The following is a 115,343-nucleotide window of genomic DNA, read 5'->3' on the forward strand; positions in this document are numbered from 1 at the left end:
TGCGATAATCGCCTGTGCCGCCTCGGTGTAGATATTGGCAAAGCCCTCAAGGTAGCCTTCAGGATGGCCCGCAGGTACGCGGGTCAGGCGCGCTGCTTCCGGTGATGCGCCTGCGCCGCCGCGGGTCAGCAATTGTTTCGGTTTGCCGAAAGGCGTGTACCAGAGATAGTTGGGGTCGGCCTGCGTCCATTCCAGCCCGCCCTTGGTGCCATAGATGCGCAGCTTCAGGCCGTTCTCATTGCCCGGGGCCACCTGGCTTGCCCAGATCATGCCCTTGGCGCCGCCTTCAAAACGCAGAAGGATCTGCACATCATCATCGAGCACTCTTCCCTCTCCAAAACTGGTGAGTTCAGCGCAGAGTTGCTTGAGCTTGAGGCCTGAAACGAAGCAGGCAAGATTATAGGCGTGCGTGCCGATATCGCCGATGGCGCCGCCTGCGCCCGAGCGCTTCGGGTCGATGCGCCATTCAGCCTGCTTGTTACCTGTGGCTTCGGTCTTCTCGGTCATCCAGTCCTGCGGGTATTCCGCCTGCACGACGCGGATATCGCCGAGCAATCCCCTTGCCACCATGGCGCGTGCCTGCCGCATCATGGGATAACCGGTGTAATTATGGGTGACGACGAAGAGCTTGCCTGTCTTGTTGACCAGAGACACCAGTTCCTTGGCCTCCTTGACGGTAGTGGTCAGCGGCTTGTCGCAGATGACGTGAATGCCAGCTTTCAGGAATGCCTTTGCTGCCGGAGCATGCATATGGTTGGGCGTCACGATGGAAACCGCTTCGATACCATCCGGGCGTTTTGCCTCGGCCTTGGCCATCTCTTCGAACGAGGTATAGGCGCGATCATCGGCAATGCCGATTTCCTTGGCTGAGGCCTTGGCGCGCGCCGGATCGGAAGAAAGCGCGCCGGCAACGAACTCGTATTGATCGTCCACACGAAGGGCGATGCGGTGGACCGCGCCGATGAACGCGCCCTGCCCGCCACCAACCATGCCTATACGGATGCGGCGGCTTGCAGGTTTCTCTTTGGATGCTCCAATAGCCATTGTTCGATCCTCTTACTTCAGGCCAAGAATACGGCGATTGGCCGCGTCATCGGTGCCGGAGCCGGCAAAGTCGTCAAAAGCCCGCTCGGTGACACGGATCATGTGGGCGTCAATGAACTGGGCACCTTCGCGCGCGCCGTCTTCCGGATGTTTCAAAGCGCACTCCCATTCAAGCACTGCCCAGCCATCGAAATCATAGGCGGTCAATTTGGAGAACACCGCACCGAAATCCACCTGTCCGTCGCCGAGCGAGCGGAAACGGCCAGCGCGATTGACCCAGGACTGGAATCCGCCGTAAACGCCCTGCCGTCCAGTCGGGTTGAACTCCGCATCCTTGACGTGGAAGGCTTTGATCCGCCCGTGGTAGATGTCGATGTAATCGAGATAGTCGAGCTGCTGCAGTACGAAGTGAGAGGGGTCATAGAGAAGATTGGCACGGGGGTGGTTCTTCACACGCTCCAGGAACATCTCGTAGGTAATGCCGTCATGCAGGTCTTCGCCCGGATGAATTTCATAGGCGGCATCGACGCCCTGCTCATCGAAATAGTTCAGGATTGGCGTCCAGCGTTTTGCGAGCTCATCGAAAGCCGCTTCGACCAGACCTGCCGGACGCTGCGGGAAAGGATAAAGGAACGGCCAGGCAAGCGCCCCGGAGAATGTCGGTATGGCTTTCAGGCCGAGGTGTTTTGAAGCGCGCGCGGCACGCTTGAGCTGATCCACTGCCCACTCTTGCCGGGCTTTCGGATTGCCATGCACTTCCGGCACGGCGAACCCGTCCATCAACTCGTCATAGACCGGATGAACCGCAACGAGCTGTCCCTGAAGGTGGGTTGCGAGTTCTGTGATGGTCAAGCCATGCGATGCGGCGACACCGGCGATCTCATCGCAGTAATCCTTCGAATCGGAAGCCTTCTTCAGATCAATGAGGCGTCCATCCCAAGCTGGAATCTGGATGCCCTTATAGCCAAGCCCTGCCGCCCATCCGCACATTGCGTCGAGCGAGTTGAATGGCGCTGTATCGCCCGCAAACTGCGCGAGAAAAATGGCCGGACCCTTGATCGTTTTCATGTCTAACCTCCAATTCCATGTGCTGTCTCGTCAGGGCATGTTGTCCCTAAGGAAGATATCGATGCGGATATGCTCCTGCCCGGGAACGATCGGACGTCCCTCGCGCAAGGCAGTCAGGATGCGCGCCGTGCTGCGCGCCATGTGACCGGCATCCTGGTTGATGAGGGCGTCGACGGTGCCGCGCACCAGATGACGCCGGGTCGACGGCGTCAGTTCATGCGCGACGAAAATCACGTCGGACACGCGGTTCGTGGCTTCGAGCGCGGCGATCACACCGGCCTGCCCGCCGCCGGCATTGTAGATGGCGACGAGGTCCGGGTGATCCCGCAGGAGGGAGCGGCTGACCGCCTCAACCCGTGCATTCTCGTCGCGTGCTTCGCGCACAGGCAGGACTTCAAGGTTGGGATATTCGCGCGAAATGATCTGCTCGAAGCCGAACTGGCGCTCGATGTGGTCACGCAATGCGAGCGAGCCGGCGATCATGCCGACCTTGCCCTTGCGCGGACCAACGAAGCGGCCAATCAGCGAGGCTGCGGTACGCCCGGCGGCGAAATTGTCGATGCCGACATAATGCGCACGGCGCGAATTCGGGACGTCCGATACGAGAGTGAGCACGACCACGCCTGCATCGGCGAGCGCGTTGATCGCTTCGGTGACAGCCGGATGATCGAGCGCAACCACAGCGACGCCATCGATGCCGGACGGGAGCCTTTCCAGGGCCGCCGCCAGTGCTTCGCCGTCAAAGGTATCGACATGCTGGATCGACAGGCGCACGCGCTCTTGCAATTGCCGCTCGCGCGTGGCGCGGAATTCGGCGGCAAGACTCTGCATGAACTCATTTTCGCCGGTCGGCAGGATGATGCGGAAATCATAGTCGCGTCCGCGGGCGAGACGGGATGCATGCGGATCTGGCAGGAAGCCAAGCTGTTTGATGGCGGCGTTGACGCGTTCGATGGTGCGCGCATGCACACCAATCCTCCCGTTCACGACACGATCAACCGTTGCGAGACTGACGCCGGCTTCTCGGGCGACGTCTTCGAGCGTCATCTTCCCCACGAGAATTCTCCTCCGCCTAAAGTCTTAGATCAGCCAAATGAGGTGTGCAACTCTTTTTGAGTGGTTCTGATGGGAAATTTTGAATTACGTCTCACGTGCGGGCGGGCGAAGCGACTAGTGATGCTGCTGGCGGGGCGAACGTTGCGTTTGTGGCAGAACGAAGCCAGGAAATGAAACACGAGCATTCAAATAACTGCATCCGCGATTACCGGCTTTTCAGTTTTGAAAAATTGAGATTATCTATCCACTGTATCCAGGGGTGCAGATATGATTACAGCAACGGAATTGCGTTCAACCGACAATCGTTCGCGATCGCGCTTTTGGAATCCGGGATAGTGCCCTCGTCGCCTGCCTTCACGGTGTTGCTGGTCGAAGACGATGTTCTGATCCGTATGAACACCGCCGAGTTGTTGAAAGAACTCGGCTACGATGTCCTTGAAGCATCAAATGCCGCGGAAGCGCTGAAGGCGTTAAAAGATCAGACGATCGACGTTCTGTTCACCGACCTCACCTTGCCGGGCATGTCCGGTGCTGATCTGGCAATCGAGGCGCATCATATGCAGCCTTCCCTGGATATTATTTTTGCGACGGGCAACGACACTGCGCCGGAGATGCCCGAGGGCATCAATCCGATCCTGTTGCGAAAACCCTACGGCACCGGCGCGATCATCACGGCACTAAGCGCTGCCCGGGATGTGAGCTAATCAACCACTAGAAGCCAAGAAACGCAGCTGTATCGCTATCAATCGGTATGCCGTCACGCAGACGCTGTTGCTCCACTGTCCATTCGCGATCGCCCGGTGCCATGACGTGGCCACCCTCCACGGCGGGAACAGCCCGTAGCGAATCGAGATAGGCGCGCATGCCCGCGGCGAAAATATTTACCCCGGCAAAGCGGGCAGGATCGATAGCCAGAAAGAAATGGCCCATATTGCGCGGCGTTGATATGTCGTCGCTGTGGACCATCGGGATAAAATCAGGGTCGAGCGTCGTGCCCGTCAATATGGCAGACAGCAGTGTGGCCACCCCGGCCAGTGCAGCGCCCTTGAAACCATAACCCTCTCCACCAAGTGGCAGGAGCATCTGTGCGATATTCGCGTCGCGGGTAGGTGCACCTGCCAAGTCCGCCGCAACGCCTTCAGGCAGTTCCTTGCCGAGCGAACGGTAGAGCAGAACGCGGTTGAGCGGGATAGACGATGTTGCCATATCCAATAGCCACGGTTTTCCTCCAGCGACGGGTGCAGCGAAGGCCAGCGGGTTGGTTCCGTGAAAAGGTTTGGCGCCGTCAAAAAGCGTCACGACTGAATCGGTATTGGTGGTAGCGAAGCCAATCATGCCAGCTTCGGCAATAGCGAGAGCATAGGCTCCTGCAGCGCCAAAATGCGAAGAACGAATGGCGCCAACGGCACCAGTGCCGCTTTCTCGCGCGATCTCGATGGCGACGGCTGCGGCGCGATATGAGGTCAAATGGCCAAGGCCATTATCGCCGTCGACCATGGCGGTTCCGGGTCCGGTACGGTGGCAGGAGACGGCAGCATGCGGATTTACGCGTCCGCCGCGAAGCACCCGGCAATAATGCGTTATCAACCGCGCACCGTGGCTGTCGATGCCGAGGCGGGATGCATGCATCAGCGCGTTTGTCGTCGCTACAGCTCCCTCTTCTTCGACACCTTCCGCGGCAAGCGCGGCCCGAATACGGTCCGCAAGCTCATCCGCCTTAGCCAGAATTTCCGCCATCTGCTTGACCATCCCCATAAATATCTAGGTGTTTGGAACGCCAATATATGATATCTCAGATATAAGTTCGACTGGAGGTGTTTTGTGACGCTGACGCTTGCGAGAGGTCCTTCACTGACGGAACAGGCGGCCGCGCATATTCGCAGTCGCATTGTACACGGAACCTTTCAATGTGGAGAACCCTTGTCGGAACTGGCACTGGCTCAGGAACTTGGCGTCAGCAAGACGCCAGTGCGTGAGGCACTTCTCGAATTGAAGCGCCAGGGGCTTGTCGAGATCCACCCCCAGCGCGGTACCTTCGTCTTTGAGATGAGTTCCGGCCAGGTGGTTCAACTCGCCGAGACGCGTTCCATACTCGAGCTCGCTGCCCTGCGTCTGGCCATAGATCGCAATCGGGATGCCCTGCGTCGCCGTTGGGCGGAACTTGTCGCGGACATGGACGTGGCGATGGCAAATGGAAATACCGAGGATTATCGCGTTCTCGACGGGGTGTTTCATCAGACAATATTCGACCTCGCCGAAAATCAGTTCCTGTCCGAGACCTTCGCCGTTATCGCGTTTCGCATCCAGGCCTTGCGCAACCGGCTTTCACTCAATCCTGCGCTTAATGAAAAGTCGCTTGGAGAGCACAAGCGCCTTCTTGAGCTGGTTACGAAGGGCGACACCGAGAAGGTGGAGGAATTGTTAGCCTGGCATATTGAATGGACACGCTCTTGTTATATTGAATTACTCGAGATGCCTGCAGCAGATAACAGAGCAACCCGCAATAACGAGCGGCGACTGAAGGCCGGGAAACGATAGCCGCCGCTTACGGGCGGCATGAAAAGAATGACAGATCGGCGCGGGAGGGCCAAATCATGGGAGCGGGACTGGACTTTCTTTCGTCTGATGATGAACGGTTCGCTTCGTTTTTTCAGGCTGGTGCCAGGCTGGAACGGATCGCGACCGGCTTTGTCTGGGCCGAGGGACCGGTCTGGATCAACGAAACGCACGAACTGCGCTTTTCTGACATTCCCAACAACCGGATGATGTCATGGTCACAGGATAAAGGCTTGCGGGTGTTCAGGCAGCCATCGCAACGCACCAATGGCAATACGCTTGACCGGACCGGCGCGATGATATCCTGCGAACATGGCGGGCGCTGTATCAGCCGCACAGGCAAGGATGGCAGCTATGAGGTCCTCGCGACGCACTGGAATGGCAAGCGCCTGAATTCTCCCAATGATGTGGTGGTCAAATCCGATGGCTCCATCTGGTTCACAGATCCGCCTTACGGCATCATTTCCGATCATGAAGGCATTCGCGCGCCAAGTGAGATCGGCATCAATCAAGTCTACCGGATCGATCCGGAGACGCATCATGTGGAGGTGGTGGCCGATGATTTCGACCGGCCAAACGGTCTCGCCTTCTCCCCTGACGAAACAGTGCTCTATATCGCGGATTCCGGCCGCGCTCGCGGCCATGGCTTCGGCTTTGACGATACACGTCCGCATAATGTGCGCGCTCTCGACGTGGTCGACGGGCGCAAACTGGGAAAAAGCCGAGTGGTTGCGGATATAGACATGGTGCCGGACGGCTTGCGTGTCGACATCGAGGGTCTGTTGTGGATATCCGCTGAGGACGGTGTCCACTGCTATACGCCTGAAGGAACCAGGCTTGGCCGGATTCTCGTGCCCGAGGTTGTCGCCAATCTCACTTTTGGGGGGCCAGAGAAATCGCGGATCTTCATCGCCGCCACAAGCTCGATTTATGCGCTGGAGACAACGCGACGAGGTGTGCAGACTCCGTAAAGCTGTAAGAAGACAACAATATTTAACAAGGAGGAGGAACCGAAATGAAAATGACATTCAAATATCTGCTGGCTGCTACAGCCGCCAGTCTGGCGATGACAATATCCGCCTATGCGGCAGGGCCTGAAATCGTCAAAGGCCCGAGCAAGGACGCGGAATGCTTCAAGCCGCTGACCGCAGAAACGAAGTTTTTCCAGTGGCCCAAAAAGGAAGGCCCTTACCGGATCGCGCTTGCCAATGGCTTCATCGGCAATACCTGGCGCATCCAGATGATCCAGACAGCCAAGGCCTATGCTGCTTTGCCTGAAGTGAAGGCGAAGCTCAAGGAATTCAAGGTGGTCTCGACTGGCGATGACGTCGCTGCACAGATCGCTGCGGTCGATAACTTCATCAACTCCGGCTACGATGCCATCGTCGTCAATGCGCAGAACCCGACGGCATTCAAGCCGGTCATCAAGCGTGCCAATGCCGCAGGCGTCATCCTGGTGGCCTTCGACAACACATTGGACACCGATGAGGCAATCAATGTGAATGTCGACCAAAAAGGGCTTGGCGAATTGTGGGGCAACTGGCTGGTCAAGAATGTGCCTGGCAATAAAGGCAAGCTGCTCGAAGTGCGCGGTGTTACCGGAACCTCGGTCGATCGCGATCGTCATGAAGGCATTCAGGAAGTCCTGAAAAAGTCCGGCGGCAAGTGGGAATCCGTGGAAGTCGTTGGCCGCTGGGACGACGGCACCGCGCAGAAGGTTGTGGCTGACGCCATCGCCGTGCACAAGCACTTCGATGGGGTCTCCGTTCAGGGTGGCTCGACCGGAACTGTGCGTGCCATGATCGACGCGAAACACCCCTTCGTTCCGGTGGGCGGTGAAACAGAGAATGGTTTCCGCAAGCTCTGCGCGGAATATTCCAAGGATGGACTGAAATGCACCTCTGCCGGTACTGGCCCTGCGCAGGTCGCCGTTGCCATCAAGACGGCGATTGCCGCACTTGAAGGAGAGGTCGTCCCGCAATCGATCTCGCTGCCCCTGTCCATCGTCGAAGATCCGAATTTCAAGGACGGCGACAGTTTCTACTCCAAAGAAACCGACAACTTCTTCGTTGGCAATTCCTTCCCGACCTGCGGCATCAACTTCAGTGCACAGGAAATCATGGGCCAGACCAAAGCTGATCAGTAAATCTGCAATGCCGGGGCGCAAATGTGCGCCCCGGTTCTCTTTGGGAGGGGTTTCGTGTCGGACGCTGCACCAATTCTGGAAATGAAACATGTCTCGAAACGCTATGGCGGTATCGCTGCGCTGAACGAGGTGGATTTCGTCGCCTACCCAGGCGAGATTCATGCGATTCTTGGCGAGAACGGTGCCGGCAAATCAACGCTTATCAAGATTGCGGCTGGTGTGACCGATCCGAGCGATGGCGAGGTCTTCGTCGAAGGCCAACGCGTGAATTTTCGCAATCCGACAGAAGCGATGGCGGCAGGGGTCGTCTGTGTGTTTCAGGAATTGTCGCTCCTGCCCGATATGACCGTTGCGGATAATCTTTCCATTGTCTCGCCGCCTCTTCGCGCCGGGTTGATCGATGGCCGAGCACAGCGGGAGCGGGCACGTGAACTTCTGGCGTCGATCGGCTGTGAGGATGTGCATCCGCTCGAACTCGTGCGTGACCTGCCGCTCTCGCGACGTCAAATGGTGGAGATCGCCAAGGCTCTGGCAAAAAAGCCGAAGCTGCTCATTCTGGACGAGGCGACCTCGGCACTTACTGCCGCCGATGTCGAACGTGTCTACGCGATCATCCGCAAACTGCGCTCCGAAGGCATCGGTATTCTCTACGTTTCGCACCGGATGCATGAAATCGAGGCTCTCGCCGATTGCGCCACCGTCTTTCGCAATGGAAGGCGGATCGAGACCTTCCAAAAGGGGGAACGTTCAGTAAGCGCCATCGTCCAGATGATGATCGGCCGCGAACTGACCCATCACTATCCCGACAAGCCAGCACCGAAGCCCGCGGAACCGGTGGCACTTTCTGCCAAGAACCTTTCCTGGGGCCAGCAATTGCGCGACATCTCACTTGATATTCGCAAAGGCGAAATCGTCGGACTGGGAGGATTGGACGGTCAGGGACAGCGTTCCCTGCTGCTGGCGCTTTTCGGTGTGCTGAAAGGTGTTTCCGGCACGGTCGAAGTAATGGGCAAACCGCACCGTCTTTCGGGACCCCGTTCAGCGATGCGGGCTTCGCTACCAATGGCGCTCATTCCCGAAGATCGAAAGACCGAAGGCCTGATGCTGCCGATGAATATTCGCGACAACATCAGTCTGGCTTCGTTGTCGCGGTTCCAGAAGGGACTGCGGTTCGATGGAAGCAAAGAACACACCGCTGTCGAAAGGATAATCGACAGCCTGAAGATCAAGATTTCCGATCTTGCCGCCGCAGTCTCCACCCTGTCGGGCGGCAACCAGCAGAAGGTCGTGCTGGCTAAATGGTTGATGACTGATCCCGGCATCATCCTTCTCAATGACCCCACACGCGGTATCGATGTAGGCACCAAACAGGAGGTGTATCAGCTGCTTCGGGACCTTGCGGATAAAGGAGTGGCGGTACTTTTCTATTCCACAGACTATGCAGAACTGATCGGCTGCTGTGACCGCGTTCTCGTCATGTATAACGGCAGCATCGCACGGGAACTGAAGGGTCAGCACCTCAACGAGCGCACCATCATCGAGACGGCACTGAATGTCGACGACAAGGAACAGGCGGCATGAACGATCTTCGCCATCGTATCCATCACAATGGCGGGCTGCTCGCCGCTATCGGTCTCTTCATCGTGATGTTCATCATTTATATCAGCAATCATCCCGTCGGCCTGACTGCGGCAGTGGCAACAACAGCGTCCAACAAGGCGGTTCTGCTTGCGCTGGTCGCTATGGCGCAGACCTTGCCGGTGCTGACGCGCGGTCTCGATCTTTCGGTGGGAATGGTCTTTATCCTCGCCAATTGTCTGGCGTCGGTCCTCGTGGTCGGCACGATCGGCGAAGGTTTCCTCGGCATCGCCATTGTGCTGGGTGCGGGCGCGCTCGCAGGGTTCATCAACGGGGCAATTATCGTCTGGGGCCGGCTTCAGCCAATCATCACGACGCTGGCGACTGGCGCTGTATATTACGGTATCGCGCTCTACGTCCGTCCCGGTCCCGGCGGCGACGTACAATCTGATATTGCCGACTTTGCCACGGGTCAGCTGTTCGGTGTCGTACCCACGGCTTTGGTCGTTCTCCTTATGATCGTCCTCATCGTCTGGCTGCCCTATCGCAATTCGGTGCTTGGCCGTGCGGCCTATGCCGTGGGGTCGAACGAACAGGCCGCCTATATGTCCGGCGTTCCCGTGCAGCGGGCGAAGCTCTTGGCCTATACGCTTGCAGGGTTCCTCGCTGCCATTGGCGGGCTGATGCTGACCTTCAACACCTATTCCGGCGAGGCTTCGGCTCCGATCGCCGGAACCTATACGCTCAACTCCATCGCGGCAGTGGTGATCGGCGGAACGTCGCTGTTTGGCGGCTGGGGCTCGGCTATTGGATCGATCTTCGGCGCGTTCGTGCTTCGCACCATCGAGGATCTGCTGTTCGTCTTCGATCTCGACCCGCTGTGGCAGCCGCTGTTCCAGGGGGTCGTTCTGCTTGCGGCCGTCAGCCTCGGCGCCCTGCGTGTCCTGCGAATCCGCAACCGTCTGGAGCTTTTCGCATGAGCGAGTCGAAACTCCCGGTCGGCGCCATACCCACCCTTCGGTTTTCACTTGACCGTTCGCTGATCATCGCATTCTCCTGCATCATTCTCATGCTGCTTGGCGGGGCGCTCTATTCCCGCGAATTCCTCTCACCTGAATATCTGCTGCAACAACTGCAGATCAGTGCCTTCCTCGGCATTATCGCCTCGGGCGCAATGATGGTCATCCTGATCGGCCATATCGACCTGTCGATCCCCTGGACGGTGACACTCGGCGCGATGATGGCGACGGCCGTTGCCGGCTGGTATGGCGAGGCCGGCAATCTTTTCGCCATCCCGATCGGGGTACTTTGCGGCGCGATGGTCGGGTTGCTGAATGGGCTCGGGGTGGCCTATTTGCGGTTGCCCTCGATGATTTTTACGCTTGGCATGAACGCCGTGGTGCAAGGGCTGATGGTGTTGCACACGGGTGGCTTTGCGCCGCAGGACCATGCTACCGATGCGATGCATTTCCTGGCTGTTGGCCGGCCGATTTTCGGTATCCCGAATGCACTGCTCATATGGGTTGTCGTTGGCGCGTTCACGATCTTTCTTTTGACCCGTACGGCATTCGGACGCCGCGTCTATGCGGTGGGCAACCGCGAGGCTGCAGCCTATCTCTCCGGCGTGAACACCAATGCGGTCATTATATGGTGCTTTGTCTTGTCGGGTGCCGCCGCCGCCTTTGCCGGAGTGCTACTTGCGGGCTATTCAACCAAGGCCTATCAGGCGATGGGCGATCCCTATTTGCTCCCGGCCATCGCTGCCGTTGTCCTCGGTGGTACCAATATTCTCGGCGGGCGCGGCAATTACCTCGGCACGATCGCCGGCGTCGTCCTCATCACCCTGCTGCAATCGATCCTCGCCGTGATGCAGATGCCGGAAGCCGGCCGGCAGATCATTTACGGCGTGGTTATCCTCGGGATGCTGCTCGCGTACGGACGCGGGGAGATTGATCGAAAATAGCTGCAGGCGCTGGACAAGCTTTCCCCAAGGGTCAATGCTAAGGGGGAATCGGGAAGGCCATGCGCAAAGCGGACATTTCAACGGCGCCTGTCGTAATCTACCGGGACTACACGTTGGCTGAGTTGCGGGCCGACGGCGCTGTTCATGTCATTGGTGTTATTCTGGCGATGGGAGGATCAGTCGCGCTCCTGTCCTTCATGTTCGATCGGACGGCCGCGGGTCCCTATGTGGCAACCACGGTCTATCTTGCTACGCTCGTTCTCTCCATCTCACTGTCGGCTTTGTACAATATCTGGCCGATCTCACCGATAAAACGGTTTCTGCGGCGCTTCGATCATTCGGCGATCTATCTCCTGATAGCCGGAACCTATACGCCGTTCATGGCAAAGAGCGGAACGTGGTGGCTGCTGGCAGGTGTGTGGGCAATTGCCATAGTCGGCGTACTCCTGAAGCTCCTGAAGCCGGACCGCTTCGACAGGCTGTCGATCGGGCTCTATCTTGGGCTCGGCTGGAGCGGGGCCGCAGCCCATCATGAATTTTCCGGCGCGCTCTCCGCCACGATCCTTTGGCTCATTCTCGCCGGTGGCGTGGTCTATTCGTTGGGTGTTGTTTTCCACGTCTTCGAGAGACTGCCATTTCACAATGCGATATGGCACGCCTTCGTGCTGGTCGCTGCGAGTATCCACTTTGCGGCGGTGTGTTCTACAGTCGTTTGATTACTCCGCTGGAACGGCCGGAGCATGGGTACCGCGTAGACGGCGGCCAATCTTGCTCAAGGTGCGAGACAGATCCTCCATGTAGAGGAAAATGACCGGCGTTATGAACAGCGTGAGGATCTGGGAAACCACCAAACCGCCGACCACTGCCACACCAAGTGGCTGGCGAAGCTCGGAGCTTGCTCCTGCGCCGATGGCGATGGGGATTGTACCCATGAGGGCAGCGAGGGTCGTCATCATGATAGGCCGGAAACGCACGAGACAGGCTTCGCGAATGGCATCGAACGAGGTTTCACCGGCTCTTTGGCGAACAAGCGCGAAGTCAACCATCATGATAGCATTCTTTTTGACGATGCCGATCAGCATCAGGATGCCGATAATCGCGATGACGCTAAGATCGTAGCCGAACAGATCAAGCGTGGCGAGCGCGCCTGCCGCCGCCGCCGGCAGGCCGGTCAGGATGGTAAGCGGATGGACAAAACTCTCGTAAAGGATGCCGAGTACAATATAGATAGTAAGGATCGCCGCGCCAACAAGCAGCCCCTGATTGGCAAGCGACTGCTGGAACACCTGGGCAGTACCGGTAAAGCTTGATGTGATGGTGGTGGGAACACCAAGTTGCGTCTTCAGTGCATCGAGTTCCTGTACCGCCTGACCGAGGGAGACGCCCTGCGGCAGATTGAAGGATATCGTGACGGCGGGCAGCTGCCCCAATTGGCTGACGGCCAGCAGCCCCGTCTTGCGCTCGACGTGGGCGAAGGCTGAAAGCGGTATCAGCTTGCCGGTCGTTGGCGAGCGGATCTGCATCTGATCAAGCTTGTCGGTCGTCCAGGGAATATCCGGGTCCAACTCGAGAATGACCTGATAGCTATCGGCCGTCGAGAATATCGTCGACGCCTGATTGGTACCGAAAGCGTAGTAGAACGTGTTGCGAAGCTGATCGGAATTGATACCGAGCATTTGCGCCTTGTCCTGATCGATCACCAAGTTTGCCTGAAGCGCGTTGTTCTGCAAATTACTCGATACGTCGACAAAGGTCTGGCGTTCCTGCTGCATCGCCAGCAGGATTTTCTGCGACCACGGATAAAGGTCGGTCGAGGTGATACTTTGAAGGTTGTATTGATACTGTGCATTGGAGGAGACGCCGCCGATACGCAGGTTCTGCACAGCAACCGGATAGCTGGTGATACCCGGAATCTTTGCAAGGGTTTGGCGAAGATCGCGCAGGAGAGGTTCAAGCGCCAGTCGCTCGGCTTTTGGTTTCAATTCGACGAACATTCGCCCCTGATTGAGACTTGCCGAGTTGAAGCCACCGCCAACGGTCGAGACAACATGCGTAACATACGGCTTGCTGGAGATAGCATCGGCCACCTTCTTCTGAAGCACCACCATAGCATCGAACGAAATATCCTGACGTGCTTCGGTCGATATCTGCAATTGCCCGATATCTTCAGTCGGTAGGAAGCCCTTGTTGATCGTTGAAAAGAGATAGCCGGTCGCAACAACCGTCAGCAGGAACACGCCAAGAACGACAGGGCGTGCACGCAGGCAGAGGTCAAGAATCCGGCCGTAGCCGGATTGCACCGCATCGAAAATACGTTCGGTGAGCGGTCGTTTCTTCTCGCCATCACTATGCTTTTCGGCGGGCAAATGACTGCAGAGCATTGGCGTTAGAGTCAGTGATATCAGTGCTGAGGCAACGATGGCGACTGTCACGACGACAGCGAATTCGTTGAAGATGCGCCCGACAACACCGCCCATCAGCAGGATCGGGATAAACACCGCGACCAGCGAAGTGGTGATCGATATGATGGTGAAGCCAATTTCTTCACTCCCCTTTAGCGCCGCTTCGCGCGGAGCCATACCGTCTTCGATATGGCGCGCTATGTTTTCAAGCATGACGATCGCATCGTCGACGACAAGCCCCACGGATAATGTCAAACCGAGCAGAGAGATATTGTCGATTGAAAAACCGAGCACATACATCGAGCCCAATGTGGCGATCAAGGAAAGCGGTACAGCGACGATAGGGATCATTGTCGCGCTCACACGGCGCAGGAATATGAAGATGACCAAGATTACCAGGCCGATAGTCAGAAGAAGCGTGAACTGAACGTCGGACACCGCTTGCCGGATGGAGGCGGAGCGGTCGTTTAGAAGATGGATGCTTGCTGAGGGTCCAAGATCCTGCTCGAATTGCGGAAGAATCGCCTTGACGCGGTCCACCACATCAACGGTGTTGGCGCCGGGCTGGCGAAAAACGCCCAAAACCAGCGACGGTTTGCCGTCATATCGACTTTCGGTCTGCGTGGTGGCGACGGAATCGATGACACGCGCCACATCACCCAGACGAACCAGCTTGCCATTTGCAGATTTGACGATGATCTGGCGAAACGTATCGGCGTTCTGCGCCTGCGTATCCGCTTCGATCGCCATCTGTTGCGTCGGGCTTGAGATTGTCCCAACCGGCGCGATCGAGTTCTTGCTGGCGACAGCAGATGTCAATTCGTCTATGCCGATCCCGCGGGCGGTCACGCCGTCGGGATCTACCTCGACACGCACCGCATATTGCTTGGTACCAAAGACCTGGACTTCACCGACACCATTGATGGTCGAAAAAGCCGGTGACATCACGTTCTCGGCGTAGTCGTCGAGCTTCGACAGTTGCATTGTATCGCTTTGCAAAGCCACGAGGACGACGGGCGCATCGGCAGGATTGCTCTTTCGATAGCTCGGCGGATTTGTCATGTTGGCCGGTAGTTGGCGCAACGTGCTCGCGATAGCCGCCTGAACGTCAGCCGCGGCCTGATCGATATTGCGGTCAAGATCGAATTCGAGCGTGATATGCGTTGCGCCCTCCGTACTCGTCGAACTGATCGTCGAGATGGCCTGGATCGTTGAGAACTGCTTGATCAGCGGTGTCGCAACGGCGCTCGCCATCGTGTCCGGGGCTGCGCCGGGGAGCTGGGCGGAAACCGTTATGATCGGGAAGTCGACTTGCGGCAACGCGGCGACGGGGATGAATTTATAGGCGAAGAGGCCTGAGGCCGCGAGAGCGACGGAAAGTAGAATGGTTGCAATTGGTCGGCGGATGAAGACCGATGAAATATTCATTTAGCAGCCTCTAGGGCTCCGGAAGCCGGGCTGTCGATTGAGGATGCAACGTCCGCCGCCTGTGTACTCGTTTGGACGGGTGAGCCGTCCTGCAAATGAAGCTGGCCATCGACTACCACCTGATCGCCAGGCGCCACGCCGGAAGCAATGACCGCCGTGTCACCTACCGTGTCCGTGAGTGTAATGTTCTGCTTTGCAACTGTTTTGTTGGAATGGACGAGGAAGACGAACGAGCCCTCATTCCCCTGCTGGATGGCAACAAGAGGTACAGTGGTAGCATTCTTATGAACAGTGAGTTCCACCACAGCTGTGACGTACTGGCCGGGCCAAAGCGCACCGTCTGTATTGGCAATATCTGCCTTCAGAACGACCGTACCGGAAGAGGTGTCGACGCTCGAATCGATGAAGTTCAAAGTACCTGTCGCGACCGTATCGCTATTGCCTGGAAGTTTGATCTGGACGGGCGTTGGATGATCCGCTACAGCCGCTCGCAGGGCCGGCAAATCACGTTCGGCGATGGTGAAGGCCACGCGCAGCGGCGCCATCTTGGTTATAGTGAGAAGGCTGCTCGTATCCACGGTGCGGACAAGGTTACCGACCGATGTATTGACGACACCCACGCGCCCGTCCATTGGCGCCGTGATCGTCATATAGGACAGTTGAACCTGGTCAGCCGCAATCTGCGCCTTGTCCATATCGATCGTTGCTTCCAGCACCTTCACAGCGGCTTCGAACTGGTAGACCTGCTGGTTGGTGTCTACGTTGCGTTTTGTGAGGTCCCTGGCACTGATCAGATCGAGATTTGCGGCAACCAGGCTAGCCTGGTCCTTGGCAAGCAGCGCTTGGTCTTTGTCGATCATGGCGCGGATAGCCCGGTCATCGAGCTGGAAGAGCACGTCTCCGGTCTTGACCATTTGACCATCGGTGACTTTGGTTTCGACGACGACGCCATCGATCTGCGGCTTGACGACAACCGTGTCGATGGGCTCCATCGTACCAACAACCGTCTTTGTGACGGGCACGTCTTGCGATTTGGCCGATGCAACCACTACAGAGGCGGGGCCGCCGCCTTTACGGGCCTTGCTGCCTGCAGGCGACGTATCGGCCGATGTGGCGCCTGAAACGGGTGAAGATGCGCGTGGGTACAGCTCGGGATAGACGGCAAAATAGCCAATACCGATAATAAGTGCCGCCGCGATCAGAAGGCCGATACGCTTCATGACAAATATCTCCTTCTTAGGGATATGCCCGTGGGAGGCGGCCCCGTTCCCTAATGCGCAAGCACTAACGACTCCAGAGGCCATTTCAAATTATACTTTCGTAATGATTTGAGGCCTTATCGGAGCGTCGCGGCGCCAATCACAGGCGCTATCTGGGTTTTTTGTAAGGCGTATCTTCGGGATCAACCGCTCGTCACACAAATGTTACGGAAACGCCCCATAGGCGGTGTCAAATTTCCGAAAGAATTGTAAAAGCGGCGCATGACCGAAATCCGTATCCAGAACCTCACAAAACGCTTCGGCGACGTCACCGCGCTTAATGATATCTCGATCGATTTCCCATCCGGGTCGTTCACTTCACTGCTCGGTGCCTCCGGTTGCGGCAAGACCACTTTGCTACGGCTGATCGCCGGTTTCGAAGTACCGGATGGCGGGCAGTTGTCGTTTGGTGACGAGTTTATCGCCGATGCTAAGAGCCAGAAGAAGCCGGAGGAACGCGGCGTCGGTGTTGTCTTCCAGTCCTATGCACTCTGGCCGCACATGGATGTGGCTGCGAATGTGGCGTATCCTTTGAAGACGCGAAAAGTCGGCAAGGACGAGATTACAAGCCGCGTCGCTGCCGTCCTCGACAGTGTGGGCCTTGATGGTTACGCCAAGCGGGGGATCGAGGAACTCTCCGGCGGCCAGCGTCAGCGGGTTGCCCTCGCCCGCTGCCTCGTCGCGGATGCGAAGATTATTCTCTTCGATGAGCCGCTCGCCAATCTCGACATGCACTTGCGCGCTTCGATGGTCGAGGCATTTCGCGATATTCACAGCCGTACGCGCGCGACGATTGTCTATGTGACGCATGATCAATCGGAAGCACTCGCGCTATCCGACCGTATCGCGGTCATGAGTTCGGGAAACATTCTGCAGATCGCCTCCCCTTTGGAAGTCTATCATTCGCCATCGGACCGGAAGGTGGCAGGGTTTATCGGGCGCGGGACGGTTGTCTCCGGAGCAGTGGTGCGGAGAAACGGTTCATCAATGGTCGTTGATATCGGTGGCACTCAAGTCACTGCACGTGGACACGTCGTCGGCACGGATAGTGTGCACGTCTTGCTGCGCCCTGAAGCTATCGCGCTTGCCGATCAAGGTCTCGATGCTGTCGTCCGGGAAAGCACCTATCGCGGACCGGTGCACGAAACGTGGCTCGAACTTGCCAATGGCGAGCGCCTGACGATCGATAGCCCGCACCTCCTCCCCCTTGGAAGCAAGGTACATGTCGCCGTCAGCGACGCCTGGATCATTCCTTAGTCAACGCCAAGGCAAGACGCCGGCTGGCAGCCTCCTGCCGAGCCGGTCCAGGACAAGGAGCAATGCCACGACGATGACAATGGTCGTGACTGCGATTGCCGCTGCTTGGGTGCCGAGCCCCGCTTCTTCCAGACTGAAGAGAACGACACCCAAGGTTTCGTTACCGCTCGACCACAATAATGCAGACACAGTCAGCTCGTTAAACGCACTCATGAAAACCAGGAGCGCGCCCGCGACGGCGGCTGGTGCGGCCAGTGGCGCTGTGATCGTCATCATCCGGCGTAGGGCGTAAGCACCGGACACCGCCGCGGCCTCATCGAGGTCGCGCGAGATTTGGCCAATAGCAGCAGTGACCGGCTTCATGGCGAGTGCGAAGAAACGCATGAGATAAGCGATTATGATGATCCACGGCGTGGCATAGAGGCTCCCGAAGAGTGGCAGCGGCCGCAGGAACAGAAGAATGCAGGCAATAGCGAGGACGATGCCCGGCAGCGCATAGGGCAGTTCTATCACGCCATGCAGGATACGTTGCGACAGGCGCGAAAAGCGTTCGAGGCCGATCGCCAGGGGAATGGCGCCAAAGGCGAGGATCAATGCTGTGCTACCGGCCAGCATGGCGGAATTGCGGAAGGCGCGGGTAGTCGAAGCCTGGCGGAACAACACTTCCTCGAAGTTGGAAAAGGTCAAGGTTGTCCAATTGAGCGGGACACCGAATGACGGAATAAGCGCCGTCGTCACCAAGGCAAGGACAGGGAGAATGAGCATGAACAGGGTGGCGATCCAGCCCAACAGCGCAAGCGGCAACCGCCAACTTCCCAGAGCGAAACGTGCTGGTGTTCCTGCCGTGAAGCGATGGCCGGCGCGGCGCAGAGCCAGCGCCTGCAAGGTGACGCCGAGGAGCGCCATGGTTGCGATCAGTACGGAAAGCGCCGCGACTTGCGGCAATACACTCGGACCAAAGCTGGAAATTCGCTGATAGATCAGCGTCGTCAGCGTCAGATAATTGACCGGCATGCCGAGCAGCGCGGGAATGCCGAAATTGCCGACACCCGAGACGAAGGAGAGCGCCGTTGCGGCGACGATATAGGGCCGGACCATGGGCAGGATAATGGTGAGAAGGACCCCGAGCGGCGAAGAGCCCGATGAGCGCGCCGCTTCCACAAGATCCCGCGGGACGCGCGTGAGCCCTGCCCGCAATGTAATGAAGACGATCGGCGCGTGTTGAATGGCATAAAGTAGGATAATGCCGTTGCGACCGAGCATAGGATTGGCGGTTCCCGGGAGTGGCGAGAGATTGAAGGCGCCGAGCAATGTGCTGGATGGCCCGAACAGATGCAGCCAGGACAGCGCCATTACCTGTGGCGCGATCATCAACGGCAGCAGCAGTAGAAAGCCCAGTGTCCTGCGCCATGGCAAATCGGTTATGGAAATGGCGACTGCGAACGGCGCACCTATCACAAGCGCCAGCAGTGCGCCGAAGAATGATGTGTCAAGCGTATTGAACGTTGCGCGGATGACCACGGGACTGGAGAGGCGATTTAAAAATGCGGCCAGATCAATTTCGCCGCCGGGTACAATAGCCGTCAACAGAAGGCGCAGGACGGGTAACAGGCTGAGCAGGAAGATGATGCTGAGAACGGCCAGACTCGAAAGCCGTGTGTTTTGGCGGAGCTTCCGCCACAGTATTGAGAGAAGGCCCGCATCGCGGGATGCGGGCCTTGCGCTCTGGCGAAGAGATTGGGTAACAGCCAAAGGGGTTTTACTGCCCCATAACTTCGCTGAATTTTTCCTTGTTCGCAGCATCGTTCGCCAAGGCGCCGGCTGCGTCAAATTTCAGGACCTTGATGGCAGAACGATTCGGATAGCCTGCCGGAAGGCCGGCATCGGGACGCGCAGGGATATAGCCCATGCTGACCGCCAGCTTCTGACCTTCTTCCGACAGGAGGAAATTAACGAAAGCTTTTGCCGCCTCGGGGTTCTTTGCGGTGGAGAGAATGGCGACCGGTTCGGTTACGGCTGAGACGCCTTCCTTGGGGAATACGAATTCAACCGGCGCACCCTTGGCCTTTTCGCGGATAGGCATGTAATCGACGATCATGCCGAAAAGCTTGTCGCCACCGCTGACAGCCTTCAGCACGTCGCCATTGCCGCCGGCAGCCTGCGCACCATTCTTGGCGAGCTCGGTATAGAAGTCCCAGCCCTGCGGCAGATTTTCGGTCAGCGTCACCGTGTGGATCATCGCGGCACCCGATGTCAGCGGGCTTGGCATGCTGACCAGGTTCTTGGCTTCCGGCTTGGTAAGATCGCTCCAACCGGACGGAACGAATGGCGCCTTGGTGTTATAGACGATGCCCGTGGTGATGAGTTTGGTGGAGAAATAGGTTCCGTCCTTATCTATCAGCGCGGGGTCGATGCCCTTCGTATCGGCATCCTTGAACGCGAGCAGGCGGCCCTCCTTCTTCAGCCCTTCCATTGTAACAACATCGGAAAGCAACAGGACATCGGGCTGAGGATTGCCCGCTTCGATCTCGGCGCGCAGCTTTGCCATGATCTTCGGCGTCCCATCACGAACCCACTCGACCTTGATGCCAGGGTTCTTTGCCATGAAAGCATCGGTCGTTTGCTGGGCGTCGGTGTTGGGCTGACTTGTATAGAGAACGAGTTTACCATCAGCGGCAAAGGCTGGATGAAGTCCGGTGGCCAGTAGAATTGCAGCGGCGAGAAGTTGACGCATGATGATCCCTTTTTATCAAATGAGACGAACCCGCTTCTCTCTGTGCGGGCTCACTATGATTGGCCACCTCTATACAAGCCGGATAACGGTTCTATGACACCTGTACGAAAGTCTCAATTGCCCGGGCAAGCACCGTTGACTATGTCAAATCATACAATCCACGGGTTCAATATTTTTCGCTTGTCACGCGGCTGTTATAAACAGACAGTACAAGGAAAAAAATTGCACAGCTGCGCAATGGGGTGGAAATAGATTATGCGGCCTTTTCTCAAGGTCGAGAAGATGAGCGTTGGCTACGGCACAACGACCGTTCTCGACAAGCTCGACCTCGATATTGAAAAGGGCGAATTCGTTGCTCTGCTCGGCTCGTCGGGCTGCGGCAAGACAACGCTGTTGCGTACGATCGCTGGATTTGCCAAGCCTTTTTCCGGATCGATCCGGGTGGCCGATCGCGATGTCACGCAAATGCCGCCGGACAAACGCGGTATGGCGCTTGTCTTCCAATCCTACGCGCTGTGGCCGCATATGACTGTCGCCCAGAACATCGGGTATGGGTTGAAATTGCAGAGACAGTCGCGACACAATATCGACGCGCGAGTCAAAGAGATGCAGAACCTGCTCGGCCTTGCAGGTCTTGGCAATCGTAAGCCGGGACAGCTCTCCGGCGGACAGCGGCAGCGCGTTGCGCTTGGTCGAGCCCTGGCGGTCGATCCGGAAATCCTCCTCCTTGATGAGCCGCTTTCCAATCTCGATGCGCGTATTCGCCTGACGGTGCGCCACGAAATTCGTTCCCTGCAGAAGCGTCTCGGTATCACGGCGATCCACGTCACCCACGACCGCGAGGAAGCGATGGTGATGGCCGATCGCATCGTCATCATGAATGCGGGCCGGATCGAGCAGGAGGGCTCGCCCGAGGACGTCTATAACAAGCCCGCCTCGCCTTTCGTGGCAGCCTTCATGGGAGCTGAAAATCTGCTGTCGATGCATGCGCGCGTTCATGGCGAGCAGGTTGAACTTATGGAGAGCGCGTTCAACCTATCGATCGTCACTGCGCGTGCCGGGCGGACATTGACAACCGGCCCGATTGAACTGCGTTTCCGCGCCGAGGCGGCCCGTCTTGCGAGTTCTGCAGATAAGTCGGCGCTGGAACCGGGGGCGCTGGAGTTACGCGGTCAGGTTGCAAGCGTCAGCTATCCGGGCGGCCATTGGCGTCACGCGGTTAGTCTGGGTGGAAACGAAATCCTCGTCGATGCCGATACGCCCTTTAACCAGGGTGAAACGGTGAAAGTACGCATTCCAGCCGAATCGCTCTTTATCTTCAACGCTGCTGAAGGCGTGACTGAAACACGCGCGCATTAAGAAATTGGCTGCCGGCAAACTGGCTGCCAACCCAACACTGCCACTTATCCAAATCTGCTCAAGGGAGATAAAATGAAAACGCTTCTACAGGCCTCTCTCATCCTCGGACTGGCGGTACCTCCGGCCGCCGCGGCCGATCTTACGGTTTTGACAGCCGGTGATCAGAACATGGTCGATTACATCAACGACTATCTCGGCCCTCTCTTCGAGAAGGAAAATCCGGGGACGACGGTTCGCGTCGTCGGCACAGGACCGGGTGATGCCGGATCGCAGAAGATCGTCGAGCGTTTCGACGCGCAGGCGAAAGCCAATGTCGACAAATGGGACGCGGACGTCGCTGTCGTGCATGAAAAATTCGCCGGGCCGTTGGTCAAGGATGGTTATCTCGAGTCCTATCGCTCGAAAATTCCTTCAGGCAATATGGTCACCAGCGAAAAGGCCAAAATGGCGCTCGGCTCCAATGTCGAAGGTTATGTCATGCCGATGTTCTCCAGCCAGACAGCGATCGCTTACAATCCGGCCCTGATCCCCAATCCACCCAAAAGCTATGAAGAGCTCGTCGCCTGGGCGAAGGATAATCCCAAGCAGTTCGGCTATAACGGCATCAAAGGCGGTGCTTCGGGTGTAAGCTTTGTCATGGGCTGGATTTATGCCTTCGGCGACGGCGATGCGAACAAACTGATGAATGGTCCGTTCGAAGAAGCCGAAACCAAGAAGTGGGACAAAGCTTTCGCAAGCCTGAAAGACTTCACGACGAATGCCACGTTGACCCCGGGCAATGCCGGTACGCTGGATATGCTCAGCCGCGGCGAGATTTCCATGGGGCCGGTCTGGGTCGACATGTTCTACTCGTGGCAGGCCGATGGCAAATTGCCGCCGGAAATGAAGCTGTTCCTGCCTGCGCCGGGCATGCCAGGGCAACCTATGCATTATGTCATTCCGACCAAGAGCCCGAACACGGAACTGGCAGAGAAGTTCGTCGCGCTTGCGACCAGCCCCAAAGTGCAGGCTGACGGCATCGTCAAGCGCTTCAACTGGTATCCGGGTATCGACGCAACGTTCGTGCAGCCGGAACTGGACAAGGCTAGCTGGGACAAGCTCTTCGTCGATATTTCTCCTGAGGATCTCGCTACCAAAGCTAAGCCCTTTCCCATCGCCCCTTACAATTCGGCTATCCTTGAGGCTTACGAAAAGAACGTAGCCAACTAACCTTATGCTGTCCTTGGGGCCATTGACACCTGTTGGTGGCCCCTCCCCTCCCCCGGAATATCCTGATGCAGACGCGCCTTCTCGCAATTCTCCTTGTTCTGCCGGCACTGATCATGATCGTGCTGTTCTTCATTGTGCCGCTGTTTGCTTCGATCCTTGGTGCATTCGAGGTCGGCGATACTTTTGGCTTTGGAAATTTCAGCAAATCGTTCGATCTCTATTCCAAGGATATGATCTTCACTGTCGTCATCGTCGCTGTTTCAACGGCGCTTATCGGACTTTTGTCCGTGGCGATTGGTGGATATCTAACCCTTGGCGAAAACCCGCGCGCTGTCGCGGTCCTGCGGTGGCTTTATCGTTGGCCCATGTTCATTCCCTTTATCGTTGTCGGCCAGGTCTTGCGCACCTTTCTTGCCAAGAATGGCCTGATGAACAACATTCTTGTCAGCCTCGGCATATTGACGCCGCTGCAGACGACCGGGTTTCTCGACTGGCGCGGCATCGTCATCGCTTTCGTATGGAAGCAGACGCCGTTCGTGACTCTTCTCGTGGCCGGCGCCATGGCATCGCTCGATCGCAGCACGATAGAAGCCGCGCGCAATCTTGGCGCCTCGCGCTTGCGCATCCTGATGGAGATTATCTTGCCGCAGATCACTGGCACGCTGCTGGTCGGTCTGATCCTTTCTATCGTCACCATGATGTCCGTGCTGTCCGTCCCATTGATGATCAATGCTCAGTCACCAACGATGCTGACCGCCGATATCGCGTTCCGTATCAACGCCCATGGTGACTACGGCGTTGCCAATGCGCTCGGCATGATCTCCTTGCTGTTGACGGCTGGTGTGGCACTGATATATCTGCGCCAGACAATGAAGGACCGCGCATGATGGCTCGTGTCGATCTCTGGTGGCTACCCCGTGCGCTTGTTCTCGGGCTCCTCGCCTTCATCATTTTCGGGCCATTGACCAATCTGCTTTTGTGGACGGTGGCAGAGAAATGGTACTTCCCTCACATGTTGCCGTTGGAATACGGGTTCACTTTCTGGGAGCGGGTGTTTTCACCGCGCGGTAACGCGATGACCTCGTTGATGACCAGCATCATCGTCGCGGTGCTCACCGTCATCGCGTCGCTGATCTTGGCCATTCCCGCAGGCTATGCTTTGTCGCGGCTGAAACTGCCGTTTCGCGGTTTGATCCTTCTGGCATTCCTGATCCCGCAAGCATTTCCGAACCTTCCGGTCTACGTAAATATCGCCCGTTTTTTCTACGAGATCGGCCTTAACGGGACCATTGCCGGCGTTGTCATGGTGCACGTTACCCACGGTCTGGTCTACGCGGTGTGGATTGCGACGGCAGCATTTTCGGCGGTGGAAATCGATCTTGAAGAGGCGGCGCGTTCGATTGGTGCCGGGCCGCTTCGCGCGTTCCGCGATGTAACGCTCCCCCTTGCCGCTCCTGGTCTCATGGCCAGCGCTATCTTCGTTTTCCTCGAATCTCTCGACGAATTTACCGGCAGCTATTTCGTCGGTGCGCCCGTCGTGAACACGCTGCCGCTATTGCTGTATACCGCGGGTTCGGGTGGAAATTATCAGATTGCGTCAATCACCGCTCTGCTGTTACTCGTACCGTCGATAGGCTTCATGCTGGTTGTGGAGCGATTCTTGCGGGCAGATGTGCTTTCCAAGGTCGGACATTGAAGACATGAAATCTAAAAACAAACACGCGCACAAAGGCGATAAGCAGTATGTCAGTGCGTTGCAGGTGGCAAAGCACGCCGGCGTATCTCGCTCGGCAGTGTCGCGGGCGTTTACACCGGGGGCAAGTGTCTCGGCCAAGAAGCGCGAGAAGATCATGGAGGCCGCGGAAGCCCTCGGCTATCAGGTCAACGATCTTGCGCGCGGTCTTCTGGCGCGAAAGAGCCGGCTCGTGGGGCTAGTCGTTACAAATCCCGAACTCGGCTATCGCTCACATCTGGTTGCGGCGCTGACCAAGGCGCTCATACATCGCGGCAGCGTTCCTATTGTTATCAATACCGGCCGCACCGAAGAGGAGCTGGTTGCGGCACAGAAGACGCTTTTCGGGTATCGTGCGGAAGCGACGATTATCCTCTCGGGTTCGCCGCCCTCCTCCTTCGTCGATCTTGCTCGCCGCAATGGCCAGCCATTGATCGTTCTTGGACGTTCGGAAACAGGGGCAGATGACGTCAATATCGACAACGAAGGTGCCGGTCGTGAGGCTGCGCGGTTCTTTCTCGCCGATGGTGTAAAGAAGCTGGGCTTCGCTGGCGCACTGTCGGGCACACCAACAACAGTCGAACGCGAATACGGGTTCCGGCAGGAAGCCGAACTGCATGATGCAACTGTAGTGACTGGGAACGGCCGCAATTCGGATTATGCAGGCGGGCAGGAGGCTGCAGAACACCTTTTCGCCGTTGGGAGCGACCGCCCGGACGCTGTGTTCTGTGTCAATGACCTGGTCGCATTCGGCCTGATTGACTATGTGCGCAAACACACGCAACTTTCGATTCCGGGGGATCTTTCCGTTGTAGGATTCGATGATATTCCGGAAGCGTCATGGGACGCCTACAATCTTACGACCTTTCGGCAGGATGCGGGTACGATGGCTGCCCATGCGGTGGCACTCCTCGATCGCCGCGAGGCTGAACCTGACCGCCCACCCGCTCATGAACGCTTGAATACACGTCTTATCTTACGCGGCAGCGCGCGTATTCCTGCAGCGTATAGATCCTAGAAAACTCCTGGAACTTCTTCCATGAAAATCATCCAAGTGACTGATCTGCATCTGGTGGCGCCGGGTGAAGCCCTGTGTGATCTTGATCCCTTGGCGCGTCTGCAGGCGTGCATCACCGACATCAACCAGAATCATGGTGATGCCGAGCTGGTGATATTCACCGGCGATCTGAGCGATACGGGCGACGAGGTTACGTACCGGGCTCTGGCGGGCGAACTGACCAAACTGCTCCCGCCCTTCCGTCTGATGCTCGGCAACCATGACGACCGCAATGCTTTTCTGAACGTCTTTGACACTGTCCAGGTTGAGGATGGCTTTGTCCAGAGTGTCGAAGACACTCGTGAAGGCAGGTTGATCATGCTTGATACATTGGTTCCTGGCCGGCCCGAGGGTCGTTTAGATGAGGTGCGTTTGCGCTGGCTGCAGCAACGTCTCGTGGAGGTTGGGGACCGTCCAGTATTTCTGTTCTCCCATCACCCGCCCTTTCCTATTTACATGCCTCTTTTGGACCGGATGGGCATCATCGAAGCGGATGCGCTCTACGCACTGCTGAAGGAACACGGCAATGTTAGGCATATTTTTGCCGGCCATGCACACCGGCCAATCGCCGGCAGTTGGCGCGGAATCCCGATCAGCGTTTTGCGCGGTACCAATCACCAGTCCGCGCTGGATTTTGATCCAGATAGAATTGCGGTTACGCACGAGCCGCCGGCCTATGCCGTCATTTTTATCGGCAAGGACAGCGTGATAGCGCACTTCCACGACTTTCTGGATCGAACGGCTGCGTACCGCTAATGTGTTAGGCCTGAGTGCTCAAGAGCGCTGGTTCGCCTTGTCGCTTTGATAGGCGCGGATCTGTTCAGACGGAACAGCCGAATAGGCTTTGCGGTAAAGCTTGGAGAACCGGCCCGGATTGGAGAAGTGAAGCTTGGCCGCCAGCTCCCTCACGGATGTCGCTTGTCCGCTGAGAATGATTTCATGCGCTGCAGCAATGCGGCCATTCAGCAAGACCTGGATTGGCGTGACACCGCGGCATTTGCGAAACAGCCGTTGCAAGGCACGAATATTGATGCCAACGGCATTGGCGATGTCTGTAATGCTGACAGGATTGCAAATGTTGTTGCGGACGAATTCTTCAGCGAGAGCCAACTGCTGTCGGGAGTCCCGTGAGAAGCTTGGCGTATCCGTGAACGCGCGTTGCGCAGGGATAGTGTTCTCGTCCGCACTCGGAGCGTCGGTGCGGGGATCTTTATGCCTGAAACTATAAGCCGTATCATCTGCCATTGTGGAATGCCTGATCGAGCGTGAAGGAAATCCGAACCCGTTTGGGAATACAATCTGGCGTGGAATAATTGTAGTCCTAAAACGCAGGATTGCATAACTAAATACTTCAGAGCGAGGGATTTGAAAATTAAACCTTAGTGCTACGTCCCGAAGCACCGTTGGTTGACAGCTGTCAACCACTACGAAACAGGAAAGAAGTAAGGCGCCGCGGAACACTCAGTTGACAGCTGTCAACGTCATATTGGCGATGGTAAAAATGCTCTTTTTCCGATTCATCGTTTGTAAACCACATTTCCATACAGTTTGAACGATTGCCAATATTTGTAAGCGAGTGCCAAATTGTCTCAGCGTAAACAGGCAGCCACGGCCGAACAGCGAATCCCCACGTTTTCCCGCCGCCACCTTCTGGCGGGTGCAGGTTCTATGGCTGTGCTCGGAATAACCGGCTGCACCCAAACGACCCTCGAACTGCCGGCTATGGATATAGACGCGATGCCGACTAGCGGCATACGGCCACAAATCAGCATTGATAAATCCGTGACAGTTCCGGAGGTCATGTACGCTGCAGTACAGGAGGGTCCTTACTCACTCCCTGCGGTTCCATATCAAAAGGTTCCAGTCCAGTTCCGGCGTCAGATTGTCGTCGATCCCACCGGCGAGCAACCGGGTACGATCGTGGTCCGCTTGCAGGAGCGCTTTCTTTATCTCGTCCAGCCGGGCGGTGATGCCATTCGCTATGGCGTCGGTATCGGCAAGGACGGCTTCCTTTGGAGCGGTCGCGCCAATATCCAATACAAAAAGGAATGGCCACGCTGGACGCCGCCACGTGAAATGATCCAGCGTAAGCCGGAATTGGCCAAATACCAGAATGGCATGGACCCCGGACCGCAAAACCCTCTGGGAGCCAGAGCCCTATATATTTTCAAGGATGGCGTCGATACCGGCTACCGGATTCACGGATCGCCAGAATGGTGGTCCATCGGCCAGTCGATGTCGTCCGGCTGCGTGCGTCTGATCAATCAGGATATCATCGATCTTTACAGTCGTGTCTCTGGAAAAGCGACTGTCGTGGTTGGCTAGACGCTCCAAACACGCTAATAATACAAACCATACTCCCAAGTGATTCATTTCCGATCTACACGCCGCGGTTGGCTACCCGCCCAGCAGAAGCCAAATTCGATATAGCTTCCGTTTAATCAATCGTTTACTATAATTTCAATGGTTTATGATTCTAGCGAGTTATCCCTCAAATATCTGCTTCAACCGGTCATTGCGGCCGAAGACGCGTTGGCGCGGCTTGACGACAGGGTCGGTCGCAAGAATGATCTCGGCCAAACGAATGGACACCGGTCGCGCGATGGACTTTTGCGCGAAAATGAGGGCTGGATCGAACGCTCGCATTTCATGGAGGCGTGCAATGCTCTCTGGCTGGCGGGGGAGCTTGTTCATGTCGAAGATCTGGTTCTTCATGATGCACGCATGGACATCCGCACCCCGACGCATGAGCTGACAAGGGCTCACGCCATTCTGCGTACGCGACGCCAGATTGCTGCAAGCCCGGCCGCCTGGGCATTCAGTTCCAGAGGACTTGCTAGTCTGCGCGGGCGGGCAACCAGCGAGTTTGCGGTGCTATCTGCCGCAAGCGTCCCAGCAATTGAACCGATTGCCGACGATGAGATCGAACTCAAATCCGACGCGGAAAACGCATTTGAAGACGAATTGGCGAAGTTAGACGCGTTGCTGGACCGTTCGTCGCGGCTGCTTGCGCAACCAGCAGAGGTTGGTGGGGGGAGGGGAGGGAGCAAACCTTCTCCGGCCGAGGTCACACCGGATGGTGACCCGTTGGTATACGACCCGGATTGGGATGAGGATGCGCGGATCGAGCGGTGGCTGGCGGTTCATGACCGGACCCGTGATTTGCCACCACTACTTGCGGCTGCAGTTGTCTGGGACGCATGGGAGGACATCGAACCGCTGCAACACCAGCACTGGCTGGGTCCAATGCTCGTGTCCGCCATGCTGAGAGAACGGGGCAAGACGAGATCGCATCTCGCAGCCTTCAACGCGGGATTGCGCTCCATTCCGCGCGACCGCCGCCGTGCGCGCGATCATACGACACGCCTCATTGCGTTTCTGGAAGCGGTTCAGGTATCGAGCATGACAAATCTGAAGGAAGTCGAGCGGCTGAGCCTTGCGCGGATGCAAATGGAACGAAAATTGAAGGATCGACGCTCCACATCAAGCCTTCCCGGCATGATCGATCTCATTCTATCGCGGCCCATGGTATCAACAGCTCTGATTGCCAAGGAATTGAAGGTTTCCCAGCGCGGGGCGCTCAATCTCGTCGGCGAACTTGGCGTGCGTGAAATGACGGGCAGGGGACGTTACCGCGCTTGGGGAATCGTCTGAAAACACACGGATAGATTGAAATTCCCATCCCTTTTTTGGTGTTTCTTGTGCAGGAACCGCAGATTGTCGTCCGGAAATCGTGGAGAGTTGTTCAACTTTTTCTTCCCGCTTTCTCGTCATCGAAACCATCCCCTTATCCGTTTCAAAAAATAGTTGATTATTTTAGTCATAAATACTAAGCCGCTACCAACCGAAGATGGCGCCGCTTGATGCAAGCCCAGTTGATCGACAAGTCGGGCCGTTGCGGCGAACGTAGTGAAGGATTGCGGAGCGATGCGACCAACCCCCAAAAAGCATTCAACAGCCGGCAATCTTGCGGCGGTACTGAGAATCGGGGCTTTGGGATGCGCGCTGATCATCTTCGACCCGACTGCGCCAATAGCCTATGCTCAAGACAATATGGCTCCAGCACCTCAGGCCGAGGTTGCACCACAGCCCCAACAGCAACCGGATCAAATACAGTCACCAGCCATGCAACCAACCCCACCAACGGAGGGCAGCCAACCCGGTCAGACGAGCGGAACGCTGCCACATAATCTCTCGCCATGGGGCATGTTCGTGGCGGCGGATTGGGTCGTCAAGGGCGTGATGATCGGCTTGGCTTTCGCATCACTGGTTACCTGGACAGTTTGGTTGGCAAAATCGCTTGAGCTTGCCGGAGCGAGAGTGCGCGCCTACCGCGCGCTCAACGCCATCGGCAATGCGCGCACGCTACTCGATGCCGAACGGTCGCTCGAAGGCCGTGGCGGCCCGGGGGCATCGCTTGTCAACGCGGCACGCGAGGAAGTGCGTCTTTCCCGTGAGGTTCAAGGTCATGCCAGTGCGGACGGTTTGAAGGAGCGCGTTGCCTCGCGCCTGTCGCGCATCGAGGCACAGGCAGGACGCCGCATGAGTCGCGGCACAGGAGTACTTGCAACCATCGGTTCAACTGCGCCCTTTGTCGGGCTATTCGGGACCGTGTGGGGCATCATGAATTCTTTCATCGGCATTTCGGAATCCCAAACGACCAATTTGGCGATCGTGGCGCCGGGCATTGCAGAAGCCCTTCTGGCGACGGCGATTGGCCTCGTCGCCGCTATTCCAGCCGTTGTGATCTACAATGTATTCGCGCGGTCGATCACCGGTTATCGGCAACTCCTCGCCGACGCGTCAGCGGGTGTCGAGCGGCTTGTCAGCCGCGATGTAGATTTTGCACTGGTGCCTTCCGTTCATCAGTCACGTGCGGCAGCAGAATAAGGGGCGATCATGGCTGGTGGCATCAGGCACAATGCGTCGGACGACGACCTCCAAGAAAATCACGAAATCAACGTGACACCGTTCATCGATGTCATGCTGGTCTTGCTCATTATTTTCATGGTGGCAGCGCCGCTGGCCACGGTCGACATCAATGTGGACCTGCCAGCTTCGACAGCAACCCCCGCGACCCGTCCCGACCAGCCGCTCTACCTGACGCTCAAGGAAGACAAGTCTATCGCAGTCGGTAACGAAACGATTTTGCGTGAGAAACTTGGCAGCTTTCTTGATCAGCGCACGCAGAGCGACAAGGAAACCCGGGTCTTTCTTCGTGCGGACCGGGCAGTCGACTACGGAGCCCTGATGGATTTGATGAATGGCCTGCGTGACAATGGGTATCTGAAGATCGCGCTGGTGGGCCTTGAAAGCGCTCCGTTACCACCAGAACCGGTCGACAAGGACATTCAGTAGTGCACCAACAGACAACCGCAAGCAGGAGAGGCTTGTTACGCCCAGATTGGCGCGAGGTTGGCCTTTGGTCTGTTGCGGGGTTTGTCGTCATCGGTATCCATGCGGGCGCCGCTTGGTACGTCCAAAACTATCAACCAGACGCACCCGCCAGCGATATTGCCGCGGCGGTAATGATCGATATGGAGCCGCTACCCGCGCCAGTGGTGTCCGAGCCCGTACAGGAAGAGCCGCCAGTCGAAGCTGAGCCAATAAAGCCCGACACGGTCGAGCAGGAATCGGCGGCGCCAGAGCCTGTACCGGAAGCTCGACCGGAACCGGAACAGACTGCTGAGCCGGTCAAGGAACTGACTCCGGAGCAGCCTGAACCCGAGATTGCGGAAGAGGTTCCGCCAGAGCCGGAAGTGACCGAGCCGCTCGACGAACAGATCGAAGAGGTTGTGGCACTGCCAAAGGTGGAGGTGCCCCTCCCGGTGGCTCGTCCAACACCGAAAAAGCCCGATGTTCCGAAGAAGCAGGTCGCCGAAAAAGTCGTACGCAAGCCAGCAAAGAAGGTCAGCACCGCGACGGTCGAAGACGAGATGCTTCGCGAAGCGAAGCAGCAACCAAGCGTATCGAGAGCCGCATCAGCTAGGCAATCGGAGACATGGCGCTCCAGGGTGCAGGCTTATTTGGCGCGTCGGGCAAGTCGTGCCCGTGCGGAAGGGCAGGGGACAGTCAGGATTCGTTTTGTGGTCACAAACGGGGGGGACATTGTTGCCTCGAGCGTCGTTAGCAGTTCGGGCATACCTCAGTTGGATCAGAGCGTCCTTGAAACAATTCGTCGGGCGTCGCCCGTTCCGTCAGCCCCGGCTGGCGTCGACGTATCGCGGCAAAGCTTCACTGTGCCTTTTCAGATAAGGTAACAGTTAATTTCCTAAGATCATCTCTGCGGCTTTTTCGGCGATCATGATCGTTGGTGAGTTTGTGTTTCCCGAGGTAATCGACGGCATGATCGAGGCATCGGCCACGCGCAGACCTTGAATACCGCGCACGCGCAATTGCGGATCGACGACCGAGTCCGGATCCGCACCCATGCGGCAGGTCCCAACGGGGTGGAAAATGGTCGTGCCAACGGCACCTGCGGCCTCGACCAGTTCCGCCTCGCTCTGGTATTGCGGGCCCGGCTTGAATTCCTCCGGTTTGAAGCGCTGCAACGGTTTTTGCGCCACAATGTTGCGCGTGATACGGATCGAATCCGCCGCGACACGACGATCACTTTCGGTGGTCAGATAGTTTGGTTGGATGGCAGGCTGAGAGCGATGATCCGGCGATTTGACATGCACCGAGCCACGGCTCTCCGGCCGCAGATTGCAGACACTCGCTGTGAATGCCGGGAAGGGGTGAACGTTTTCGCCAAACTTTTCCAGTGACAGAGGTTGCACATGGTATTGCAGGTTAGCTGTATCATATGAAGGATCAGACCGCGTAAAAACGCCAAGCTGGCTCGGCGCCATGGACATGGGTCCGGAGCGGCTGATGAGATATTCGAGTGCGATCGCAGCCTTGCCGAGAAGGCGGTTGGCCTTCTCATTGAGTGTCGGAATCCCGGTAACTTTGTAGGCGCAACGCAATTGCAGATGGTCCTGCAGGTTCTGCCCAACGTTGCGTCGTTCCAGAGCCACCTCAATGCCAGCTGCTCGCAGAACATCGCCGCGTCCGATCCCCGACAGTTCCAGGATGTGTGGCGAGCCTATGGAGCCCGCAGCCAGGATAACCTCGCGCCGGCATTGAATCGAACGGATGACGTCACTCTGTTCGAACTCAACGCCTTTGACAGCCAGCTCCTTCAAGAGCAGCTTGCGTACCTGCGCTCCAGTTTCGACTGTGAGGTTCGCTCGCCTGAGGGCAGGGCGCAAGAAGGCTTTGGCCGTGTTCCAGCGGATGCCGCGCCTCTGATTGACCTTGAAATAGGATGAACCTTCATTGTCGCCGCGATTGAAATCATCGGTGCGGGGGATGCCGGCAGCTTCAGCCGCATCCCGGAATGCGTCGAGGATATCCCAATGAAGTCGAGCTTCTTCCACACGCCATTCGCCACCCGAACCATGGAAATCGTCGGCGCCCAGGTAGTAGTCTTCCGATTTCTTGAAGTAAGGCAGGACATCATCCCAGCCCCAGCCGGTGCAACCGTCTTGTCGCCACAGGTCATAATCGCGCGCTTGGCCGCGCATATAAATCATGCCGTTGATCGAAGAGCAGCCGCCCAAAACCTTGCCACGCGGGTAGCTGAGCGAGCGGCCGTTTAGCCCGGCTTCTGCCTCGGTGGAGAAACACCAGTCCGTACGCGGATTGGAAATACAATAGAGGTAACCAACGGGAATATGAATCCAGTGATAATTGTCTTTGCCGCCAGCCTCGAGCAACAAAACAGAGACGTCCTTGTTTTCAGAGAGGCGATTGGCAAGTGTGCAGCCGGCGGTGCCTGCCCCGATAACGATATAGTCATAGGATGACATTTCAGTTGTCCGGCTTGCTCTCGAGTTTCTTGCCAAAGCGTGAGGCATAAAGTTCACCGATGATGCCGCGGCGAAATACGAGTACACAAACCATGAAGATGATGCCGGTGATCACCGTGACCGGAAACTCCGAGGTTGCGAGATAATTCTCGAGTGCCGCAACAAGCGCTGCACCAAAGATCGGTCCGACCAGCGTACCAATACCACCGAGCAGCGTCATCAACACGACTTCACCAGACATTTGCCAACTGACATCGGTGAGTGTGGCAAACTGGAAAACGATCGCCTTCAAGCCGCCCGCAAGCCCGGTTAACGCCGCTGACATGACGAAAGCCGCGAGCTTGTAACGTGCAACCGAATAGCCGAGAGAAATCGCGCGAGGTTCGTTTTCGCGTACGGATTTGAGGATCATGCCAAATGGCGAGTTGATGATGCGCCAGACAATGAACATGCCGATGAGGAATACGGCAAGCACGAAGAAGTACATGTTCAGCGGCTGATTGAGATCGATGAACCCAAGCAGATGCCCGCGCGGAACCCCCTGAATGCCGTCCTCTCCGTGGGTGAACGAAGCCTGTAGACAGAAAAATGCAAACATTTGTGCCAGGGCCAGCGTGATCATCGTTGAATATATGCCCTGACGCCGTATGGCAAAGAATCCAATGATCAATCCAAGGATCGCTGCGCCGGCCACACCGGCAAGAATGCCGAGTTCAGTCGGGAATCCCCATTCCTTGACCGCATGCGCTGTGAAGTAGGCAGCCCCGCCGAAGAAAGCGGCATGGCCGAAGGAAAGGATGCCCGTGTAGCCCAGCAGGAGATTGAAGGCGCAGGCAAAGAGCGCAAAGCACAGGACCTTCATCAGGAAGACCGGGTAAAAGTAGAAAGGCGCGAGGATCAAGCCCGCGATGCCGACGAGGATCAGCGTCGTTTCGGGAGTTAAAAAGCGTTGCTTTGGTGCGGATGTAACTGTGGCTTGGGTCATATCAGACATCCTTTCCGAACAGGCCCGCGGGCCGGACGAGCAGGACAATCGCCATGATGACGAAGATGACGATGCTCGACGCTTCCGGATAGAACACTTTGGTTAGTCCTTCGAAAATGCCGAGCATATAACCGGTGATGATGGCGCCAAGAATTGATCCCATGCCGCCAACCACGACCACGGCAAAGACCACGATGATCATGTTCGATCCCATAAGCGGACTAACCTGATAGATCGGCGCCGCCATGATGCCCGCGAGACCGGCGAGACCGGCGCCCAGTCCGTAGGTAAACGTTAGTAGCAGAGGCACGTTGATGCCGAATGCGCGTACCAGCGTTGGGTTCTCGGTCGCGGCGCGCAAATAGGAACCAAGCCGGGTCTTTTCGATCAACAGCCATGTGCCAAGGCATACGGCAAGCGAAGCGATGACGACCCAGGCGCGGTATTTCGGGAGGAACATGAAGCCAAGATTATAGCCGCCTGCCAGGGCGGGTGGCACGGCATAGGGTTGACCCGCCGCGCCATAATAATAACGGAATGTGCCCTCGAGGACGAGCGCGAGACCGAAGGTAAAAAGGAGGCCGTAGAGATGATCCAGGTTGTAAAGGCGCGAGAGAGCAACCCGCTCTATGAGAGCGCCGGCAAGACCTACGATCAATGGCGCCAGAACGAGCGCTGGCCAGTAACCGATACCGAGTTCAGCCAGCAGTAGATAGCCGACGAATGCGCCAATCATATATTGCGCGCCATGGGCGAAATTGATGACGCGCAAGAGCCCAAAAATGATGGCAAGGCCGAGGCTAAGCATGGCATAGAACGAGCCATTGATCAGGCCGATGAGAAGTTGTCCGAGGAAAGCTTGAACCGGAACGCCGAAAATCATAATCATGATCAGACTCCCAGCACTTCGTTCAGCATGTTCATGCGATCGGGCAGCTCCTTGACGTGGAAATTGTCGATGATCCTGCCATGGTCTACCACGTAGAAGCGGTCGGCAACCTTGCTGGCAAAACGGAAATTCTGTTCGACGAGAAGGATGGTCATGCCCCGTTGCTTCAGCGTCACCAGTACTTCGCCAATGCGCTGGACAATCACCGGAGCGAGGCCTTCGGTAGGCTCATCAAGAAGCAGGAGCTTGACGCCCGTGCGCAGGATGCGGGCAATTGCCAGCATCTGCTGCTCGCCGCCGGAAAGCTTGGTGCCGGGGCTATTGCGCCGCTCCTTGAGGTTCGGAAACAGCTCGTAAATCTCGACAATCGACATGCCGCCGTTGGCGACGATCGGCGGAAGATTGAGATTTTCGTCAACCGAGAGCGTGGCGAAAATGCCGCGTTCTTCCGGCACAAAACCGATGCCGGTATGGGCGGTGCGATGCAGCGGCACGCGCATCATATCCTTGCCGTTAAAGGTAATGGTGCCGGTGCGCTTGCGGATGATGCCCATGATGGAGCGCAATGTCGTGGTCTTGCCGACACCATTGCGGCCGAGCAAGGTGACAGTCTCGCCTTGATGGATGTCGAGGTTGACGCCATGCAACGCGTGACCTTCGCCATACCAGGCATGAAGGTCGCGGACAGACAGAAGCGGTTTTGCGTCACTCATGGTCGGTCCCCATATACGCGACGCGCACCCGTTCGTCCTGACTGACCGTGCGGTAGTCGCCGGAGGTGAGGATTTCGCCGCGCTGAAGCACGGTCACCTGGTCGCAGAGATCGGCGACCACTTTCAGATTGTGCTCGACCATCAGGATGGCGCGGTCCTTTGCCACCTCGCGAATGATATCGGAAACGATGTGCACATCTTCATGGCCCATGCCCGCCATCGGTTCATCGAGCAGCAGCACCTTTGGATCGAGCGCAAGCGTGGTAACGATCTCCAGTACGCGTTTGCGGCCATAGGAAAGATCAGCGGCGAGATTGTTGCGCGCGTCTTGCAGCCCGACAGCCTGGATCAGCTCCATCGCCCGTTCGTTCAGCCGGTTCAGTGCCCGTATAGGTAGCCAGAATTGAGTGGAGAGACCGCCGGGGCGCTGCAGGGCAACGCGGACATTGTCGAGAACGGTCAGATGCGGAAATACCGCAGAAATCTGGAAAGAACGGACCAGACCCATGCGGGCCACCCTGGCCGGGTCGGTCCTGGTGATATCATGATCAAGCAGCGTGATTGTTCCGCTCGATGGCTGCAGAAATTTGGTGAGGAGATTGAAGACCGTGGTCTTGCCGGCACCATTCGGCCCGATCAGTGCATGCACCTTGGCATGATGCACGTCGAGATCGACATTGTTGACGGCGACGAAGCCACCAAAATCACGGCGCAGGCCGCGGGCCGACAGGACGACCCGCGATCCTTGCCCTTCGGCAGCGCCGGGAGAGGATTGTCCTCCCCCGAACGCCATATTGGTCAATGAAGCGGTCATGCGTTACTGAACCAGCGGGCAGCCGCTTTCGGCTGGCTTGATATAGGCTTCATCTCCCGGAACAGTGGCCAGGACCTTATAGTAGTCCCAGGGCTGCTTGCTCTCATCCGGCTTCTTGACTTCCATAAGGTAGACGTCGCTGATCAGGCGGCCATTGGGGCCGACCTTGGCGCCGCGCCCGAAGACGTCGTCGACCGGCATTTCATGCATTGCAGCCGCGACCTTTTCGGTGTCGTCGGTGCCGACTTTCTGGATGGCCTTCAGATATTGCGTCACGCCTGAGTAAGTCGCGGCCTGGATCATGTTTGGCATGCGGCCGGTGCGCTTGAAGTATTTCTGGCCGAACTCACGCGATTGATCGTCGCGATCCCAGTAGAAGCTTTCGGTAAGGGTCAGCCCCTGCGCCGCCTCAAGGCCGAGGCCATTCACTTCGGCCAGAGTGAAGAGAAGCGCAGCAAGGCGCTGGCCGCCGGAGACGATGCCGAATTCCGCGGCCTGCTTGATAGCATTGGCGGTATCGAGGCCGGCATTGGCGAGGCCGATGACCTTGGCGCCGGAAGACTGCGCCTGCAACAGGAACGACGAATAGTCGGTCGTTGCCAAGGGATGGCGGACAGAGCCGACGACCTTGCCGCCCTTGGAGGTGACGAATTTAGAGGTCTGTTCCTCCAGTGAATAGCCGAAGGCATAATCGGCGGTCAGAAAGAACCAGGTGTTACCACCTTGGGCAACCAATGCACCACCGGTACCGACTGCAAGCGCGTGGGTATCATAGGCCCAATGGAAACCGTAGGGCGAGCACTGCTTTCCGGTCAGTTCCGTCGTGGCGGCTCCGGTGACAAGGTCAATCTTCTTCTTTTCCTTGGAAATGCCCTGCACAGCGAGCGCCACAGAGGAAGTGGTCAGTTCCATGATGGAGTCGACCTGTTCCGTGTCATACCACTGACGCGCAATATTGGAGGCGATATCGGGCTTGTTCTGATGGTCGGCTGTGATGATCTCGATTGGCGCATCAAGCACCTTGCCGCCGAAATCCTCGGCAGCCATCTTCGCCGCTTCATAGGACCATTTGCCGCCGAAATCCGCATAGACGCCGGACTGGTCGTTCAAGATGCCGATCTTGACCTTGCCGTCGGAAATCTCGGCACTTGCCGCGGGAATGACCGTGGCTGCCATCAAGGCCGCCGTTGCAATTGCGAGTAACTTCATTCGTATCTCCTCCCAAAGATTGACCGCTCACAGGATCATCACATGATGGCTGTCGCGGACGGAACGGTTCAATTGAAAACGTCGATAAGATGCCGCGGATCCCGCCCGCATCTCGCCGATTACTCATCCTCCTCAATCCGGCTATGAACTTCCAAGCCGGACAAATCTCAGCCCCATGATTGCCCTGTTTCTTCCGACCGGCAACCATGATGTCGAAAAAACTGTAACATTGACAAATAGGTACACAAACATCTATTTTTGCACATAATAGGTACAAAAATGTACAGGCGCGAAAAAGAGGGCGATGCGGCAGTTTACCTGGGACGATCTGCAATATTTTCTTGCGGTTGCACGGACTGGACAATTAACCACGGCAGCCCGCAGATTGCGCACCAATCACGTCACGGTTTCAAGGCGAATCGACAGGCTGGAAGAAGCCTTATCGGCGCGTCTGTTCGAGCGGAACCCGCGGGGTTATATCCTGACGGCGCTCGGCGAGAAGCTTATCGAGTCCGCCGAAATTGTGGAGCGCGAGGCTGATCGCTTCCAGAACGAGGCCTCGGGCGGAACGATTTCACTCAGCGGCGTAGTCCGCCTCAGCATATTGGAAGGTTTTGCCAATTTCTTCCTGGCTGACCGGCTGCCGCTGATGGCGCAGTCTTATCCAAGCCTCTCCATTGAAATGGTGACAATCCAGCAGATCGTGTCCTTGTCGCGACGTGAAGCGGATTTGTCGATCACGCTGCATGCGACGCGTACCGGCTCGTATCATCAGGAAAAGCTGATGCCCTACCGCCTGTTCATCTACGGGTCGCAGGATTATCTCTCCCGTCATCCGGCGATCAAACAGCAGGCCGACCTCTCCAACCATCGGTTTATCGGCTATATCGAAGACATGATCTTCACGCCAGGATTGGATTATATGCGCGAAATTTTGCCGGGACTGCGCGCGTCATACCAGAGCTCCAGCATTTTTGCCCAGCTCAGCGCGACACGATCAGGCTTCGGGCTGTGCATCCTGCCCTACTACATCGCCTGCAACTATCCAGAACTAATGCCGGTCATGCCGAAGCAGTTGCATCTCAATAGAGACTACTGGCTGATCTGCCATGAGGATATCGTCAACACGCCGCGGATACGGGTCCTCAGCAACTTCATCAAATCGGAACTGGAAAACCAGACCGTGACCTTTGCGGGTCAGCCACTTCTGGACTGATCAGGCGAAGCGACTGGGAGACAATTTCGAAAGGAGAGGCTCGATGCCGGTTTCCGGATCTCGTCCACGAATGAGCGCCGCCGCAAGCGTCGAGAGAGCAGGGGAGGTCTGGATACCGTAGCCGCCTTGTCCGGCCAGCCAGAAGAAACCATCGGCCTTGCTATCGAAACCCGCAACCGGTGTGCGATCTGGCGCGAATGTCCGCAGACCAGCCCAACTGCTCTCGACGCGCGTAACTGGGAACGTTACCGCCTGCTCAAACCGATAGAGCCCCTCGGCAAGAATCATGTCGTCAACGAAGGCGTCATGCGGTTCGACCGGCGTCTCATCGCAGGGGGAAACGAACAACCTGCCGCCATCCGGCTTCAAATACCACGTCTCATTCACATCATCGACTAGCGGCCAGTTCCGGGTATCGCACCCATGCGGTGCCGGAAGAACGGCGATCGAGCGACGCATGGGCGTCAGGCCGAGTGGATTGGCGCCGAACAGTCCGGCCGTCACGTCGGCCCAGGCACCAGACGCGTTGACAACGAAATTAGCAATGAACGTTCGATCCACTGTTTCAACGTGCCACGCCTCTGCTACACGTTTGGCGCTGAGCACTTCTGCATTGGTGAAGAGTTTGACCCCAAGCGCCGATGCCTTGCGCAGCCATCCTTGATGCAAGGCATTGACATCAATGTCTTGCGCGTCATGCTGGTATGCCGCCGCCTTCACGTAATCGCGGTTCAGGATCGGAACCATCGAAAGAGCGCGATCGACGTTAACTGCCTCCACGCCAGTGCCATCGCGCACGAATTCTTCGCAAGCCTCGACGCCGCTTTCATCCGCAACCGTCAGGCAGCCGCGTGGGGTGAGGAGGGGGCCGGGAAAGAGACTGACATCGCGGTGTTCGAACATCGGGGCGCTGGCATGGTTAAGCCTGCGAATAACGTCATTGCCGTAGTTGGGAAGGAAGATGGCAGCGGAGCGGCCGGTGGAATGATAGCCGGGCTGACTTTCACGCTCAAGAATCACGACCCTATGTGTGTCGGCCAATGCGGTTGCAACACCAACACCGGCGATACCAGCCCCAATAACGAGAACATCCGTTTCAACTGTTTCGCTCATGCTGGATTCAAATCTTTCAGATAGGGATTGTCGCCGATTGACGCAGCGAAGGTGGCAAGATCGATATCCGCAAACATCAAATGTTCCGCCGTATCCTCGCAGGCTACAATCAGACTGCCATCGGGCGCGGCAATGCGCGATTTGCCGGCAAATGTAAAGCGGTCGTCCGCCCCGGCATGATTTATGTAGGCGATGAAAATCTGGTTTTCGAAAGCGCGAACCTGAATCATGTGATTTGCGATGAAGGTTCCGGAAGGGCCGGCGGGGAGGGCCGTCGGTACGAGAACCGCGTTGACGCCACCTAGCGCAAGGCGGCGAACATTTTCCGGAAACTCCACATCATAGCAAATGAGCATGCCGAGCTTCAGCCCGCCCAATTCAACAATGCAATTGACGGGCTTGGCAGGTTTGAACAGGGACCGTTCATAGTCGCCGTAGAGATGCGACTTGCGGTAGATCGACGGTTTGTTCTCGCTGTTTATAAATGCGGCGCTGTTGTAGACATCTGCCCCGTCCCGCTCGGCAAAACCGGCAATGATCGCGATACCGTTTGTTCGCGAGATACTTTGTAGCGCCCTTATCTGATTGCCGTTCGCGGGCTCCGCCAATGTCGTGATTGCATCACCGGCGCCGTAGCCGGTGATGCAAAGTTCAGGTGTGATCAGAAGTTCAGCACCGGACTTGGCGGCCTCGATAGCAGCGTGTTCGATCCGTGCGAGGTTCGCTTGCACATTGCCTGGGACCGATTGCATTTGTAGCGCTGCAAATTTCATGAATCATCCGAAGCCATGGCACCGAGCAATTTAGGCAGATCGCCGAACTTCGCAACCAGCGAGAAGATCGTAGCGGCGGTGGCGACGAAGAGGATCGTGACGGAAGCCATCGTTGGTGTATAGCCGTAGCGCAGTGCGTTGAAAATCTTGATCGGCAGCGTCTCTAGGGTGAAGCCCACTGTCATATAGGCGACGATATACTCATTGAGCGACAGCACGAAGGCGAAGGCATAGCCGGAAACCAGATAAGGCAGGATCAGCGGCAGAATGACGGTGCGAAAGATAGTGCGGTCATTGGCGCCCATCGTTGCTGCCGCCTCGACGAAGGAACGGTCGATGGCCGAGAATCCGAGCGACAGCGTGACCAGCGGCAAGGTGACAAAGAAGATCGCGTGGCTGATGACCGCTGTCCACGGTTGGCCGTAGAACCCGGTCGTCGCCCAAAAGGTGAGAAGCCCAAGCGCGGTGATAACTGGCGGCAGGGTGAACGGTGCAATGCCGAGCACCTGGAAGATGTTCGCCCAGGGGGCAATGCGCCGCCAGAGGAACCATGAGAGCGGCAACGCAATCAGTACCGCCAATGCTGCGGATGTCGTGGCCAGAACCACAGAGGCGACAAGCGCCGCGCGCCATTCGGGATTGGCAAATATCTCGCCGTACCAGCTGAGCGAAAAACCCTGCGGCGGAAATGCCAGCGTCTGTTTGGCATTGACTGAAACACCGGCCACCACGATCAGGGGAAGGGCTAGAAAAAGACCGATTACCAGGAAGTAAAAGCGCTTGAGCCAGTGGATCATGCCTTTTCTCCCTTGCGACCGATGAGCAATGTCAGCCCCACTAGCCCGAGGGTGACGAGCACTAGAAACACAGCCATCGCTGCCGCAAACGGCATGTTCGATTGATAGATCGCCTGATCGGTAATGAGCACCGACAACGTCCAATGCTGCGGACGGCCCAGAATTTGCGGCAGTAGGTAGGAACCGAGTGCGAAGATGAACACCATGATCAGTGTCGCCATGATGGTGTTGCGCAACGCAGGCACCAATACATTGAAAAAGGCGCGAATTGGTGAAGAACCCAGCGTTCGCGCCGCTTCCATCAAGGTTGGATCAAGCCGGATGATGGCGGGATAGAGAACGAGGATGGTATATGGCAGGGCCTGATAGACCATGCCGGTGAGTACAGCGCCGAAACTCGGAAACAGCGCTACAGGCTGTGCCAACACACCGATCTTCACCAGCAGATTACTGAGGCCTGCGGTGCGCGACAGCAATGTAGACCAGGCAAAACCGATGATGACTTCCGAGAGCGAAAGCACGGAGAGCAACGCCACAAGCCAGAACACCTGCAGGCGGCGCGAGAGCTTGGTCAGGAGATAGGTGAAGGGCAGAGCCAGCACGACGCAGCAGATGGCGACCGTTATAGCCAGCATCAGCGAGAAGCCGAGCACCCCGCCGAAGAAGGCACTGAGAAAGCGCTCATAATTGGATAAGACGAACGCTGGCGTATAGAAGCCGCCCTCCTGACGCTGAAAGAAGCTAACGGCGATCATCGTGCCGAAGGGCACGACGAAGAAGAGCAGCAACATTCCTGCCGGAAAGAATAGCGGACCGTAATCGGCGATCGATTGAGGGGGCTCGCGCTTCATTGCTTCAGCACCACGCAAACATCAGGTGAGAGCACGATACCGACTGCTTGTCCGGCAACGACTTCGGGTCGCTCGCGCGGTGTTGACACGGCGATAATCTGCTTGCCGCCCGCTTCAACAAAAGTCTCGATCGTGCCGCCGAGATCGCGGACGAACGTTACTGTCCCATCAATTGCGCCGTTGCCGGGCGCGGTCAGGTGAACGTCTTCAGGACGTACAGAAATAGTAGCTTTTTGTGTGCCGGCTGGCAGGGTAAGGCCCTGGACCCGGTGACCGAATATAGTCGCTGCACCGGAACTGTCGGCTTGAGTTTCGATCAGGTTTGTGGAGCCGATAAAATCGGCAACGAAAGTATCAGCCGGCTTGCGGTAGATTTCGATCGGCGAGGCAGCCTGCCTGATGTGCCCGCCGTTCATGACAACGACCGTATCGGCCATGGTCATTGCCTCGCGCTGATCGTGGGTGACGACGATAGTAGTAATGCCGAGCTTTTGCTGGAGCTGGCGCAACTCCACTTGCATGGCCTCACGCAGTTTTGCATCGAGTGCGGAAAGTGGTTCATCGAGCAGGAAGAGTTTCGGTGAGAGAGCGAGAGCTCGGGCGATGGCCACACGCTGACGCTGTCCGCCGGACAATTTGGACACAGGCCTATCGCCAAATCCCGAAAGATGTATCAGCGTGAGAAGCTCGTCGACACGCTTCTGCTGGTCTTCCCGGGGGGCGCCGCGAATGCGCAGCGGATAAGCGATATTCTCGCCAACACTCAAATGCGGAAACAACGCGAGCGACTGGAACACCATGCCGAGATTGCGCTTGTGCGTCGGGACCCTGGTAATGTCTGCGCTATCGAGCAGGATGGCACCATTTGTCGGATCTTCAAGCCCGGCGATCATGCGCAACAGCGTGGTCTTGCCACAGCCCGATGGTCCAAGCATGCAAACGAAAGTGCCATGCGGCACCGAAAGCTGAACGTTCTCGACCGCCGTAAAGGCGCCGAATTGCTTGGTGACGTTATTCAAAACCAGCCCGGACATCGATCCTCACACTGTTCAACTGCAAAAGGAATGCCACCCGTTGCGTCCAAGCAACGGGTGGTGAGCGTCGAAAATTAGCCGACGATCAACTCAGTCCATTTCTGGTTCAGCCAGTCGGACTTGGTTGTATACAGGTCATAACGCGGAATGATTGGCTCGATAGCCGAAGACACCGAGGCGAATTCTTTGTCGGTGAGATCAAGCAACTCACGCTTGACTGTCGGCGCAGTACCAACCTTGCGCGACAGTGTCGCCTGAATGGCGGGCTGGCTCATATAGTCGATGAAGATATGGGCTTCCTCAACCTTCTTCGATGCGCGCGACAGTGCCCAGCAACCGGAGTCCTGAACGCCGCCTTCCTTCGGGAATGTAGAGCGAACCGGATGACCTTCAGATGCGGCAAGGCCGGTGACGTCATGGTAGTACTGACCCATCGGAATTTCCCCAGACTTCAGCGATTGTTCGAACTGTGCTTCGTCGCGGTACCACAGGCGGACATTCGGCTTGACCTCAGCCAGCTTGTCGAACGCCTTCAACAGGCCTTCTTCCGTGTCGAGAGCGTTTGTGCCACCGAAGAACGTCTTTGCGGTGATTTCCAGTAGGAAGGAGTTGGAAACCAAGGCGAGCAGGCCAAGTTTGTCGGCGTTCGCCTTGTCCCAGAAGACAGCCCAGGAGTCCGGTGCTTCCTTGTAGACATCGGTGTTGGTGACGAGCGTGATGTACCACGCAACAGCGCCAACGCCTGCCACGCCCCCATCGGGGTATTTATTGATGAAGTGGTCGATCAGGTTCTTCGCGTTCGGGATTTTTGCCATGTCGAGCGGCGTCCACAGCTTGGTCGTCTGTCCCTTCAGCATGGCGACTTGCGACATCATCGAAATATCCGCTGGTGCCGCACCGGCTTTCGCGGCTTGCTCAAGTTGCACCAGCCAGGCTTCACCCGTCGGCTCGGCTACCGATTCAATAGCGATGCCGGTTGCCTTGGTAAAATCAGGGAAGATATTCTTGTCGAAGGAATCCTTGAAGTAACCGCCATAGACGCCGACCTTCAGCGACTTGTCCTGGGCTCGCAAGATGTTCGGCATGGCAAGGATGGCGGCGCCCATCACGCCAGCACCAAGCACCGTCCGGCGGCTGACGTTCTTTTTCAGTATATTGTCCATAGTCATATCTCCTTTTCTGACAGCCAGTTTTCTGGCCAATTCCCACTTTTGTTTTGTTCGGCTGCTCGCCAATCAATGCTGGTTTGCGGCTCGAAGCTCCAATATCTTTGTATAGCGCGTCAGCGGATAGCACAGAACAAAATAGATCAATGCTACCAGCCCATAGACGGTAAAAGGTTCAAAAGTAGCGTTGTTGATCGCATTCGAGGTTCTGACCAGTTCTTCAAAACCAATGATCGATGTCAGCGCAGTGCTCTTGATCAACTGTACCAGAAAGCCCACCGTGGGCGCGCGGGTGATTGCGAATGCCTGCGGCAGGATGATGAGCCGTAGCTGCGCCACATAATGCAAACCGAGGCTGCTTCCCGCATCCCATTGGCCGCTCGGCAATGACTGTACCCCGCCGCGCCATATCTCGGCGAGGAAGGCGCTGGCGCACAAGGTCAGACCGAGCACCGCAGCAGTCCATGCTTCGATGCGGAAGCCCAAAAGCGGCAGTCCGAAGAACAGGAGAAACAGCTGCATCAGAAGCGGCGTTCCCTGGAAGAGGCCGATGTAATATTCGGCGGCGCGCCGCAGCCAGCGGCGCTTCGATATGCGCAGCAACAAGATCGCCATCCCAGCAATCGCACCGCCGGCGAAGGCAACGATTGAGAGCAGTATCGTCCAGCGGGCTGCCAGCAGGAGGTTGCGCACTATATCCCAGAAGGTGAACTCGATCATGCCATGCCTCCGGCAATCGCGCGCCGTCCCGCTGCGAACAGCAGACGGCGCAGGCCGATGCTCATCCCGAGATAGACCAAAGTCACAACGAAGTAAGTCTCGAAGGCGCGGAACGTCCGTGCCTGCAGCATGTCCGCCTCATAGGTGAGTTCACGCACGGCGATCTGCGAAACGACAGCGGACTCCAGCATCATGATGACGATCTGACTGGTGAGGGCTGGGAAGATAACCTTCAGCGCCTGCGGCAGGATGATCTTGACGAATACCAGCCACGGCCGCAAACCCAGCGCTGCGGCGGCCTCCTTTTGGCCCTTGGGCACGGCATCCAGGCCGGAGCCGACGATCTCCGTGGTGTAGGCAGCCATATTCAAAGTCATCGCCAGCATGGCCGCGACGACTGGATCCAGCCTGATGCCAAGCCGGGGCAAGCCGAAGAAGATGAAGAACAGCTGCACCAGAAAAGGTGTGTTGCGTATAAGCTCGACATAGGCGGCAATGGCATTGCGCAAGATCGGATAGCGGCTGCGCCGTGCAGCCGCTCCGAAAATGCTGAAGATCGTGCCGGCGACCGAGGTCACGGCGATCAGGAAGATCGTCATGGCGGCGCCACTGGCGATCATGCCGACCGCGCCGTTCAACCAGCCAAAGTCGAGCGTATAGCCCACCAAATCAATCCTTGAGGTTGGCAGGGTTGAGCGGTGTCTTCAGCCAAGCCTCCGAGCTCTTGTTAAGGCTGCCATCGGCGAGCATCTTAGCGACGGTATCGTTGATCGCCTGCTTGAGACGGTCTTCTTTCTTGTTGAGCGCGATATGCGAGGGCGACGTCAGCAACTGAAACTTCTGCTCTGGTGCAAGGGCTTCCTGACGGGAGAGAACCTGCGCGCCGACATCATTGCCAACCACCATCAACTGGGTCTGGCCCGAGATGAAGGCCTGAATCACCGAGTTGTAATTGTCGAAGCGTTTTACATCGGCAGAGGCCGGAACCACCTCGGTCAGGGATGTGTCTTCAAGTGTGCCACGATTGACCGCGATACTCTTGCCTGCGAGGTCGTCCTTGTTCTTTACTTCAAGGGCTTTCGGCCCGATCACGGCAATGTAATAAGGGGCATAGGCAGCAGCAAAATCGATGACCTGTTCGCGCTCCTTGCTATAGCCGACGCTCATGAGCAGATCGACGCGATGTTCGGTCAAATATGGAATGCGGTTCTGTCCGGTGACGCTGACCGGAACGAGCTTGACCTTCAGTGCGTCGGCGAGAGCCTGAGCCACGTCCATGTCGTAGCCCTTGAGCGTCATGTCGGCGCTGGCTGAGGAGAATGGCGGGAAATCGGCAAAGACGCCGACATTGAGCACGCCAGCCTTGGTGATGTCGTCGATCGCATCCGCATTGGCTGCGTTTGTGGCAATGCCTACAGTAGCGCTACTGATCAGTAACAGCGCCACAAGGGATGATCGCAGTGTGGTATAGATTGTCATTTGTATTCCCCTTCATTGTTATATTTGACTGAGACAATCCGGCTCTATGCCATCTTCGGCCTCATCGTTCGTTCGCTTGATAATTCCACCGGCATCAGCGCTTGCCCTGAACAAACGGGCTGAACACCATCAGGCTGAGAATTTCAAACAGTACCTGTGCACCGGCATGGGCGGTGTTTGTCGTTGCGTCATATTGCGGCGCGACTTCCACCACATCGCCGCCAACAAGATTGATGCCCTTGAGACCGCGAATGAGCTCAAGGACTTCGCGCGTCGTCAAGCCGCCGACTTCCGGCGTGCCAGTGCCCGGTGCAAAGCTTGGATCGAGGCTGTCTATGTCAAAGGAGAGGTAGGTCGGACCATCGCCGACGATTGCCCGTGCTTTCTCGATGACGGCGGGAATACCGAGCCCCGTCACTTCTTCCGCATGAATGACGGTCATTCCGGACTCATAGGAGAACTCCCACAAATATTCCGCCGAACCACGAATGCCAATCTGGATCGTGCGGCTCGGATCGAGCACGCCGTCGAGGACCGCATTGCGGAAGGGGCCGCCATGATGGAATTTCGTCTGGTCGAAGGCACCACCCGTGTCGCAATGAGCATCGATATGGATCATGCCGACCGGCCGCTTCTTGCCGATAGCTTTCATGATCGGATGAGTGATCGAATGGTCGCCGCCGACGGAAAGCGGCACGACGCCGGCGTCGACGATCTGGTTGATGCGGCGTTCGATGTCGTCATGACTCTGCTCGAGCCGGTAGCGGCTGGCAAACGGCACATCGCCAATATCGGCAACGCGCAGGTCAAACACCGGCGCGCATTCGAGAACATGATTGTAAGGTCCGATGCGTTCAATCGTGCGCAGCGCCCGTGGACCAAAGCGTGAACCTGTGCGGTTAGTAACACCGAGGTCCATCGGTACGCCGACAATGGCGACCTGGAGATTGCCAAAATCCGGATTGGTACCATCAACGGGCATATAGGGAGCAGTCAGAAAGGTAGGGACGCCGGCATAAGGAGCAAGGCGAGTACCGCTCTTGGAAAATATCTTGTCTGCGACCTTACGGAATGTTGGATCAAGCAGCTCACCGCCATGGCTCTCGCCATATTTTGCGCGCAGTTCATTCAGCTTTTTCTCATCCCATGATGCCATGACAGTGTCCCTTAGTCGTCGTCCGCGGGGATAGGAAAGGATTCGGCTTGTACGGCTGTTGGATAAATCCGTCGCTATCTGTTCCCCGGGCATTTTGCCTCGTTGAGCGTATTATCGTTGCAAAACGGACGGAAAAGCAATTGACATTGTTATAGCTTATCGTGTGAATAAATCTCACATGACTTTTGGACGTTTGACAGCTAATGGAAACCTATGACCCAAGGTCGTTTGCCCCCGCTCAACCCGTTGCGCGCCTTCGAGGCGACCGCACGGCATGGCTCTGTAACCGCCGCCGCGCGCGAGCTCAATGTCACGCATGGCGCGATCAGCCATCAGATAAAGGCGCTTGAGGCGACGCTCGACGTTCAACTGTTTGAGCGCGGCGCGCAACGGCTGAAGCTGACACCGCAGGGTGCGCTCCTATTGCCGACAGTATCCAAGGCATTCGAGGACATTGCCGCGACGACTGCGCTGATCAAGCGCCCGACGACGAGTGGTGAACTCACGGTCACGTGCGTGCCGGCGCTGCTTTCGCTTTGGCTAATTCCCCGGATGAACCAGTTCACCGAGCAATATCCGGATATCAGGCTGACCCTCATCGCGTCGAATGAATCCACTCACCTCTATACAGCGGATGTCGATGTCTGCGTGCTCTATGGTCACGGCAATTGGACCGATTGCTGGGTACGTCTCTGGACCACCCTGAAACTTTTCCCTGTCGCCAGCCCGACTTTGCTCAACATGCGTCCGCTGCGATCCGTGCGCGATCTGCGCAATCACGTTCTCCTGCATGGCGATGATGGACGCGAGTGGAACACCTGGCTGGCCGCCGCCGACGCGACGGAGCACGCGAGCGGTGCGCAGCACTTCATGAGTGATGCACGGCTCTCCACTGAGGCTGCGGTTTACAGTCAGGGTGTGGCGCTGGGCGATACGATCACAGCAAGCAATCTCATTGCCAAAGGTGAGCTCATCGTGCCTTTCGATCTTACGGTGCCCGCCAATAATGCCTTTTATGTTGCGTGCCGCAACGAGGTGCGTAACGCGCCCATCGTCAAGGTCTTCATCGATTGGCTTTTTGCCTCGCTGGAGACCGACACGATCACCGAACCGCAAACTTCGGCGCGCAGGATCATCCGGCGCCGCAACGGCAAGATCAGCGGGCCGGAACGTTTGGTGTCGCCGCCATCCATACCTTCAACCCGTCCGAAACGTCCCGATCGCGCCCAGAAGCGCCGGGCCAAGATTGATATCCGATAGGACTTTTGCCCATGACTGCTGCTGTGCTCAATTCGCTGGTCACTCGCCTGTCACCGCCACCGATACCGGCCGTGCAAGCATGGGGCAAATCCTATAGCGGCGGCCACGGTCCTTTGATCGATCTGTCTCAGGCCGTCCCCGGTTACCCGCCGCATGCGGATATGTTGCGTTGGCTGGGTGAGGCGGCCTCGTCGCTCGCGTATGCGAATTACGGGCCGATCGAGGGTGAGTCTGCGTTGCGTGAGGCTTATGCGGCGCACGTTTCGGAGCTTTATGGTGCGAACGTCACAGGTGGCAATATCCATATAACCTCCGGTTGCAATCAAGCGTTCATCTGTGCGGTAATAGCTGTTGCGGCGGCGGGCGACGCGGTTTTGATGAGCGATCCATTCTACTTCAATCACGAGACGACGCTGTCAATGCTCGGGATCAAAACAGGCTTTGTCGCGTGCGATTCTGCCAATGGTTTCGTTCCCACGGTGGAAGCCGTCGAACGTGCCCTGACGCCCGACGTTCGTGCCCTTGCACTGGTAACGCCTAACAATCCGACGGGAGCCATTTATCCGCCCGCTCAGTTGAAAGCTATTTTCGATGTCTGCCGGAATAACGGAATCTGGCTCATTCTCGATGAAACCTATCGCGATTTCCTGCCCGAGGGTTTCGGTTCGCCACATGGTCTTCTTGCGGAAGAGGGCTGGCAGGACAATTTGATCCAACTATATAGTTTCTCGAAGTCCTTCTGCATTCCCGGGCATCGGCTGGGCGCCTTGACCGCCGGCGAAAACGTCGTTGAAGAGATAGCCAAGATCATGGACAATTTGCAAATCTGCGCGCCGCGTGCTGCGCAAGGCGCGGTCGCGCGGGCCTTGCCAGCGCTCGCCGAATGGCGGGCAGGCAACCGGCTGGAAATCGAGGCGCGCGCCAAGGCATTGTCCGAAGTGATGACAGGTCTTGATGGCTGGAAGCTGGAAGCGATCGGCGCTTACTTCGCCTTCATCCGTCACCCATTTGAAGGCAGGACCTCAACGGATGTCGCCGAGCAACTGGCGAAGCGTGCTGGAGTTCTAAGCATCCCAGGCGAATACTTCGGCGCCGAGCACGCTCGATTTCTCCGCTTTGCCTTTGCCAATGCCGATGCCGCTACGATCCGGCAATTGCGTGGCCGCATGCTGGATTTCCACCTTTAGACAATCAATAACCCAGCGCCTCACCCGATCCTGATCGGCTGTCGATGGCGCCGTTGTAGCGTGCGCCCTTTCCCTCTTCGATGTCGGCGAGGCTTTCGCCGCCAACCAGAATACCGGCCGCCTGCCCCCAGATCGTCCAGTTTTTGTCGATCTCGACATCATGGCCCATGTCAGACAGGACTTTGCGCGTGTCGGCGGAAAGCGCGTAGGGCTCCATATAGACCTTGTCGGGCAGCCATTGATGGTGAATGCGCGGCGCATCGATGGCTTCTTGGATGTTCATGCCGTGATCAATGACATTGATGATTGCTTCGAGCGTGATGGTAATAATGCGAGCGCCGCCCGGACTGCCGATGACCATGAATGGCCTTCCATCTTTCGAAATGATGGTCGGGCTCATCGAGGATAGCGGTGTCTTCTTCGGTTGGATGGCGTTGGCTTCTCCCTGCACCAGCCCATAGAGGTTGGGCGCACCGGGCTTAGCAGTGAAATCATCCATTTCGTTGTTAAGCAGTATGCCAGTCCCCGGCGCGACAACCCCGGCACCGAAGGAGCCGTTGAGCGTATAGGTGACAGCCACCGCATTCCCCTCATCGTCGACGATGGAATAATGTGTGGTCTCCTTGCTCTCACCGAAGCCCTTCGGCATGAGTTGCTGCGACACGCCAGCCTTGAACGGGCTGATCTTCCCGCGGATTTCCTTGGCGTATTGCTTGTCGAGCAATTTCTTCACCGGATTGTCCACGAAATCCGGATCACCAAGCGATGTGTTGCGATCGACATAGGCATAGCGCATCGCTTCGACCATGGCGTGGACAGTCTCAGCTGAGCCATATCCGAGGTAACCCAGCGGATAGCCCTCAAGAATATTGAGTATCTCGCAAATGATCACGCCACCTGAGCTGGGAGGTGGCGACGAGACAATGTCATAGCCGCGATAATTGCATTTGACCGGCTCCAGTTCGCGCACGGAGTATTGTTCGAAATCGGCCTTGGCCAGAATACCGCCCGTTGCCTGACTGGCTTTCACGATGGCATCCGCAGTCGGCCCCTTGTAGAAAGCATCCGGGCCTTTCTCCGAGATGGCGGATAGTGTTGCAGCCAGATCGGATTGGCTCAGTGTTTCGCCGATCGCGTAGGACTTACCATCAGGCTTCAGGAAAATCTCAGCTGCCGCTTTGTCCTTGGCGAGTTTCTTGGTACCGCCCTGGAGCGAGGTGATATCGCCTTGATCAAGTACAAAACCGTCCCGTGCAAAGCGGATCGCCGGCCCCATCAGTTCCTCCCGCGACTTGCTGCCATATTTGGCTCGAGCCGTTTCAAAACCGAGGACGGAGCCGGGCACGCCTACCGCAAGATAACCGTCGGTGCTCAGACCCTTGACCATATTGCCCTTGTCATCAAGATACATGGTCTTGGTCGAACCAAGTGGTGCGCGCTCGCGGAAATCAAGGAAGGTGGTTTTTCCATCCTTCAGGCGGATGGTCATGAAGCCGCCGCCGCCAATATTGCCGGCTGTCGGATAAACGACCGCCAGCGCATAGCCGACCGCCACAGCTGCATCGACGGCGTTGCCGCCGTTCTTCAACACGTCCACACCAACCTGCGAAGCCAGATGCTGCGCGGTGACGACCATGCCGTGATTGGCCTTCACCGGTTCCGGCGACGCCGCAAACGCCGTTACGGCGGGGATAAGGCCGAAGCTCAGCGCTACGGCAAACACATCAGTTCTCCAAGAGCGATAGTCCATGATCGTCCCTTCCAATGAAAATGACAGCGTCGCGTAGTGGAACTCTTCCTGCACCTCATGTCCAGCAGAAACGGATGGGAAACAGTGATCTGCAGCTTTGGTCAGGCATCCTGATCAAGCTCGGGATAATGTCGGAAAATACCCGATTCATTAAAATCAAGACGACGATCGGAGGCGAGATATTTTTGGATGTTTGGTCGCTTATCAACGGCGTCGTGCAGAGCGATTAAAGCGGGATAGTGTCTGCCGAAATGTTTGGTGCCTCTTGGGAAGGCGTAACGCAAGCCTTCGACCACCTGAAACAAGGAGAGATCGACATAGCTTATTTCACCGCCGACGGCGTATTTACTGCCTTCCGGATTTTGCGCCAGAACCCGCTCGAAATAGGACATGAATTTCGGAATGCGGTTTTCGATAAAGTCCGCCGAGCGCTGCTTGGCGGCCTCTTTCTGGTCTTCGTAGTATTTGGTCGTGGCGATGGGATGGTGCGTATCGTGCACCTCAGCAACGAAATCGGTGATGGTCAGTTGCAGGCCATTCGCGATGAAGCGCAACGCTTCGTCCTCCGGCGCAAGGCCTAGCTTGGGTCCGAGGTAGAACAATATATTGGCGACATGCGAGACGATCAGATCGCCATCTCTTAGAAACGGCGGCGCGAAGGGAATATGCGGCTCGGTCTTGCTCTTGAGTATTCTTATCATCGCGGCGGTGCCACCCGATTGACGTGCGATATCAACATAGTCGGCGCCAGCCTCTTCAAGAGTCAACCGGACGAATTCGCCGCGCCCCTGCAGTCCGTCCCAGTAATAGAGTTCATAGGGCATTGAGGTCTCCTTCGGTTTGTGTCGGGTGGTTCCAATAGCGAAACATGGGAATGTGGCAGGGACCAGCATTAAATAGCGAAGATTTCCAATGGTGTTACGCAGCTGTGCATTGTCACAATAGTTTCGCAACAATTCGATCAAACTTTCACACAGCCGCCCTAGACATAGTTCCGGTCGAGGCAGCTTGGGTTCACCCCAAAGCTGTCTGAACACTCATTTTCAATTTCGGAACGGGGACTTCAGATGAAACATCTTGGTGTCAAATTCGCCGCAATGGCCCTGGCGGTTGGCCTCAGCGCCACGCCGGCGCTTGCTGAAAAAGTCAAGTTCGAGTTCTGGCATGGCCTGAGCGGCGATCTTGGAGAGCGGGTCAAGGAAACCTGCGACAAGTTCAATGCTTCGCAGTCCGATTATGAAATCGTCTGCACCAGTCAGAACGGCTATCCCGAGACCATCCAGAACGCAATCGCTGCCTATCGCGCCAAGAAGAACCCGGCGATCGTGCAGGTCTTCGACGTCGGTACGCTCGATCTCATGCTGTCCGGTGCTTACATTCCGGCGAAGAAGCTGATGGAAGACAATGGCTACAAGATCGATTGGGACAATTATTTTGGTGGCATCGCCCGCTACTATGCCGACTCCAAGGGGGTGTTGAATTCGTTCCCGTTCAACTCCTCAACGGCGATGTTCTACTACAACATCGACGCCTTCACCAAGGCTGGCATCGACGGCGCTCCGCAGACCTGGGAAGACGTGGAAGCCGATGCGCGCAAGCTGAAATCGGCAGGCTTTGATTGTCCCTTTGGCTTCAGCTTCGACAGTTGGGCGACGGTTGAGCAGTTTTCAGCCATTCACAACCAGCCGATCGCAACCAAAAACAATGGCTATGATGGCCTCGACACAGAGCTGGTCTTCAACAAGACCAAGGTCGTCGACCAACTGACGTTCTTCAAGAAGATGACTGACGAGGGCTTGTTTGTCGTCAAGACAAAGCAACTCGGCATGGATGTTGTTCCTGCCTTCGCATCGCAGACATGCCAGATGATCCAGTCGTCTATCGCCGATCACGGCACGATCGGCAAGACCATCAAGCCAGGCACCAAATGGGGCGTCACCATGCTTCCCGTATGGAAAGGCACCGAACGCAAGAATTCGCTGGTGGGCGGCGCATCGCTCTGGGTTCTGAAGAACCGTCCGGAAGCCGAGTACAAAGGCGCAGCAGCTTTCCTCAATTTCATCGCACAGCCGGACATGGTTGAATGGTGGTCGACGGTTACCGGCTATATCCCGGTCACCAAGACTGGCTTCGAGGCGATGAAGGCCAACGGCTTCTACGAAAAGCCGCAATTCGCTGGCCGTGAGAAGGCCATCGAGAGTCTGACTTACACACCGGCTGGAGATCTGACGCGTGGTATCCGCGTCGGCGGCTTCCCGCAGATCCGCAAGGAGATTTCAAATGCGATGGAAGGTATCTTCTTCGGCAAGATGACGGTTCAGGCTGGTCTCGATCAGGCCGTCGACCGCGGCAACGCCATCATTCGCCGCTTCGAAAAGACCTATGCCGGTCAGACACTGAACTGACGCACTTTCGCCGATGGCCCGGAAGCACAATGCATCCGGGCCATTTGGTTTTACCAACCGATCAAGAGACAGGACCGGTCTAACTCATGAACAAGCGTGCTGTTTTTAAAAGCCGGTGGCTGCCCATCCTGTTCGCGTTGCCGCAACTCCTCTTGATTTTCTTTTTCTTCTACTGGCCGGCAACTTCGGTTCTCACCTGGGCGTTTTCGCTGGAACCGGCATTCGGTGGTGCGGGAGAACGTCTTTTCGTCGGCTGGGATAATTTCCGTGAAGTTTTTGCCGACCGGGAATACTGGCAGTCGGTTACGCTCAGTCTTGTCTTTGCGTTCACTGCAACCGCGCTTTCGATGTTCATCGCCTTCGTCCTTGCGATCTGTGTGGATCGCCAGTTGAAGGGTTCGGGCCTGTTCAGGTTCTTCTACATCTGGCCCTATGCCATTGCTGCACCGGCGGTGGGCCTTGCCTTCAGTTTCATCTTCGCCCCGGAGAGCGGTTTGATCGCGATCGTCAATACGTGGTCGCCTGATTTGTGGAATCCCGCAAAATTTGGCAGTCACGCAATGATCCTAGTGATCATATGCTTTGCCTGGAAGTGGATCGGCTACAATTTCATCTTCATGACGGCGGGTCTCCAGTCGATCCCGCGCAGCCTGATAGAAGCCTCGTCGATGGACGGTTCCGGTCCGGTGCGCAGGGCGATCGATCTACAGGTTCCATTGCTTGCACCAACTCTGTTCTTCTTGCTCGTGCTCAATCTGACCGAGAGCTTCGTTGGCCCTGACACCTATGGTATTGTCGATCTGACGACCGAGGGAGGGCCGAATGGCGCCACGAATGTCATGGTGTACCGCATCGTCAGTGAGGCATTCCAAGGCCTGAATTATTCGGGCGCTGCGGCCCAAAGCCTGATCCTCATTGGCCTGATCATGATCTTCACCTTCATTCAGTTCCGCTTTGTCGAGCGGCGCGTGCACTACAAATAGGATCCGGCGATGATTGAACGCACTCCCATTCTTAACGTGGTGACGTATTTCATCATGATCCTCGGATTACTGCTTATTCTCGGTCCGTTCTGGATGATTTTCACGGCGTCGACGCAGTCGCTGTCGCAGGTCAACACGGTTCCCTTCAATTTCGCTCCTGGCGCTGATTTCCTGCAAAATATTCAATCGGCATGGCACCGAGCCAATCTCGGTCCGGCGATGTTCAACAGTTTGATCATGGCGCTGCTGGTTATGATCGGCAAGATCGTCCTCGCTTCGCTCAGCGCCTTCGCCATTGTCTATTTCAGAAGTCCGCTGCGTCACGTCTTCTTCTGGATGGTTTTCATGACCTTGATGCTGCCGCTCGAGGTGCGTGTGGTTCCGACATACAACATTGCCTCAGACGTTTTCCAGCCTGTGCGGTGGCTCATCCAGATATTCACAGGAATCGAACTTTCACTGCAATGGAATTTGCTCAACTCCTATTCAGGTCTGGTCCTGCCGGTAATTGCGACGGCGACCGGCACATTCCTGTACAGGCAATTCTACATGACCTTACCGGATGAGCTGACGGAGGCCGCCAAAATGGATGGCGCCCGCCCGCTGCGCTTCTTCATTGATATCCTGCTGCCGCTGTCGCGTACTAATATGCTGGCGCTGGCGACGATCATGTTCGTCTATGCGTGGAACCAGTATTTGTGGCCAAAGCTGATGACCACTGAAGCAGACTATCAGACCGCAATGGTGGCCATGACTACGCTCGTCCCCAATGTCAACAGCCTGCCGGAATGGAATGTCTCCATGGCTGGTGCCCTCATCATCATGCTGCCGCCCCTGGTCGTTGTCGCTGTCCTGCAGCGCTGGTTCGTTCGGGGCCTTGTCTCGACAGAGAAATAATAAAGGAAAAGTCATGGCCGAAATCAGCATCAGGGACGTTCGCAAGTCGTACGGACGCACGCAAATCCTTCATGGTGTCGATCTCAATTTCAAGTCAGGCGAATTCGTCGTCATCCTTGGCCCGTCGGGTTGTGGCAAGTCGACCCTGCTGCGCATGATTGCCGGGCTCGAAGAGATTACTGCAGGCGAGATCTCGATCGACGGCACGGTCGTTAACGAGCTTGAGCCGCGCGATCGCGGCTGTTCAATGGTGTTCCAGAACTATGCACTTTATCCGCATATGAACGTGGCTGCCAATATAGGCTACGCACTGAAGGTTGCAGGTGTTCCGCGCGCCGAGCGTGACCGGCGTATCGCTGAAACTGCACGGGTCGTCGGGCTCGAGGAAATGCTGGATCGTAAGCCGGCGCAGCTTTCCGGCGGCCAGCGGCAGCGCGTGGCTATGGGACGGGCCATCATTCGCGAGCCCAAGGTTTTCCTGTTCGATGAACCTCTCTCCAACCTCGATGCCAAACTGCGGGTGCAAATGCGCGTCGAAATCCGTCGCTTGCACAAAAGACTTTCAGCAACGTCGGTCTTCGTGACCCATGATCAGGTCGAAGCCATGACGCTGGCCGACAAGCTGATCGTGATGAACAAGGGGCATGTTGAACAGGTCGGCACGCCGCTGGAGATTTATCACCGGCCACGAACACGCTTTGTCGGTACGTTCATTGGTTCGCCGGCGATGAACTTCTTTGATAGCGTGATTGCACCGGATGGCAGTTATGTCTTGCTCGACGGTATTAAGATAGCGATCGCCCCGGCACTCGGCCGTGACAATGCAGGCGGGACCGTCTCTGTCGGTATTCGGCCGGAGCATTGCCGTCTTGTTGCAGCGGGGACGACAAATAGCGTTCCAGCGACTGTCGATTTCGTCGAAGAACTTGGCTCCGGCCGCAACGTTCACGTCGAGATCGATGGTATGGTTTTTGCCGTCAGTGTCGATGAGGGCCAATTCTTTGAGCCCGGTGCGACGATCGGCCTGCAATTGCCATCCGAGCACATTCATTTGTTCTCGAAGGACACGGGTTTGCGTCTCGACGATGTGCCCGCGTTGAAACACAATATCAATCAACCGACTGTGGCAGCTTAGGCTTTCCTGAAAGGATCAATTATGAACACAGAGTCTATCATTTCAGCCGTTGGTTTCTGCACCTATACGGGCGATGGCAATTTCAGTGTGCTGGAAAGTTCTCTACGCACGATCAGCGAACTTGGCGCGACCGCTGCCGAATTGTCGCTCTATGGCGAAGAGCTCATTTCCGGTGGCCGCATCATCCCAGGCCGGGTAGAACGCCTGCTGGAAATCACGCGCCAGTTCGACCTGCGCTATAGTGTGCATGGCCAGATCATTTCCAATTTCATGGACAAGGAACATCTGGCGTTACAGAAGTCAGTGGTTCGCGCCATGCTTGAATTGTGCAATCGGGTCGAGGCGGGCATCCTTGTTCATCATTGCGGACAGGCCAAGATGCCGGCGCTGACACGCATCGGCGATCTCGACCAGATGGAACGCGACGCGCTGGCGGAATTGGCCGAAGTCGCCAAGGGTTATGGCGTACGGATCGCACTTGAGAATATCTTTGCATTAAGCGATGCGGAATATCGCCAGACCCCGGCAAAGGTGGGTGAGACGGTTAGTGCCGTCAACAGTCCGAACGTCTGTGGGCTGATCGACTTCAGCCATGCCTATATCGAATGCACACGGCTTGGCCTCAACTGGCGCGAGCAGATCAAGGCAATGGCGCCGGTCACCGGACACCTGCATGTACATGACAGCTTTGGCCGCCCGTACAGCATGACGAAGTTTTACCATCCGGCAGAGGCGACTGCGCTCGGTATAGGCGATCTGCATCTGCCGATCGGCTGGGGCGATATTCCATGGGAAGAAATTTTCTCGGAACTCACATTTCTGCCGGATACAACGCTGATCATGGAAATCACCGAAAACCGTTTCGCCACCGAGCAGGCCGACAGCCTTGCGCGCGCGCTGAAGCTTGTGGATCTGGTCAATAGCCGCCGACTAGCAGCGTAATTTCGTCAGGCGTGGCCGCTTGTGCGGCGGCCACGCTTGCCCATTCATTGAATTGTGAATGGTTCAAAGGCGGAATAAGCCGCATCCGGCACGTCAACCTTCAGCAATTCCATGTTTCGGGTCAGGCTTGACGGTTTGGCCGTGCCGATAAGGACATTGGCCACGACCGGCTCGCGCAACGGAAATTGCATGGCCGCCGCGGCGAGTGGAATGGAGTTCGCTTCCGCTATCGCTTGCATGGCGCGAACACGGGCGAGAATATCATCCGAGGCTGGACCATAGTCGAAATTCGCGCCCGGAACTGGTCCGGTAGCGAGGATACCGGAATTGAATACACCGCCGATCACCAGCGAAATCTGTTGTTTGCGGCAGACTTCCAGCAAACCGCGTTCAGCCGAGCGGTCCAGCAAAGAATAGCGCCCTGCGAGAAGGATGCAGTCTATCGGGTGCCTGGCGATCACATCGAGACAGACCTCAACCTCGTTGACACCGAGACCATAAGCCGAGATCGCTCCCGATGATTTCAGGTCTTCCAGAGCTTTCATGCCGCTGTCGAGAAGTTGACGCTGATAGACGGCATTCTTTTCCGCGCCGTGTGTATATGCGCCAATATCGTGGACATAGAGGATATCGATCTGGTTCAAACCGAGTCGAGCATAACTAAACTCGAATGACCGCATTATTCCGTCATAAGTGTAATCATAATCGACAGTGAACGGCAGGGGATTAAAGTAGGAATAATCCGGGACCTGATCCTCCGGAACGGGCCGCAACAGGCGGCCGACCTTTGTGGAAAGCACATAGGTTTCCCGAGGCTTGCTACGCAGAAAATCACCGGTTCTCCGCTCGGAAAGACCAAAGCCGTAAAACGGTGCTGTATCGAAATAGCGCAACCCGGCGTCCCACGCTGTCTGCAGCGTTTCCATCGCTGCTTCGCGCGTACATTCCCGGTAAAGCCCGCCGATCGCCGCACCGCCAAACCCGAATTGCGTTACGGCGAGCGGCGTCTTGCCTATTTTACGGATATCCAAAATGTCCCTCCCATAAGTTTCGAAGGTCATGCACGGTCAGCGATCTGTCAAGATGGCTCAAGGAGTGGGCCGATATAAAACGCTACTTCTTGCGCATCGCATCTGCCAGCGCCGCGCCGAATGCACCTTGCGCTGCCGGTTGCGGCTTCTGGCCAGGTGTTGGTGTGCGCGTCAGGGGTGTGTTGTCGGTTGGCCGAGGACCCCGGGGCGTTTCGGTTCCACCGCCATCCCTGCGCATGGTCAGGCTAATGCGGTTACGCTTCGGATCGACGTCAACGACCCGAACTTTGACGACATCACCTGCCTTGACCACCTCATGCGCGTCCTTGACGAAACGATCGGCCAGCTGCGAGAGGTGCACAAGCCCGTCCTGATGCACGCCGATGTCGACGAAGGCACCGAAGGCAGCGACGTTCGTGACTGTCCCCTCCAACAGCATTCCCGGTTTCAAGTCCTTGATGTTGTCGATCCCATCGGCAAAGGAAGCCGTCCTGAATTCCGGGCGGGGATCGCGACCAGGCTTTTCGAGTTCGGCAATGATATCGCGTACTGTTGGCAAGCCGAAACGATCATCGACGAAAACACGAGGATCGAGCGCCTTCAATGCGCTGCTGTCATTCATCAGCGAGCGCACATCGCGGCCGCAGGCGCTGACGATCTTTTTGGCAACGCCATATGCTTCGGGATGAACCGCCGAGGCGTCCAGCGGTTCGGTGCCATCCGGAATGCGCAGGAAGCCTGCGCATTGTTCAAAGGCGCGTGGTCCAAGACGCGCGACTTTCAGCAAATCGCGCCGTGTCTTGAACGGGCCCACATCATCGCGGTAGGCGATGATCGCTTCCGCAAGAGAAGCACCAAGACCGGAAATACGCGCAAGCAGCGAGGCCGAGGCAGTGTTGAGATCAACACCGACGGCATTCACGGCATCTTCCACCACGCCCTCAAGCGAGCGGGCGAGGCGGTATTGATCGACATCATGCTGATACTGGCCGACGCCGATAGATTTTGGCTCGATCTTGACGAGTTCTGCAAGCGGATCCTGCAAACGGCGGGCGATCGAAACTGCCCCACGCAACGATACGTCTAGCCCTGGGAATTCTGCTGCGGCTGTTGCCGATGCGGAATAGACCGAAGCTCCAGCTTCACTGACAATGACTTTCAGCGGTTTGGGCGAGGGCATGTCGGAAAGCATGTCGGCGACGAGACGTTCGGTCTCGCGACTACCTGTGCCATTGCCAATCGCGATCAGTTCGATCTTGTGCCTGACGACGAGTTTCGCCAGTTCGGTCTGTGTTCCGTGGACATCATTTCGCGGCGGGAAGGGGTACACGGTCGTGGTATCAAGCAATTTGCCAGTGCCATCGATGACAGCAACCTTCACACCTGTACGGATGCCGGGATCGAGCCCCATGGTTGCGCGCGAGCCTGCAGGCGCAGCAAGCAGCAAATCCTTCAAATTACGGGCGAAGACGTGGATCGCCTCTTCCTCGGCGCGTTCGCGCAGTGCTGTCATAAGATCGACGGAGAGATTAAGTGACAGCCGAATGCGCCAAGTCCAACGGACCACCTCCATCAACCAGCTATCGGCCGCACCGCTATTGGCCTGAATCGAATAGGCGTCGGCGATCATGCGCTCTACCGGCTTGATCGCGGCGGTGTCTTCGGGATCGACCTCAAGGTCGAGCGACAGCACCTCTTCGTTGCGGCCCCGGAGCATAGCCAGAGCCCGGTGGCTCGGCACAATTGCCCACCGCTCGAAATGGTTGAAGTAGTCCGAGAACTTCGCACCTGCCTCCTGCTTGCCGTCGACCACTTCGGCGCGGAGGACGGCGCGATCCCGCATGTAATTGCGCAGGCGGCCGACGAGGTCGGCGTTTTCCGAAAAGGTCTCGACAAGGATATCCCGGGCGCCTTCAAGCGCGGCCTTTACATCGGGAACATCATCGGCGAGGAAATTCTTCGCCAACTCAAGCGGAATGGTACGCCGGTCAGACAGGATTGTTTCCGCCAGCGGTCCAAGTCCCCGTTCGCGGGCGATCTCGGCTTTTGTTCGCCGCTTGGGCTTATATGGAAGGTAAATGTCCTCCAGCTCCGCCTTGGTGACCGCGCGGGCGATCTTGCCTTCGAGTTCGGGGGTAAGCTTGTTCTGGCTGCGGATCGATTCGATGATCGTATCCCGGCGAGCATCGAGTTCACGCAGGTAAATCAGCCGTTCATCGAGATTGCGCAGCTGCGTGTCATCCAAGCCGCCAGTAACCTCTTTGCGATAGCGTGCAATGAAGGGCACCGTTGCGCCGCCATCGAGGAGTTCAATTGCGGCATTTGCCTGTTCCGGTCTTGCGTTGATCTCAGCGGCGATGAGGCGAGCGATGCGGGCAGTATTTGTAACAGTCACGGGCATTCCCTAAATCATAGTCGGGCGGCCAACATAGTGGCCCCTGACCATGACCGCAATCGCTTGGGAGCGATGCTTTAGGTCTTTTTCAACAGCGATTTGGCTTCTCTGATGCTCAGAGCCTCGGGTCGCGAACAGCTCGTCTTGATGTCGATGAACTTCTTTTCTTCGCCAGAGCGAAGGATTGAAACCATGACATCAACGCCATGCAGAGCCCGCTCGAGCGAGCAGCGTATGTCGCGACCCGTGAGAATGGCGGCCGCCATATCGGCAAGACCAGCCGTGCGATAATTGGCCATCATCCCCGCTGCATGTTTCTGGTTTGGAGTGCCAAAGGGATGTGCCCAGGCTTTGACTGGTTTCGCTTTCTTGCCCGGTTTTGCCAGTTTGACCTCACCACCAAAGAAATTTGGATCCGGTAGGAAAATCGAACCGTCCGTGCCGTAAAGCTCCATATTGGGATGATGATGAGCCCAGACATCCCAACTTGCCGACAAGGTGATCGACGCACCGCTTGCGAATTCGAGCAGAGCCTGAATGGTCGTCGGCGTCGTCACCTTTATTGTCTCGCCCCTGCGTGGTTCGCTGGAAATGGTACGGGTCGGCGTTGCCATCGAGGTCAGCGCTGCAACACGCCTGATCGGCCCGATGAGGTTGATCAGATTGGCAATGTAATAAGGGCCAAGATCGAGGATCGGCCCACCACCCGGACGGAAGAAGAAGTCTGGATTCGGGTGCCAGTGTTCCATGCCATGGCTCATGACATGGGCGGTGCCGGAGGTTATTGTCCCGACCTGGCCGTCATCGACCAATTTACGCGCCAGCTGGTGCGCACCACCGAGATAAGTGTCGGGCGCGCAGCCTGCCTTCAGCTTCTTCTTCGTAGCGAGCCTTTGCAATTCGAGTCCATCTTTCAGGGAAAGCGTCAGCGGTTTTTCCGAATAGAGATGTTTGCCTGCGGAAAGGATCTGCTTCGACACGTCGAAATGTGCGTCCGGGACGGTCAGGTTGACGACCAGATCGATGTCCTCACTGGAAAGCAGTCCGTCGATGGTACGCGCTTCGATATCATATTCGGAGGCGCGCGCGGTAGCTGCGGTTTTGTTGATGTCGGCGACCGCGCGGATTTCAATCCCCTTGAAAAGCGGAGCGAGCCGCAGATAGGTTGCCGAGATATTGCCAGCACCGATGATGCCGATGCTAAGTGTCTTAGCCATAGCTATGTCTTTCTTCAGAATGTCTTGACGGTGGCGATGGAACGGCGGGCGAAGCGCTCATCGTCCGAGGGATTGTCGTGCTCCATAATGAAAAAGCGGGCGGAAGTGTTTCTCAACGCCGTCATCAGGGCCCTCCAGTCGACCGTCCCGTAACCTACATCGGCCCAACCGTCCTCGTTCGTGTTCTGACCGGGCGCTGCGATGTCCTTGACATGCACGGCGCTGATGCGCGAGCCGTAGCTCTCGATCCATTGAAAAGGATCTCCCCCACCACGAATGATCCACGCAATGTCAGCTTCCCACGATATGCTCGGGGCTGCATCGAAGATCAGCTTCTGGGGGAGGGAGTTGTCAGGCAGTGCCTTGAACTCGAAGTCGTGATTGTGCCAGCCGAAAATATACCCTGCCTTGCTGTAGGTGGCGTACGCCGCTTCCAGCCGCTCGCCGAAAGCCGACCAGCCGGCAGCATCCGACGGACGTAGGTCGGCCGCCAGATGCGGGCAGTAGATAGCCTTCATGCCCAGCTTTCCGGCAATATCGAGTACCTTCTGCTGCTCCTTTTCCAGAAGATCGATGCTGAAATGACCCGAAGGCATGGTCAGCCCATTGGCATCAAGCGCGGCTCTCGTTGCTTTAGGATCGGCATAAACGCCGCCATAGCCTTCGACCTGCGCATAGCCATTGCGCTTCAACATTTCGAGCGTCTGGCCGAGTGGCGGGAAATTGCGGGAGCTGTAGAGCTGGTAGGAAAAGTCGGTCACTTCATTTCTCCATACTGCTTGGGAAGACTAAAGGCGGGTTTCGGTCACGGCATCGAAGAGCGAGGCAATGGTGGGATCGAAAGTCAGGAACACTTTTTCGCCTGGTTGGTATCGCCTGCCGGAATCGACACGCACCGAGATCGCCTTGCCCGCGACCTTCAGCCAAACGAGGCTGTCGGCGCCCATCGGCTCATCCAGATCAACAACGGCCTCGCAGGAGCGGCCGGCGGGTCCGGGTTGGTCACTGATAGCGATGTGTTCCGGACGGAAGCCGAAAATGACGGAATGGCCGGGCGCTAACGGCTGTTGCGCCTGATACTCCGCAAGCGAAATATCAAGATCGCCTGCCCGAAAGATCGTCGATCCGCCAATCTCGGCAATTTCGCCCCTTAGGAAGTTCATCGCGGGCGAGCCGATGAAGCTCGCGACAAAGAGGTTGCGCGGCTTGTTATAGATCGTCAGAGGCTCATCAAGCTGCTGGATCAAGCCGCCCTTCATCACTGCGATCCGGTCGGCAAGCGTGAGCGCCTCTATCTGGTCGTGGGTGACGTAGATCATGGTATTGGCGAGTTGCTGGTGCAGCCGCTTGATCTCGACCCTCAGTTCCGAGCGCAGCTTGGCGTCGAGATTGGACAACGGCTCGTCGAACAGGAAGACGTCGACATCGCGCACCAATGCGCGTCCGATGGCGACGCGCTGTCGCTGGCCACCCGAAAGCTGGCCCGGCCTGCGGTCCAGCAGCGGCTCGATCTGCAGGATGTTGGCCGCGCGCTCGATGCGCCGCGCGATCTCGTCTCGCGGCACGCCGGCGTTCTTCAACCCGAAGGTCAGGTTGCCGCGCACGCTCATCTGCGGATAAAGCGCGTAGGACTGGAACACCATGCCGATGCCGCGGTCCTTCGGCTCTTCCCAGGTGACGTTCTTGCCCTTGATGAAGATCTGCCCATCGGTGATATCGAGCAGGCCGGCAATGCAGTTCAGCAAGGTCGACTTGCCGCAACCTGACGGCCCTAGCAGCACCAGGAACTCACCGTCGCCGACGTCGAGATTGAGGTCCTTCAGCACCGACACGGCGCCGAATTCAAGGCTGAGATCCTTGATCGAAACGCTTGTCATCGTTAGCCTTTCACCGCGCCGGCGGCGATGCCGCGCACGAAAAGGCGCCCGGAGACGAAGTAGACGATCAGCGGCACCAGGCCGGTGAGGATGGTTGCGGCCATGTTGACGTTGTACTCCTTCACGCCCTGCACTGAATTGACGATGTTGTTAAGCTGTACGGTCATTGGATAGGTGTCGGGCCGCGTGTAGACGACGCCGAACAGGAAGTCGTTCCAGATGCCTGTCGTCTGCAGGATGATCGCCACGACAAAGATCGGCAGCGCCATCGGCAGCATGATCTTGAAGTAGATTGCCCAGAAGCCGGCGCCGTCGACGCGTGCCGCCTTGAACAACTCCTCAGGCACCGAGGCGAAATAGTTGCGAAAGAGCAACGTCATGATCGGCATGCCGAAGATCGCATGCACCAGCACCAGCCCCGCCAGCGAGCCATAGATGCCGATTTCCCGCAACAGGATGACGATCGGATAGATCATCACCTGATAGGGAATGAAGGCGCCCACGATGAGGATCGTGAAGAAGCTGTCGGCCCCCTTGAAGCGCCAATTGGCGAGCGCATAGCCGTTCACCGAGGCGATCGCGATCGACAGGATGACCGAGGGTACGGTGATACGCACCGAGTTCCAGAAGCCGCGTGACAGCCCGTCGCAATTCAGCCCCGTACAGGCGCTCGACCACGCTTTAACCCATGGTTCGAACGTGATCTCCATCGGCGGCGAGAAGATGTTGCCGAGCCTGATCTCGGGCATGCCCTTCAGCGAGGTCACGACCATCACATAGAGCGGGATGAGGTAGTAGATGGCGACCAGAATCAGCGTGCCGTAGATGAAGATGTTACGCCGGCTGAAAGCGTGGCGCGGGCGCGCGCCGCGTGGCTCGATCCCGGTCCGCGGGTTGGAAACTTCAGCGACGTCAGCCACGCCGGCGCCTCCCGAATTCGAGATAGGCCCACGGCACCACGACGATGGCGACCGACAGTAGCATCATCGTCGAGGCGGCGAATCCCTGGCCCAGGTTCTGCGCGTGGAACATATAGTCGTAGACATATTTCGCCGGCACTTCCGACGCGATGCCCGGGCCACCGCCGGTCTGCGCAACCACCAGGTCATAGACGCGCACGATGCCCGAGGCGATGATCACCAGCGTGGTGACGAACACCGGCCGCATCATCGGGATGACGATGAACAGATAGGTTTTCCAGGCTGGAATGCCGTCGACGCGCGAGGCCTTCCAGATGTCTTCGTCGATCCCGCGCAGGCCGGCAAGCATCAGGCACATGATCAGCCCCGTGCCTTGCCAGAGAGCCGCGATGAGGATGCCGAAAATGACGATGTCGGCATCGTAGAGCGGGTTGAATTCGAAGCTCGTCCAGCCAAGGCTGCGCACCACAGACTGAACGCCGAAATCGGGATTGAGAATCCACTGCCAGACCAGCCCGGTGACCACGAAGGAAAGCGCGAAAGGGTAGAGGAAAATCGTTCGGAACGTGTCCTCGAAGCGGATTTTCTGGTCGAGAAGTGCGGCCAGCAGGAAACCGATGACCAGCTGGAAAATAAGCGAAAGCGCGCCATAGATGAAGAGGTTTTCGACCGCGACGTTCCAGCGGGGTGCGGCCCACAGCCGCTCATACTGCTCGACGCCGACGAAGCTGAAGCGCGGCAGCAGCTTCGAATTGGTGAAGGAGTAAAGCACCGTCCAGAGGCTTCCCCCGGCGAACACGAAAGTCGCCGTGAGCATCATCGGTACCGCGGCGATCTTTGCGCTCAAGTTGCGCAAGAGACGAATGGGACGCTTTTGTTGAGTCATTGGACCGGGTGCTGGTGCTGCATGTGACGGGGAGACGGACCGGCCCCGCAGGGCCGACCAAGGATCGCCTATGTTCAGTCGGCCGTGGCGACGATTTGGGCGAAGCGCTTCTGCGCGTCCTCGACCGTCATTGCGGTGGCGAAGAATTCCGAGAACAGGTCTTCGAATTGCTTCTGTGTATCTTGCGACACCAACTGATCGGTCCACTGGACAATGTCGCCCTTGCCCAGGATTTCGATGCCCTTCTTCATGCAGTCATTGGCAGTGTTGAGATCGACATCGCCGCGCACCGGCAGCGAACCTTTCTTCAGGTTGAATGCCACCTGCGTCTTCGGATCAAGCAAGGTGGACGCCAGCACTTCCTGCGCCTTCGTCTTCTCTTCGTCCTTCAGGAGCGGGAAGTAGAATGCATCGCCGCCCGTCGCGAGCGTCGGGTTCATGCCGAGGCCGGGCAGACAGGTGTAGTCGGTGCCAGCGACCTTGCCCGCAAGCTGGAATTCGCCCTGCGCCCAGTCACCCATGATCTGGCCGCCAGCCTTGCCATTGATGACCATGGCGGTCGCCTGGTTCCACTCCTGGACATTGGCGCTCTTTGACAGGCGACGCGCGTCGTCGGCAGCCTTGAACACCTTGGCGACCTCCGATCCGGCTGCGACTGTCTTGTCCTTGTCGCCATACACTTTCTGGAAGAGGTCCTTGCCGCCGATCGCGAGCATCAGCACGGCGAAGGTGTTGTTGACCTGCCAGGCCTGTCCGCCCTGGGCGAAGGGCACAATGCCGGCCTTCTCAAGCGCCGGCGCGGCGGCAACGAATTCATCCCAGTTCTTGGGGATCGGCACGCCCGCCGTCTCGAACGCCTTGTTGGAAAGCCACAGCCACTGCCAGGAATGGATGTTGACCGGCACGCAATAGATCTTGCCGTCGAGCGTGCAGCTGTCGAGCAGGCTCTTCGGCCGTACGATCTCCGTCCACTTTTCCTTGGTGGCGAGGTCGGTCAGGTCGCGCATCAGCCCTGCCTGGACCAGTTCCTCTGCCTGGCGGCCGTGGTTGAATTGCGTGGCGCCCATCGGATCGCCACCGGTGATGCGGCTGATCATGATGGGTCGCGCCGTGCTGCCTGAACCGGCAATGGCGCCGTCGACCCAATGATTGCCGGTCGCGTCGAAGGCCTTGGCGAACTCGGCGACCGCTGCGGCTTCGCCACCTGAGGTCCACCAGTGTGTGACTTCGAGATCCACTGCGCCGGCGGAGCCGGCAGCGCCGAGAAAAGTGGACGTGGCCAAGACGGCAAGAACTGTACGGTAACGCATCGTATCCTCCCAAATCTGAAACGTTACAGGTAGGCTAATGCAAAGCGTCTCAGAGCGCAATAAGCGAAAGCCAAGTTTTTGAGAATTGGAGCAACGTGATACATCAAACTATCGAAAAATGCTTTAAATTCATAACAATAAGCAATTATAACTATAGTATGTGATTGCCAATCCAGATAAATATCGTCTAAGGTTAAGGCCTGAAGATTTGCGGAGTTCTGCTGGAAGCTAGTTCATACGCGGAATTTTCGTAACGATACAGAAATGGTTTGCGCATCGAAGGAAGATTTTGATCGGCCGGTTGAAAATGAGCACAAAGGAAAGCGAGCAGAAGCAAGGCGTGGAAGCAGCCGAACCCCTAGAAGGCGAGCGGCCAACGTTGAAGACGATTGCCTTTATGGCGGGGCTGGGGGTGACCACTGTTTCCCGCGCTTTGAAGGATGCGCCAGAAATCGGTCAGGCGACCAAAAATCGCGTGCAGTTGATCGCCAAGCAGATTGGCTATCGACCCAATCGTGCCGGCGTGCGCCTGCGTACCGGCAAGACCAATGTTATCAGTCTCGTTCTCAACGCTCAGTCCTCGATCATGGGGCTCACATCCAATCTGGTTTACGGCATTTCAGAAGTGCTGTCGCAGACACCCTACCACCTGACGGTCACGCCCTATTCGCTCGAAAATGATCCGATGCAGCCGATCCGCTATATCGTCGAAACCGGCTCGGCAGACGGGATCATCATGTCGCGCACGGAACCCAACGATGCCCGTGTCCGCTACCTCACCGAGCATGGCATTCCGTTTGCAACACATGGCCGGACCGAGATGGGGATCGAGCACCCGTTCCACGATTTCGACAATGAGGCTTTTGCTTATTTATCGGTGAAGAGCCTGCTGGCAAAGGGACGGCGCAAGATCGCCATGCTTGCCGGACCCTCGCCTGCGGTCACTTACTACCGGCATCTCGATCGCGGTTTTTCGCGTGGCGTCGAGGAAGGCGGTGCTACAGCTGTTGCCTTCTCCGGGATCGACGTCGATACCTCGCTTGGTCGCATTCGCGACCGGATGGAGGAGATCATGTCGGGATCCAATCGTCCGGATGGTATCGTCTGTTGCAGTGGCGGCGCGGCAATCGCCCTAGTTGCGGGCATCGAGGCGGCAGGATTGAAGATCGGCGAAGATGTGGATCTTGTCTCGAAGCAATCAACCGATGTCCTGCAATGGTTTCGTCCGCAGATCATCGTGTTCAATGAAGATGTTCGCCATGCCGGGCGTGAACTGGCTCGCGCCGTGTTGCGACGGATAGCCGGTGTTGACGCACGGGAATTGCAGAGTCTCAGCTACCCGGACGAACACAATCTTCGCTAGCGAAGTGGTCCACGGCTATTGCTCAGGCCTCTTCCAGGCAAAGCTCGAATGTGATGCAGACCGGGTTTTCACCGCGAAGGAGTTGCCCGCGCGTGATATTGCCTCTGGTATCGACCATGATGATGTCGACATGTGTCCCGGTTGACTGGCGCGACACGAAGCCTTGTTTAACGAAGACTTCGGTTGCGATGTCGTCTACTTTCGAGCCATCGGCATAGCGCGCACCGATCAGGCTGCCTACGCCACCGCGCAAGGTTGCTGCGGCGAAGTCATGTTTCCGGCAGATCGCTTCAAGGGCCCCGACGATGTCCTCATTTGGACCAACACGCGCGATCACGATGCGCGGACCATTGTTGACGGTAATTGTCTTTTCTGAAGCCACTGGGTGAAACAGCGTGAAGGCGGTCTCTTCATCAGGCTCCGACACCATCCGCACTTCCTCGACGCCCCATGCAGTAGCGCGAATGGGCTGGCTGATGATCGTTTCATGCGGCAGGACATGCCCAGCGCCGCGCTTGCCATCGCGCTCGGTCCAGATGGCATGGCAATGGATAAAGGGGGCGTCGTCACGCTCGCCAAAGGTAACATTACCGTTCTCAAGTTGCGTTTCGCCAGCAGGTGAAAACACGTCGCTATACCAAGCCGCGTGATGTCCGTCGGTCGATAGCGCCGGCATGAGGTAGTGGAATGGCGCAAATGTGCCACCGTCGAGAACAAGCGAGGCCGCCGTGATGCCGGCTGCCCGAAGTGGTCTGGCAATGGCCTCGTTGATGCTTAAGCCAGGTTCGAGTGTGAATTCAAAGCGGCGGCGGACGCCCTCAAAGCTCTCGAAGCGTTCTGAACGCGCTAGTCCAGGTTGTCGCAGAAAGCGTTCAGACACCGGCCACCGCCGAAAGCCATCGAAGGATGTATCCCATGATATAGATCTGAACTCCTCTCGAATTCGGTTCATATGCTGTCGAATTGTGGCATAGTTCCATAGACGAACAAAATGTTCCACAATATGGATCAAACGAGGAATCAGGGATGGAGCGACAGGTCAGGCCGATGACCGGACTCAATGGTTCGCAAAGCGTCGACAGGGCGCTCGGGCTTTTGAGTCTTGTGAGCTATTCCGGTGATGACGGCAGCACGCTGACCGATATCGTAGAACAAAGCGGACTGAACAAACCGACGGCGCGGCGTCTTCTTTTGGCACTCATACGCTCTGGTCTGCTGGAACAGGACACTTTGACCCGGCGATACTATCTCGGTCAGGAAGCCTACGTACTTGGAACCCTTGCGACGCGGCGTTACGGCCTGCTGCAAATCTCCCGGGATAGTCTTGGTTTTCTGTCGGCGAAAACGCAGGACACCAGCTTTCTTTCCATCCAGCGCGATAGCTACTCGGTCTGTCTACATCGCGAGGAGGGCACTTACCCAATCCGTACTCATGCGCTGCAGGCCGGCTATCGCCATCCCTTGGGGGTGGGCGCGGGATCTCTGGCGATCTTGGCAGCGATGTCCGACGACGAGATTGAAGGCATTCTAGGTGTGAATGAAGCCGCGCTCCTGGCAGAATATCCAAATCTTTACCCTGACCGTATCCGCGCTGATATTGCAGCGGCACGGGAAAACGGCTTTGCCCTCAATCCCGGGCTTATTCTTACCAATTCCTGGGGCATCGGTCTGGCCATTCGATATCCGGATGGGCGGCCAGCTGGCGCCCTTAGCATTGCCGCTATCGACAGCCGCATGCAGCCTGCACGTCAAACGGAACTGGCAGCCTTGATGCGAAGTGAGACCAGGAAAATCGAAGCCCGGCTGGCGCATCTCCAGCCCCCGAATGATCGGCCAAAGCCGCCACACGCTTCGAAGGTGTCGATATGACTGCGAAACATGGATTGGTAGTCGAACCCATGTCGAAACGGGTGATGAACCTTTACGGCTTTCTCGCCCAATCGGCACGCCGCTTCCCGAACGAGATTGCATTTGTCTGGGGGGAAAAAACATGGAACTGGGCGCAACTGCAGCGGCGGGTCAATGCCATGGCTGCAGCGTTGCATAAGGAATTTGGCGTGGTCAAAGGCGACCGAATTCTCATTCAGTCGCAAAATTGCAACCAGATGTTCGAATCCATGTTCGCCTGCTTTCAGCTGGGAGCGGTGTGGGTTCCGACCAATTTCAGGCAGACACCTGACGAGGTCGCCTATCTCGCTGCTGCCAGTGGTGCGAAAGGTATGGTCTGCGGGCATTCGTTCCCAAAGCATGTCGAGGCCTGCCGCCAAGCGTGTGCCGAACTGAAATTTGTCATTGCAATCGGAAAAGCCGATTTTGCTGAGGATTACGACGACATTATAGATCGTTTCGATGGCGAAACGGTTGCAACTACCGCTGTCGATCATGATGATCCGTGCTGGTTCTTTTTCACCTCCGGCACAACGGGGCGGCCAAAGGCTGCAGTCCTCGCCCATGGCCAGATGGCATTCGTCATAACCAATCATCTATGCGACTTGATGCCGGGCACGACGCGTCATGACGCATCGCTCGTGGTCGCGCCGCTATCTCACGGAGCAGGTATCCACCAGCTGACGCAGGTAGCCAGAGGCGCGAAAACCGTCCTGCTGCCGACAGAAAAGTTGGATATTGCCGAAGCCTGGCGGCTCCTCGAAAAATGGCGTGTGAGCAACATGTTCACTGTGCCGACTATCCTCAAAATGCTGACCGAACACCCTGCCGTACAGGAACGGGACCACTCGTCATTGCGTTATGTGATCTATGCGGGTGCGCCCATGTACCGGACCGACCAGATCCATGCCCTGAAGACATTGGGGCCAGTTATCGTGCAATATTTCGGGCTGGGTGAGGTGACCGGCAATATCACCGTGCTGCCTGCCGCCGAGCATCATTTGGAAGATACCGCCGATACCCGATCCGGCACTTGCGGTTACGCGCGCATTGGAATGCAGATATCGATCCAGAATGATGACGGCAATGAGGTGTCGCCGGGCATAACCGGCGAGATTTGCGTGATCGGTCCCGCAGTTTTCGCCGGCTACTACAATAATCCGGAGGCTAATGCGAAAGCCTTCCGCAATGGCTGGTTCCGCACCGGCGATCTTGGACACATGGACGAGGCTGGGTTTCTCTTCATCACCGGAAGAGCCTCGGACATGTATATTTCCGGCGGCTCCAATATCTATCCGCGCGAGATCGAGGAGAAGATATTGACACATCCGGATATCAGCGAAGTCGCAGTGCTGGGTATTTCGGATCCGGTATGGGGCGAGGTCGGGCTCGCGGTCTGCGTTGCTCGCCCCGGCAGCACGCCGGAGGCTGAGGAGATCATCGCTTGGCTTGGCGACAAGATGGCTCGCTACAAACTACCGAAACGGCTTGTCTTCTGGCCGGAGATGCCGAAATCCGCCTATGGCAAAATTGCCAAGAAGCTGATCCGGGAAGAGCTCATCAAGCGCAATGAGCTTAACGGCTTGGAACAGTAACTTTCGGAACCGATCGGCCAATTGCAGCCGAAGGTTTGTAACCCCCACCTGTCATCTAATTATGCTGCAACGCAGCAAATTGGTTGCATTGCAGCAAAAATCGCGTACCTTGTAAGAATCGGGAGGAGCAACTGTTCACAAGGGGATGCCAGCATGCTCCAGGTTGTAATATTAATCTGCTCAACCAGCTTATCGCCGGTCGACTGCCAGTCCAACACGGCACTGGATGTAATTGTCGGGCCGCAGACCAGCAATGCGATGATGTGCGGGCTGCAAGGCCAGGCTTTTGTAGCACGCACAGCCATCGTCGGACGCTCGCCCAATGAGTATATCAAGATCAGATGTTCGCCGTTGAAGCCCATAAAGGCCGCTCTACGACAATAGTATCAAATACCCGAGACGCGCCTTAGTTAGAGTCCCTGTTGTCGTTCAGGATTTCGCGCTTGCCGACATGATTGGCGGGACCAACGAGCCCTTCCTTTTCCATGCGCTCCACCAGCGAAGCGGCGCGGTTATAGCCAATCTGCAGGCGTCGCTGGATATATGATGTCGAGCATTTCTTGTCGCGCAGCATGACTTTCACCGCCTGATCATAAAGCTCGTTGCCGTCTTCGGCGGCAACGCCGCCTTTGTCGAAGACCGCGCTGTCGTCGCCGTCTGCGTCTTCCTCATCACTTTCGTCAGCAGTGACAGTATCAAGATAATCCGGTTGGCCTTGCGCTTTCAGATGCGCAACGATCTTTTCAACTTCTTCGTCTGAAACGAAGGGCCCGTGGACGCGCGCGATGCGGCCACCGCCGACCATATGCAGCATGTCGCCCTGGCCGAGCAGTTGCTCGGCACCCTGTTCACCAAGAATGGTGCGGCTATCGATCTTGGACGTCACTTGAAACGAGATACGCGTGGGGAAATTCGCCTTGATCGTACCCGTTATCACGTCGACAGACGGACGTTGCGTTGCCATGATCAAATGAATGCCGGCGGCGCGGGCCATCTGGGCGAGACGCTGGATCGCGCCTTCGATGTCCTTGCCTGCCACCATCATCAAGTCGGCCATCTCGTCGACGATGATGACGATATACGGCATCGGCGTCAGGTCCATGGCCTCTTGCTGATATTGAGCCTCGCCGGTTCCTTTGTCGAAGCCGGTCTGCACGGTACACATCACCGTCTCGCCCTTTTCCTTTGCGCTGGTAACGCGGGCGTTGAAACCATCGATATTGCGCACGCCGAGCTTGGACATTTTCCGGTAACGGTCTTCCATCTCGCGCACGGCCCATTTGAGCGCCATGACGGCCTTCTTCGGATCGGTGACGACCGGCGTCAGAAGATGCGGGATGCCGTCATAGATGGACAGTTCAAGCATTTTCGGATCGACCATGATCAGGCGGCACTCATCCGGTGTGAGCCGGTAGAGCAGCGACAGGATCATGGTGTTGATGGCGACCGACTTGCCGGAACCGGTCGTACCGGCGACGAGCAGATGCGGCATCTTGGCGAGTTCCGCGATCACAGGCTCACCGCCAATGGTCTTGCCGAGGCAAAGCGCGAGTTTGAACCTGGTCTTGTCGAAATTGTCCGATGCAACCATCTCGCGCAGATAGACGGTTTCTCGCATTGCATTGGGCAATTCAATGCCGATGACGTTGCGCCCGGGAACAACCGCAACACGTGCAGACAGCGCAGACATGGAGCGGGCGATGTCGTCGGCAAGACCGATGACACGCGAGGACTTCACGCCTGGCGCCGGTTCGAATTCATAGAGTGTCACGACAGGGCCCGGTCGCACATGGATGATCTCGCCGCGAATGCCGAAGTCTTCCAGCACGCTTTCGAGAAGCCCGGCGTTCTGCTCGAGCGTTTCCTGCGAAATGGTGACGGCATCATGCGTGACCGCTTCCTGCAGCAGGGTTATGGGAGGTTTTTCGTAAGTGCCGTGCTGGATCGGAAAAATGCGTGGTTCGACGGGACCCGCGACCGCAATCTGCCGTGGAGGGAGCGGGGACTGAACCGGTGCAATGTCTCGGCGCCGTGTGATGGTGCGCTGAGGAGTGACGGCGGAAACAGGTTCGGGAATTGCGTTCGAACCCACGTCAACAATGTCAACCCTCTCCAGTCGCTGTTCTGGCGATGGCTTTTCAGGCTGATGGTGTTCAATGGGCGCTGGGTCGAGCGGCGGCGACGCCAGCTGCGACTTGGGCGCTTCGCCAAGGGGTCGGGGCTTGTTGTACTCAACCACGCGAAACCGGGCGGTGATCTCGTCGGGGCTGAACCTTGGCATTGGCTTGACAGGGGTAGCAGCTGCAACTGGCGCAATCCCTCCAATAAAGTCCGCAGATTCAAAGAACGCATAATCCGACACATAAGCCAATGGCGAGTCGTTGGACGACGGCGCTTTTGTTTCCGTGACGACCTTGGCAAGAGCCGGGGCGTGCGGGACGGCAACCGCGAGAGGGTCGGCCGGTATCGCTTGGCCGAAGAGGAGAGAACCTTCCGGCGCGAGGTCGCGAACGCGACGGGGTGTGATGGTTGCATCCGGTTTCGTCAGCGAATTTCCAGCGGCCGAACGTTTTTCATCCATTGCCGCCTTCGGCGCTCCTGCTGCTTCGTTCGGTGCCGGGTCTTTGCTTTTCAGGAGCTCGCTGTCGGGTGTCCGGGTGAAACGGACATTTTCGGACAGCGAGAACATACGCTTGGAGATCGGGGCGGAGGACGCATCCGCATCAAATTTACCCCAACTCTGTGCCGGTGCGGGCTTCGTCACGGGCACCGGCCTCTGCGACCCGGGCGGAGTGGTTGGGCGTTTGACCACGACGCTCTCATAAAGAGCGGTCGAATTTGCATTGGCGAGGTCTACAGGGCGCGCCAATGGAACCAGCGGGCGAATCAATTCTTCCCCGGTTTGGCTCTCAAACTCATATTCATCTGCTTTTATTGGAAAATTTGTTCTGGGGATACGCATGATGCCTGCAAGCGGAACGATGTGAAATTACCTAACGGGCCTCTTATTTGAATAGAAAGCCAAGGTTAACAAGTCGCTACTTTTGCGGCTCCGGTTCGCCTATTTCAATCCAACCTCATCCCCCTCTAAGTCGTACCAGACTTTCGACCGCTTCCGATTGGCGACTTACGCCATGGAGGTGTATTTTTCTGATCTATTTGCTCCAGTTTAATCGTTGTAGCGTGCCAAGGATCGCCGAGCGATCAAAAATCAGCAGGACGAACTGCCAGAATTCATGCGTAATAGTTGGAGATTCCGTGCTACGAATTCGCTTTCGATAATCCACGTGATTTTTACATCAGAAAGCAGTTTGTAATGGCGATCAAATTCGCATTGAAAGATACCAGTCCGAAGTCCGCTACGGGCGATAAGGCCAAATCCCAAATCGAAGCGAAGTCGACGGAACCACTCGCCTCAAGTTCCACTGATGGCGGATCGATGGAACAATCGTCCGATACCGATCTCTTTGAGGCCAAGCCAGCTGATCAGAAACGCAAAAAGAAGAAGTGGTAAGACTTGCCACAGCTTGCCTCCAAAATGGTTAATTTGCGTTAACTATAAAGTTCTTGACGCGACTCGGTCCTTCCCTCAGTTTGGTTACGGTTTTTGAGGGTAACAGGCCAAATAAGCGTTACACAGATTTTGCGGTGTTAGTATCGAGCTGCAGCGTTAAATTGTTGTCCAGCGTTACCCTTTTGGTTTTTCTGTCGAATCGGCGCATCATCCCCGTGCGCGGTCAGGCAGTCGATTAAACAGGCGCACAGGATCAACACGTGACTTTAATGAATACGGCACAGACAAACCGGACTGTTGACGCCCAGTTACAAGGCGCTCCATCCCTGTCTGTTGCCTTGCCGGCTGATCGGGCGATAGCGGCGGATGCGGAAATGCTGTCGGCGCAATTGCAGGCTATGCGCAACCGGCTATTCCCTCCGACTGCCCAAAAGACCTTGCGCAAATTCACCAGTGGCGAGGCTGCGAAGCTGATTGGCGTGTCCGACGGTTATCTGCGGCAGCTTTCCATTGCGGGCGAGGGGCCGCAGCCGGAAACCGGAAGCGGCGGCCGCAGGCTTTATACGCTTGCCGAGATCAATGCGCTGCGCCGGCATCTGGCGGAGGCCGGCGGCACCAAGGCGAAAACCTATTTGCCGCATCGCGACCCCAGCGCCAATGAGCACATGCAGGTCATTGCAGTCACCAATTTCAAGGGTGGCTCCGGCAAGACGACGACAAGTGCGCATCTGGCGCAACATCTGGCCATGGCGGGCTTTCGGGTGCTCGCTGTCGATCTCGATCCGCAGGCATCGATGTCGGCACTCTTCGGTTATCAACCGGAACTGGACCTCACCGGCAATGACACGCTCTACGGTGCAATCCGCTATGATGGCGAACGCCGGCTGCTGCGTGACATCATCTGCAAGACCTATTTCGATGGTCTCGATCTCATCCCCGGCAATCTCGAACTGCAGGAGTTCGAACACACGACCCCGCAAATGCTGGCGGACCGGCAGCATGGCACGCAACAGAGTGTCGAGCAGCAATTGTTCTTCGCGCGTGTTCAGGCAGCGCTGGATACGGTTTCGGATGACTATGATGTCGTCGTTATCGACTGCCCCCCGCAGCTCGGGTTCCTGACACTTTCGGCGCTCTGTGCAGCAACATCGGTTCTGGTGACAGTCCACCCGCAGATGCTCGACGTCGCGTCCATGAGCCAGTTCCTGTTCATGACGGCAGATCTTCTCGCCGTTGTTCGCGAAGCGGGCGGCGAACTCAATTTCGACTTCATGCGTTATCTCATTACGCGCTTTGAACCCAATGATGCACCTCAGCAGCAGATCGCCGGTTTCCTGCGATCGTTGTTCGGCGAGCGCGTGCTGACGAACTCGGTGGTCAAATCCACTGCTTTCTCCGATGCGGGCCTGACCAAGCAGACGCTTTATGAGGTTTCCCGCGACAGCTTCACCCGCGCCACATATGACCGCGCGTTTGAATCGCTGACTTCCGTCAACTCTGAGATCCAGGGCCTGATCTTCAAGGCCTGGAACAGACCGGGGTGAGGGCGCGATGATGGCCGACAAGAATCGCAGGGATCAGCTCAAGGCGCTGTTCGAGACAGTAGAGACAATCCCGACGCCCGAGCAGAAGCCAGCCGAGTTGGCCCCAACGCGGCAGAGCGCTTCGGTCGAGCCGCTGAAGCCGCGTGCCGCTTCAGGCGCGATCAAGGCGATGGGGCTGTCGCTGGGCGGCATCTCGCGGGAGATCGAGGATGCGCGGCGGCTGAAGGAGAGCTTCGAGGGCAGCGAGCGGGTGGTTGATCTCGATCCGGCGCTGGTCGAGAGTTCATTTATCGAAGATCGGCTCAGTCACGATTCAGGATCAGACGAGAGCTTCGAGGAACTGGTCGAGAGTATTCGGCAGAATGGCCAGCAGGTTCCAATCCTCGTTCGGCCGCATCCGGAAAAGCAGGGCTATTACCAGACAGCTTACGGCCATCGCCGCCTGCGCGCCGCTGCCCGTATAGCCAAGCCCGTCCAGGCTATAGTCCGCAATCTGACCGATGTGCAGCTTGTTCTGGCGCAGGGCAAGGAAAACACCGAGCGGCGGGATCTTTCTTTTATCGAACGCGCTTTCTTCGCCCACAATCTCGTCGAGCGGGGCTTCGAGCGCGGCCTGGTGCAAGATGCGTTATCCCTGGACAAGGCCGAGATGACGCGGTTTCTGCAGGTCGCGGCAGCCGTACCGGTGCCGATTGTGCGTGCCATCGGCCCGGCACCGAAAATCGGCCGGCCACGCTGGGTCAGGTTTGCTGAGTTGCTTAAATCGGACAGCGCGCGTCGAAGCGCATTGGATGAGATCGCACTTGATGTATTCAAGGCTGCTGACAGCAATTCGCGCTTCAACCGGGTTTTTGAACGTTTGCTGAAACAGGTTGAGCCCGTTGCAGCCCCTGCACGAAATGCACCACCGGACACTATCCAGCAAAGCAGCAGCGACAAAGGTAGCTCAATTGCTGAATTGCATTTCGACGGAGGAAAGCGAGTTCTCACCTTTGCCGAGCATGTGCCGAGTGGGTTTGCCGAGTTTGTAGCTGGTGAACTCGATAGGCTTTTGAACCGCTACAAGAGCGAAAAGCCGGGCTGAGACCATCGGCTCCCTTAGTTTTGTGTAAGCGTTAAACCAAAGGACAAAGAGAAGGAACAACGGCAAGAAAAAAGGCCCCCAGAACGTTACCGCCCCGGAAGCCCTCTTCAATGTAGCAATTCGAGAGAATCACTTCCACTCAGACTTGTCAAGAGTCGGACGCGTTCCGGCATGCCTTTTCATTGCCTCAACTTGAGGTAAAGGACCATGACCGATCGTTTTGCAACGACGCCGTTTGGCGGTCGTTCGCTGTCGCACGCCATGTTTGCCGTGCAAGAAAAGACGGCGCGCGCCCGTAAAAAACTGGCGGGTACCGACAGAAATCACCCGGAAAAGTGGGCGCTTTTGCGGTCATTGACGGAGGCGCGTACTGCGTTTTTCCTTTCCGATCGCACGATTGCCGTTCTGGAAGCGCTGTTGAGCTTCTATCCGGAAACGCTGCTCGACGGCAGCACACCACTTATTGTCTTTCCTTCCAACGCTGAGCTTTCCATGCGCACCCGCGGCATGTCTTCGGCGACGATACGCAGGCACCTGGCGGCTCTCGTCGAGACCGGGTTGATCATTCGCCGCGATAGTCCCAATGGCAAGCGCTACGCGCGTCGCGGCGAATCCGGCGACATCGAGCGTGCCTTTGGCTTCGACCTTTCGCCGCTGGCCTTGAGAGCTGACGAGATCGAGGTCCATGCGGTGCAGGCACGCGATTTGGCACGGGCAATCCACCGCGTGCGCAGCGAGATCACCATCCATCTGCGCGATGTTTCAAAGACGATTGATGCTGGTTTAGGCGAGGAGCGTTCGGGTGATTGGGAAACCTACGCGGATGAGTTGGCCGCGCTCTCAGGACGAGTAAGCCGGCATCTGCCGTTGGAGATGCTTCGCGTGCGGTGTGATGCCCTTGCGAGCTTGAGAGTGAGGGTTGAAAAAACCTATCTGGAATCCCTGTCAGATAAAGAAATGAGCGTCAGTGACTCTTCTTTTGAGCAGCATATACAGAATTCAAATATAGACTACCACTTTGAAAGAGCCACAGAAAAAGGCCAGAAGCAATCCGCTGAGCTACAGACTGAAAATAACGAGCCCGGACGAATAGTCGCGTTGAACAAGATACGAAAGCGGTTGGAAACGGCGCGGCGAATTAAAAAACACGGTGAGGGCGGGGCGGTCGATGATTGGCCGCAACTTGAAACAAAATCGGTTCCGATGCCGTTGAAGGCTGTGTTGAGCGCCTGTCCGCAGATCGCCGATTATGCCCGCGACGGTATCGAGGACTGGCGTGACCTGATGCAGACGGCGGGACTGGTCCGCTCAATGCTCGGTGTATCCCCCGATGCATGGGAAAGGGCGCGCGAAGCCATGGGCGAGATCAACGCCTCGATCACAATCGCTGCCATTCTTGAACGTATCGGTGAAATCCGTTCGCCCGGCGGCTATCTGCGGGCGCTGACAGACCGCGCTGAAATTGGCCAGTATTCGGTGCTACCAGTGATCAAGGCGTTACGGGGAGACGGCCGTGCGTAAGGCTTCCGCCGCATGGAAAAGGGTGCCGACGCACCCCCACACGTTTATTGGGTCACGCGATTGCGATCAGCGCGACGTCAGATTGTCTGGCAGATCGCGATTGTGGAACTTGCGGAAAAGATCGCGCAGCGTGCCATTGGCGAAGTTGGTCTTCACCCAGCCGTTGAGCCATTCCTGCAGTGGCTTTTCACCCTTCGGGATGGCGATTCCGAGATTGGTCTCGGCCTGTGTGAATTTGAGTTCCAGGGGCTTGGCTGTCCGCTTGGCATTGATCCCGCCGAGAACCGCCGATTGGCTTGAAATGATGTCAACCTGCCCGGTAACCGCGGCGGTAATCAGTGTCGCATCGTCCTCGAAGCGCACGATCTGGGCACCGGGGGCATTCTTGGTGATGTCCATGTCGTTCGTCGTGGCGCGGGTTACGCCGATGCGCTTGCCGGCAAGGTCGGCGTAACTTTTGATATCGACGTCCTTCGGTGCGGCCACGATGATGCTCAGCGTTGCATAGGGAACTGAGTAGTCGATGGCCTTCTTGCGCTCTTCGGTGATACCGAGCGCCGATACGAGGAGATCGGCCTTGCCGGTCTGAACGGTTGGAACACGGGCGGCATTGGTGATTTCTACGAGTTCGAGCTTCGCGCCAAGATCCTTGGCTATGAGCCGCGCAGTTTCGACGTCCGAGCCCGTCGCAGTCATCTCCCCGTCGACGAATGAATATTCCGGGCTGCCCATGGCGACTGCGATGCGCACTTTGCCGGATTTCTTTATGTTTTCAAGAACGTCCGCTTGCGCTGCCGAGGCCAGCACCATCAGCGCTGCGGTCGTCGCCACCGCAAATTTCATCATTATCTTCATTGTCTCTCTCCCTTGTTTAAGATTGATTTGGTGTCAAAGATCGTTCGCCAGAAAGTCCTTCAGCTCCTGGGTTTCGGGTCGCATTAGCATGTCCCCCGTACCGGTCTCCCAGACACGGCCGGTATTCATGTAGATGACGCGGTTTGCGACTTTGCGGGCAAAGGCCATTTCGTGGGTAACCACGATCATGGTCATGCCGCCCTTGGCGAGATCTTCCATGACGCGCAGTACTTCGCCTGTCAGTTGCGGATCGAGCGCGGATGTCACTTCGTCGAACAGCATCACCTTTGGCTGCATGGCGAGCGAGCGGGCGATCGCCACCCGCTGTTGTTGCCCTCCGGACAATTGTTCCGGATAGGCATCGATCTTCTGCAGGAGCCCGACTTTGGCAAGGACTGCCTTTGCGGTCTCCATGGCCTCGCTGCGGGAAACATTCTTGACGCGGCGAAGTGCAAGCATGATGTTTTCGGCGACATTCATGTGCGGGAACAGATTGTAGCTCTGGAAGACCATGCCAACGTCCTGGCGTAGTGTCCGGATATTGAGCTGAAGGGATTCCACGTGGTGACCGCAGACTTCGATCGAGCCGCCCTGAATCGTTTCCAAACGGTTGATGCAGCGTAGCGCTGTGCTCTTGCCCGATCCGGACTGGCCGATCAGCGCGACAACTTCACCTGGAGCAACATCGAAGGAAACGCCTTTCAAGACCTCGATATTGCCGAAACGCTTGATGACTTCGTTCAGTTTAACGGCGGCCGACATTCAATTTCCTCTCAAGCGAACGGCTCCAGACCGAAAGCGGGTAGCAGACGCAGAAATAGAAAGCGGCCGCGATACCGAAGACGAGAAACGGCTGGAAAAGCGAATTGTTGATGACCTGCGCTGCACGGGTCAGCTCGACAAAGCCAACCACAGACGCAAGCGATGTATTTTTGATCAACTGGACCATGAAGCCCACGGTCGGCGGCGTCGCGATGCGCATTGCCTGCGGCAGGATCACGTCTGTCAGCGTTTGCCACCTTGTGAGCGCAAGGCATTCTGCCGCTTCGAATTGCGTGCGCGGTACGGATTCGACGCAGCCGCGCCAGATTTCGCCAAGATAGGCGCTGGAATAGATCATCATGCCGATACCGGCTGCTGCCAGTGGCGGAACTTCAACGCCGACAACACCGAGGCCAAAATAGATCACGAACATCAGGATCAGCAGGGGCGTACCCTGGATGAACTGGACATAGACCAGTGCGAGCCGCCGCAACCAACGCATGGTCGATGTACGGGCGAGCATGACAAAGAAGCCAGCAATGCCGCCAAGCACAAATGCCAAAGCCGAAAGGACGACCGTCCAGAGGAGACCGTTGAGAAGATAGATGAGATGATTGGTTGTGAAGCCGCCTGTCATGATCGGACCCTCACAACGGTGTGCCGAGCCGACGGCGGCGCGGGAAAATGCCAAGGGCGACCAGATAGAAGCCGATGCGCAACAAGTACGTAATCACCAGGTAAAGGATCGCGATGACGATATAGGTCTCGAAGGAGCGGAAAGTGTAGGACTGGATATTATTGGCGACGCCTGTCAGTTCTTCCGCCGAAATCTGCGATGTGATGGACGTCGACAGCATCATCAGGATGAACTGGCTGGTCAGTGCCGGATAAACGCGCTCGATCGCCGGCATGAGGATGATGTCGCGATAAATCTGGAACCTCGAAAGACCGAGCGCCTCGGCTGCTTCGATCTGACTTGGGTGCACTGCTTCCATGCCGGCGCGAACGATCTCCGCCGTATAGGCCCCGACATTAATGACCATTGCGAAGACAGACGCGAAGAACACCGGCATGGTGATGCCAATGGAGGAAAGCCCGAAGAAAATGAAAAATATCTGCACAATAAACGGCGTATTCCGCACGATTTCAATGTAAATTCCGATGACAAGTCGCAACCAGGCATAGCTGCTGCGGCGAGCAATCGCGCACAGAATACCAATCACCAAGCCAATCGCTACGGCAACGACGGTCATCTCGATAGTCGTGAGCGCACCTTCGAGAAAGCTTCGCCAGTAGGGGATAAGGGCACTGAAATCAAACTGATAGTTCACCGCGGTTGCCTCTTGCTATCGTGCCAGCCAGCCGCCATCGACCGGCAGGACGGTGCCGTGCACATAATCCGAGGCGCGGGATGCGAGAAAGACCGCCGCGCCTCCGATGTCCGAGGGCTCGCCCCAGCGTCCAGCCGGAATACGGGCGAGTATCTGCGCGCTGCGATCCTGATCTTCGCGCAGAGCGGCGGTGTTGTTTGTGACGAAATAGCCCGGTGCGATCGCATTGACGTTGATGCCTTTGCTGGCCCATTCGCAGGCTAGCAGACGGGTGATACCAGCAAGCCCGCTTTTCGATGCGGTATAGGACGGAATGCGAATGCCGCCCTGAAAGGAAAGCAACGAGGCGATGTTGATGATCTTACCGTGACCGTTCCCGATCATGTGGCGAGCGGCGGCCTGCGAGAGGAAGAAAGCCGACTTAAGATTGGTGTCCATCACCGCATCCCAATCTTCCTCGGTGAAATCAATCGCATCATTGCGGCGGATGATGCCAGCATTGTTGACGAGAACATCGAGCCCGCCCAGTGCTGCGACCGTTTGTTCGACAATCGCGCCTACTGGTGTGATGGTGCCAAGATCCGCCTTGATCTCGACAAACGGAACATTGGCAGCTTCCACCAAAGCACGCGTTTCATCCATGGAAGAGCGGCCGGCTGCTGCAATCGACGCGCCCGCCTGCGCTAGGGCAATCGCGATACCTTGGCCTATTCCGGTATTGGCGCCGGTGACAATCGCCACCTTTCCTGTCAGATCGAACGGATAGCTCATCGCAGTACGCTCATGGGAACGTGGTCCATGTCGGTGAAGCTCTTGTTGTCGCCGCCCATCGCCCAGATGAAGGCATAGTTGGCGGTACCGACCCCCGAGTGGATAGACCAGCCGGGTGAGAGGATTGCCTGTTCATTGGCGACAATGAGATGCCGCGTTTCGGTTGGCTCGCCCATCATGTGGAAGACGCGGTTGTCGCTCGTGAGGTCGAAGTAGAGATAGGCTTCCGACCTCCGGTCGTGCGTATGACAGGGCATGGTGTTCCACATATTGCCGGGTTCGAGCTGGGTAAGACCCATGACGAGCTGACAGCTGTCGCAGACATCCGGATGGATGTACTGGAAAATCGTGCGCTTGTTGGCTGTCAGCTGGTCGCCGACTTTGAGCTGGTTTGCCTGTCCAGGCTTGATGAGTACGCTGGGATAGTCCGCGTGCGCCGGTGTCGACAGAAGATAGAATTTCGCCGCGTCCGATGCGTCGGTACTCTCGAAAACGACATTCACAACGCCCTTGCCGATGTAGAGGCAGTCGCGTTTGTCGAGCTCATGGGTAATGCCATCGAGCGAAATGCGCCCTTTGCCGCCAATATTGATCACGCCGAGTTCGCGTTGGGCAAGAAAGAACTCCTGGCCAACAGCTGCCGGCGCGCTCAGCGTCAACGGCTTGGTAGCAGGCACAGCTCCGCCGATGATGAGCCGATCGATATGGCTGTAGGTGAGAACAATTTCATCGGTCTCGAAGATGCTCTCGATCAGGAAGTGACGGCGCAATTCCTCAGTGCCAAAGCCGCGGATCGCGTCGGGATGGGAAACCTGTCTGACTTCAATCTTCATTTCAAAACCTTTTGCCTGTCTGTTTGCCGGCTAATTAATGGTTGCAGCTCTATTCGTCGATGAAGTAAGTGGGATCCATGTTGGGCGTATCTTTTACTTCGTTCAGCATCTGACCGAGGTGAATGCCCATCGCCTCGGCGGCGTGCGCGGCATCATGCTTGCGTATGCCATCAAGGATTGCTTCGTGCTCGACGATGACGCGGGTGAGGCGACCGCGAAGAGGCAGAGTCAGGTGCCGGTACCGGTCGATCTGCACCTTGACCTGCTGGATCACATTCCAGATGCCGGGAAAACCTGCGATGGCATTTATATGCAAGTGGAAATCGTTGTCTGCCAAATGAAAGCGCTCATTGTCCGAGGCCGCTTCCGCCGCTATCAAATCGGTGATTGTCCTCTGAAGATGGACAATATCTGCTGGCTGGGCTTGTTGAGCTGCGAGCTTGACCGTTGTCTCTTCCAGAGATTTTCGAATGAGAATAGCTTCATAGAGGGCACGGCGCGGGATACGCGCTACAAATGTGCCGGATTGCGGAAAAATGTCGATGAGACCGTCATCGGCAAGGCGTAGCACCGCCTGATGGACGGGCGTGCGGCTGACACCGAAATGCGCAGCGATTTCCTTTTCAAGGATCGGTTCCATCGGCTTGCGACGGAGTGAAATGATATCTTCGAGCAGTTCCTTGTAAATGTGGGTCGCCGCGCGGGGCGTCGCGGCGCGCTGCTGCACATAGGCAGTTTGCGACGAGGACAGCGGGTGCACACGGTCACGTCGCTTTTCGCCGCCGGCGGGCTTGCTATTACTCATTAGATCGGCCTCAACGCCGGATATGTACATCGCTCGCAATGTACGACGGCGGTGTTCGAAGATTGCTCGTGCGGATTCAACCTTATCTCCTCCCGGAAGATATTTTGAAATATAAATATTCTAATATTTCAGTTTTGACAAGTCGGCTGTTTGCGGGTATCAGCTTGGAAACATTGGCAGCCGGTACCCTTTGCAGAATGGTTCTTGCAATTCTGCGTTGTGGGAACTACGCATAACGGGCTGCCAATGTCGGATTTAGTGTGTTGTACGTCAACTTTCCATGCAACAAATATGCCACGACAAAGTATTTGAAATTATTGCATGCCATTTCGATAACAAACTGAGCGGATTGATTAATTTAGAATTCGGGATTGACGGATCATTGCAGCGCTTGGGCTGCTAGCCCATTGGACCCTCTTCCTCACGCATAGACATTCCGCTTGGGAATTGATTTCAGTATCGATATTTCATGCATTTTCAGGATCGGTTCCATGGATATTATGGACGAAGAAGCGAAACACCATCTCGATAATGTGCCTGAGCGTGGTTTCGGCATTCCGGTCGTTGCGTTGGTCGGCTTGCCGCTTGTGGCTCTGCTCCTTCTGGTATTCCTGGGCTTTGGTCTCGTACTTGAAAGCGAACGGAACGCTTTCGGCAAGACTTACTCCGAGCGGACTGCCGAGTTTCTGGCGCGTGACCTAGCGGATGAAATGGGTGACCTGATGTCGCCCGCAGCGATCTTCATCGACAGTCTGGCTGCCAAGATTGAAAATGCTCCGTGCAGGACAGCGGATTGCGTGTTCTCCTTCGTCACAAAGCAACGCGACCTTGCTGGTCTGGTACCATCCCAGATCGCCTATATCGGATTTGGCGAAGTGGGAGGACGCTATCTCGGTATCTTCAAGACCGGCAAAAATGATCAATGGTTTCTTGGGACCACCAAGACATCGGCGATGGATCAGACCCGCCTCGATATCATGGCGCCCGGTGCTTCGTTCAGCATTCCAAACTACGATGTCCATACCCGCGGTTGGTATCAGGGTGGTATTGTTGGCTCGACACCAATCTGGAGCGCACCCTACAAGAACATGACTGCCGGGACTTCTCTGGCTAGGGACAACAATAAGTGGAGCCTGACCCGCGTCGTTCGCATCGATGATCCTGATGGAAGGCCCCTGGGTGTGCTTGCTGCTGATGTTGACCTGAACCCGATTGCGGCTTTCTTGCAGCGTATGACGGGGAAGACACTGGCGAAGCTCTCAATCCATACAATTTCGGGTGAAGAAATCTCGGTGGAGAATGGCGAATTGGTCATAGCGCCGAACAGCCAGGTAGTGCGTCCCGCCGCCTCCGACAGCCTTATCTACAGGGAAGTCCCTGTGACCGCAGGAAACCTCAAGGGCTGGCGGCTGGCGCTCACGCTTGCACCTGAATTGTCTAACCCGATAATGCGGGGGTGGAAGACACCCTTGCTTCTGCTTGGCGGATTGCTTGCCAGTCTTGGCTTGGCGGCATTCACCGCATCCTATGTCGTAGATCCGGTAAAGCGCTTGTCGCGTGCCGTGGTCGAAGTGAGCAACCTCAAGCTCGACGCTGCCATCGATGTAAAGACCCAGGTGAAGGAAATCGCGCTGCTGGCCGGAATTATCGAAAAAATGCGCGCTGCGCTTCATCGCAATCAAAATCGGCTTGAATTTCTGGCTTATCACGATCCAGTCAGCGGCTTGCTCAATCATGCGGGATTGAGCAATGAATATGCCTCCATGCGGAGTGTTCACGGCCAGGTCGAACTGGTCCTGATCAAAATCAAAAACCACACTCATATCAATAGTGTGCTGGGCAGCGCCGCACTCGCGCGAATGATGACGCGGAATGTCACCTACGTCCAAGATGAATTTCCCGGTAGCATCGCTGGCTGCATGAGTGAAAGCCAGATCGCGTGCCTCTGTCAGACGGAAGATGGTCTCGACGAGGAGCAAATGAGACGACTGCTCGAAAGATTGCGCGAACCGCATGAGGAGAATGATGTCCATTGCTCAGCCGATATTGTGGCCTCGATCAGTCTGCGGCAAAACGAGACCGACAGTTTTGATTTGCTGCTGCGGCGTGCCAATGGAGCTTTACACTACGCGGAAAAAAACCAGAGCGAAGGGGCGATCTGGTACAATCCGGCACTCCTTCACGATTTGCGCGAAACGCTGGAATTTCGTGGCGATATCGCGCGATCGATAGCGAACGGAGAGTTCCGTTTAGAGTTCCAACCCATTGTCGAGCTGAAGACGGGAAAGATCGAGGGAGTTCAAGCGTTAGCTGTCTGGCAGCATCCCCAGCTAGGCGTCATCAAGCAGAATAAATTCTTTTCTGTATTTGAAAAAAACGGATACATACGGGATGTCGGCCTCTTCGTCATTTCGCGGTCGTTCGAGTTTTTGCATCGCTTCAAGATACGTCACCCCGAGCACAAATTGCCGGTCTGTATTATTCTCTCGCTCGTCCAGTTGTTTGATCCACTTTTTGTCGAACGCGTGACGGAACCGCAAAAGGAATGGTCAATCGAAGGCGACGAGGTCGTTTTCGTTATATTGAAAAATGCCGGAGCACTTGACGATCCGCAAATTCTGCGAGCACTCGGTAAATTACGGGATTTGAGTTTCCGTCTGGCTGTGGATTATGCCATCGACAGCGCTGGCCTGAGCAAATTGTCTTCTGTCAGATCTGAAACATTGGTTATCCGTCCGGCCTTGCAGCGAAATATCGAGCACCCGGGACCAGAGCGAACCATATTGCGGTCCGTTTGCAGACTTGCGGCCGAGCTGGATATGTTCAGCCTCGCGGTGGGTATCGAACATCACGCGGTTCTTGCGCCGCTTATCGATTGCGGCTGTACTTACGGGATGGGACCATGGTTCGGGAATGCGGCTTCCGAGCAGGAGTTTCTGGATGCCTATGCGGAAAACACTGTCCTGCTCGCCGCAGCCGATAACGAGCTCACAGCCTGAAATAACCGTCTCTTGCCCCGCCCGGGGCGGCAACCAAGCCCTCAATCGACGCGGCCCCGTGCCGCGACAGGCGCAATCTCGACCACTTCGTCGCCGGAAATCAGCACGACATCATCGAACAGGTTCGAAACGACACAGGCGTGATTGGGAATGATGCGAAGCCGATCGCCGATCTGCGGCTTGTCCGCACAGGCCGAAAGATCGATCGTGCCATGTTCCTCGCTGAGCGAGGTAATGACCGCATCCGGATAGCCGATGATGCGTCCAAACCCCTCCATGCCGAATGTATCGCTGGTAAGCGCCTTCGAGCCCGCATCGATGATCACGCGATTTTCCGTCGGGCGGCTGACAACTGTTGCGAGCACGGTCAACGCACAGTCATCGAAGGTTCCCACGCCCTTAGCCACCTGAAAGCGATCCATGTAGATGTAGGTGCCGGGACGATGTTCCGTGGCGCTTGTGACTTCATGTGCCCGCCACATATCCGGCGAACCGCCATTGGAAATGACGCGCGGATCAAGCCCGGCGACAATGGCCTTTTCCCTGGCAGCCGATAGAAAGGCCTGATTTTCTGCAATCGCACCGGTCTTCGGATAGGTCATGAAGCCCGCGAAAATCAGCCCCCCGGCAGCGTCGATCAGTTTCGCCAGCGCAACAGCTTCGTCGGGCGTCTGTACACCGCAACGTCCCATGCCGGTGTCGCATTCCACCAGAACGGTGAGCGGCTTCGACGCGTCGTTGAACGTTTGGGCGAGACCGCGGATGGTAACTTCACTGTCGGCGGTAACGGCAAGTTTGATACGTTTGTTCAATGCGACCAGCCTGTCGAGTTTTGCCTTTCCGATAATATTATAGGGGAGAAAGATATCGGTAAGCCCCGCATCGGCCATGACCTCCGCTTCACCGAGTTTCTGGCAGGTGATGCCGACCGCACCGAGCTCGACCTGGCGCTTGGCAAAACGCGGCAGCTTGTGTGTCTTGATGTGCGGGCGCACCGCCAGCTTGTGCTCATCGGCATAGGCCTGGAAGCGCTGCATGTTCGCCTCGGCGCGATCAACATCGATCAGAACGGCTGGCGTATCGATTTCGGACAGTTTCAATTTCTAATCTCCAAGCGGAAGGTTGGGCGCATCACTTTTATGCATGCCCTGCAGGTTCTTGATGCGGCGCATCCGCTCCACCGCGGGGGCGCCGATCTTTGTCGCGATGGTCATTGCCAGCATATCGGTCAAGGCGAGCAAGGCATAGCGTGCGGGCGAGGGCCGGTAGACATTCGTCCCTTCCTCGATGTGGAATGGCAGGACGAGTTGGGCGACAGACGCTAGTGAAGAATTGGGCGCGGTAAGAGCTATGGTCTTCGCGCCATATCGTCCGGCAATCGTGACAGCCTCGATCAGCGGCTGGATTTCGCCTGAAAGCGAATAGGCCACAATGACTGTGCCCTTGTTACTGGTTGCCGCCGTCATCTGCTGCATTTCGCCATCAATATGCGAGGAGGCAAGGACTCCCAGCCGGAACAGCCGGTTTTCAAGCTCCGTTGCCGCCATGGAGGACGCCCCGCCTGAACCATAGGCGCGTACCATTCCTGCCTCGGCGATAATGGAGGCCGCCCGCTCCAGATCATCCCGGCGAATCTGATTACAGACCGTTTCGATGGCATCGACTGCACTTCTGGAGATGATCGAAGGGACGCTGTTTCCACTGACACTTTGGGCTGGGACGGGCACAATGAAGCGCCCGGCGATCGCCAGTGATTGCGCCAGCTTGACCTTGAACTCACGCGTTCCTTCAAAACCAAGCATGCGGCAAAAGCGCGTGATGGTCGGTTCGCTCACCCCGGCTTTTGTCGCCAGCCTTTCGATCGACGCATGCGTAGCGAAATCAGCATCCGACAGGATCGCCGCCGCAACCCGTTGATCGGATCTCTGGCCAGTCTCGGCTATTTCTCTCAAGCGGGCGACGATGTCGAAATGGGGCGATGCCATGAATGGTCAGATCCGGGTTCCTGTTTTGCGGTCGAAGACATGCACCCTTGCCGGATCGATCGTCAGCATCAATTGGCTTCCGGGTTCGGGGGCAATTCGATCGCGGAAGACGCAACGTGCACCGATGCCTGCAATTGTACCGAAGAGATGCGTTTCCGACCCCGTTGGTTCGACAACGGCGACTTGATAGGGGAAACCCTCATTGTTGTCAGCGAGCCGGTAATGTTCCGGACGAATGCCGATTTCGATCTCCTGACCGGATAGCGCGGTTGTGTTACCTACCGGTATGGTGAAGCCCTCGGGAGTCCGCATTCTTGGCGCGCCATCGCCGCGTTCGAGCGTGCCGGGAATGAAGTTCATGGCAGGGGATCCGAGGAAACCCGCCACGAATTTGTTCACCGGCTTATCGTAAAGTTCAAGCGGCGAGCCCGATTGTTCGATCCGGCCGCCATTCATGACGACGATGCGGTCCGCCATGGTCATGGCCTCGATCTGGTCATGCGTGACATAGACCATCGTGGTCTTCAACTGCTGATGCAGCGCCTTGAGTTCCGTGCGCATCTGAACACGCAATTTGGCATCAAGATTGGACAGCGGCTCGTCGAAGAGGAAAAGATCGGGTTCGCGCACGATTGTCCGGCCCATTGCAACGCGCTGCCGTTGCCCTCCGGACAGCTGACGCGGCAGGCGATCGAGATAGTCGTGGAGATTGAGGGTCTCTGCCGCTTTGTTGACCTTCGCGTCAATCATACTACTGGTTTCCCGGCGTATTTTAGGACCAAAGCCAATGTTTTTGCGGGTGGTCATATGGGGAAACAGCGCATAGCTCTGGAACACCATGGAGATATTGCGCTGCTGCGGTGCCAATCCGTTTGACAGACGATCGCCAATCCACAATTCACCCGAGGAAATGTCATCCAGCCCGGCAATCATCCGTAAAAGTGTGGACTTTCCGCAGCCGGAAGGACCGATCAGAACCAGAAATTCGCCGTCGTGCACGTCAAGATCAATCCCATGCAGTATATTCATTGCGCCGTAGGATTTGACGAGCCGTTTGATCTGCAGTCCGGCCATATCAATTATCTCCGATCAAAACGTCATTGATGAAACGCAGATTTCCGGCTGTCAGACCCGCATCCACCGCGAGCGCCGTGCCAGTGATGCCCGATGCTGCCGACGAAGCGAGAAAGAGCGCTGCACGCGCCACTTCCTCCGGGGTCACCATGCGCCCAAGCGGATAATGCGGCAATACTTTTGCCAGAAGCTCCGGCTGCTTTTGCAGCCTGTGATCCCAGGCGGGCGTTCGAACCGAGCCAGGACAAATCGCATTGGCACGGATGCCGTAGCGGCCCCGCTCCACAGCGAGCGCTTTCACATACGAAATCAATCCGGCTTTGGCCGCGGAATAGGCGGGATTGCCGAAGTGGTTGAGGCCATTGACCGACGAGATGAAAACGACATTTCCACTCGCCCGTTTGCTCATCGCATCGACAATCGGCGCTGTCACATGGAATGCGCCATTAAGATTGATTGCGATCTCGCGCTCCCATACCTCGCCGTCGACCTGATCGAGTGTTTCGCCGCGCGTATAGCCAGCATTGTTGATCAGTACATCCGGTGCGCCATGGCTTGCGATGAAATCGCTGATTGCTCTGGAGCTTTCAGCGCCATTGCCGAGATCGAAAACTAGCCGATGCACGAGCGGCAGATCCACCATGAAACGCAGTTGCTCGTCCGCGCCGGAGACATGCGCTCCCGCTGACTGAAAGGCCGCAACGAGCGCCTGGCCAATACCGCCTCCAGCCCCGGTAATGAGAACTTTTTTGTCTTTGAGGCCAAAAAAATCGTGTAAATTTGGTGACGTCATGAACAGCCTGTCTGTGTTCCCTTATTGTATGCTGTGAGCATCTCACTGCAGCAAGCTAAAGGCGAGATGTGAAAAAAAGCAACATGCAAAACGCCATATTCGACTAAATACTCACTTGCATGAAATTAAATTACATTTGAATATGGCAATGTTGGTTGAATATCGCGTTGGGTAATTTTGGAGCACTTCCCGTACGCGGCGAGGAGATCAGGCGCAATTGGCGTGTGGCCAAAACAAGGGGAATCAAAATGACGATCAAACAGAAACTATACCTTCTCGCTGGAGCAAGCCTTATTGCTTTCAGCACAAATGCCTTTGCCGAGGGTACGGTGCGCGTAACCATTGCCGAATACAGCAAGGGCACAGGCCCATATTTCGAAGAAGCCGCCAAGGCTTTCGAAGCGGCCAATCCTGACACGAAGATCCAGATCGAGGTGGTGCCGTGGGATAATCTCCAGCAAAAGCTGACAACCGATATTTCTGCCGGAGCCAATGCTGATCTTTCCATCATCGGCACGCGCTGGCTGCTAGACTTTGTCAAGGAAGGAATCGTCGCGCCGCTTGACGAAAACATCACGCCCGACTTCAAGGCACGCTTCATCGATACGTTCCTTTCGCCGTCGGTCATGAACGGCAAGGTTTACGGCCTGCCGATCGCGGCGTCCGCCCGCGCCATGTACTACAACAAGGATATTTTCGCCAAGGCGGGCATCGATACGCCTCCGGCAACCTGGGCCGATTTCAAAACCGACGCGGAAAAGATCAAGAAGCTTGGCGGTGAAATCTATGGCTTCGGTCTGCAGGGCAAGGAGATCGAGACGGACGTCTATTTCTACTATGGCATGTGGTCGAACGGCGGCGAGATCGTCAAGGACGGTAAATCCGGCCTCGATTCACAGGCCGCCATCGATACGGCAAAGCTCTACAAAAGCTTCATCGACGATGGGTTGACCCAGCCCGGCGTTACCTCCTATTCGCGTGAGGACGTGCAGAACCTGTTCAAGCAAGGCAAGGTTGCAACCGTCATCACCGCGCCGTTCCTGTCCAACCAGATCAAGACTGAAGCGCCGGACCTGAAATATGGCGTCGCCCCCATTCCAGCAGGCCCGACCGGAGACAAGGGCACCTATGGCGTGACGGACTCGATCGTCCTGTTCGAGAACTCCAAGAACAAGGAAGCAGCTTGGAAATTCCTCGATTTTCTCTTCACCACCGAGCAGCGCACCAAGTTCGACAAGGTCGAAGGCTTCCTGCCTGTCAACGTGGAAGAATCGAAGGATCCCCATTTCGCTGACAATGCCGATTTGAAGGTCTTCACGAGCTTGCTGCCCGATGCCCGCTTCGCGCCTGTTATTCCTGGTTGGGAAGACATTGCGCAGACGACCTCCAACGCCATCCAGAAAATCTATCTGGGTCAGGGCGAGCCTGAGGCAACCCTGAAAGAGGCTGCTGCGAAGATCAACGAGACGTTGAAGTAGGCAATCGCAGAGTGCGGGACTATCTCCCCTGCAACGGGGGAGATAGCCGGCCTCATTTCTTGGCGCGTTACCGGAAAATACCCAAAGGAACCCGCATCGATGCAACGGGCCACAGCCCCCTATATCCTGATTCTGCCGAGCTTCCTTCTGGCGGCGGCCATCATTCTCTGGCCACTCAAGGAAATCGTGTCGCTGTCGCTGCACGACGTAAACCGTTTCGGCATTTTGAAGGATTTTATCGGCCTCGAACATTTCCGCGTCCTGTTTGCCGATCCCGATTTCATTGCCGCCACATGGCGGACCCTGTTCTGGACCGCGGCCGTTGTGCTCGGGACACTGATCGTTTCGGTTCCGATCGCTCTCATTCTCAACGAAGATTTCTACGGCCGAGGCATCGCCCGCATCCTGATCATGCTGCCCTGGGCGATTTCGCTGACCATGACCGCCATCGTCTGGCGCTGGGCACTGAACGGCGAAAGCGGCATGCTGAACTCGGCCTTGCGGGATCTTGGCCTCATCAACACCAACATCCAATGGCTTGCCGAGGCCTCGACCGCGTTCCCGATGCAGATATTTATCGGTATCCTCGTTTCAGTGCCGTTCACCGTTACCATCTTCCTTGGCGGTCTGTCCTCCGTGCCGGACGATCTCTATGAGGCGGCAGCGACGGAAGGGGCAGGGAGCTGGGACCAGTTCCGCCTTATCACCCTGCCGCTGCTCAGGCCATTCATCAACATCGCGTTCGTCCTCAATACCATCTACGTGTTCAATTCCTTCCCGATCATCTGGGCGACGACCCAGGGCGGTCCCGCCAATTCCACGGATATTCTCGTCACCTATCTCTACAAGGTAGGCTTCCGGCTCGGTAAGCTTGGCGAGGCGGCAGCGGTCTCGCTCATCATGTTCGGCATTCTGATCGTCTTCACCATCATCTATGTGCGGCTGGCCATGCGCGAGGAAAAGGCATGAGCAAAAAACTGAAGCGCTCGATCCTGTTCTGGCTTTTTCTGTCACCGATCGTCGTGGTGATCCTGTTTCCCTATGCGGTGATGACCATCACTTCGCTGAAATCCGCGACGGAAGTGCTCAACCCGAACTGGTGGCCGTCCGAGTTGCACTGGCAAAACTTCCCCGAGATGTGGCGGACATCGGGCATTGCCGAGGCGCTGGCCAATTCGCTCTATGTGTCAGGGCTTTCGACCGGGTTGACAATTCTCGTGTCAATTCCAGCGGCTTATGCGCTCAGCCGCTACCAATTCACCGGGCGCGACGCCTTTCGCCAGTTCCTGCTGGTCTCGCAGATGCTGTCGCCAATCGTTCTGGTTATCGGCCTGTTCCGGCTCGTTGCTGGCGCTGGCATGATCGACAGTCTCAATGTGCTGGTCATTATCTACACGGCGTTCAACATCGCCTTCTGCGTGTGGATGCTGCAGAGCTACTTTTCCACCATACCGCGTGACCTCGAAGAGGCCGCCTGGATGGAAGGCGCGAGCCGCTGGCGCACGCTCGTTGCTGTCTTTCTGCCCTTGGCGGTTCCGGCCATGGTCGTCACGGCTATCTTTACGTTTATCAATGCGTGGAATGAATTCGTAATCGCGCTGACCATGCTGCGCACTGAAGGCAGCTATACGCTGCCGATCCGCGTCTTTTCCCTCGTAGCGGGCCGCTATACCGTCGACTGGCACTATGTCATGGCCGCTGCGTTCGTAGCGTCGGTCCCGGTGGCCGTTCTCTTCGCCTGGCTGCAACGCTATCTGGTGCGCGGCCTCTCCATTGGTGCCGTCAAGTAAAAGGATATATCATCATGACCAAACAACACTTCGGATCTTCTCATGTACCGCTGTCGCCCGCCGTGCGCGCAGGCGATTTCATCTATGTCTCCGGTCAGGTTCCGGTCGGCAGCGATGGCACCGTGATCATCGGCGGTATCGAAGCGCAGACAAGACAGGTGATGGAGAACGTCGCAGCGGCTCTCAAGCTCGCAGGCGCGGATCTTTCAGACGTGGTAAAGACTTTCGTCATCCTTGAAGACGCGCGCGAATTCGCGGCGTTCAACAAGACTTACGCCACTTATTTCCCGCAAAATCCGCCAGCCCGCACCACGATCGAATCGCGCCTGATGATCGACATCAAGATCGAAATCGAAGCCATCGCCTATAGGCCACTCTGAGAGAATATCATGCGCATTTTTACCGCATCCCTTGCGACCGAAACCAATACCTTCTCCCCGGTGCCGACGGACCGCGCCAGTTTTGAAACGGCGTTCTATGCGGGCCCAGGTGAGCACCCTGAGACGCCGACCTTGTGTTCGGCGCCGATAGTGGTGCTGCGGCGCAGGGCATGCGAGGAAGGCTTCGAACTGATCGAAGGCACCGCAACGTGGGCGGAGCCAGGTGGGCTGTTGCAGCGGCAGGCCTACGAGGGTTTGCGCGACGAAATCCTCGACCAGCTCAAGGCCGCGATGCCTGTCGATGGCGTTGTCCTTGGCCTGCACGGCGCCATGGTTGCGCAGGGTTACGACGATTGCGAGGGCGATCTGCTCGAGCGTATCCGTAATATTGTTGGTCCGGATGTTTTGATCGCCTCAGAACTCGATCCCCACAGCCACCTCACGAAAAAGCGCGTGACGAATTCCAACATCCTAGCCGCCTTTCTCGAATTTCCGCACACGGATTTCTACGAGCGCGGCGAACATGTGGTCGACCTCGCCTTGCGGGCTCTGAAGGGCGAAATCAAACCGGTGATCTCGACGTTCGATTGCCGGATGATTGGTGTCTATCCGACCAGCCGGGAGCCGATGCGTTCTTATGTCGATCGTCTGAAAGCGTTGCAGGGCCGGGACGACATCCTGTCGATCTCGCTCATTCACGGCTTTATGGCAGGCGACGTTCCGGAACTTGGCACGCAACTGATGGTCGTCACCGACAATAATCCGGAGAAGGGAGCCGAACTGGCGGAGAAGTTGGGGATGGAACTGTTCTCGATGCGCGGTACCACTGCCATGCCGATGCTCGATATCAAGGCAGGGCTGGATAAGGCGGTCGCGCTCGTCGCAACGAAGCCGGGCAAGCCGGTCGTCGTCGCCGACGTCTGGGACAACCCCGGCGGCGGTGTCGCCGGTGACGGCACGCTGATCCTGCGACGGATCATCGAGCGCGGCATTGGCAATGTCGCCGTGGCGACGATCTGGGATCCGATCGCGGTGACCTTTTGCCTGGCTGCAGGCGAGGGCGCACATATCCAGTTGCGCTTTGGCGGCAAGGCCGGGCCGGATGGCGGCGCTCCGATCGATGCGCGTGTCGAAGTGCTCAAGGCCGTGCAAGAAGGCTGGCAGAGTTTCGGCAAGAGCCGCGTCACGCTTGGACCTTCAGCGGTCATTCGCCTCGAAGGCACGGATATCGAGGTCATCCTCAACACCAACAGGACGCAGACCTTCGAGCCGGATATTTTTTCGAATCTCGGTATCGATCCGCAGTCGAAAGACATCCTGTTGGTCAAGTCGACCAATCATTTCCATGCGGGTTTCGAGCCGGTCGCCGCCGCGATCATCTATATCGACGCCGGCGCGCCCTATCCATCCAACCCTAAAAAGACCGACTATCGCAAACTGTCGCGCGAAATCTGGCCGAGGGTGGAAATGCCGTTCTGATTGTCAAAGAACCGGGTATGCTTGCCCTTTGCCACGCCCTCATCTGAGTCTGGCCATTGAACGGTGGTGGGAAGACGGGCGGTCGTCGAAGCGCGTCTTGGTAGAATAAAAATGCGATCCGAAGACCGCCCGTCCGGCGTTTTTTGATCCCGTCCGTTCCGCGTCGGAAACGCCAGCGGCCAGGACTGCGCCCAGCCAATCTGCCGCCCTCACAGTGCTCGTCCAGCACGCACCGGCCTTAGTACCGGCAGGGGAACCCTTGGACAGAACTTCCCCGGACAGCGGGTCCGTTACCCGCCATCGGAGGCGCCGATCCTCTCCCCACTTCGAACGGCTCCGGAAGCAGTTCCCCATGGAAAGGACGAGGAGAATAATACAGGAGGTCTGGAGGTGTTGGATAAGTTGCCACGATTATTTTTCTAAATAACTGAAATTGAAAGAAGAACCTCTCCCTGGCGCTGCGCGGCCTCCCTCGTCACAAAGTTCATGCGAGGCCTAGTCAGGCTGTATTTCACGCCGGCGGCATCTTGTCGAATTTTGGCAGAGCTGGATCGATGTGATCCCATGCGTAACCGCGCACGCCGTATGTCACCATCTGCGGCTCATATCGGCTTGGATCGTCGAGGCTCGCGGCGTGTATGGTGAACAGGTCAGGCATGGCCGCAAACGTCATATAGACCGGCGACCCGCAGGTGGGGCAGAAGGCGCGCGTCTTCACATTGCCGCTATCGCCAACGATGTCCCAATGCTTTGCTTCGCCCTTGAGTCTCACGCTCTCCCTGCTCGGGAAGGTCAGATACGATCCGTGCCCGGTGCCGCTCTTCCGCTGACAATCGCGGCACTGGCAGTCGTTCATCACCACCGGTTCGGCAGAAATTTCATAACGGATCGCGCCGCAGGCGCATCCGCCGGTATAAGCCTCGCTCATGTTTTCTCTCCTCGATAAAGTGCGAAGTCAGCCTTTGTTGTACTCGTCACGGCGCCGCCACCAGACGCCAGTCTCGTTGCGCCCCTTCGGAGCTCGGTCGAGCCACTGGTACATGCCCCAGAGGCCGTCCAGCCCGCGCGAATAGGCGGAATAGGTGTGATAAATCACACCGTCCTCGAGCGCGAACGCACTCATGCCGGGCCTCTCGCGCGTATACGTGGCCCGGTCGGTTCCGGACATGGCCGCACCCACAGTGGCCCCGTCGGGTGTCGAGCGCGAGGGTATCTCGGCGGCAGGCGCCGGAGTCTCGCGCGCGTAATTGTAATCGATGGTCCCGTTGCGCTGCTGCTCTTCGGTGAACGAGACATTGAAGTCAGCGTTGAAGTCGCTGCCGAACGAGGACGCCCAAGGAAACGTCCAACCCATCCGCTGCTTGTACGCCTGCAGCTTCGCTAGCGGAGCCCGCGAGACCGCGGCGAGCGTGACATCGTGATTGGCGAGGTGGACGACGGAGCGATCAAAGCCGTCGGCGATCGCCGAGCAGGACGGACACCCCGCCGTGTAGTCGGGCCCGAACATGAAGTGGTAGATGAGGAGCTGCGAGCGCCCTTTGAAGAGGTCTGCCAGCGATGCACTCCCTTCGCCGGTCTCGAAGCGATACTCCTTGTCGATCCTGACCCACGGCAGGTCCTGCCGCCGCCGCGCCAGCTCGTCGCTGCGGCGCGTCAGCTCCTTCTCCTGCTTGAGCAATCCAAGCCGGGCTGCAAGCCACTCATCACGCGAAACGACTTGATTCTGCATAGCTAACCTCCTCTTTGGTGAGAATTCCTGTCCTTTCCGGTGTTGGCTCCTGCACCAACTTCCGATGCGATCAGGACTTCGACGCGTGCTAGTGCTGTTTCTTCGATGAGACCTGTTCCGCAACGATGGTGTCGAGGTTTCGGACAACCTTCTTCCAACCTTCGCTCATATTCTTGAAAGCAGTATCGTTCTTCGGGAGCACGAAGCCGGAGTGCACAAGGCGAACGCGCGTTCCGCTCTCGACTTTGGAGAGGATCCACGTGACGACGGTGTCCAGCCGCGAGCCGTATCCGACGTTTCCCTCGTGTCCGCCTTTCCAGGCGTAGACGAAGCGTTCGTTCGGAACCACGTCCAATACCTGGCAGCGGATGATACCGTCCCACTCGCCGGCTGGGGTCGTCTGGAACGTGAACTGCTTGCCCTCCACCGGCTCGAAGCCTGTCGGCGCCATCATCCAGCGGGTGATCAGTTCGCCGGTTGTCAGCGTTTTCCAGATCGTCTCGGGTGCATGTGGGAAGACCTCGTCGACCACGATGTCTTGCGTGTCGGACTTCAATGCAGCGTCGTTCATGGATCGATCTCCTTCAGGAGGGTTCTGAGGTTGGCGAACCGCTCGCGCCAGAAGACGCCGTAGTGGCTCATCCAATCGGCTAGCGGCTCCAGGCCCTCGGGCTGGGCGCGATAATAGACGTTGCGGCCCTCGGGGCGCTCGGCGACCAAGCCGGCCTGCTTCAATGACTTGAGATGTTGGGAGATAGCGCCCTGCGTTACACCACTCCCTCGCGTCAGCTCGACCACGGTAATCTCGTCGGACCTGACGACCCGCTCGAATATGGCTCGTCTGGTGGGATCAGCAAGCGTGCGCAGGACAACGTTGATGGTGATAGCTTCAGTCATTTCTATACATTAGTGAATACTCATTAATTAGTCAAGCCTAATGTGTTGCCGCAACGTCAGTGCCTTGATCGCTGATCGATGCGCTACTCCATAGCGATCGGCGGGGGTCGCATCAAAAAATCTCGACAGGCATTTGACTCCTTCTCTCTTCCATGCTGAATTGGCACAATGGTCCAACCAATTTAGGCGAAGCGTTTCGTGATCAGTCCGATCCTTTCTCCGGTTCACACAGCATCGCGCGACGACGCGGTGTTGCATGCACTGGTCGATTTCGTGACGGGCGAGGGACTGACACCTGGAGACCGGCTGCCGACTGAACGCGTGCTTGCCGAACACCTGAAAGTCAGCCGGACCACAGTGCGCGAGGCGCTGACGCGCTGGCAGGAGCTCGGCCTTGTCGAGCGGCGCCAGGGCAGCGGTACCTATTTGAGGGCCGCCGTCACGCGCAACATGCTGCATATGCCGCTGACGCTGCCATCAGGCAATGATTTCAATAGCCTTATGCACACACTGGAAATTCGCCGCGGCCTCGAGGCCGAAGCTGCGGTTCTTTGTGCCGAGCGCGCCAACGACGCCGATATTGCGTTCATCGAGCAGAAACTGATCATTATGGAAGAGGCATTCCACGTACGCCATGGCATGTCAGCGGACGAGGATTGGGACTTCCACCTTGCTGTGTTCCGCACTTCGGGCAATCCGCTGTTCGAACAGATTATCGCTGCGATGTACGAGATGTTTCATCGGTTCTGGGAACATCCGCTCGGGGTGCGGGATTTCGGCCACGCCAGTTTCCCCTATCACCGCACCCTTTTCAACGCGATTGCGGCACGCGACCCGGTTGCGGCGCGCGCTGAGGCATTGAAGCTGATTGCGACCGTCGAGGATGACCTCAAGCGCGGCGCCGCAAACCTCAAAAAGCAGAACAAGAGCAGAGCCAAGAGCTGAAAATGAGCGACAATCCCTACTTTCACGACCAGGACCTGATGGCGCAAGCCGCAACATTGCTCGCGCATGACGAGCCTTTCCCCGGCGGTTCCGTCGTTCCCCCGATCTACCAAACATCGCTTTTCACCTTCGATAATTACGCGGCTATGGCGGATGCCTTCGCCGGCCGGAAGCGCCAGCCGATGTATTCACGCGGCGACAATCCGACGGTCATGGAATTCGAAAGCAAGATTGCCGCGCTTGAAGGGGCGGAAGCCGCGCGGGCTTTTTCCAGCGGCATGGGCGCGATCAGCGCCATGGTGCTGGCCTTTGTCGGAGCGGGCGATCGCATCGTTGCCGTGCGCAATTGCTATGGCGATGCCTACCGCCTGTTCGAACGGCTTTTGCCGCATCTCGGCATCAAGGTCGATTATGTCGACGGCTCCGATCCCGATGCGGTGGCGGCGGCCTTGCCGGGTGCAAAAATGCTGTACCTCGAAAGCCCGAGTTCGATGATGTTCGAGCTGCAGGACATCTCCCATTATGCGAAACTCGCCAAGCAGCATGGCATAGTGACCACAATCGACAATTCCTGGGCTACGCCGCTTTTCCAGAAGCCGATCACACACGGCATCGATCTTGTCATGCATTCCGCCTCGAAATATCTCGGCGGTCACAGTGACACCGTTGCCGGCGTTGTTGCCGGATCGCGTGAAATGATCGAGCGGATCAATGGCCGCACCTACTCCTATCTCGGCGCAAAGCTTTCACCTTTCGAGGCATGGCTGCTGCTGCGTGGATTGCGCACGCTGACGCTGCGGCTGCCGCATCACATGAAGAGCGGGCTGACCATAGCCGAACGCCTGAAGGCACATGGCGATGTCGAGCGCGTGATGCATCCGGTCTATTCCAATCATCCGGGCAAGGCGACGCTCAGCGGCTATTCCGGCCTGTTTTCCTTCGAGGTAACCGAGGACATCGACGTGCCAACCTTCGTCGACGCACTCAAGATTTTTCGCATCGGCGTCAGCTGGGGTGGTCATGAAAGCCTCGTCGTACCGGCACTTGCTTCATTGCAGCAAACGCCGGATGCCAATTCGATCGGGCGCTTTGGTGTCAGCCCCCGGACGATCCGCCTTCATGTGGGACTCGAAAGTGTAGAGGAGCTTTGGGCGGACCTCATGAATGCACTGACAAAAGCTAAACGCTGAACTTCAAAAAAATGGGAGCCTTATAATGCAAAAACGAATGGGAACATTTCTGGCGGGTGCGATCGCAGCCCTGTCGATGACCGTATCGGCGGCTTTCGCCGACACGACAATCAAGATGGTGGAGGTGATCACCAGTCCGCCGCGCACCGAGCTTTTGAAGAAGCAGATTGCGAGCTTCGAACAGGCCAATCCGGGCACGAAGGTAGAGCTCGTCTCGCTGCCTTGGGGACAGGCTTTCGAGAAATTCCTGACCATGGTTCAGGCTGGCGACACACCCGACATTGTCGAGATGCCAGAGCGCTGGATGGGTCTTTACGCGACCAATGGCCAGCTCGAAGATCTCGGGCCGTATATGGCCAAGTGGAAGGATGCCGGAACGCTGGGCGACCGTGCCAAACAGTTCGGCTCCGTCGTTGACAACAAACAGTACATGATCCCCTACGGCTACTACGTCCGGGCCATGTTCTGGAACAAGAAGCTCTTCGCCGAAGCCGGTCTCAAGGAAGCACCGAAGACGCTCGACGAGTTCATGGAAGCCAACAAGAAGATCTCGGCGATCCAGGGCAAGTACGGCTATTGCCTGCGCGGCGGTCCCGGCGGTTTCAATGGCGTGCAGATGTTCATGAACATCGCCAACGGCAAGGGCGGTTACTTCAACGCGGACGGCACGGCGACCCTGAACGAACCGGGCGCGGTAAAGGGCCTGGAGATGCTGGCCGATATCTACAAGAACGGCTATGCGCCGAAGGACAGTGTCAGCTGGGGCTTCAATGAAGTCGTGACCGGATTCTATTCCGGCACCTGCGCCATGCTCGATCAGGATCCGGACGCACTGATCGGTATTGCCGAAAAGATGAAACCGGAAGATTTTGGCGTTGCGCCGCTGCCGACCGGGCCGAATGGAAAATCCTATCCGACGCTTGGCTATGCCGGCTGGGCGATGTTCGCCAATTCCAAGGTCAAGGACGATGCCTGGAAGTTGATGGGTACGCTGCTCTCCCCGCAAGACAACCTCGAATTCGCCAAGAATGTCGGTGTCATCCCCATCCATAATGGTGCGGACAAGGACCCATATTTTGGGGCCGACAGCTTCAAGGGCTGGTTCGAAGAAATGAACGATCCGAAGACTTTCGAGTTTGTGACACCGCCGACCTATCTCGAAAACCTCGGCAATTTCTACGATTCGGTTTCAGTCAAGAATTTCCAGGAAGTGCTGCTAGGCCGAAAGACACCGAAGGCAGTCGCCGATGAATGGGCTACGTTCCTCACCGAACAGCAGCAGGCTTGGATGGCCAAGAACAAGAAGTAATGTGACGTGAAACGATGCTCCGGTGCAATGCGCCGGAGCATTTCCATTCTGCTTTCACCAACCCGTCATCCGGGTGGTGAAAGGCATGAAGGTATTAATGAGGGGCCGAGAAACATGGTGATGCAATCGACAGCGGCTGGCCTGCCGCAGAGGAGGGGGAAGGCTGGCGGACGAAGCTTCGCCACCGTTTTTGAACCATGGCTTTATTTGAGCCCGGCTATTGTTTTGCTCATGCTGGTGCTGGTTGTACCGCTGATCTTCGGCATCAGTTATTCGTTCCGGAAGTTTTCGGCGTTCAAATCCGAGTTCGTCGGGCTCGCGCAATATCAGGCCTTACTGCACGACCCCAATCTCGGACAGGCGCTGATGAATACGTTGTGGTGGACTGTCGCCAGCCTGTTCCTGCAGTTCTTTCTTGGCCTTGGACTTGCGCTGCTTCTCGATCGGGAGTTTGCCGGCAAGAAGATCGTTCAGGCGATTGTCTTTCTGCCTTGGGCCGTGCCTTCCTTTCTGTCCGGCTTGACATGGGCATGGCTGTTCAACCCGATCGTCGGACCTTTGCCGCATTGGCTCTACGCACTCGGCATCCAATCTGCGCCGACTAACATACTTTCCGATCCGTCGACGGCCATGTGGGGCCCGATCATCGCCAATGTCTGGTTCGGCGTGCCGTTCTTCGCAATCACACTTCTGGCTGCGCTGAAATCCATTCCAGGTGAACTGCACGAGGCTGCAGCAATCGACGGCGCCAATCCCTGGCAGCGTTTCACAAAAGTGACGCTACCGTTCCTTGCACCGACCATTGCGATTACAGTGATGTTGCGAACGATCTGGATCGCCACCTTTGCCGACCTGATCTACGTGATGACCGAGGGCGGTCCTGCCGGCGCCACCAATACGGTCGCCACCTATATCTATGTCAGCGCCTTCAAGACTCTCGACAAGGGCTACGCTTCGGCGGTCGCCGTCCTCCTGCTGGGGCTGCTCATTCTTTACGCGATTGTACTGATCCGCATCCGCAAATCACTTGTGAGGGCGTCATGATAGCAGGACGCTCGCGCAACGTGCGCATTCTCGGCGGTGTCGGCCTTTACGCGGCAGTCGGCGCTTACGTGATCTTCGCGCTGTTTCCATTGTTCTGGACACTCAAGATTTCGGTAACACCGCAATCATTGCTCTATTCGGAAGGCATCACAATGTGGCCTTCAATCTCGACTTGGGAAAACTACAAGACCGTGTTGCGCGCCACGGACTTCCCCCGCTATTTCATGAACAGCGTGATCGTTTCGGTTATCACGGCCGTACTCGTCACGGTCATCGCTTCGGCAGCCGGCTACGCCATGTCGCGCTTCTCGTTTCGCGGCAAGACGACGGTCGCGGTGACGTTGCTTCTGACACAGACTTTTCCGCTGGTCATGGTTATTCCGCCGATCTACCGCATTATGGGTCAGCTCGGACTTACCAATAGTTTGACTGGCCTCATCATTATCTACATCGCTTTCAACATCGCCTTCGCCACATTCCTCATGCAGTCATTTTTCGACGGCATTCCGAAAGATCTGGAAGAGGCAGCGATGATCGACGGGTGCAGTCGTAGCCAAGCGCTGCGCAAGGTCATCATTCCATTGACCCTGCCGGGCATGGGCGCGACGCTGGGCTTCGTCTTCACTGCCGCCTGGAGCGAGTTGCTGTTCGCACTGATGCTGATCAGTAGCGACAGCCAGAAAACCTTTGCCGTCGGGCTCCTGACCTTCATCGGCAAGTTCGCGGTCGACTGGGGTCAGATGATGGCGGCTTCGGTGCTGGCGCTCATACCGGCCTGCCTGTTCTTCGCCTTCCTGCAACGCTACCTCGTCACGGGTCTCACCGCTGGCGCAGTCAAGGGATAATAGATCGATGGCTTCTGTCACAATCTCCAATGTCCAGAAAAGCTATGGCGCCATGAATGTGCTGTCGGCAGTGGATCTTTCCATTGCCGATGGCGAATTCGTGGTCCTCGTCGGCCCTTCCGGCTGCGGCAAGTCCACTCTATTGCGGATGATAGCCGGACTTGAAGAAATCTCCGCCGGCGAGATCAGGATTGGCGACCGCGTCGTCAATGACGTAGCGCCAAAGGACCGCGACATCGCCATGGTGTTCCAGTCCTATGCGCTCTACCCGCATATGGATGTGGCGTCGAACATGGGCTTCAGCCTTCTCTTGCGTAAAACGGCAAAGGAACTGGTCATGAGCCGCGTCGGCAGCGCCGCCAAACGGCTTGGTCTCGACGTGTTGCTGCAACGTCTGCCGCGCCAGCTTTCCGGCGGCCAGCGCCAGCGCGTCGCCATGGGCCGCGCCATCGTGCGTGATCCCAAGGTGTTTCTGTTCGATGAACCCTTGTCCAATCTCGATGCCAAGCTGCGTGTGCATATGCGCACCGAGATCAAGGCGCTGCACCAGCAATTGAAGACGACCTCGGTCTACGTCACCCACGATCAGGTCGAAGCCATGACCATGGCAGATCGCATTGTGGTTATGCATGATGGGGTTATTCAGCAGGTCGGGACACCGCTTGAACTCTACGATCATCCTGCAAACCTGTTCGTGGCCGGTTTTATCGGTTCACCCGGCATGAACTTCCTGCCCGCGGTCGTCAGCCGGGACGGAAAGAAAGTTGCAGCAGAACTGACCGACGGCCAGATGATACCATTGCGGCCAGAGCTCAAGATCGAGGACGGCGACCGGGTGACCATTGGTATCCGTCCCGAGAACATCGAAGTCGGCGGCGAGGGCCTGAAAGCGAAGATCGAGGTGATAGAGCCGCTCGGTCTCTCGACGCAGTTCTACACGACACTCGCTGACAAGCAGGTCTGCATCTTTGCTATGGGCCGCACGGATCGTGGCCCCGGGGACACGATTGGTCTTGGTATCAAGGCGGCAGATGTGCATCTCTTCCATGGCGTGACCGGCTTGCGGATCGCATAGGAGAATCCGGATAATTATTCGCAACCCCAGGTGGAATAAAATTCCTATATAGGGCCGAAATCTGGTATTAATTTCACCGTTCTGCTCCCGATAGCAGCTGCGAATACCTATGCAGCGTCGCGGCAAAGTGACATTTTTCGGTGATGCGTCAAAAAGCATATAACACATGGATGGAAGCAAAATGAACTGGTTGAAATCACTCCTCGTCGTCGGTGCTCTCGCAATCGTGCCTGTTCAGGCAGAGGCCGCGTCCAAACTCGAACAGATCAAGACAACCGGCGTTTTCAAGATTGGCACGGAAGGCACCTATGCGCCGTTCACCTATCATGATGCCTCGGGTAAGCTTGTCGGCTTCGACGTGGAGATCGGTGAGGCGATTGCCAAGAATCTCGGCGTCAAGGCTCAGTTCCTTGAAGGCAAGTGGGATGGCCTGATTGCCGGTCTTGATGCCGACCGCTACGACGCGGTCATCAATCAGGTCGGCATCACCGAAGCACGCAAGGCGAAATACGATTTCTCCGAGCCCTATATCGCTTCCAAGGCCGTGCTCATCGTCAAAAGTGACAATGACGAGATCAAGGGCTTTGCCGATTTGAAGGGCAAAAAATCCGCACAGTCGCTCACCAGTAATTTTGGCAAGATCGCCGAAAGCAATGGCGCGGAACTCGTCGGCACCGACGGGTTCGACCAATCGATCCAGCTCCTGATCAATGGCCGGGCAGACGCGACGATCAATGACAGCCTGTCTTTTCTCGATTTCAAGAAGCACAAGCCCGATGCGCCGGTAAAGATCGCAGCCCAGCAGGAAAATGCCGATTTCTCCGGCATCATCATCCGCAAGGGTGAGCCGGATCTGCTGGCTGCCATCAACAAGGCTCTGGAGACGATCAAAGCGGACGGCACTTACAAGAAGATCGCCGACAAATATTTCGGTCAGGACGTTTCGAAGTAACAGTCGTTTACGACCGCGACAAATTACGCTCTAAGAGGGCAGGGAACACAAATTCCCTGCCTTTGTCTTTTGAGGGAGATCGGCCTTGCCTCACTGGCTGACATTGATGTTTGAATCTCTTCCGTCGCTGTTATGGGCGGGATTGATCTTCACCATTCCATTGACGCTTTTGTCATTCGCGCTTGGCCTTACCGTCGGTCTTATAGCTGCTCTTGTTCGGCTATTCGCGCCAGGTCCGTTTGCGGCGGTCGTCAAGTTCTATGTCTGGATCATTCGCGGCACGCCGCTTCTCGTACAACTCTTCCTGATATTCTATGGCCTCCCGAGCGTTGGTATCGTGCTTGACGCGTTCACCGCGGCGCTGATCGGCTTCACGCTGAACATTGGCGCTTATACATCGGAAATCCTTCGTGCCGTCATATCGTCTGTGCCGAAAGGCCAGTGGGAAGCGGCCTATTCGATCGGCATGAATTGGCGCCAGGCGATGCAACGCACCATCTTGCCCCAGGCAGCAAGGGTGGCTGTGCCACCACTGTCAAACACCTTCATTTCCCTGGTCAAAGATACTTCGCTTGCGGCAGCTATTACTGTGCCGGAACTCTTTCAGGCGGCGCAACGTATTGTTGCCACCAGCTATGAACCGCTTATTCTCTATGTGGAGGCCGCACTGATTTATCTGGCCTTGAGTTCTGTCCTGTCATCGCTGCAAGCGCGGCTGGAGACACGCCTCAATCGCTATGGCGGCTTCCTGGAGGCGCGGTCATGATGGTCGAATTGAAGAATATCGAAAAGCGCTTTGGCGACCACACGGTACTCAAGAATGTCTCTTTGAGCGTGGCCGAAGGCGCGGTCATGGCGCTCGTAGGACCTTCCGGAGGCGGCAAGAGCACCCTTCTGCGGTGCATAAACCTGCTGGAAGTTCCGACATCGGGTTCGGTGGAAATTGCTGGTGACCGGCTGGAATTCCATCCCGGAGTCCGCGTGAGCATGAAGCAGATTCAGATGTTGCGCCGGCATACCGGCATGGTGTTCCAGAACTTCCAGCTATTTCCGCACCGTACGGTTATCGAGAACGTCACGGAAGGGCTGACCACAGTCCTCAAATGGCCAAAGGAACGGGCGAGGGAACGGGCAATGGCATTGCTCGAAAAGGTCGGACTTGCACATAAGGCCGATGTTTGGCCCTCGACGCTCTCCGGCGGGCAGCAACAGCGAGTGGCGATCGCCCGCGCGCTCGCTCCGTCACCAAAGGTCCTTCTATGTGACGAACCGACTTCCGCGCTCGATCCTGAACTCTCGGGTGAAGTGGTCGATGTGTTGGCGCAGTTGGCGCGAGAAGGTACGACCATGGTCATGGCCACCCATGACCTGCGCCTCGCCTCCAAGATCGCCAATGAGGTGATTGTGCTGGATGGCGGCGTGATCGTCGAAACCGGTTCATCGCGGGACATCTTCACGAGGCCGAAACAGGAGCGCACGAAGCGCTTCATTGCAACCTTGACGCATGAAGGCCATACGCATGGCGAGGGAATTTAGCAGCGCATGCACGCAGCTCGGATTTTTGTGTGCTTCAACACCTCGTTGCTCAACCTTCGCGGAAGGCGCGCATTGCCTGATCCATCATTGGCTTGATGAAATAGGAAGCGACACTACGATCTCCGGTTTTTATGAAAGTTTCAACAGGCATTCCGGGCACAAGTTTGATCGCTCCGAGCCGTGCGACCTCTTCGGGTGGAACGGCTACCCGCACAGTGTAGTGGCTTTGGCCGGTGCGCGTATCGGTTGTAACGTCGGCGGAAATCTGCTGCACTGTGCCGTTGACCTCCGGCGTGGTGCGCTGGCTGAAAGCTGTAAAGCGCAGGCCCGCCGGTTGCCCAATGAAAAGCTGATCGACGTCTTGCGGCTGAACCTTGGCTTCGACGACAAGCAGGTCGGCATCCGGCACAATCAGCATGAGCTGTTCGCCGGCCGGGACCACGCCTCCGACGGTATGTACTGAAAGTTCGTGCACGGTGCCGGTCTGGGGGGCGCGGATATCGATGCGTTTCAGCTGATCCTCAGCAGCGACCTTGCGCTCGACATATTCCCCGATTTTCGTATCGATGTCGCGCATGTCCTTCGCATCTTCGCTGGCGGCATCCTCGTCCACCTGAATGATCTGAAGTTCCGTCTCGGCGATCTTGCCTTCAGATTGCGCGATCGCAGCAGTATAACGGCCGATATCTCCGTCTATGGTTGTCTTCTGCCGTTCAATGGCAATCAGCCGGTCAAGCTCGGTGAGTTGCCTGTCCCAAAGACTGTGAACACTTTCCAGCTGTTTGGCGATCAACACGCTTTCACTGGTTTTGGAGTTCTTCGCGGCAGTCAGTCCAATGATTTCCTGTCTGGACTGGTCGATTTGCTTGGATAATTGCAGCTTCTTTCCGGCCTGGGATTTGCGCCGCACCTGAAAAAGCTGACGCTCGCCTGCCAGAATTTCTGCCACATCCGGGTCGCTCTGTCGATCTGTCAAGGCCTTCGGAAAACGGATGTCCTCGAGTTTGTCGCGTTCGCTTGCAAGCCGGGCCTTTTGTGCCACGAACTGGTTGAGACCGTTCATGACAATTGCCAGATTGGCTTGCGTTGTCGTTGGATCGAGTCGGATTACCACGTCACCGCCTTGAACATGGCTGCCGTCGCGGACCAGAAGTTTCCCGACGATGCCGCCAGTCAGGTGCTGTACTTTCTTGGCGCTGCTATCGACGACGAGCGAACCGCCGGCAATGACAGCTCCAGATATATCGGTGGTCACGGCCCATCCGCCGACAACGCCGCATAGCAGGAAGGCGGTGCCTATTCCGGCAACAAGATGATAATTGATCGACCGTTTATTCGTGCGTGTGCGGGGCTCTGTCATGCGGGTGTTCCTGCATTGATTGGTATGACATTGGCGGAGCGCAAGACTTTGGAAACGACTTCTTCCTTGGGTCCGAACGCCAGCTGGCGGCCGTTGTTGAGGGCCAGCACCATATCCACGCCTGCCAACGCGCTCGGACGATGCGCAATAACCACGACAATCCCGCCACGCTGCCTAACACTGAGGATCGCCTGGGTGAGAGCGTCTTCGCCGTCGGAATCGAGATTGGAGTTCGGTTCATCAAGAACCACAAGAAAGGGGTTGCCGTAAAGCGCTCTCGCCAAAGCGACACGCTGTTGCTGCCCGGCGGACAGTGCAGTCCCCTGTTCGCCGATGGCTGTTTCATAACCGTCAGTCAGCCCAACGATAAGATCATGTACCCGGGCCGCTTTCGCAGCTTCGATGATGGCTTCGGGTTCTGCTTGAGGATCGAAAGAGGCAATGTTTTCCGCGACCGTACCTTCAATCAGATCGACGTCCTGCGGCAGATAGCCGACATGACGACCGAGCACTGCGGGAGACCACTGGTCGAGTGTCGCACCATCCAGCCGGATCGTTCCGCGCAAGGGAGTCCAGGCGCCTACGAGCAGCCGCGCCAAAGGAGACTTTCCCGAAGCACTCGGCCCGATGACGCCGAGGCCCATTCCCGCTTTCAGAAGGAAGTGGACATCCTGAAGTACGATCTTTTGCCGTTCGGGCGGAGAGGCTGCTATGGATTCGAGTGCGAGCGTTTTCACAGGTGCCGGCAATTCCATTGGCGCTTCCTGCTCCGGCAAAATCTTCAAGATTTTGTCGAGACGCTGCTTGCTTTGCCGCGCGCCGACGAAGCCCTTCCAGTTGGCTATGGCGAAATCGACAGGGGCTAGTGCACGCGATGACAGGATCGAACCCGCTATGATAATACCGGCCGATGCTTGCTGGTTAATAACGAGCCAGGCACCAACTGCCAGAACGCCCGATTGCAGGAGCATTCGAAGCATTCTTGAGACGGCGCCGAGGCCCGATACGAGATCGCCGGAATCGCGCTGGTTATCCATATAGGCGCGATTTGCGGTTTGCCAACGTGCGTGAATACGCGAGGCCATGCCCATCGACACGATGACCTCCGCGTTGCGGCGGCTTGCTTCGGCAAGGCGGTTGCGTGCAGCGGAATAACGAGCGCCTTCGAGCACCGGCCTACGGGTAACGACCTCGGTCATGTAAGTCAGACCGACAAGAAGGATCGCGCCGCCGAGAGCTGTCATGCCCAGCCAGAAATGGAACACGAAACAAATCGCGATATAGAATGGAAGCCAGGGCAGGTCGAAGAGAGCGGTCGGCCCCCCGCCAATCAGGAAGCTGCGGATAGTATCGAGATCGCGCAAGGGTTGCATCGTGCTGGCCGTGTCTGGCGCCTTGAGCGGCAGTCGCACCATTACGTCGTAAAGCCGCGGCGACAGAACATCATCGAGCCGCTCTCCGACACGCATGAGCAGTCGTCGCCGGATCAGGTCAAAACAACCCTGGAAAGCGTATAGAACACTGATAATGACTGTGAGGCCTATTAAAGTTGGAACGCTGCGACTTGGCAACACCCGGTCATATACTTCAAGCATGTATGCAGAGCCGGAAAGATACAGCATATTGACGAAGCAACTGAAGATCGCGATTCCGATGAATGCGTTTCTACAGCTCCCCAATGCCGCAGCAACTTCTGAACCCAGATTTCCCCCACGCTTTAACATGATCTAATCACCGTTAATCAATAGGTAATAAGTATTAAGTATTACATAAAAATATAAATACGAAAAGTAAAAGGCAAATTATTTATTAGCGGATTAAAATAATCACTAATAAACAAATCAATAAATACGGGCGAATAATATTATTCCAGTAGAATCATCAAAAATTTGCTTATCTATAATCAATATTTAGCATTTTCTCGAACGAAATTATGGCGAGCGGAATCAGTAAGGCAGTCTCGCTCGCATCATTCTCAGAAAGCCGCGACTGCGCCTGTAGGCTAACAGCTCAACGTTTCCGCACAAAGATGACCGCATTCTCGTCAGAATACGCACGTCGCCAATCGGTTAATTCATCGAAGAAAGGGATGCGGCTGTCGCCAGTTGCTAACAAAGCCCAGCCGATCGCATAGGTCTTGAGCTGTTCTTCTAAAATAGGTCTTCCACCACTGTTGCCCGCTGACATAGTTTTCTTCATGAAGCCATTCAGAAAGAGCTGGTCGGTTCGGCCATCGATGTACGTCTTGATTCCATGGAAAATCAGGGTGCCGCCAAAATTATAGGAGTTGAAAACGTTCCCGGACAGATTGTGCTGCTGGGCGAAGGAAAGCGCATTTTTTGCAGATGTTTTCGGGTCAGGCTCGACTTGTGAAACTGAGGAAAATATCGCGGCGGTGAACACAAGTAAAACGCTAGTCGCCACCGAAATCGAGTGAAAGTGGCTGGCAAGGAATTGCTCAAGCTGGTCGCGGTGTCCTTTAGCCCATCTCTGGGCTGAAACCCAAGAAAATTGCTCTCCGATCTCGGCCGCGAGAACAAGCGGTACCAGCAGAACAAACAGATAGCAGAAACGCTGATGCGTGAGGAGCAGGTGCAGATTGAAGAGGAGAAACAGGGCTTTCGCCCATCCGATTTGGAGTTTCGAGACGAGCAACCCCAGAAGAGCTGCAAGCAGAAATCCTTCCATAAGGTAAGAATCTGAGGCGTTGAATGGTTGCCATTCGTCAATATATGACACCGCCTCGTTGCCGTAGGCCACCGTAAAGGTCGCGAGGATAGCCTTGATACCGTAGGGATTAAGTAAGGTCACCAGAGGGCAAAGCATCCCAAAGGCAATCCATTTGCCAAGGACGGCTGGTTTCGACAGGCGGGTCCGCGCCAGAAAATCAAGGCCTGCAAAGGCGGCGATAATGAATCCGAATGTAAATGTGCCATGGAGATTTGCCCAAAGGCATATGAGCGGAAGCAGCCACAACGGAGGTGTTTCCTCCCTGCGTGCTGCCCGGAAGAGCTCTGCAGTCCAGACAATGATGATGGGAAGTGTGAAGACGAGTGGACGCGCGGTCAAGATTGGACTGATGAGAAGCGACAGGAGAAACGTCAGGCCGAACGCCACAGTCGGTCTTAACGAGGCACTGAGATACCATGCAAGCAGGAAGACCGTTAACGTGATCACTGCAATGGTCAACAATGTGACCCCATTCCAACCATTCGCTTCGTAGGCAAGTGCAAAGAATATCTGCCCAAGCCATTCCTTGGCGATCCACGGATTGCCAGCAAAGGTATAAGAGTAAGTATCGACAGTGGGGAAGGTGCGGCTTGACAGCATATCCAGCCCAACCCTCACGTGCCACCAATTATCAGGATCTCGCAAGAGGCCGCCCGCGGAGAAAAGCAGCGTGGCCGCCTTGAAAATTGCGACAACCAGACAGAAGAGCAGCCTGACGCGCTGGGTTTCTTCCATCGATGGGCTTACGGCAATTGCGGTCTGTGTGCTGTAGGTGTCGTCAACCATTCTATCGAGGCTCACTTTGTCCGTTGATTGCGTGCCGATTCTTAATCGAAACTTGTGTGTTTTCCGCAAACACGAAATAGACCGATCCCAGATAGAAAAGGATTGTATAGGCACAAATTCCGAGGAGATGAATCATCGGGCCATTCATCAGTCCGGTTGAGCGCGCCGTGAGAACAATTCCAAGATTGACCGCGTAGGCCACCAGGAACGTTCCGGCGTATCTTGCGACGAGGCTTGCAGAGACATTTTTTGTGCCGCCGAAAGTCCACTGGCTGTTGAGGGCGAAGCTCA

The 115,343-nt window shown here is 56.8% G+C and carries 106 protein-coding genes and 1 pseudogene (2 of these 107 cut by a window edge); 50 read left to right on the top strand and 57 right to left on the bottom strand.

Annotated elements, in window-relative coordinates:
- The 3 genes in view from ACSQ3H_RS31120 to ACSQ3H_RS31130 are tightly spaced (at most 30 nt apart) and all read right to left on the bottom strand, a layout consistent with a single transcriptional unit that may run on beyond the window.
- Positions 1–1,044, bottom strand: partial view of a Gfo/Idh/MocA family protein gene (locus ACSQ3H_RS31120; protein WP_436120894.1) — the 5' portion only. It extends 129 nt beyond the left edge of the window; the window shows 1,044 of its 1,173 coding nt (coding positions 1–1,044); it begins with the start codon at positions 1,042–1,044; its stop codon lies beyond the left edge, outside the window.
- Positions 1,045–1,056: 12 nt separating this feature from the next.
- Positions 1,057–2,112: a sugar phosphate isomerase/epimerase family protein gene (locus ACSQ3H_RS31125; RefSeq protein ID WP_436120895.1), complete on the bottom strand. Its 1,056-nt coding sequence runs from the start codon at positions 2,110–2,112 to the stop codon at positions 1,057–1,059.
- 30 nt (positions 2,113–2,142) lie between these two features.
- Entirely contained in the window at positions 2,143–3,159 is a 1,017-nt protein-coding gene (locus ACSQ3H_RS31130) for a LacI family DNA-binding transcriptional regulator (protein WP_436121107.1), read from the bottom strand.
- Between the two features lie 104 nt (positions 3,160–3,263).
- On the opposite strand from ACSQ3H_RS31130, the gene ACSQ3H_RS31135 reads away from it, so the two are divergent.
- Positions 3,264–3,872: a response regulator gene (locus ACSQ3H_RS31135; protein ID WP_436120896.1), complete on the top strand. Its 609-nt coding sequence runs from the start codon at positions 3,264–3,266 to the stop codon at positions 3,870–3,872.
- Between the two features lie 7 nt (positions 3,873–3,879).
- Here ACSQ3H_RS31135 and ACSQ3H_RS31140 read toward each other — a convergent pair whose 3' ends face one another.
- Positions 3,880–4,905: an Ldh family oxidoreductase gene (locus ACSQ3H_RS31140; RefSeq protein ID WP_436120897.1), complete on the bottom strand. Its 1,026-nt coding sequence runs from the start codon at positions 4,903–4,905 to the stop codon at positions 3,880–3,882.
- Positions 4,906–4,989: 84 nt separating this feature from the next.
- Here ACSQ3H_RS31140 and ACSQ3H_RS31145 point away from each other — a divergent pair, with 84 nt between their 5' ends.
- The 7 genes from ACSQ3H_RS31145 to trhA are packed head-to-tail and all read left to right on the top strand — an operon-like array spanning position 4,990 to position 12,127.
- On the top strand, positions 4,990–5,706 hold the full coding sequence (locus ACSQ3H_RS31145; RefSeq protein WP_436120898.1) for a GntR family transcriptional regulator: 717 nt from the start codon (positions 4,990–4,992) through the stop codon (positions 5,704–5,706).
- Positions 5,707–5,762: 56 nt separating this feature from the next.
- Positions 5,763–6,695 carry an SMP-30/gluconolactonase/LRE family protein gene (locus tag ACSQ3H_RS31150; RefSeq protein ID WP_436120899.1) on the top strand — a complete coding sequence of 311 codons (933 nt, stop codon included), beginning with the start codon at positions 5,763–5,765 and terminating at the stop codon, positions 6,693–6,695.
- A 50-nt stretch (positions 6,696–6,745) separates the two neighbouring features.
- Positions 6,746–7,870: a sugar ABC transporter substrate-binding protein gene (locus tag ACSQ3H_RS31155; protein WP_436121108.1), complete on the top strand. Its 1,125-nt coding sequence runs from the start codon at positions 6,746–6,748 to the stop codon at positions 7,868–7,870.
- Between the two features lie 54 nt (positions 7,871–7,924).
- Positions 7,925–9,451, top strand: a complete 1,527-nt coding sequence (locus ACSQ3H_RS31160; protein WP_436120900.1) for a sugar ABC transporter ATP-binding protein — start codon at positions 7,925–7,927, stop codon at positions 9,449–9,451.
- Entirely contained in the window at positions 9,448–10,428 is a 981-nt protein-coding gene (locus ACSQ3H_RS31165; RefSeq protein WP_436120901.1) for an ABC transporter permease, read from the top strand. Before ACSQ3H_RS31160 ends, ACSQ3H_RS31165 begins: the two co-directional genes overlap by 4 nt.
- Complete coding sequence (locus tag ACSQ3H_RS31170) at positions 10,425–11,411, top strand: ABC transporter permease (protein WP_436120902.1); 987 nt, start codon at positions 10,425–10,427, stop codon at positions 11,409–11,411. The genes ACSQ3H_RS31165 and ACSQ3H_RS31170 overlap by 4 nt, the downstream gene beginning before the upstream one ends.
- Before the next feature lie 59 nt (positions 11,412–11,470).
- On the top strand, positions 11,471–12,127 hold the full coding sequence (gene trhA / locus ACSQ3H_RS31175) for a PAQR family membrane homeostasis protein TrhA (protein WP_436120903.1): 657 nt from the start codon (positions 11,471–11,473) through the stop codon (positions 12,125–12,127).
- Here the strand turns inward: trhA and ACSQ3H_RS31180 are convergent, their stop codons facing one another.
- Both ACSQ3H_RS31180 and ACSQ3H_RS31185 read right to left on the bottom strand, forming a co-directional pair.
- A complete protein-coding gene (locus tag ACSQ3H_RS31180) occupies positions 12,128–15,241 on the bottom strand; it encodes an efflux RND transporter permease subunit (protein WP_436120904.1) in 3,114 nt (1,037 codons plus the stop codon).
- Entirely contained in the window at positions 15,238–16,461 is a 1,224-nt protein-coding gene (locus tag ACSQ3H_RS31185; RefSeq protein ID WP_436120905.1) for an efflux RND transporter periplasmic adaptor subunit, read from the bottom strand. The genes ACSQ3H_RS31180 and ACSQ3H_RS31185 overlap by 4 nt, the downstream gene beginning before the upstream one ends.
- Before the next feature lie 261 nt (positions 16,462–16,722).
- Here ACSQ3H_RS31185 and ACSQ3H_RS31190 point away from each other — a divergent pair, with 261 nt between their 5' ends.
- Positions 16,723–17,757, top strand: coding sequence for an ABC transporter ATP-binding protein (locus tag ACSQ3H_RS31190; RefSeq protein WP_436120906.1), 1,035 nt, complete (start codon positions 16,723–16,725; stop codon positions 17,755–17,757).
- Here ACSQ3H_RS31190 and ACSQ3H_RS31195 read toward each other — a convergent pair whose 3' ends face one another.
- Positions 17,758–19,509 (bottom strand): ABC transporter permease, encoded by a 1,752-nt coding sequence (locus ACSQ3H_RS31195; protein ID WP_436120907.1) that lies wholly within the window; start codon positions 19,507–19,509, stop codon positions 17,758–17,760.
- 7 nt (positions 19,510–19,516) lie between these two features.
- Complete coding sequence (locus ACSQ3H_RS31200) at positions 19,517–20,491, bottom strand: ABC transporter substrate-binding protein (RefSeq protein ID WP_436120908.1); 975 nt, start codon at positions 20,489–20,491, stop codon at positions 19,517–19,519.
- A gap of 255 nt (positions 20,492–20,746) precedes the next feature.
- Between ACSQ3H_RS31200 and ACSQ3H_RS31205 the strand changes: the two genes are divergently transcribed.
- The 6 genes from ACSQ3H_RS31205 to ACSQ3H_RS31230 all read left to right on the top strand — a co-directional run bounded on the left by ACSQ3H_RS31205 (position 20,747) and on the right by ACSQ3H_RS31230 (position 26,604).
- Entirely contained in the window at positions 20,747–21,850 is a 1,104-nt protein-coding gene (locus tag ACSQ3H_RS31205) for an ABC transporter ATP-binding protein (protein WP_436120909.1), read from the top strand.
- A gap of 72 nt (positions 21,851–21,922) precedes the next feature.
- The gene (locus ACSQ3H_RS31210) at positions 21,923–23,059 is read left to right on the top strand and encodes an ABC transporter substrate-binding protein (RefSeq protein WP_436120910.1); all 1,137 of its coding nucleotides are present in this window, start codon (positions 21,923–21,925) and stop codon (positions 23,057–23,059) included.
- Between the two features lie 65 nt (positions 23,060–23,124).
- Complete coding sequence (locus ACSQ3H_RS31215; RefSeq protein WP_436120911.1) at positions 23,125–23,946, top strand: ABC transporter permease; 822 nt, start codon at positions 23,125–23,127, stop codon at positions 23,944–23,946.
- Positions 23,943–24,755 (top strand): ABC transporter permease, encoded by an 813-nt coding sequence (locus tag ACSQ3H_RS31220; RefSeq protein WP_436120912.1) that lies wholly within the window; start codon positions 23,943–23,945, stop codon positions 24,753–24,755. Before ACSQ3H_RS31215 ends, ACSQ3H_RS31220 begins: the two co-directional genes overlap by 4 nt.
- A 4-nt stretch (positions 24,756–24,759) precedes the next feature.
- Complete coding sequence (locus tag ACSQ3H_RS31225; RefSeq protein WP_436120913.1) at positions 24,760–25,809, top strand: LacI family DNA-binding transcriptional regulator; 1,050 nt, start codon at positions 24,760–24,762, stop codon at positions 25,807–25,809.
- 21 nt (positions 25,810–25,830) lie between these two features.
- Complete coding sequence (locus tag ACSQ3H_RS31230; RefSeq protein WP_436120914.1) at positions 25,831–26,604, top strand: phosphodiesterase; 774 nt, start codon at positions 25,831–25,833, stop codon at positions 26,602–26,604.
- A gap of 18 nt (positions 26,605–26,622) precedes the next feature.
- On the opposite strand, the gene ACSQ3H_RS31235 is transcribed toward ACSQ3H_RS31230, so the two are convergent.
- Positions 26,623–27,093 carry a helix-turn-helix transcriptional regulator gene (locus ACSQ3H_RS31235; RefSeq protein WP_436120915.1) on the bottom strand — a complete coding sequence of 157 codons (471 nt, stop codon included), beginning with the start codon at positions 27,091–27,093 and terminating at the stop codon, positions 26,623–26,625.
- A 423-nt stretch (positions 27,094–27,516) separates the two neighbouring features.
- Between ACSQ3H_RS31235 and ACSQ3H_RS31240 the strand changes: the two genes are divergently transcribed.
- From ACSQ3H_RS31240 to ACSQ3H_RS31260, 5 genes are all read left to right on the top strand, one after another.
- A complete protein-coding gene (locus tag ACSQ3H_RS31240; protein ID WP_436121109.1) occupies positions 27,517–28,173 on the top strand; it encodes a L,D-transpeptidase in 657 nt (218 codons plus the stop codon).
- A 138-nt stretch (positions 28,174–28,311) separates the two neighbouring features.
- Positions 28,312–29,502 carry an RHE_PE00001 family protein gene (locus ACSQ3H_RS31245; protein ID WP_436120916.1) on the top strand — a complete coding sequence of 397 codons (1,191 nt, stop codon included), beginning with the start codon at positions 28,312–28,314 and terminating at the stop codon, positions 29,500–29,502.
- A 273-nt stretch (positions 29,503–29,775) separates the two neighbouring features.
- Entirely contained in the window at positions 29,776–30,738 is a 963-nt protein-coding gene (gene exbB, locus ACSQ3H_RS31250; RefSeq protein WP_436120917.1) for a tonB-system energizer ExbB, read from the top strand.
- Positions 30,739–30,747: 9 nt separating this feature from the next.
- Positions 30,748–31,206, top strand: coding sequence for a TonB system transport protein ExbD (exbD, locus tag ACSQ3H_RS31255; RefSeq protein WP_436120918.1), 459 nt, complete (start codon positions 30,748–30,750; stop codon positions 31,204–31,206).
- A 32-nt stretch (positions 31,207–31,238) separates the two neighbouring features.
- Positions 31,239–32,108: a TonB family protein gene (locus tag ACSQ3H_RS31260; protein WP_436120919.1), complete on the top strand. Its 870-nt coding sequence runs from the start codon at positions 31,239–31,241 to the stop codon at positions 32,106–32,108.
- 3 nt (positions 32,109–32,111) lie between these two features.
- Here ACSQ3H_RS31260 and ACSQ3H_RS31265 read toward each other — a convergent pair whose 3' ends face one another.
- The 6 genes and pseudogenes from ACSQ3H_RS31265 to ACSQ3H_RS31290 all read right to left on the bottom strand — a co-directional run bounded on the left by ACSQ3H_RS31265 (position 32,112) and on the right by ACSQ3H_RS31290 (position 38,311).
- Entirely contained in the window at positions 32,112–33,701 is a 1,590-nt protein-coding gene (locus ACSQ3H_RS31265; protein ID WP_436120920.1) for a GMC family oxidoreductase, read from the bottom strand.
- A gap of 1 nt (position 33,702) precedes the next feature.
- Positions 33,703–34,605, bottom strand: a pseudogene (locus ACSQ3H_RS31270) (branched-chain amino acid ABC transporter permease); the annotation flags it as partial.
- Positions 34,606–34,687: 82 nt separating this feature from the next.
- Positions 34,688–35,575 carry a branched-chain amino acid ABC transporter permease gene (locus ACSQ3H_RS31275; protein WP_436120921.1) on the bottom strand — a complete coding sequence of 296 codons (888 nt, stop codon included), beginning with the start codon at positions 35,573–35,575 and terminating at the stop codon, positions 34,688–34,690.
- Positions 35,576–35,577: 2 nt separating this feature from the next.
- Complete coding sequence (locus ACSQ3H_RS31280; RefSeq protein WP_436120922.1) at positions 35,578–36,288, bottom strand: ABC transporter ATP-binding protein; 711 nt, start codon at positions 36,286–36,288, stop codon at positions 35,578–35,580.
- Positions 36,281–37,081, bottom strand: coding sequence for an ABC transporter ATP-binding protein (locus ACSQ3H_RS31285; protein ID WP_436121110.1), 801 nt, complete (start codon positions 37,079–37,081; stop codon positions 36,281–36,283). The genes ACSQ3H_RS31280 and ACSQ3H_RS31285 overlap by 8 nt, the downstream gene beginning before the upstream one ends.
- A 24-nt stretch (positions 37,082–37,105) precedes the next feature.
- Complete coding sequence (locus tag ACSQ3H_RS31290; protein ID WP_436120923.1) at positions 37,106–38,311, bottom strand: ABC transporter substrate-binding protein; 1,206 nt, start codon at positions 38,309–38,311, stop codon at positions 37,106–37,108.
- A gap of 304 nt (positions 38,312–38,615) precedes the next feature.
- Between ACSQ3H_RS31290 and ACSQ3H_RS31295 the strand changes: the two genes are divergently transcribed.
- Positions 38,616–39,527, top strand: coding sequence for a LysR family transcriptional regulator (locus tag ACSQ3H_RS31295; protein ID WP_436120924.1), 912 nt, complete (start codon positions 38,616–38,618; stop codon positions 39,525–39,527).
- Here the strand turns inward: ACSQ3H_RS31295 and ACSQ3H_RS31300 are convergent, their stop codons facing one another.
- From ACSQ3H_RS31300 to speB, 10 genes are all read right to left on the bottom strand, one after another.
- Positions 39,528–40,640 carry an NAD(P)/FAD-dependent oxidoreductase gene (locus tag ACSQ3H_RS31300; protein WP_436120925.1) on the bottom strand — a complete coding sequence of 371 codons (1,113 nt, stop codon included), beginning with the start codon at positions 40,638–40,640 and terminating at the stop codon, positions 39,528–39,530.
- The gene (locus tag ACSQ3H_RS31305) at positions 40,637–41,413 is read right to left on the bottom strand and encodes a carbon-nitrogen hydrolase family protein (RefSeq protein ID WP_436120926.1); all 777 of its coding nucleotides are present in this window, start codon (positions 41,411–41,413) and stop codon (positions 40,637–40,639) included. Before ACSQ3H_RS31305 ends, ACSQ3H_RS31300 begins: the two co-directional genes overlap by 4 nt.
- A complete protein-coding gene (locus ACSQ3H_RS31310; protein WP_436120927.1) occupies positions 41,410–42,210 on the bottom strand; it encodes an ABC transporter permease in 801 nt (266 codons plus the stop codon). Before ACSQ3H_RS31310 ends, ACSQ3H_RS31305 begins: the two co-directional genes overlap by 4 nt.
- Complete coding sequence (locus tag ACSQ3H_RS31315; RefSeq protein ID WP_436120928.1) at positions 42,207–43,061, bottom strand: ABC transporter permease; 855 nt, start codon at positions 43,059–43,061, stop codon at positions 42,207–42,209. Before ACSQ3H_RS31315 ends, ACSQ3H_RS31310 begins: the two co-directional genes overlap by 4 nt.
- On the bottom strand, positions 43,058–44,095 hold the full coding sequence (locus ACSQ3H_RS31320; protein WP_436120929.1) for an ABC transporter ATP-binding protein: 1,038 nt from the start codon (positions 44,093–44,095) through the stop codon (positions 43,058–43,060). The genes ACSQ3H_RS31315 and ACSQ3H_RS31320 overlap by 4 nt, the downstream gene beginning before the upstream one ends.
- A 74-nt stretch (positions 44,096–44,169) precedes the next feature.
- On the bottom strand, positions 44,170–45,258 hold the full coding sequence (locus ACSQ3H_RS31325; protein ID WP_436120930.1) for an ABC transporter substrate-binding protein: 1,089 nt from the start codon (positions 45,256–45,258) through the stop codon (positions 44,170–44,172).
- Positions 45,259–45,330: 72 nt separating this feature from the next.
- Entirely contained in the window at positions 45,331–45,981 is a 651-nt protein-coding gene (locus ACSQ3H_RS31330) for an amino acid ABC transporter permease (protein ID WP_436120931.1), read from the bottom strand.
- Complete coding sequence (locus tag ACSQ3H_RS31335; protein WP_436120932.1) at positions 45,978–46,646, bottom strand: amino acid ABC transporter permease; 669 nt, start codon at positions 46,644–46,646, stop codon at positions 45,978–45,980. Before ACSQ3H_RS31335 ends, ACSQ3H_RS31330 begins: the two co-directional genes overlap by 4 nt.
- Positions 46,647–46,650: 4 nt before the next feature.
- Positions 46,651–47,460, bottom strand: coding sequence for a transporter substrate-binding domain-containing protein (locus ACSQ3H_RS31340; RefSeq protein ID WP_436120933.1), 810 nt, complete (start codon positions 47,458–47,460; stop codon positions 46,651–46,653).
- Between the two features lie 94 nt (positions 47,461–47,554).
- Positions 47,555–48,616 (bottom strand): agmatinase, encoded by a 1,062-nt coding sequence (speB, locus tag ACSQ3H_RS31345; RefSeq protein WP_436120934.1) that lies wholly within the window; start codon positions 48,614–48,616, stop codon positions 47,555–47,557.
- A 213-nt stretch (positions 48,617–48,829) separates the two neighbouring features.
- Between speB and gcvA the strand changes: the two genes are divergently transcribed.
- Together gcvA and ACSQ3H_RS31355 are read left to right on the top strand one after the other, a co-directional pair.
- Positions 48,830–49,876, top strand: coding sequence for a transcriptional regulator GcvA (gene gcvA / locus ACSQ3H_RS31350; protein WP_436120935.1), 1,047 nt, complete (start codon positions 48,830–48,832; stop codon positions 49,874–49,876).
- An 11-nt stretch (positions 49,877–49,887) separates the two neighbouring features.
- Positions 49,888–51,063, top strand: coding sequence for an aminotransferase (locus tag ACSQ3H_RS31355; protein WP_436120936.1), 1,176 nt, complete (start codon positions 49,888–49,890; stop codon positions 51,061–51,063).
- Positions 51,064–51,067: 4 nt separating this feature from the next.
- Here the strand turns inward: ACSQ3H_RS31355 and ggt are convergent, their stop codons facing one another.
- Both ggt and ACSQ3H_RS31365 read right to left on the bottom strand, forming a co-directional pair.
- Positions 51,068–52,813, bottom strand: a complete 1,746-nt coding sequence (gene ggt, locus ACSQ3H_RS31360; protein ID WP_436120937.1) for a gamma-glutamyltransferase — start codon at positions 52,811–52,813, stop codon at positions 51,068–51,070.
- Between the two features lie 101 nt (positions 52,814–52,914).
- Complete coding sequence (locus ACSQ3H_RS31365) at positions 52,915–53,637, bottom strand: glutathione S-transferase (protein ID WP_436120938.1); 723 nt, start codon at positions 53,635–53,637, stop codon at positions 52,915–52,917.
- A 243-nt stretch (positions 53,638–53,880) separates the two neighbouring features.
- Here ACSQ3H_RS31365 and ACSQ3H_RS31370 point away from each other — a divergent pair, with 243 nt between their 5' ends.
- From ACSQ3H_RS31370 to ACSQ3H_RS31390, 5 genes are all read left to right on the top strand, one after another.
- Entirely contained in the window at positions 53,881–55,218 is a 1,338-nt protein-coding gene (locus ACSQ3H_RS31370; protein WP_436120939.1) for an extracellular solute-binding protein, read from the top strand.
- Positions 55,219–55,304: 86 nt separating this feature from the next.
- On the top strand, positions 55,305–56,201 hold the full coding sequence (locus tag ACSQ3H_RS31375; protein ID WP_436120940.1) for a carbohydrate ABC transporter permease: 897 nt from the start codon (positions 55,305–55,307) through the stop codon (positions 56,199–56,201).
- Positions 56,202–56,210: 9 nt separating this feature from the next.
- Complete coding sequence (locus ACSQ3H_RS31380; RefSeq protein ID WP_436120941.1) at positions 56,211–57,098, top strand: ABC transporter permease subunit; 888 nt, start codon at positions 56,211–56,213, stop codon at positions 57,096–57,098.
- A 13-nt stretch (positions 57,099–57,111) separates the two neighbouring features.
- Positions 57,112–58,233 (top strand): sn-glycerol-3-phosphate import ATP-binding protein UgpC, encoded by a 1,122-nt coding sequence (locus tag ACSQ3H_RS31385; RefSeq protein WP_436120942.1) that lies wholly within the window; start codon positions 57,112–57,114, stop codon positions 58,231–58,233.
- A gap of 21 nt (positions 58,234–58,254) precedes the next feature.
- A complete protein-coding gene (locus ACSQ3H_RS31390) occupies positions 58,255–59,175 on the top strand; it encodes a sugar phosphate isomerase/epimerase family protein (protein WP_436120943.1) in 921 nt (306 codons plus the stop codon).
- A 44-nt stretch (positions 59,176–59,219) separates the two neighbouring features.
- Here ACSQ3H_RS31390 and ACSQ3H_RS31395 read toward each other — a convergent pair whose 3' ends face one another.
- The 8 genes from ACSQ3H_RS31395 to ACSQ3H_RS31430 all read right to left on the bottom strand — a co-directional run bounded on the left by ACSQ3H_RS31395 (position 59,220) and on the right by ACSQ3H_RS31430 (position 68,811).
- Positions 59,220–60,206, bottom strand: coding sequence for an aldo/keto reductase (locus ACSQ3H_RS31395; protein ID WP_436120944.1), 987 nt, complete (start codon positions 60,204–60,206; stop codon positions 59,220–59,222).
- 82 nt (positions 60,207–60,288) lie between these two features.
- Positions 60,289–62,601: a Tex family protein gene (locus tag ACSQ3H_RS31400; RefSeq protein ID WP_436120945.1), complete on the bottom strand. Its 2,313-nt coding sequence runs from the start codon at positions 62,599–62,601 to the stop codon at positions 60,289–60,291.
- Between the two features lie 77 nt (positions 62,602–62,678).
- Entirely contained in the window at positions 62,679–63,818 is a 1,140-nt protein-coding gene (locus ACSQ3H_RS31405; protein ID WP_436120946.1) for a Gfo/Idh/MocA family protein, read from the bottom strand.
- Positions 63,819–63,832: 14 nt separating this feature from the next.
- Complete coding sequence (locus ACSQ3H_RS31410; protein WP_436120947.1) at positions 63,833–64,579, bottom strand: sugar phosphate isomerase/epimerase family protein; 747 nt, start codon at positions 64,577–64,579, stop codon at positions 63,833–63,835.
- A gap of 27 nt (positions 64,580–64,606) precedes the next feature.
- A complete protein-coding gene (locus ACSQ3H_RS31415) occupies positions 64,607–65,695 on the bottom strand; it encodes an ABC transporter ATP-binding protein (protein ID WP_436120948.1) in 1,089 nt (362 codons plus the stop codon).
- Positions 65,696–65,697: 2 nt separating this feature from the next.
- A complete protein-coding gene (locus tag ACSQ3H_RS31420) occupies positions 65,698–66,615 on the bottom strand; it encodes a carbohydrate ABC transporter permease (protein WP_436120949.1) in 918 nt (305 codons plus the stop codon).
- Positions 66,608–67,501: a carbohydrate ABC transporter permease gene (locus tag ACSQ3H_RS31425; RefSeq protein ID WP_436120950.1), complete on the bottom strand. Its 894-nt coding sequence runs from the start codon at positions 67,499–67,501 to the stop codon at positions 66,608–66,610. The genes ACSQ3H_RS31420 and ACSQ3H_RS31425 overlap by 8 nt, the downstream gene beginning before the upstream one ends.
- Before the next feature lie 74 nt (positions 67,502–67,575).
- On the bottom strand, positions 67,576–68,811 hold the full coding sequence (locus ACSQ3H_RS31430; RefSeq protein ID WP_436120951.1) for an ABC transporter substrate-binding protein: 1,236 nt from the start codon (positions 68,809–68,811) through the stop codon (positions 67,576–67,578).
- A gap of 307 nt (positions 68,812–69,118) precedes the next feature.
- Here ACSQ3H_RS31430 and ACSQ3H_RS31435 point away from each other — a divergent pair, with 307 nt between their 5' ends.
- Positions 69,119–70,174, top strand: a complete 1,056-nt coding sequence (locus ACSQ3H_RS31435; RefSeq protein ID WP_436120952.1) for a LacI family transcriptional regulator — start codon at positions 69,119–69,121, stop codon at positions 70,172–70,174.
- A 22-nt stretch (positions 70,175–70,196) separates the two neighbouring features.
- On the opposite strand, the gene ACSQ3H_RS31440 is transcribed toward ACSQ3H_RS31435, so the two are convergent.
- Entirely contained in the window at positions 70,197–71,054 is an 858-nt protein-coding gene (locus ACSQ3H_RS31440; RefSeq protein ID WP_436120953.1) for a PCC domain-containing protein, read from the bottom strand.
- Between the two features lie 167 nt (positions 71,055–71,221).
- Between ACSQ3H_RS31440 and ACSQ3H_RS31445 the strand changes: the two genes are divergently transcribed.
- Both ACSQ3H_RS31445 and ACSQ3H_RS31450 read left to right on the top strand, forming a co-directional pair.
- The gene (locus tag ACSQ3H_RS31445) at positions 71,222–72,043 is read left to right on the top strand and encodes an IclR family transcriptional regulator (protein ID WP_436120954.1); all 822 of its coding nucleotides are present in this window, start codon (positions 71,222–71,224) and stop codon (positions 72,041–72,043) included.
- On the top strand, positions 72,040–73,656 hold the full coding sequence (locus ACSQ3H_RS31450) for an acyl-CoA synthetase (RefSeq protein ID WP_436120955.1): 1,617 nt from the start codon (positions 72,040–72,042) through the stop codon (positions 73,654–73,656). Before ACSQ3H_RS31445 ends, ACSQ3H_RS31450 begins: the two co-directional genes overlap by 4 nt.
- Positions 73,657–73,715: 59 nt before the next feature.
- On the opposite strand, the gene ACSQ3H_RS31455 is transcribed toward ACSQ3H_RS31450, so the two are convergent.
- Positions 73,716–74,018 carry a hypothetical protein gene (locus ACSQ3H_RS31455; RefSeq protein WP_436120956.1) on the bottom strand — a complete coding sequence of 101 codons (303 nt, stop codon included), beginning with the start codon at positions 74,016–74,018 and terminating at the stop codon, positions 73,716–73,718.
- Between the two features lie 44 nt (positions 74,019–74,062).
- A complete protein-coding gene (locus ACSQ3H_RS31460) occupies positions 74,063–76,345 on the bottom strand; it encodes a DNA translocase FtsK (protein WP_436121111.1) in 2,283 nt (760 codons plus the stop codon).
- 627 nt (positions 76,346–76,972) lie between these two features.
- Here ACSQ3H_RS31460 and ACSQ3H_RS31465 point away from each other — a divergent pair.
- The 4 genes from ACSQ3H_RS31465 to repC all read left to right on the top strand — a co-directional run bounded on the left by ACSQ3H_RS31465 (position 76,973) and on the right by repC (position 81,319).
- Entirely contained in the window at positions 76,973–77,170 is a 198-nt protein-coding gene (locus tag ACSQ3H_RS31465) for a hypothetical protein (RefSeq protein ID WP_436120957.1), read from the top strand.
- Positions 77,171–77,439: 269 nt separating this feature from the next.
- Positions 77,440–78,714 (top strand): plasmid partitioning protein RepA, encoded by a 1,275-nt coding sequence (gene repA / locus ACSQ3H_RS31470; protein ID WP_436121112.1) that lies wholly within the window; start codon positions 77,440–77,442, stop codon positions 78,712–78,714.
- A 7-nt stretch (positions 78,715–78,721) separates the two neighbouring features.
- A complete protein-coding gene (repB, locus tag ACSQ3H_RS31475) occupies positions 78,722–79,798 on the top strand; it encodes a plasmid partitioning protein RepB (protein WP_436120958.1) in 1,077 nt (358 codons plus the stop codon).
- Between the two features lie 207 nt (positions 79,799–80,005).
- A complete protein-coding gene (gene repC / locus ACSQ3H_RS31480; protein WP_436120959.1) occupies positions 80,006–81,319 on the top strand; it encodes a plasmid replication protein RepC in 1,314 nt (437 codons plus the stop codon).
- Positions 81,320–81,385: 66 nt separating this feature from the next.
- On the opposite strand, the gene ACSQ3H_RS31485 is transcribed toward repC, so the two are convergent.
- From ACSQ3H_RS31485 to ACSQ3H_RS31515, 7 genes are read right to left on the bottom strand one after another with little or no spacing between them, the layout of a single operon-like run.
- Positions 81,386–82,174, bottom strand: a complete 789-nt coding sequence (locus tag ACSQ3H_RS31485) for a transporter substrate-binding domain-containing protein (RefSeq protein ID WP_436120960.1) — start codon at positions 82,172–82,174, stop codon at positions 81,386–81,388.
- Between the two features lie 33 nt (positions 82,175–82,207).
- The gene (locus ACSQ3H_RS31490) at positions 82,208–82,936 is read right to left on the bottom strand and encodes an amino acid ABC transporter ATP-binding protein (protein WP_436120961.1); all 729 of its coding nucleotides are present in this window, start codon (positions 82,934–82,936) and stop codon (positions 82,208–82,210) included.
- Entirely contained in the window at positions 82,920–83,573 is a 654-nt protein-coding gene (locus ACSQ3H_RS31495; protein WP_436120962.1) for an amino acid ABC transporter permease, read from the bottom strand. The genes ACSQ3H_RS31490 and ACSQ3H_RS31495 overlap by 17 nt, the downstream gene beginning before the upstream one ends.
- A gap of 10 nt (positions 83,574–83,583) precedes the next feature.
- On the bottom strand, positions 83,584–84,267 hold the full coding sequence (locus tag ACSQ3H_RS31500) for an amino acid ABC transporter permease (RefSeq protein ID WP_436120963.1): 684 nt from the start codon (positions 84,265–84,267) through the stop codon (positions 83,584–83,586).
- 15 nt (positions 84,268–84,282) lie between these two features.
- A complete protein-coding gene (gene kduD, locus ACSQ3H_RS31505) occupies positions 84,283–85,038 on the bottom strand; it encodes a 2-dehydro-3-deoxy-D-gluconate 5-dehydrogenase KduD (RefSeq protein WP_436120964.1) in 756 nt (251 codons plus the stop codon).
- On the bottom strand, positions 85,035–85,871 hold the full coding sequence (gene kduI / locus ACSQ3H_RS31510; RefSeq protein ID WP_436120965.1) for a 5-dehydro-4-deoxy-D-glucuronate isomerase: 837 nt from the start codon (positions 85,869–85,871) through the stop codon (positions 85,035–85,037). The genes kduD and kduI overlap by 4 nt, the downstream gene beginning before the upstream one ends.
- A gap of 49 nt (positions 85,872–85,920) precedes the next feature.
- Positions 85,921–86,676, bottom strand: coding sequence for a GntR family transcriptional regulator (locus ACSQ3H_RS31515; RefSeq protein ID WP_436120966.1), 756 nt, complete (start codon positions 86,674–86,676; stop codon positions 85,921–85,923).
- Between the two features lie 491 nt (positions 86,677–87,167).
- Between ACSQ3H_RS31515 and ACSQ3H_RS31520 the strand changes: the two genes are divergently transcribed.
- Positions 87,168–89,675: an EAL domain-containing protein gene (locus ACSQ3H_RS31520; RefSeq protein WP_436120967.1), complete on the top strand. Its 2,508-nt coding sequence runs from the start codon at positions 87,168–87,170 to the stop codon at positions 89,673–89,675.
- Between the two features lie 41 nt (positions 89,676–89,716).
- On the opposite strand, the gene ACSQ3H_RS31525 is transcribed toward ACSQ3H_RS31520, so the two are convergent.
- The 4 genes from ACSQ3H_RS31525 to ACSQ3H_RS31540 are packed head-to-tail and all read right to left on the bottom strand — an operon-like array spanning position 89,717 to position 93,527.
- On the bottom strand, positions 89,717–90,775 hold the full coding sequence (locus tag ACSQ3H_RS31525; RefSeq protein ID WP_436120968.1) for a D-TA family PLP-dependent enzyme: 1,059 nt from the start codon (positions 90,773–90,775) through the stop codon (positions 89,717–89,719).
- 3 nt (positions 90,776–90,778) lie between these two features.
- Positions 90,779–91,660, bottom strand: coding sequence for a MurR/RpiR family transcriptional regulator (locus ACSQ3H_RS31530; protein ID WP_436120969.1), 882 nt, complete (start codon positions 91,658–91,660; stop codon positions 90,779–90,781).
- A gap of 6 nt (positions 91,661–91,666) precedes the next feature.
- A complete protein-coding gene (locus tag ACSQ3H_RS31535) occupies positions 91,667–92,734 on the bottom strand; it encodes an ABC transporter ATP-binding protein (protein WP_436120970.1) in 1,068 nt (355 codons plus the stop codon).
- 1 nt (position 92,735) lies between these two features.
- Positions 92,736–93,527 (bottom strand): SDR family oxidoreductase, encoded by a 792-nt coding sequence (locus tag ACSQ3H_RS31540; protein ID WP_436120971.1) that lies wholly within the window; start codon positions 93,525–93,527, stop codon positions 92,736–92,738.
- 248 nt (positions 93,528–93,775) lie between these two features.
- On the opposite strand from ACSQ3H_RS31540, the gene ACSQ3H_RS31545 reads away from it, so the two are divergent.
- The 5 genes from ACSQ3H_RS31545 (at position 93,776) to ACSQ3H_RS31565 (ending at position 98,654) form a co-directional block, all read left to right on the top strand.
- Complete coding sequence (locus ACSQ3H_RS31545; protein ID WP_436120972.1) at positions 93,776–95,005, top strand: ABC transporter substrate-binding protein; 1,230 nt, start codon at positions 93,776–93,778, stop codon at positions 95,003–95,005.
- Positions 95,006–95,104: 99 nt separating this feature from the next.
- Positions 95,105–95,974: a carbohydrate ABC transporter permease gene (locus tag ACSQ3H_RS31550; RefSeq protein ID WP_436120973.1), complete on the top strand. Its 870-nt coding sequence runs from the start codon at positions 95,105–95,107 to the stop codon at positions 95,972–95,974.
- The gene (locus ACSQ3H_RS31555; RefSeq protein WP_436120974.1) at positions 95,971–96,795 is read left to right on the top strand and encodes a carbohydrate ABC transporter permease; all 825 of its coding nucleotides are present in this window, start codon (positions 95,971–95,973) and stop codon (positions 96,793–96,795) included. Before ACSQ3H_RS31550 ends, ACSQ3H_RS31555 begins: the two co-directional genes overlap by 4 nt.
- An 11-nt stretch (positions 96,796–96,806) precedes the next feature.
- Positions 96,807–97,175: a RidA family protein gene (locus tag ACSQ3H_RS31560; RefSeq protein ID WP_436121113.1), complete on the top strand. Its 369-nt coding sequence runs from the start codon at positions 96,807–96,809 to the stop codon at positions 97,173–97,175.
- 9 nt (positions 97,176–97,184) lie between these two features.
- Complete coding sequence (locus ACSQ3H_RS31565; protein ID WP_436120975.1) at positions 97,185–98,654, top strand: M81 family metallopeptidase; 1,470 nt, start codon at positions 97,185–97,187, stop codon at positions 98,652–98,654.
- Between the two features lie 511 nt (positions 98,655–99,165).
- Here the strand turns inward: ACSQ3H_RS31565 and ACSQ3H_RS31570 are convergent.
- The 4 genes from ACSQ3H_RS31570 to ACSQ3H_RS31585 all read right to left on the bottom strand — a co-directional run bounded on the left by ACSQ3H_RS31570 (position 99,166) and on the right by ACSQ3H_RS31585 (position 101,280).
- Positions 99,166–99,582, bottom strand: coding sequence for a GFA family protein (locus tag ACSQ3H_RS31570; protein WP_436120976.1), 417 nt, complete (start codon positions 99,580–99,582; stop codon positions 99,166–99,168).
- 27 nt (positions 99,583–99,609) lie between these two features.
- Positions 99,610–100,383 carry a DUF899 domain-containing protein gene (locus ACSQ3H_RS31575; RefSeq protein WP_436120977.1) on the bottom strand — a complete coding sequence of 258 codons (774 nt, stop codon included), beginning with the start codon at positions 100,381–100,383 and terminating at the stop codon, positions 99,610–99,612.
- A gap of 88 nt (positions 100,384–100,471) precedes the next feature.
- Complete coding sequence (locus tag ACSQ3H_RS31580; RefSeq protein ID WP_436120978.1) at positions 100,472–100,954, bottom strand: SRPBCC family protein; 483 nt, start codon at positions 100,952–100,954, stop codon at positions 100,472–100,474.
- Positions 100,951–101,280 carry an ArsR/SmtB family transcription factor gene (locus tag ACSQ3H_RS31585; protein WP_436120979.1) on the bottom strand — a complete coding sequence of 110 codons (330 nt, stop codon included), beginning with the start codon at positions 101,278–101,280 and terminating at the stop codon, positions 100,951–100,953. Before ACSQ3H_RS31585 ends, ACSQ3H_RS31580 begins: the two co-directional genes overlap by 4 nt.
- A gap of 198 nt (positions 101,281–101,478) precedes the next feature.
- Here ACSQ3H_RS31585 and ACSQ3H_RS31590 point away from each other — a divergent pair, with 198 nt between their 5' ends.
- From ACSQ3H_RS31590 to ACSQ3H_RS31630, 9 genes are all read left to right on the top strand, one after another.
- A complete protein-coding gene (locus ACSQ3H_RS31590) occupies positions 101,479–102,225 on the top strand; it encodes a FadR/GntR family transcriptional regulator (protein ID WP_436120980.1) in 747 nt (248 codons plus the stop codon).
- Between the two features lie 2 nt (positions 102,226–102,227).
- Entirely contained in the window at positions 102,228–103,415 is a 1,188-nt protein-coding gene (locus ACSQ3H_RS31595) for a PLP-dependent transferase (RefSeq protein WP_436120981.1), read from the top strand.
- A gap of 37 nt (positions 103,416–103,452) precedes the next feature.
- A complete protein-coding gene (locus ACSQ3H_RS31600; RefSeq protein ID WP_436121114.1) occupies positions 103,453–104,724 on the top strand; it encodes an ABC transporter substrate-binding protein in 1,272 nt (423 codons plus the stop codon).
- A gap of 114 nt (positions 104,725–104,838) precedes the next feature.
- Positions 104,839–105,768 (top strand): carbohydrate ABC transporter permease, encoded by a 930-nt coding sequence (locus tag ACSQ3H_RS31605; protein ID WP_436120982.1) that lies wholly within the window; start codon positions 104,839–104,841, stop codon positions 105,766–105,768.
- Positions 105,765–106,613 (top strand): carbohydrate ABC transporter permease, encoded by an 849-nt coding sequence (locus ACSQ3H_RS31610; protein WP_436120983.1) that lies wholly within the window; start codon positions 105,765–105,767, stop codon positions 106,611–106,613. The genes ACSQ3H_RS31605 and ACSQ3H_RS31610 overlap by 4 nt, the downstream gene beginning before the upstream one ends.
- Positions 106,614–106,620: 7 nt before the next feature.
- The gene (locus ACSQ3H_RS31615; RefSeq protein ID WP_436120984.1) at positions 106,621–107,688 is read left to right on the top strand and encodes an ABC transporter ATP-binding protein; all 1,068 of its coding nucleotides are present in this window, start codon (positions 106,621–106,623) and stop codon (positions 107,686–107,688) included.
- Positions 107,689–107,869: 181 nt separating this feature from the next.
- Positions 107,870–108,640: an amino acid ABC transporter substrate-binding protein gene (locus ACSQ3H_RS31620; protein ID WP_436120985.1), complete on the top strand. Its 771-nt coding sequence runs from the start codon at positions 107,870–107,872 to the stop codon at positions 108,638–108,640.
- A gap of 85 nt (positions 108,641–108,725) precedes the next feature.
- Positions 108,726–109,406 (top strand): amino acid ABC transporter permease, encoded by a 681-nt coding sequence (locus ACSQ3H_RS31625; RefSeq protein WP_436120986.1) that lies wholly within the window; start codon positions 108,726–108,728, stop codon positions 109,404–109,406.
- Positions 109,406–110,176, top strand: a complete 771-nt coding sequence (locus tag ACSQ3H_RS31630) for an amino acid ABC transporter ATP-binding protein (protein ID WP_436121115.1) — start codon at positions 109,406–109,408, stop codon at positions 110,174–110,176. Before ACSQ3H_RS31625 ends, ACSQ3H_RS31630 begins: the two co-directional genes overlap by 1 nt.
- Positions 110,177–110,225: 49 nt before the next feature.
- Here the strand turns inward: ACSQ3H_RS31630 and ACSQ3H_RS31635 are convergent, their stop codons facing one another.
- The 4 genes from ACSQ3H_RS31635 to ACSQ3H_RS31650 all read right to left on the bottom strand — a co-directional run.
- Positions 110,226–111,536, bottom strand: coding sequence for an HlyD family type I secretion periplasmic adaptor subunit (locus ACSQ3H_RS31635; RefSeq protein WP_436120987.1), 1,311 nt, complete (start codon positions 111,534–111,536; stop codon positions 110,226–110,228).
- Positions 111,533–113,260, bottom strand: coding sequence for a type I secretion system permease/ATPase (locus ACSQ3H_RS31640; protein WP_436120988.1), 1,728 nt, complete (start codon positions 113,258–113,260; stop codon positions 111,533–111,535). The genes ACSQ3H_RS31635 and ACSQ3H_RS31640 overlap by 4 nt, the downstream gene beginning before the upstream one ends.
- Positions 113,261–113,546: 286 nt before the next feature.
- Positions 113,547–115,052 (bottom strand): hypothetical protein, encoded by a 1,506-nt coding sequence (locus tag ACSQ3H_RS31645; RefSeq protein WP_436120989.1) that lies wholly within the window; start codon positions 115,050–115,052, stop codon positions 113,547–113,549.
- A 1-nt stretch (position 115,053) separates the two neighbouring features.
- Positions 115,054–115,343, bottom strand: the 3' portion of a protein-coding gene (locus tag ACSQ3H_RS31650; RefSeq protein WP_436120990.1) for a GtrA family protein. 166 nt of this gene lie beyond the right edge of the window; the window shows 290 of its 456 coding nt (coding positions 167–456); its start codon lies off the right edge, out of view — the gene reads right to left on this strand; it ends in the stop codon at positions 115,054–115,056.

Origin of the sequence: Phyllobacterium sp. LjRoot231, from assembly GCF_964253365.1 — a bacterium.
In the GTDB taxonomy this organism is placed as follows: Bacteria; Pseudomonadota; Alphaproteobacteria; order Rhizobiales; family Rhizobiaceae; genus Phyllobacterium.

Excerpts from the sequence above, each read along its gene's own strand:
- ACSQ3H_RS31365 (WP_436120938.1), bottom strand. The coding sequence starts at position 53,637 with ATGCCCTATGAACTCTATTACTGGGACGGACTGCAGGGGCGCGGCGAA.
- ACSQ3H_RS31520 (WP_436120967.1), top strand. The coding sequence starts at position 87,168 with ATGGATATTATGGACGAAGAAGCGAAACACCATCTCGATAATGTGCCT.
- ACSQ3H_RS31245 (WP_436120916.1), top strand. The coding sequence starts at position 28,312 with ATGGTTTATGATTCTAGCGAGTTATCCCTCAAATATCTGCTTCAACCG.
- ACSQ3H_RS31235 (WP_436120915.1), bottom strand. The coding sequence starts at position 27,093 with ATGGCAGATGATACGGCTTATAGTTTCAGGCATAAAGATCCCCGCACC.
- ACSQ3H_RS31615 (WP_436120984.1), top strand. The coding sequence starts at position 106,621 with ATGGCTTCTGTCACAATCTCCAATGTCCAGAAAAGCTATGGCGCCATG.
- ACSQ3H_RS31320 (WP_436120929.1), bottom strand. The coding sequence starts at position 44,095 with ATGTCCGGGCTGGTTTTGAATAACGTCACCAAGCAATTCGGCGCCTTT.
- ACSQ3H_RS31640 (WP_436120988.1), bottom strand. The coding sequence starts at position 113,260 with ATGTTAAAGCGTGGGGGAAATCTGGGTTCAGAAGTTGCTGCGGCATTG.
- ACSQ3H_RS31130 (WP_436121107.1), bottom strand. The coding sequence starts at position 3,159 with ATGACGCTCGAAGACGTCGCCCGAGAAGCCGGCGTCAGTCTCGCAACG.
- ACSQ3H_RS31610 (WP_436120983.1), top strand. The coding sequence starts at position 105,765 with ATGATAGCAGGACGCTCGCGCAACGTGCGCATTCTCGGCGGTGTCGGC.
- ACSQ3H_RS31240 (WP_436121109.1), top strand. The coding sequence starts at position 27,517 with ATGGCTGTGCTCGGAATAACCGGCTGCACCCAAACGACCCTCGAACTG.
- ACSQ3H_RS31355 (WP_436120936.1), top strand. The coding sequence starts at position 49,888 with ATGACTGCTGCTGTGCTCAATTCGCTGGTCACTCGCCTGTCACCGCCA.
- ACSQ3H_RS31215 (WP_436120911.1), top strand. The coding sequence starts at position 23,125 with ATGCAGACGCGCCTTCTCGCAATTCTCCTTGTTCTGCCGGCACTGATC.
- ACSQ3H_RS31555 (WP_436120974.1), top strand. The coding sequence starts at position 95,971 with ATGAGCAAAAAACTGAAGCGCTCGATCCTGTTCTGGCTTTTTCTGTCA.
- ACSQ3H_RS31370 (WP_436120939.1), top strand. The coding sequence starts at position 53,881 with ATGAAACATCTTGGTGTCAAATTCGCCGCAATGGCCCTGGCGGTTGGC.
- exbB (WP_436120917.1), top strand. The coding sequence starts at position 29,776 with ATGCGACCAACCCCCAAAAAGCATTCAACAGCCGGCAATCTTGCGGCG.
- ACSQ3H_RS31620 (WP_436120985.1), top strand. The coding sequence starts at position 107,870 with ATGAACTGGTTGAAATCACTCCTCGTCGTCGGTGCTCTCGCAATCGTG.
- speB (WP_436120934.1), bottom strand. The coding sequence starts at position 48,616 with ATGGCATCATGGGATGAGAAAAAGCTGAATGAACTGCGCGCAAAATAT.
- ACSQ3H_RS31315 (WP_436120928.1), bottom strand. The coding sequence starts at position 43,061 with ATGAAGCGCGAGCCCCCTCAATCGATCGCCGATTACGGTCCGCTATTC.
- ACSQ3H_RS31220 (WP_436120912.1), top strand. The coding sequence starts at position 23,943 with ATGATGGCTCGTGTCGATCTCTGGTGGCTACCCCGTGCGCTTGTTCTC.
- ACSQ3H_RS31645 (WP_436120989.1), bottom strand. The coding sequence starts at position 115,052 with ATGGTTGACGACACCTACAGCACACAGACCGCAATTGCCGTAAGCCCA.
- ACSQ3H_RS31290 (WP_436120923.1), bottom strand. The coding sequence starts at position 38,311 with ATGAAGTTACTCGCAATTGCAACGGCGGCCTTGATGGCAGCCACGGTC.
- ACSQ3H_RS31550 (WP_436120973.1), top strand. The coding sequence starts at position 95,105 with ATGCAACGGGCCACAGCCCCCTATATCCTGATTCTGCCGAGCTTCCTT.
- ACSQ3H_RS31325 (WP_436120930.1), bottom strand. The coding sequence starts at position 45,258 with ATGGACAATATACTGAAAAAGAACGTCAGCCGCCGGACGGTGCTTGGT.
- ACSQ3H_RS31205 (WP_436120909.1), top strand. The coding sequence starts at position 20,747 with ATGCGGCCTTTTCTCAAGGTCGAGAAGATGAGCGTTGGCTACGGCACA.
- ACSQ3H_RS31495 (WP_436120962.1), bottom strand. The coding sequence starts at position 83,573 with ATGACAGGCGGCTTCACAACCAATCATCTCATCTATCTTCTCAACGGT.
- ACSQ3H_RS31310 (WP_436120927.1), bottom strand. The coding sequence starts at position 42,210 with ATGATCCACTGGCTCAAGCGCTTTTACTTCCTGGTAATCGGTCTTTTT.
- ACSQ3H_RS31280 (WP_436120922.1), bottom strand. The coding sequence starts at position 36,288 with ATGAGTGACGCAAAACCGCTTCTGTCTGTCCGCGACCTTCATGCCTGG.
- kduI (WP_436120965.1), bottom strand. The coding sequence starts at position 85,871 with ATGAAGATTGAAGTCAGACAGGTTTCCCATCCCGACGCGATCCGCGGC.
- ACSQ3H_RS31170 (WP_436120902.1), top strand. The coding sequence starts at position 10,425 with ATGAGCGAGTCGAAACTCCCGGTCGGCGCCATACCCACCCTTCGGTTT.
- ACSQ3H_RS31185 (WP_436120905.1), bottom strand. The coding sequence starts at position 16,461 with ATGAAGCGTATCGGCCTTCTGATCGCGGCGGCACTTATTATCGGTATT.
- ACSQ3H_RS31515 (WP_436120966.1), bottom strand. The coding sequence starts at position 86,676 with ATGAGTAATAGCAAGCCCGCCGGCGGCGAAAAGCGACGTGACCGTGTG.
- ACSQ3H_RS31225 (WP_436120913.1), top strand. The coding sequence starts at position 24,760 with ATGAAATCTAAAAACAAACACGCGCACAAAGGCGATAAGCAGTATGTC.
- ACSQ3H_RS31600 (WP_436121114.1), top strand. The coding sequence starts at position 103,453 with ATGGGAACATTTCTGGCGGGTGCGATCGCAGCCCTGTCGATGACCGTA.
- ACSQ3H_RS31545 (WP_436120972.1), top strand. The coding sequence starts at position 93,776 with ATGACGATCAAACAGAAACTATACCTTCTCGCTGGAGCAAGCCTTATT.
- ACSQ3H_RS31140 (WP_436120897.1), bottom strand. The coding sequence starts at position 4,905 with ATGGCGGAAATTCTGGCTAAGGCGGATGAGCTTGCGGACCGTATTCGG.
- exbD (WP_436120918.1), top strand. The coding sequence starts at position 30,748 with ATGGCTGGTGGCATCAGGCACAATGCGTCGGACGACGACCTCCAAGAA.
- ACSQ3H_RS31305 (WP_436120926.1), bottom strand. The coding sequence starts at position 41,413 with ATGAAATTTGCAGCGCTACAAATGCAATCGGTCCCAGGCAATGTGCAA.
- ACSQ3H_RS31570 (WP_436120976.1), bottom strand. The coding sequence starts at position 99,582 with ATGAGCGAGGCTTATACCGGCGGATGCGCCTGCGGCGCGATCCGTTAT.
- ACSQ3H_RS31380 (WP_436120941.1), top strand. The coding sequence starts at position 56,211 with ATGATTGAACGCACTCCCATTCTTAACGTGGTGACGTATTTCATCATG.
- ACSQ3H_RS31385 (WP_436120942.1), top strand. The coding sequence starts at position 57,112 with ATGGCCGAAATCAGCATCAGGGACGTTCGCAAGTCGTACGGACGCACG.
- ACSQ3H_RS31375 (WP_436120940.1), top strand. The coding sequence starts at position 55,305 with ATGAACAAGCGTGCTGTTTTTAAAAGCCGGTGGCTGCCCATCCTGTTC.
- ACSQ3H_RS31485 (WP_436120960.1), bottom strand. The coding sequence starts at position 82,174 with ATGAAGATAATGATGAAATTTGCGGTGGCGACGACCGCAGCGCTGATG.
- ACSQ3H_RS31455 (WP_436120956.1), bottom strand. The coding sequence starts at position 74,018 with ATGGGCTTCAACGGCGAACATCTGATCTTGATATACTCATTGGGCGAG.
- ACSQ3H_RS31530 (WP_436120969.1), bottom strand. The coding sequence starts at position 91,660 with ATGGCATCGCCCCATTTCGACATCGTCGCCCGCTTGAGAGAAATAGCC.
- ACSQ3H_RS31435 (WP_436120952.1), top strand. The coding sequence starts at position 69,119 with ATGAGCACAAAGGAAAGCGAGCAGAAGCAAGGCGTGGAAGCAGCCGAA.
- ACSQ3H_RS31340 (WP_436120933.1), bottom strand. The coding sequence starts at position 47,460 with ATGACAATCTATACCACACTGCGATCATCCCTTGTGGCGCTGTTACTG.
- ACSQ3H_RS31630 (WP_436121115.1), top strand. The coding sequence starts at position 109,406 with ATGGTCGAATTGAAGAATATCGAAAAGCGCTTTGGCGACCACACGGTA.
- ACSQ3H_RS31190 (WP_436120906.1), top strand. The coding sequence starts at position 16,723 with ATGACCGAAATCCGTATCCAGAACCTCACAAAACGCTTCGGCGACGTC.
- ACSQ3H_RS31295 (WP_436120924.1), top strand. The coding sequence starts at position 38,616 with ATGCGGCAGTTTACCTGGGACGATCTGCAATATTTTCTTGCGGTTGCA.
- ACSQ3H_RS31200 (WP_436120908.1), bottom strand. The coding sequence starts at position 20,491 with ATGCGTCAACTTCTCGCCGCTGCAATTCTACTGGCCACCGGACTTCAT.
- repA (WP_436121112.1), top strand. The coding sequence starts at position 77,440 with ATGAATACGGCACAGACAAACCGGACTGTTGACGCCCAGTTACAAGGC.
- gcvA (WP_436120935.1), top strand. The coding sequence starts at position 48,830 with ATGACCCAAGGTCGTTTGCCCCCGCTCAACCCGTTGCGCGCCTTCGAG.
- ACSQ3H_RS31540 (WP_436120971.1), bottom strand. The coding sequence starts at position 93,527 with ATGACGTCACCAAATTTACACGATTTTTTTGGCCTCAAAGACAAAAAA.
- ACSQ3H_RS31595 (WP_436120981.1), top strand. The coding sequence starts at position 102,228 with ATGAGCGACAATCCCTACTTTCACGACCAGGACCTGATGGCGCAAGCC.
- ACSQ3H_RS31405 (WP_436120946.1), bottom strand. The coding sequence starts at position 63,818 with ATGGCTAAGACACTTAGCATCGGCATCATCGGTGCTGGCAATATCTCG.
- ACSQ3H_RS31580 (WP_436120978.1), bottom strand. The coding sequence starts at position 100,954 with ATGAACGACGCTGCATTGAAGTCCGACACGCAAGACATCGTGGTCGAC.
- ACSQ3H_RS31390 (WP_436120943.1), top strand. The coding sequence starts at position 58,255 with ATGAACACAGAGTCTATCATTTCAGCCGTTGGTTTCTGCACCTATACG.
- ACSQ3H_RS31490 (WP_436120961.1), bottom strand. The coding sequence starts at position 82,936 with ATGTCGGCCGCCGTTAAACTGAACGAAGTCATCAAGCGTTTCGGCAAT.
- ACSQ3H_RS31210 (WP_436120910.1), top strand. The coding sequence starts at position 21,923 with ATGAAAACGCTTCTACAGGCCTCTCTCATCCTCGGACTGGCGGTACCT.
- ACSQ3H_RS31565 (WP_436120975.1), top strand. The coding sequence starts at position 97,185 with ATGCGCATTTTTACCGCATCCCTTGCGACCGAAACCAATACCTTCTCC.
- ACSQ3H_RS31285 (WP_436121110.1), bottom strand. The coding sequence starts at position 37,081 with ATGGCGTTCGGGGGAGGACAATCCTCTCCCGGCGCTGCCGAAGGGCAA.
- ACSQ3H_RS31460 (WP_436121111.1), bottom strand. The coding sequence starts at position 76,345 with ATGTTCTCGCTGTCCGAAAATGTCCGTTTCACCCGGACACCCGACAGC.
- ACSQ3H_RS31465 (WP_436120957.1), top strand. The coding sequence starts at position 76,973 with ATGGCGATCAAATTCGCATTGAAAGATACCAGTCCGAAGTCCGCTACG.
- ACSQ3H_RS31265 (WP_436120920.1), bottom strand. The coding sequence starts at position 33,701 with ATGTCATCCTATGACTATATCGTTATCGGGGCAGGCACCGCCGGCTGC.
- ACSQ3H_RS31180 (WP_436120904.1), bottom strand. The coding sequence starts at position 15,241 with ATGAATATTTCATCGGTCTTCATCCGCCGACCAATTGCAACCATTCTA.
- ACSQ3H_RS31535 (WP_436120970.1), bottom strand. The coding sequence starts at position 92,734 with ATGGCCGGACTGCAGATCAAACGGCTCGTCAAATCCTACGGCGCAATG.
- repC (WP_436120959.1), top strand. The coding sequence starts at position 80,006 with ATGACCGATCGTTTTGCAACGACGCCGTTTGGCGGTCGTTCGCTGTCG.
- ACSQ3H_RS31450 (WP_436120955.1), top strand. The coding sequence starts at position 72,040 with ATGACTGCGAAACATGGATTGGTAGTCGAACCCATGTCGAAACGGGTG.
- ACSQ3H_RS31425 (WP_436120950.1), bottom strand. The coding sequence starts at position 67,501 with ATGACTCAACAAAAGCGTCCCATTCGTCTCTTGCGCAACTTGAGCGCA.
- ACSQ3H_RS31230 (WP_436120914.1), top strand. The coding sequence starts at position 25,831 with ATGAAAATCATCCAAGTGACTGATCTGCATCTGGTGGCGCCGGGTGAA.
- ACSQ3H_RS31605 (WP_436120982.1), top strand. The coding sequence starts at position 104,839 with ATGGTGATGCAATCGACAGCGGCTGGCCTGCCGCAGAGGAGGGGGAAG.
- ACSQ3H_RS31575 (WP_436120977.1), bottom strand. The coding sequence starts at position 100,383 with ATGCAGAATCAAGTCGTTTCGCGTGATGAGTGGCTTGCAGCCCGGCTT.
- ACSQ3H_RS31150 (WP_436120899.1), top strand. The coding sequence starts at position 5,763 with ATGGGAGCGGGACTGGACTTTCTTTCGTCTGATGATGAACGGTTCGCT.
- ACSQ3H_RS31275 (WP_436120921.1), bottom strand. The coding sequence starts at position 35,575 with ATGATTATGATTTTCGGCGTTCCGGTTCAAGCTTTCCTCGGACAACTT.
- ACSQ3H_RS31415 (WP_436120948.1), bottom strand. The coding sequence starts at position 65,695 with ATGACAAGCGTTTCGATCAAGGATCTCAGCCTTGAATTCGGCGCCGTG.
- ggt (WP_436120937.1), bottom strand. The coding sequence starts at position 52,813 with ATGGACTATCGCTCTTGGAGAACTGATGTGTTTGCCGTAGCGCTGAGC.
- kduD (WP_436120964.1), bottom strand. The coding sequence starts at position 85,038 with ATGAGCTATCCGTTCGATCTGACAGGAAAGGTGGCGATTGTCACCGGC.
- ACSQ3H_RS31430 (WP_436120951.1), bottom strand. The coding sequence starts at position 68,811 with ATGCGTTACCGTACAGTTCTTGCCGTCTTGGCCACGTCCACTTTTCTC.
- ACSQ3H_RS31635 (WP_436120987.1), bottom strand. The coding sequence starts at position 111,536 with ATGACAGAGCCCCGCACACGCACGAATAAACGGTCGATCAATTATCAT.
- ACSQ3H_RS31330 (WP_436120931.1), bottom strand. The coding sequence starts at position 45,981 with ATGATCGAGTTCACCTTCTGGGATATAGTGCGCAACCTCCTGCTGGCA.
- ACSQ3H_RS31300 (WP_436120925.1), bottom strand. The coding sequence starts at position 40,640 with ATGAGCGAAACAGTTGAAACGGATGTTCTCGTTATTGGGGCTGGTATC.
- ACSQ3H_RS31585 (WP_436120979.1), bottom strand. The coding sequence starts at position 101,280 with ATGACTGAAGCTATCACCATCAACGTTGTCCTGCGCACGCTTGCTGAT.
- repB (WP_436120958.1), top strand. The coding sequence starts at position 78,722 with ATGATGGCCGACAAGAATCGCAGGGATCAGCTCAAGGCGCTGTTCGAG.
- ACSQ3H_RS31445 (WP_436120954.1), top strand. The coding sequence starts at position 71,222 with ATGACCGGACTCAATGGTTCGCAAAGCGTCGACAGGGCGCTCGGGCTT.
- ACSQ3H_RS31125 (WP_436120895.1), bottom strand. The coding sequence starts at position 2,112 with ATGAAAACGATCAAGGGTCCGGCCATTTTTCTCGCGCAGTTTGCGGGC.
- ACSQ3H_RS31165 (WP_436120901.1), top strand. The coding sequence starts at position 9,448 with ATGAACGATCTTCGCCATCGTATCCATCACAATGGCGGGCTGCTCGCC.
- trhA (WP_436120903.1), top strand. The coding sequence starts at position 11,471 with ATGCGCAAAGCGGACATTTCAACGGCGCCTGTCGTAATCTACCGGGAC.
- ACSQ3H_RS31155 (WP_436121108.1), top strand. The coding sequence starts at position 6,746 with ATGACATTCAAATATCTGCTGGCTGCTACAGCCGCCAGTCTGGCGATG.